This is a genomic window from Mariniflexile sp., from assembly GCF_041583155.1.
In the GTDB taxonomy this organism is placed as follows: Bacteria; Bacteroidota; Bacteroidia; order Flavobacteriales; family Flavobacteriaceae; genus Mariniflexile.
This window is the reverse complement of sequence record NZ_JBFHGK010000009.1, coordinates 1-105,426: the sequence shown is the minus strand read 5'-3', so window position 1 is coordinate 105,426 and position 105,426 is coordinate 1. Positions and strand designations below refer to the sequence as shown.

Annotated in this window: 79 protein-coding genes, 2 tRNA genes and 1 riboswitch; of the genes, 48 read left to right on the top strand and 33 right to left on the bottom strand. The window is 32.9% G+C overall.

All coding sequences use genetic code 11. The annotated features are described in order from the left end of the window. Positions 1-64: 64 nt before the first annotated feature. Positions 65-138: transfer RNA gene (locus tag ABYI63_RS05255), tRNA-Ile, on the bottom strand. 557 nt (positions 139-695) lie between these two features. Between ABYI63_RS05255 and rbfA the strand changes: the two genes are divergently transcribed. Next, positions 696-1,100 carry a 30S ribosome-binding factor RbfA gene (gene rbfA, locus ABYI63_RS05250; protein WP_372754181.1) on the top strand — a complete coding sequence of 135 codons (405 nt, stop codon included), beginning with the start codon at positions 696-698 and terminating at the stop codon, positions 1,098-1,100. An 84-nt stretch (positions 1,101-1,184) separates the two neighbouring features. Continuing rightward, positions 1,185-2,390: an ABC transporter permease gene (locus ABYI63_RS05245; protein ID WP_372754179.1), complete on the top strand. Its 1,206-nt coding sequence runs from the start codon at positions 1,185-1,187 to the stop codon at positions 2,388-2,390. Between the two features lie 366 nt (positions 2,391-2,756). Here ABYI63_RS05245 and dusB read toward each other — a convergent pair whose 3' ends face one another. The 4 genes from dusB to ABYI63_RS05225 form a co-directional block, all read right to left on the bottom strand. After that, positions 2,757-3,752, bottom strand: a complete 996-nt coding sequence (gene dusB, locus ABYI63_RS05240; protein WP_372754177.1) for a tRNA dihydrouridine synthase DusB — start codon at positions 3,750-3,752, stop codon at positions 2,757-2,759. Between the two features lie 88 nt (positions 3,753-3,840). Beyond that, positions 3,841-4,977 (bottom strand): T9SS type A sorting domain-containing protein, encoded by a 1,137-nt coding sequence (locus tag ABYI63_RS05235; protein WP_372754175.1) that lies wholly within the window; start codon positions 4,975-4,977, stop codon positions 3,841-3,843. A 97-nt stretch (positions 4,978-5,074) separates the two neighbouring features. Further along, entirely contained in the window at positions 5,075-7,519 is a 2,445-nt protein-coding gene (locus tag ABYI63_RS05230; RefSeq protein WP_372754173.1) for a hypothetical protein, read from the bottom strand. Between the two features lie 45 nt (positions 7,520-7,564). Continuing rightward, on the bottom strand, positions 7,565-9,994 hold the full coding sequence (locus tag ABYI63_RS05225; RefSeq protein ID WP_372754171.1) for a TonB-dependent receptor: 2,430 nt from the start codon (positions 9,992-9,994) through the stop codon (positions 7,565-7,567). A 247-nt stretch (positions 9,995-10,241) separates the two neighbouring features. Between ABYI63_RS05225 and lepA the strand changes: the two genes are divergently transcribed. The 5 genes from lepA to ABYI63_RS05200 all read left to right on the top strand — a co-directional run bounded on the left by lepA (position 10,242) and on the right by ABYI63_RS05200 (position 19,417). Continuing rightward, a complete protein-coding gene (gene lepA / locus ABYI63_RS05220) occupies positions 10,242-12,038 on the top strand; it encodes a translation elongation factor 4 (protein ID WP_372754169.1) in 1,797 nt (598 codons plus the stop codon). 245 nt (positions 12,039-12,283) lie between these two features. Then, positions 12,284-13,690: a glycogen synthase gene (locus ABYI63_RS05215; RefSeq protein ID WP_372754167.1), complete on the top strand. Its 1,407-nt coding sequence runs from the start codon at positions 12,284-12,286 to the stop codon at positions 13,688-13,690. Positions 13,691-13,696: 6 nt separating this feature from the next. Continuing rightward, positions 13,697-14,962 (top strand): glucose-1-phosphate adenylyltransferase, encoded by a 1,266-nt coding sequence (locus ABYI63_RS05210; protein ID WP_372754165.1) that lies wholly within the window; start codon positions 13,697-13,699, stop codon positions 14,960-14,962. Between the two features lie 3 nt (positions 14,963-14,965). Next, a complete protein-coding gene (gene glgB, locus ABYI63_RS05205; protein WP_372754163.1) occupies positions 14,966-16,873 on the top strand; it encodes a 1,4-alpha-glucan branching protein GlgB in 1,908 nt (635 codons plus the stop codon). Between the two features lie 141 nt (positions 16,874-17,014). After that, complete coding sequence (locus tag ABYI63_RS05200) at positions 17,015-19,417, top strand: glycoside hydrolase family 31 protein (RefSeq protein ID WP_372754161.1); 2,403 nt, start codon at positions 17,015-17,017, stop codon at positions 19,415-19,417. Between the two features lie 5 nt (positions 19,418-19,422). Here the strand turns inward: ABYI63_RS05200 and ABYI63_RS05195 are convergent, their stop codons facing one another. Continuing rightward, positions 19,423-21,270, bottom strand: a complete 1,848-nt coding sequence (locus tag ABYI63_RS05195; protein WP_372754159.1) for a cation:proton antiporter — start codon at positions 21,268-21,270, stop codon at positions 19,423-19,425. Positions 21,271-21,588: 318 nt separating this feature from the next. Next, positions 21,589-21,906 (bottom strand): DUF202 domain-containing protein, encoded by a 318-nt coding sequence (locus ABYI63_RS05190; protein WP_372754157.1) that lies wholly within the window; start codon positions 21,904-21,906, stop codon positions 21,589-21,591. A 212-nt stretch (positions 21,907-22,118) separates the two neighbouring features. Here ABYI63_RS05190 and ABYI63_RS05185 point away from each other — a divergent pair, with 212 nt between their 5' ends. The 15 genes from ABYI63_RS05185 to arsB all read left to right on the top strand — a co-directional run bounded on the left by ABYI63_RS05185 (position 22,119) and on the right by arsB (position 36,658). Further along, a complete protein-coding gene (locus tag ABYI63_RS05185; RefSeq protein ID WP_372754155.1) occupies positions 22,119-22,979 on the top strand; it encodes an MBL fold metallo-hydrolase in 861 nt (286 codons plus the stop codon). A gap of 27 nt (positions 22,980-23,006) precedes the next feature. Next, entirely contained in the window at positions 23,007-24,614 is a 1,608-nt protein-coding gene (locus ABYI63_RS05180; RefSeq protein WP_372754153.1) for a S8 family peptidase, read from the top strand. A gap of 107 nt (positions 24,615-24,721) precedes the next feature. Next, a complete protein-coding gene (locus tag ABYI63_RS05175) occupies positions 24,722-26,548 on the top strand; it encodes a M1 family metallopeptidase (protein ID WP_372754151.1) in 1,827 nt (608 codons plus the stop codon). 128 nt (positions 26,549-26,676) lie between these two features. After that, a riboswitch (TPP riboswitch) is annotated at positions 26,677-26,772 on the top strand. 107 nt (positions 26,773-26,879) lie between these two features. After that, positions 26,880-27,083 (top strand): sulfur carrier protein ThiS, encoded by a 204-nt coding sequence (gene thiS / locus ABYI63_RS05170; RefSeq protein ID WP_372754149.1) that lies wholly within the window; start codon positions 26,880-26,882, stop codon positions 27,081-27,083. 22 nt (positions 27,084-27,105) lie between these two features. Further along, entirely contained in the window at positions 27,106-28,965 is a 1,860-nt protein-coding gene (gene thiC, locus ABYI63_RS05165) for a phosphomethylpyrimidine synthase ThiC (protein ID WP_372754147.1), read from the top strand. A 10-nt stretch (positions 28,966-28,975) separates the two neighbouring features. Beyond that, complete coding sequence (locus tag ABYI63_RS05160; protein WP_372754145.1) at positions 28,976-29,578, top strand: thiamine phosphate synthase; 603 nt, start codon at positions 28,976-28,978, stop codon at positions 29,576-29,578. Further along, entirely contained in the window at positions 29,575-30,339 is a 765-nt protein-coding gene (locus ABYI63_RS05155) for a hydroxymethylpyrimidine/phosphomethylpyrimidine kinase (protein WP_372754143.1), read from the top strand. The genes ABYI63_RS05160 and ABYI63_RS05155 overlap by 4 nt, the downstream gene beginning before the upstream one ends. A gap of 3 nt (positions 30,340-30,342) precedes the next feature. Beyond that, on the top strand, positions 30,343-30,984 hold the full coding sequence (thiE, locus tag ABYI63_RS05150) for a thiamine phosphate synthase (RefSeq protein WP_372754141.1): 642 nt from the start codon (positions 30,343-30,345) through the stop codon (positions 30,982-30,984). Between the two features lie 2 nt (positions 30,985-30,986). Next, complete coding sequence (locus ABYI63_RS05145) at positions 30,987-31,757, top strand: thiazole synthase (protein WP_372754139.1); 771 nt, start codon at positions 30,987-30,989, stop codon at positions 31,755-31,757. Positions 31,758-31,764: 7 nt separating this feature from the next. Beyond that, entirely contained in the window at positions 31,765-32,877 is a 1,113-nt protein-coding gene (gene thiH, locus ABYI63_RS05140) for a 2-iminoacetate synthase ThiH (protein ID WP_372754137.1), read from the top strand. Position 32,878: 1 nt separating this feature from the next. Further along, positions 32,879-33,949 (top strand): molybdopterin-synthase adenylyltransferase MoeB, encoded by a 1,071-nt coding sequence (moeB, locus tag ABYI63_RS05135; RefSeq protein ID WP_372754135.1) that lies wholly within the window; start codon positions 32,879-32,881, stop codon positions 33,947-33,949. A gap of 66 nt (positions 33,950-34,015) precedes the next feature. Further along, complete coding sequence (locus tag ABYI63_RS05130; protein WP_372754133.1) at positions 34,016-34,345, top strand: ArsR/SmtB family transcription factor; 330 nt, start codon at positions 34,016-34,018, stop codon at positions 34,343-34,345. Between the two features lie 49 nt (positions 34,346-34,394). Beyond that, positions 34,395-34,862, top strand: coding sequence for a DUF6428 family protein (locus ABYI63_RS05125; RefSeq protein ID WP_372754131.1), 468 nt, complete (start codon positions 34,395-34,397; stop codon positions 34,860-34,862). Positions 34,863-34,968: 106 nt separating this feature from the next. Further along, positions 34,969-35,592 (top strand): protein-tyrosine-phosphatase, encoded by a 624-nt coding sequence (locus ABYI63_RS05120; protein WP_372754129.1) that lies wholly within the window; start codon positions 34,969-34,971, stop codon positions 35,590-35,592. A gap of 1 nt (position 35,593) precedes the next feature. Beyond that, a complete protein-coding gene (gene arsB, locus ABYI63_RS05115) occupies positions 35,594-36,658 on the top strand; it encodes an ACR3 family arsenite efflux transporter (protein ID WP_372754127.1) in 1,065 nt (354 codons plus the stop codon). A 155-nt stretch (positions 36,659-36,813) separates the two neighbouring features. On the opposite strand, the gene ABYI63_RS05110 is transcribed toward arsB, so the two are convergent. The 16 genes from ABYI63_RS05110 to ABYI63_RS05035 form a co-directional block, all read right to left on the bottom strand. Beyond that, positions 36,814-37,698, bottom strand: coding sequence for a glycosyl hydrolase family 17 protein (locus tag ABYI63_RS05110; RefSeq protein WP_372754125.1), 885 nt, complete (start codon positions 37,696-37,698; stop codon positions 36,814-36,816). Positions 37,699-37,700: 2 nt separating this feature from the next. Continuing rightward, entirely contained in the window at positions 37,701-40,055 is a 2,355-nt protein-coding gene (locus ABYI63_RS05105; RefSeq protein WP_372754123.1) for an MFS transporter, read from the bottom strand. A gap of 31 nt (positions 40,056-40,086) precedes the next feature. Continuing rightward, complete coding sequence (locus tag ABYI63_RS05100) at positions 40,087-41,088, bottom strand: hypothetical protein (RefSeq protein WP_372754121.1); 1,002 nt, start codon at positions 41,086-41,088, stop codon at positions 40,087-40,089. 21 nt (positions 41,089-41,109) lie between these two features. Further along, positions 41,110-42,564, bottom strand: coding sequence for a glycoside hydrolase family 30 beta sandwich domain-containing protein (locus tag ABYI63_RS05095; RefSeq protein ID WP_372754119.1), 1,455 nt, complete (start codon positions 42,562-42,564; stop codon positions 41,110-41,112). 48 nt (positions 42,565-42,612) lie between these two features. Beyond that, positions 42,613-43,908, bottom strand: a complete 1,296-nt coding sequence (locus tag ABYI63_RS05090; RefSeq protein WP_372754117.1) for a glycosyl hydrolase family 17 protein — start codon at positions 43,906-43,908, stop codon at positions 42,613-42,615. 37 nt (positions 43,909-43,945) lie between these two features. After that, complete coding sequence (locus tag ABYI63_RS05085) at positions 43,946-47,404, bottom strand: hypothetical protein (RefSeq protein ID WP_372754115.1); 3,459 nt, start codon at positions 47,402-47,404, stop codon at positions 43,946-43,948. A 90-nt stretch (positions 47,405-47,494) separates the two neighbouring features. Next, positions 47,495-48,550, bottom strand: a complete 1,056-nt coding sequence (locus tag ABYI63_RS05080) for a glycoside hydrolase family 16 protein (protein WP_372754113.1) — start codon at positions 48,548-48,550, stop codon at positions 47,495-47,497. A 124-nt stretch (positions 48,551-48,674) separates the two neighbouring features. Then, positions 48,675-49,565 (bottom strand): glucan endo-1,3-beta-D-glucosidase, encoded by an 891-nt coding sequence (locus ABYI63_RS05075; protein WP_372754111.1) that lies wholly within the window; start codon positions 49,563-49,565, stop codon positions 48,675-48,677. Positions 49,566-49,577: 12 nt separating this feature from the next. Next, a complete protein-coding gene (locus ABYI63_RS05070; RefSeq protein WP_372754109.1) occupies positions 49,578-51,593 on the bottom strand; it encodes a hypothetical protein in 2,016 nt (671 codons plus the stop codon). A gap of 18 nt (positions 51,594-51,611) precedes the next feature. Then, complete coding sequence (locus ABYI63_RS05065; protein WP_372754107.1) at positions 51,612-53,114, bottom strand: RagB/SusD family nutrient uptake outer membrane protein; 1,503 nt, start codon at positions 53,112-53,114, stop codon at positions 51,612-51,614. A 9-nt stretch (positions 53,115-53,123) separates the two neighbouring features. Further along, positions 53,124-56,144: a SusC/RagA family TonB-linked outer membrane protein gene (locus ABYI63_RS05060; RefSeq protein WP_372754105.1), complete on the bottom strand. Its 3,021-nt coding sequence runs from the start codon at positions 56,142-56,144 to the stop codon at positions 53,124-53,126. 263 nt (positions 56,145-56,407) lie between these two features. After that, a complete protein-coding gene (locus tag ABYI63_RS05055) occupies positions 56,408-59,218 on the bottom strand; it encodes a triple tyrosine motif-containing protein (protein ID WP_372754103.1) in 2,811 nt (936 codons plus the stop codon). Positions 59,219-59,374: 156 nt separating this feature from the next. Then, a complete protein-coding gene (locus tag ABYI63_RS05050; protein ID WP_372754101.1) occupies positions 59,375-60,052 on the bottom strand; it encodes a head GIN domain-containing protein in 678 nt (225 codons plus the stop codon). 112 nt (positions 60,053-60,164) lie between these two features. Further along, positions 60,165-62,384: an FUSC family protein gene (locus tag ABYI63_RS05045; RefSeq protein WP_372754099.1), complete on the bottom strand. Its 2,220-nt coding sequence runs from the start codon at positions 62,382-62,384 to the stop codon at positions 60,165-60,167. A 243-nt stretch (positions 62,385-62,627) separates the two neighbouring features. Beyond that, positions 62,628-64,832 (bottom strand): ribonuclease R, encoded by a 2,205-nt coding sequence (rnr, locus tag ABYI63_RS05040; protein ID WP_372754097.1) that lies wholly within the window; start codon positions 64,830-64,832, stop codon positions 62,628-62,630. Between the two features lie 198 nt (positions 64,833-65,030). Beyond that, on the bottom strand, positions 65,031-66,452 hold the full coding sequence (locus tag ABYI63_RS05035) for a T9SS type A sorting domain-containing protein (RefSeq protein ID WP_372754095.1): 1,422 nt from the start codon (positions 66,450-66,452) through the stop codon (positions 65,031-65,033). Positions 66,453-67,009: 557 nt separating this feature from the next. On the opposite strand from ABYI63_RS05035, the gene rpiB reads away from it, so the two are divergent. From rpiB to ABYI63_RS05020, 3 genes are all read left to right on the top strand, one after another. Beyond that, the gene (gene rpiB / locus ABYI63_RS05030) at positions 67,010-67,444 is read left to right on the top strand and encodes a ribose 5-phosphate isomerase B (protein WP_372754093.1); all 435 of its coding nucleotides are present in this window, start codon (positions 67,010-67,012) and stop codon (positions 67,442-67,444) included. Next, positions 67,445-68,359: a cation diffusion facilitator family transporter gene (locus ABYI63_RS05025; protein ID WP_372754091.1), complete on the top strand. Its 915-nt coding sequence runs from the start codon at positions 67,445-67,447 to the stop codon at positions 68,357-68,359. Between the two features lie 79 nt (positions 68,360-68,438). Further along, positions 68,439-68,882 (top strand): GNAT family N-acetyltransferase, encoded by a 444-nt coding sequence (locus ABYI63_RS05020; protein ID WP_372754187.1) that lies wholly within the window; start codon positions 68,439-68,441, stop codon positions 68,880-68,882. A gap of 16 nt (positions 68,883-68,898) precedes the next feature. Here ABYI63_RS05020 and ABYI63_RS05015 read toward each other — a convergent pair whose 3' ends face one another. From ABYI63_RS05015 to rnpA, 4 genes are all read right to left on the bottom strand, one after another. Further along, positions 68,899-70,308, bottom strand: coding sequence for a T9SS type B sorting domain-containing protein (locus ABYI63_RS05015; RefSeq protein ID WP_372754089.1), 1,410 nt, complete (start codon positions 70,306-70,308; stop codon positions 68,899-68,901). Further along, on the bottom strand, positions 70,295-71,158 hold the full coding sequence (locus tag ABYI63_RS05010; RefSeq protein WP_372754087.1) for an OmpA family protein: 864 nt from the start codon (positions 71,156-71,158) through the stop codon (positions 70,295-70,297). The genes ABYI63_RS05015 and ABYI63_RS05010 overlap by 14 nt, the downstream gene beginning before the upstream one ends. Positions 71,159-71,266: 108 nt before the next feature. Further along, positions 71,267-72,901: a S41 family peptidase gene (locus ABYI63_RS05005; protein WP_372754085.1), complete on the bottom strand. Its 1,635-nt coding sequence runs from the start codon at positions 72,899-72,901 to the stop codon at positions 71,267-71,269. 2 nt (positions 72,902-72,903) lie between these two features. Next, positions 72,904-73,290, bottom strand: a complete 387-nt coding sequence (rnpA, locus tag ABYI63_RS05000; protein WP_372754083.1) for a ribonuclease P protein component — start codon at positions 73,288-73,290, stop codon at positions 72,904-72,906. A gap of 264 nt (positions 73,291-73,554) precedes the next feature. Here rnpA and ABYI63_RS04995 point away from each other — a divergent pair, with 264 nt between their 5' ends. Next, positions 73,555-74,250 carry a LysE family translocator gene (locus ABYI63_RS04995; RefSeq protein ID WP_372754081.1) on the top strand — a complete coding sequence of 232 codons (696 nt, stop codon included), beginning with the start codon at positions 73,555-73,557 and terminating at the stop codon, positions 74,248-74,250. 82 nt (positions 74,251-74,332) lie between these two features. Here the strand turns inward: ABYI63_RS04995 and ABYI63_RS04990 are convergent. Then, positions 74,333-74,403 (bottom strand) — tRNA-Cys (locus ABYI63_RS04990). Between the two features lie 57 nt (positions 74,404-74,460). Continuing rightward, positions 74,461-74,817: a dihydroneopterin aldolase gene (gene folB / locus ABYI63_RS04985; RefSeq protein ID WP_372754185.1), complete on the bottom strand. Its 357-nt coding sequence runs from the start codon at positions 74,815-74,817 to the stop codon at positions 74,461-74,463. 79 nt (positions 74,818-74,896) lie between these two features. On the opposite strand from folB, the gene ABYI63_RS04980 reads away from it, so the two are divergent. The 3 genes from ABYI63_RS04980 to ABYI63_RS04970 all read left to right on the top strand — a co-directional run bounded on the left by ABYI63_RS04980 (position 74,897) and on the right by ABYI63_RS04970 (position 78,677). After that, positions 74,897-76,903 (top strand): glutamine--tRNA ligase/YqeY domain fusion protein, encoded by a 2,007-nt coding sequence (locus ABYI63_RS04980; protein WP_372754079.1) that lies wholly within the window; start codon positions 74,897-74,899, stop codon positions 76,901-76,903. A gap of 64 nt (positions 76,904-76,967) precedes the next feature. Then, complete coding sequence (locus tag ABYI63_RS04975; protein ID WP_372754077.1) at positions 76,968-77,453, top strand: DUF1761 domain-containing protein; 486 nt, start codon at positions 76,968-76,970, stop codon at positions 77,451-77,453. 66 nt (positions 77,454-77,519) lie between these two features. Continuing rightward, entirely contained in the window at positions 77,520-78,677 is a 1,158-nt protein-coding gene (locus tag ABYI63_RS04970) for a GNAT family N-acetyltransferase (protein WP_372754075.1), read from the top strand. A gap of 55 nt (positions 78,678-78,732) precedes the next feature. Here ABYI63_RS04970 and ABYI63_RS04965 read toward each other — a convergent pair whose 3' ends face one another. Further along, complete coding sequence (locus ABYI63_RS04965) at positions 78,733-79,659, bottom strand: SPFH domain-containing protein (RefSeq protein WP_372754073.1); 927 nt, start codon at positions 79,657-79,659, stop codon at positions 78,733-78,735. An 80-nt stretch (positions 79,660-79,739) separates the two neighbouring features. On the opposite strand from ABYI63_RS04965, the gene ABYI63_RS04960 reads away from it, so the two are divergent. Continuing rightward, positions 79,740-80,423: a hypothetical protein gene (locus ABYI63_RS04960; protein WP_372754071.1), complete on the top strand. Its 684-nt coding sequence runs from the start codon at positions 79,740-79,742 to the stop codon at positions 80,421-80,423. Positions 80,424-80,432: 9 nt separating this feature from the next. After that, positions 80,433-81,551, top strand: a complete 1,119-nt coding sequence (locus ABYI63_RS04955; RefSeq protein ID WP_372754069.1) for a glycoside hydrolase family protein — start codon at positions 80,433-80,435, stop codon at positions 81,549-81,551. Between the two features lie 44 nt (positions 81,552-81,595). Here ABYI63_RS04955 and gltX read toward each other — a convergent pair whose 3' ends face one another. Continuing rightward, on the bottom strand, positions 81,596-83,107 hold the full coding sequence (gene gltX, locus ABYI63_RS04950) for a glutamate--tRNA ligase (protein WP_372754067.1): 1,512 nt from the start codon (positions 83,105-83,107) through the stop codon (positions 81,596-81,598). Positions 83,108-83,198: 91 nt separating this feature from the next. Between gltX and ABYI63_RS04945 the strand changes: the two genes are divergently transcribed. From ABYI63_RS04945 to ABYI63_RS04925, 5 genes are all read left to right on the top strand, one after another. Beyond that, a complete protein-coding gene (locus ABYI63_RS04945) occupies positions 83,199-86,567 on the top strand; it encodes a hypothetical protein (RefSeq protein ID WP_372754064.1) in 3,369 nt (1,122 codons plus the stop codon). After that, a complete protein-coding gene (gene ybeY, locus ABYI63_RS04940; protein ID WP_372754062.1) occupies positions 86,560-86,970 on the top strand; it encodes an rRNA maturation RNase YbeY in 411 nt (136 codons plus the stop codon). Before ABYI63_RS04945 ends, ybeY begins: the two co-directional genes overlap by 8 nt. 85 nt (positions 86,971-87,055) lie before the next feature. Next, positions 87,056-88,927 (top strand): tRNA uridine-5-carboxymethylaminomethyl(34) synthesis enzyme MnmG, encoded by a 1,872-nt coding sequence (mnmG, locus tag ABYI63_RS04935; protein ID WP_372754060.1) that lies wholly within the window; start codon positions 87,056-87,058, stop codon positions 88,925-88,927. 141 nt (positions 88,928-89,068) lie between these two features. Beyond that, positions 89,069-89,917 carry a class I SAM-dependent methyltransferase gene (locus ABYI63_RS04930; RefSeq protein ID WP_372754057.1) on the top strand — a complete coding sequence of 283 codons (849 nt, stop codon included), beginning with the start codon at positions 89,069-89,071 and terminating at the stop codon, positions 89,915-89,917. Positions 89,918-90,143: 226 nt separating this feature from the next. Further along, entirely contained in the window at positions 90,144-90,659 is a 516-nt protein-coding gene (locus ABYI63_RS04925) for an OmpH family outer membrane protein (protein ID WP_372754055.1), read from the top strand. A gap of 68 nt (positions 90,660-90,727) precedes the next feature. Here ABYI63_RS04925 and ABYI63_RS04920 read toward each other — a convergent pair whose 3' ends face one another. Further along, a complete protein-coding gene (locus ABYI63_RS04920) occupies positions 90,728-91,882 on the bottom strand; it encodes an ATP-binding protein (RefSeq protein WP_372754183.1) in 1,155 nt (384 codons plus the stop codon). 376 nt (positions 91,883-92,258) lie between these two features. Here ABYI63_RS04920 and pgk point away from each other — a divergent pair, with 376 nt between their 5' ends. The 3 genes from pgk (at position 92,259) to ABYI63_RS04905 (ending at position 96,223) form a co-directional block, all read left to right on the top strand. Beyond that, positions 92,259-93,446 carry a phosphoglycerate kinase gene (gene pgk / locus ABYI63_RS04915; protein WP_372754053.1) on the top strand — a complete coding sequence of 396 codons (1,188 nt, stop codon included), beginning with the start codon at positions 92,259-92,261 and terminating at the stop codon, positions 93,444-93,446. A 224-nt stretch (positions 93,447-93,670) separates the two neighbouring features. Next, positions 93,671-95,191 carry a LysM peptidoglycan-binding domain-containing protein gene (locus ABYI63_RS04910; protein WP_372754051.1) on the top strand — a complete coding sequence of 507 codons (1,521 nt, stop codon included), beginning with the start codon at positions 93,671-93,673 and terminating at the stop codon, positions 95,189-95,191. A 24-nt stretch (positions 95,192-95,215) separates the two neighbouring features. Beyond that, positions 95,216-96,223, top strand: coding sequence for a DUF4837 family protein (locus ABYI63_RS04905; RefSeq protein WP_372754048.1), 1,008 nt, complete (start codon positions 95,216-95,218; stop codon positions 96,221-96,223). Positions 96,224-96,297: 74 nt separating this feature from the next. On the opposite strand, the gene tatA is transcribed toward ABYI63_RS04905, so the two are convergent. Further along, positions 96,298-96,480: a twin-arginine translocase TatA/TatE family subunit gene (gene tatA, locus ABYI63_RS04900; RefSeq protein ID WP_372754046.1), complete on the bottom strand. Its 183-nt coding sequence runs from the start codon at positions 96,478-96,480 to the stop codon at positions 96,298-96,300. Positions 96,481-96,594: 114 nt separating this feature from the next. On the opposite strand from tatA, the gene ABYI63_RS04895 reads away from it, so the two are divergent. From ABYI63_RS04895 to ABYI63_RS04855, 9 genes are all read left to right on the top strand, one after another. Beyond that, a complete protein-coding gene (locus ABYI63_RS04895; protein ID WP_372754044.1) occupies positions 96,595-97,464 on the top strand; it encodes a M23 family metallopeptidase in 870 nt (289 codons plus the stop codon). Further along, positions 97,465-98,958 carry a GH3 auxin-responsive promoter family protein gene (locus tag ABYI63_RS04890; RefSeq protein ID WP_372754042.1) on the top strand — a complete coding sequence of 498 codons (1,494 nt, stop codon included), beginning with the start codon at positions 97,465-97,467 and terminating at the stop codon, positions 98,956-98,958. A gap of 37 nt (positions 98,959-98,995) precedes the next feature. After that, positions 98,996-100,681: a hypothetical protein gene (locus tag ABYI63_RS04885; RefSeq protein ID WP_372754040.1), complete on the top strand. Its 1,686-nt coding sequence runs from the start codon at positions 98,996-98,998 to the stop codon at positions 100,679-100,681. Positions 100,682-100,694: 13 nt separating this feature from the next. Beyond that, positions 100,695-101,762: a hypothetical protein gene (locus ABYI63_RS04880; protein ID WP_372754038.1), complete on the top strand. Its 1,068-nt coding sequence runs from the start codon at positions 100,695-100,697 to the stop codon at positions 101,760-101,762. A gap of 3 nt (positions 101,763-101,765) precedes the next feature. Next, positions 101,766-102,809 (top strand): dTDP-glucose 4,6-dehydratase, encoded by a 1,044-nt coding sequence (gene rfbB, locus ABYI63_RS04875; RefSeq protein WP_372754036.1) that lies wholly within the window; start codon positions 101,766-101,768, stop codon positions 102,807-102,809. Between the two features lie 3 nt (positions 102,810-102,812). Then, complete coding sequence (rfbA, locus tag ABYI63_RS04870; RefSeq protein WP_372754034.1) at positions 102,813-103,679, top strand: glucose-1-phosphate thymidylyltransferase RfbA; 867 nt, start codon at positions 102,813-102,815, stop codon at positions 103,677-103,679. Continuing rightward, a complete protein-coding gene (gene rfbC / locus ABYI63_RS04865) occupies positions 103,679-104,224 on the top strand; it encodes a dTDP-4-dehydrorhamnose 3,5-epimerase (RefSeq protein ID WP_372754032.1) in 546 nt (181 codons plus the stop codon). Before rfbA ends, rfbC begins: the two co-directional genes overlap by 1 nt. Further along, entirely contained in the window at positions 104,221-105,093 is an 873-nt protein-coding gene (rfbD, locus tag ABYI63_RS04860) for a dTDP-4-dehydrorhamnose reductase (RefSeq protein WP_372754030.1), read from the top strand. The genes rfbC and rfbD overlap by 4 nt, the downstream gene beginning before the upstream one ends. Next, the coding region (locus tag ABYI63_RS04855; RefSeq protein WP_372754028.1) for a 2Fe-2S iron-sulfur cluster-binding protein at positions 105,086-105,426 on the top strand (341 nt) is incomplete at its 3' end. The genes rfbD and ABYI63_RS04855, both read left to right, overlap by 8 nt.

Sequence of the window (105,426 nt, the reverse complement as noted above, 5' to 3'; positions counted from 1 at the left end):
GATGTTGTACTGGTGTAAAAAAAGAAAACCTTTCAATCTCTTGAAAGGCTTGTCTTTGTTGACGTGGTCCCACCTGGGCTCGAACCAGGGACCACCTGATTATGAGTCAGGTGCTCTAACCAACTGAGCTATAGGACCGATCGTATATGTTACTGCATTAAATACAGCTTCATTCCGAAATTGGCTGCGAATTTAATACTAATTTTAAAACTCTACAAGAAAATTATTCTTTTAAAATTATTTCTTAGCAAAGTTCTATTAACCTACCAAAGGTTCTTATTGGTTTTAAGAAAATAACTAGCTAATTATCAACATCTTTTTGAGGTGTTTAATTAAAACAACAAACCCTTCCTAGGTTATACTTTTTTAAGAATACTACTAAATTTTCAGTACTAGAACCGTGTAATGTGTACTTTCTTCCATTTTATTAATACAAAAAACTCTCAACTTCCCCTTATCCACTTCAATTATAAAAACTTGGTAACTAGAAAAATTTTAGGGAAATTTAGTTTATTAGAGGTTTTCTACCGCAATTCCTATCTACTCCATTTCATTAATAATACAGAATACGCTCTTCATTTCCTTCACCAAGGGTGTCGTCAATTACCTTAAGTTACAAAATTTGTAAAACTAAAAGCAAGATTATCTTTAAATAACCGCTATTTTTGCATCCTAAACCTTTAAAAGGTATAATAATGAGTAACGTAGAGGAAAGTCAAAGACAAAAAAAAATAGGTTCAGTTTTACAGCGCGATTTAGTTGAAGTGCTTCAAGGTGCTGCAACACAAGGCGGTATGCATGGCATCATCATTTCAGTTTCAAAAGTTAAGGTAACAGTCGATTTGGGTGTTGCCAAAGTATATTTAAGTATTTTTCCTAATGATAAGGGTAAAGAGTTACTTGCTGGCATTAAATCCAACACACCATTAATTAGACATGAATTAGCGCAACGCACAAAACATCAACTTCGTAGAATGCCTAACCTAGAATTCTTTATTGATGATTCTTTAGAGTATATCGACCAAATTGATAAGTCTTTAAAAGGTGAAGAAAATCCAATTAAAGACCCGAGCATTCTCGACAAAAGAAAAAAATCGTAATTATTTTTTTAACCCAATAACCTTATTTTTATATGGTTGGAACTAACATTCATTTAAACTTTTAATTTCATAACAGTACAGTTTATGAATGTTTCCCTATACATAGCCAAACGATATTTACGATCAAAAAGCAGCAATAATGCTATTAATTTTATTACCATTATTGCTATTGTAGGTGTCATTCTTGGTTCGGCATCACTTTTTATTGTACTCTCTGGCTTTGCTGGTTTGAAGGAATTTACACTTCAATTCTCAAGTGTAGTGGATCCCGACTTAAAAGCCGAAACCAGCCAGGGCAAATCGTTTATTTTAACGGAAAACCACATTTCTGAACTAAATAGGTTAGAAGATATTGCTAGCTACTCCAAAATTGTAGAAGAACGTATTTTCATTGCTTCACAAGATAAACACACTTTTGCCATAATCAAAGGGGTTGATGAACACTATCAACAAGTAGTGGATTTCGATTCTGTTATTGAAAGAGGTGGTTGGCTAGAACAAAAATCAAGACAAATTGTTGTTGGCTGGGGTATTTCAAACAACCTATCTCTTGGTGTTTTAGACTATACCAACCCCATAAATATTTATGTTCCAAAACCTGGTAACGGACAAATTACATCCATAAACAATGCCTTTAATAGCATTAATGCCATTAGCGTTGGAGTATTTTTTGTGAATGAAAAACTAAACGACACCTATGTCTTTGCGCCCATAGATTTGGCTCAAAATCTTTTAAATTACCAAACCAACCAAATAACAGCCTTAGAATTTAAACTGAAAGAGGGCGTTGATGAAACCCTAGCAAAACAACGCATCCAAGCAATTTTAGGAGATAAAGTCATTATAAAAAATAGAGCTCAGCTTAACGATGCGCTTTACAAAATGTTAAATACTGAAAATTTGGTGGTATACCTCATTTTTACACTTATTCTAATTATTGCATTTTTTAATGTTATTGGTTCGCTTATTATGATGATGTTGGACAAAAAACGTAGCCTCAATACACTTTTTAATATTGGTGTTACCGTTAAAGAAATACGTAGGATATTCTTTTACCAAGGTAGCTTAATGAGTATTGTTGGTGGATTTATAGGTTTAATTATAAGCCTAATCATTATTTTACTTCAAAAAACATTTTCATTGGTAATGATAACACCTTCGCTGCCATACCCGGTAACTATTAAAATTGAAAACCTGCTTCTTGTGTTTTTAACTATTTCTGTTTTAGGAATTATAGCCTCAAAAATAGCATCGGTTCGCATAAATAAAGCCTTAGTAGAGGCCCATTAAATTGGGTGAGTTGCCATAAAAAATGGCAAACAGGCTTTACTCATTAATTTTTATTTGTGAATAATGTATTTGTGAATATAAATATTTCGAAAGTCGCTCTCTTTGAGGAGCTCCAACAATGCCTCAATCTTTCTTGCGGGGTAAATCTGCTCAGTTATTGTATTAAACCAAAATTTTGATTTTCTAAAAATTGAAATAACATTGCCCCTTAAAAACAACCATAACAGAACGCTGCAAAAGCGATAGTAGTGGCAGCTTTTGGCGAGGCGCTCATCGAGCCAAAACTATAACGTATAGCGCGGTGGCCTACCATTTGCCATAAAACGTCTAAGAAATTCTAAATTCCAGTAATTAAAATAGAGGAGTTTACTCTGTAAACTGGAAATCTGCAAACTGTTCCAAAACCTCATCAAAAGCCGCAAAAACATCGTCCGGTTTATCGCTTGTAACCATTTTTGTTCTTAATTCTTTAAAATGCGGAATATTTTTAAAGTAATTGGTATAATGACGACGGGTTTCAAAAACCCCCAAAGTTTCACCTTTCCAATCGATAGCCATTTGCAGGTGGCGACGCGCTGCTTCCACACGTTCTTCAATGGTAATGGGTGCTAAATGTTCGCCGGTTGCAAAAAAGTGTTTTACCTGTTTAAAAAACCAAGGGTTACCAATACTGGCACGCCCAATCATACAGCCATCAAGCCCATAACTATCGCGCATTTCCATGGCTTTTTCGGGTGTATCTACATCGCCATTTCCAAATACAGGAATGTGCATACGCGGATTGTTTTTTACTTCGGCAATGGGTTTCCAATCGGCATTACCTTTATACATTTGCGCTCGCGTACGCCCATGAATAGCAATGGCTTTACAGCCAACATCTTGCAGACGTTCTGCAACTTCCAAAATTCTTATAGAATCGTGGTCCCAACCTAAACGGGTTTTTACAGTTATAGGAATGTTGGTGCGTTTTACCATTTCAGCCGTAAGTTGCTCCATTAAACAAACATCCTTTAAAATGCCGGCACCAGCACCTTTACTTACTACCTTTTTTACGGGGCAACCAAAATTGATATCGATGATATCTGGTTTTGATTCTGCCACAATATCAATGGTTTGCAGCATGCTTTCCAAATTAGCTCCAAATATTTGAATGCCTACAGGACGTTCTTTTTCATAAATATCCAACTTCATTACACTTTTAGCGGCGTTACGAATTAATCCTTCACTAGAAACAAACTCGGTATACACCACATCGGCACCCTGCTCTTTACATAAGGCACGGAATGGCGGATCGCTAACATCTTCCATTGGTGCTAGCAGCAATGGAAAATCTGGAAGTTCTATGTTGTCTATTTTTACCACGTTGAATATTTTGATGCAAAATTAGTGTTTTTTGGTTAAACCTTACAACTACACTAATGTATGATACAAATGTTTAAACAAACGCAGACTATTTTTTGACAATCTTTTTTAGTGTTACCTCGCCATTATTTGAAGTTATTTTAAGGAAATAAATGCCTTTAGGAAAATTACTCATATCTATAATTTTTTTAGCACCAACATAAATTTGGGTTAGTTTGGCATCATAAACCTCCACCAAACTAACCGATTTGTTTTGAATAGTTAAACGATTTGTAACTGGATTTGGGTATAATAAACTGTCTTTAGCTATCTCTTTTTCATTCCAAGACAAGGTGGTATCATTAGTTGAAAAGGAAATTAATTTTGCGTAATCTGAAAACACAAAACCATTAAACGACTGCGAAAATGATTCGGAAGTAACAAAATACCTATTCTCATTCACAAAGGTTATGGCTTCTGCCTGCTCAAAACTTAATGAAGACAGCATGGTTTGAGTATTTGTTCCTGAAAACACATTGCTCCCTAAAAAGTTACTACACTCCCAAATAAAAGCCTGCAAAGTTTTGGTATAACCTACTAAAAAAAGTTTTCCGGTTAACGAGTTATAAGTACCTCCCGTTATTAAACCTCCACTGTTTAAAGTCTTTGACATTGGGCTTAATGGGTAGGTTCCTGGTGTTTTAGGCACTAAATACCCAAGGGTTGTTCCGTCTTCCCAATTTTTACTAAAAACCATTAAACTACTTGCATCAAACGACACCAAGGCTTCTGCATCCCATTCGGTCGTATTTGCACTAACCGCTGTAAAATCTGTTTGATTGGTATAACTAAATGCGATAGTTTCTGCAGAAACCGAAGTACTTCCCAAATAATCATTTTTATTTATTTTATAGATTTTTAAATCGGTTCGGTTTCCGCTAGCATTATTACCTATATCGCCAATATAAATACTTGTTTCATCTTGAGTTAAATCTTCCCAATCTATATTTGTGGCATTTGTAATAAGCACTTCTCTTGTAACTATTCCAGATAAGGTATCCACCTCATAAAGTTTGTTTTCACCACCAGAATCGTTGTGCGTAATTAATTTACCATTAAAAAATATAGCTCCTGAAGATTCACTTAGCGTATTAGGTAAGGCAAATTTTTCAGCAACATTTTTTATTTGTCCACAAACCTCCAATATGCTTAAAGCAAAAACAGAAATAAATATTAAGTTTTTCATAATTAGCAATTTATTGAGAAAACCAAAAATATAAAATTAAGATTTAATCAAAATCAACCGATAATTAGATTCGGTGTTATTTTATGTGTCTGCAGAATTAATTATTTTGAACACTGTAAGTAGTGTGCACTACTACAGGAATACCTGTAGCCGTTATACCCTCTAAACTTACTTTTATATTAGTTTCTACCTTGTTATTGAAAAAACTTGATTGTACCTCGCCTGTTTTGTCTGGATGCATATAAGGATTCCAAAACAAGGTGTTTCGAACGGTTTCTTTATTATCAAACTCCAAAAAGGGCTTTTCAGGATTGTAGGAATAAAACTCACGAGCATCATAAAAACCTTCTATTTCCTGTTTTAAAGAATGAAATACTTTTTTTGACGTGTCGTAAGTACCTGGTTCTTTTAAATAAATAGCAATAACACCATTGGCACCTTCCGTTCCAAACATGGTTGTTGATGTTTTGTAAGCATTTATTTTAGCCACATCAATTGGTCTAATAAAACTTAAATCATTTGGGTCGTCTCGCGGAATACCGTCTATCATAATAAGGGCATAGCCACTAAACCTAGGGAAAGCGAGTCTTTGGTTGCCATCGGAATCCATTCTATTATCCACACCTGGAATAGTAGCTACTATCATTTGGTAAATATCATTATATGGCAATTCGTCCTCATCGCCAGCTTCATAGGTTAAATCTACCAACCCGTATTCACTAAAATAGTTTTTCTTTTTTGCAATAACTTCCACTTCGTCCAATATGTTTTCTGCTGCTATACCATTAAGTACATACTTTTTGTAAACCTGGTCTTTTATAACACTAATTTGTGTTGTATCTATCGTAATTATTTTTTTGAAATCAACCGGTATTGAAATATCTTTCAAAGTGTCTAACACAATCATGCCATTACTTTTCCCTCTTTCATTTTTTGAATTTAAATGCATGGTTGCCTTACCTACAAAAAGCAAATTATCAAACTTAAATTTTCCTTCAGAATCGGTAATCGTATTAAAAGCTTGTAAGCCGTTTTTAGTGAATAATGTTAATGAAACCGTATTTTCTGGTTTTGAATTATCGCCAAAAAGGGCGCTTACCTTTCCCGAAACTGTAAATCCTTTTTCTACGTCATGTTTAGAATTATCATTTACTTTTGGAAGCTTTTTCCATAAGAAATCGCGCCAACCTTGGGTTAAAAGCAATAAATCGAGATACTCTAAGCGTTTTGGGTTTTTTGCATCAAAATAATAGCTTGGGTTATAAACTTCTCCTCTAATATCAGATTCCATTAAAAAATACGAACTAATTGTTGAACCATAAACTTTATCGTTTTTTACACCATTTAAATCGGTACAACTTAAAGAAAAACTAGCTGCTGCCGCTTCACCTGTTTTGGTTTTAGAAGATACGCTAACAGTTACTTTTTCTAATGGCTGGTACTGCTTTTTATCGGTTGTTAAGGTTACTTCAAGATTTTTTTCGTTTTCAATGTATACCAAACGTTCGCTTTGCGGTTTTAGATTCCCATCATATAATGTTAATTGGCTGATACCCTCTGGGAATTCAGTTTTAGGTAATTCAAAAGATAAGGTTGTTTCCTTTAGCAATTGTGTGCCTTCAAAATACCTAACGCCTCTTGTGGTACAAATTAAAGTAACTGAAGCATCTGGTTGTTGTAGTAAGGTTTCCTCGTTCGTTTTTATGGTTACAACATCTATATTATTTATTTTTTTCAGACTTAGCAAATAGCCATTTTCAATAACTTTAGGAAGAGGTACCTCTATTTCAGTACCATCAGACACTGAAACTTTAGCAAGATAAGCTTCACCTTTAATTGGTTTTAATTGAAATTTTCCCATACCGTCGTGAAGGCTTCCAAAAAAACTTACTATCTCACCTTTAGAATCTAGAACCTGACCCTGTATCCTAATGGGCATCCCATTAGCATCAACTGCCTTAAAAGCCACAACACTTTCAATATCATTTAAAAGTGACCCTCCTTCTGGAAAAAACTGAACGTTAAAATTACTTTTTCCTGCTTTAATGGATTTTGTTGTAGTTCCCTTAGCTGCTATTTTACCGGCAGATTCTTTCGCTTTTATGTTAAAAGCATCAATGATGGTTATATTCTTTTTGAACACAAAATCGCTGTTAAAATTCCGACTGTAATTAGTATAAGCTCTCAATTGGTATGCACCTGCTTTAACACCTAAAGAATCTGTTAATTTGAAATCACCATGACCCAACCCGTCCTCTAATTGCGTTTTATTTTGTACAATTATCTTAGAGTCGGATGAAATCAATTCAACATATAGCACTTTACTTTCATTGAATAAAATATTGTTATATGCAAAAACTGTATAGGCTTTATACCATAAAGATTCGCCTAAGGTATAAGTCGTTCTATCAGTATGCACATATATTTTTTCTATAGTTGGAATTGCTTTTTTTTCTTGTGCTTGCAACATGTTTATTACCATAACACTTATTAAAATGCTACGAAGTTGGTTTTTAAAGGTTTTTTTAAAATAATTAATCATTTAAATTGGTGGTTTTTAATTTAGTTGTAAGCGTTTATTTACTAGCTATTTTTCAATAACATAATTAGTTTGTAACACTACAGGAATGCCCGTTTGTGTAATACCTTCTAAACTTACTTTCACAGTAGTAGTAACATCGCTATTATAATATGTTTTCTCCGAGACACCAGTTGATGCATTAGGGAACATATAAGGATCCCAAAAGAGCGTATTACGAACGGCAATTTTAGCATCATATTCAAAATCAGGTTCCTCTAAGTTGGTAGTGTAAAATACGCGAGCATTATAGAAACCTTCTATTTTTTGGTTAATATTATAATATTTGGTTTGCGAGGGTGAATTTGCTGTTGGATCTTTGGTATAAATAGCTAATACACCATTGGCCGCATCCGAGCCAAATATTGCGGCGCTGGCACCTTTTAAAACATCTATTTTATCCACATTATCCGGTAATATGGAGCTTAATATAGAGATATCGTAAATTGGAACGCCGTCTAAAATTATATGTGCAGGACCGTTGTACCTCATAAACCTTATACTATCCGGATCGACCATAACACCTGGTACTTTAAACCGAATAAGTTGGTAAATATCACTAAAACTAGGCGTATCATCTCCCATAACATAGCTAAAATCTGGTGTGCCATAGATATTGGGCACTGTTTTCTTTTTAGCTATAATTTCAACTTCATCGAGCACGTTCTCTGGCGCAACCCCATACATGATATACTTTTTATAAATATTATCTTTAATGGTGGTTGTTTCTAAAGGAAAAAACTCATCTTTTTTTTCAAAATCTACTTCCATCGGTGCTTTTTGAATAGGATACACCAAAACCTCTCCTTTACCTTTACCCTTTTCATTTTTAGAATTCAAAACCATGGTGGTTGGCCCGTAAAACGCCAACTTTTCAAACTTAAATCTACCTAAGGAGTCTGTTACAGTTTCCTGTAAATTCAAACCATTTTTATTAATTAAAGCTAAAGTAACACTATTATTTGCCATTGGTTTCGTGCCTGAAACCTGTTTAACATGGCCTGCTATAAGAAAATCATTTTCATGACTGTAGTGTATATTGCTTTTTGGTGTTGGTATTGTTTTCCATAAAAAATCGCGCCACCCTTGGGTTAATAGCAATAAGTCCAGGTGTTCAAATCGTTTGGGGTTATTAATATCAAAATAATAACTTGGGTTATTTACCGCTCCCTTAATATCCGATTCCATTAAAAAATAAGATGCGATGTTTGTGCCATAATTTTTATGGGTTAAATCGCCATTTGTATCGGTACAACTTAGTGAATAACTAGCTGGAACAGGATTTCCAGTTTCTGTTTTAGACAACACTTTTAAAGTTACCTTTTCTTTTGGTTGGTAGGTTTTTTTGTCGGTTTCAAGAATGATGTCTAAGTCATTTTCTTTCTCAATAAAAATCAAACGTTCACTTTGCGGTCGGGAATTTGCATCATATAAGGTAATTTGGCTGATTCCTTCTGGAAAATCATTTTTTGCCAACTGAAACGATAAAGTCGTTTTTACCAAGGCCTGAGTTCCTTCAAGATATGAAACGCCTCTTGTAGCACAAATTAATGTTAGTGGAGCGTTAAGGTTACTAGATAACGTTTCCTGATTTGTTTTTACGGTTATAAAATCATTCCCATTAACTTTTTTATAACCTAATAAATAACCGGTTTCTAATGCTTTTGGAAGCTGCTCTTCTTTTATAACATTGTTAGCATCAGTGATTTTTGCATGATAATTTTTGCCCTTTACTGGCTTAAAAGGAAACTTACCCATACCATCATGACTTGTTATGAATAAGGTTATTAAGTTACCATCAGAGTCGTAAATTTTCCCTTTTACTTCTATTGGCATGCCATTGGTATATTCCGCTTTAAAGGCAACAATACTCTCAACGTCATTTACAAGTGAACCTCCTTCTGGAAAAAATTGCACTTTATAGGTATATTCCGAATTTTCAACCCCATTACTACCTATAGATTCCTGCTTATTTGAAATATTGTTATTCGTATCTAGCTTATCAAAAACATCAATAATTTTAATCTCTTTTTTGAAAATAAAGTCGGTTCCAAAATTTCGACTGTAATTTGTGTAAGCTCTTAACTGATAGGTACCCGCTTTAATACCAATAGAATCGGATAAATGAAAATCGCCATGCCCCATCCCCGCTTCTAACCTTGTTTTATTTTGCTTAACTATTTTAGAATCGGGCGAAATCAATTCCACATATAAAATATTACTTTTATTATAGAGAAGGTTATTGTAGGCATATACAGAATAAGCTTTATACCATAAGCTTTCTCCTAAGGTATAAGTTGTTCTATCGGTATGAATATAAATTTTTTCAATGTCGGGAACTGAGATACCATTTTGAGCATTTAACCAGGCAGTTGCCATAATCACTATAAAAAAACTACTAAGCAGGTGGCGCATTCTATCATTTAAAAAATTAATCATAAAATCAGGCGGTGTAAAAATTAGTTGGATGCATACTAACTAGGTTTTTAGACTTTAAATCTAACTAAAAGTTTAATTTCTTATATAAAATATCATAATAATATTACAAGTTCACTTTTATTAAATTGGTAATTTAGACTAAAAAAATACTTTTATAAGCGATACTTTCATCAGATAATGCAATTTATCTTTCAGCGTCATATAAAACAGCTATATTTGCAAATTAAATTAGGATATAAATTCCTTTATGAAGAATATTAGAAACTTTTGCATTATTGCACATATTGATCACGGTAAGAGTACGCTTGCAGACCGTTTGTTAGATTTCACTGGGTCGGTGACTGAGCGTGAAAAGCAAAACCAGTTATTAGATAACATGGATTTAGAGCGCGAACGTGGTATTACCATTAAGTCGCACGCAATACAAATGGATTATACATATAAAGGTGAACAATATATTTTAAACCTTATTGACACGCCGGGTCACGTAGATTTCTCATATGAAGTATCTCGTTCCATCGCTGCATGTGAAGGCGCTTTACTTATTGTAGATGCTGCCCAAAGTATACAGGCACAAACCATTTCTAATTTATATTTAGCTCTAGAAAACGACCTGGAAATTATTCCAGTTTTAAATAAAGTAGATTTACCAAGTGCAAATCCGGAAGAGGTTACCGATGACATTGTTGATTTATTAGGCTGCAATCCAGAAGATGTTATTCACGCCAGCGGGAAAACAGGTTTTGGTGTGGATAATATATTGGCTGCAGTAATAGAACGTATTCCTGCTCCAAAAGGAGATCCAAATGCACCACTACAAGCATTAATTTTTGATTCAGTTTACAATACTTTTAGAGGTATTGAAACCTATTTTAGGGTTTTTAATGGCGAGATTAAAAAGGGTCAAAAAATCAAATTTGTAGCTACAGATAAAGAATATTATGCGGATGAAGTGGGTACCCTAAAATTAACACAAGTAGCTAAACAATCTGTAAAAACAGGTGATGTTGGTTATTTAATTACAGGTATTAAAACCGCTAAAGAAGTAAAGGTAGGTGATACTATTACCGATTTTGCCAACCCAACGACAAATATCGTTGAAGGTTTTGAAGATGTTAAACCAATGGTTTTTGCAGGTATTTACCCTGTTGATACTGAAGATTATGAAGAACTTCGTAGTTCGATGGAAAAGCTGCAATTAAACGATGCCTCTTTAGTGTTTGTTCCAGAAAGTTCTGCCGCATTAGGTTTTGGATTCCGTTGTGGATTCTTAGGTATGCTTCACATGGAAATTATCCAAGAACGTTTAGAGCGCGAGTTTGACATGACGGTTATCACAACGGTTCCCAACGTATCGTATCACGCATTTACAAACAAAAACCCGGACGAGGCTTTTATTGTAAACAACCCTTCAGACCTGCCAGACCCTTCAACCGTAAACCGTGTTGAAGAACCATATATAAAAGCAACCATTATCACGAAATCAGATTTTATTGGTAACGTCATGTCTTTATGTATTGAAAAACGAGGCATTGTTACTAATCAAACCTATTTAACACCAGAACGTGTTGAATTAACCTTTGAAATGCCATTAGCAGAAATAGTTTTCGATTTTTATGATCGTTTGAAAACGGTTTCCAAAGGTTATGCATCGTTTGATTATCATCCAATAGGTATGAAAACGTCCAAATTAGTTCGATTAGATATTTTATTAAACGCACAACCAGTTGATGCCCTTTCGGCTTTAATTCATGCCGACAATGCCCAAAACATTGGTAAAAAAATGTGCGAGAAATTGAAAGAATTAATCCCGCGTCAGCAATTTGATATTCCTATTCAAGCAGCTATTGGTGCAAAAATTATTTCTCGAGAAACAATAAAAGCGCTTCGAAAAGATGTTACAGCCAAATGTTATGGTGGTGATATTTCTCGTAAACGTAAACTTTTAGAAAAACAGAAAAAAGGTAAAAAACGAATGCGACAAGTAGGTAACGTTGAAATACCTCAACAAGCATTTATGGCGGTTTTAAAATTGAATGATTAACAAATTTCTGCCATCTTAAAGGTTTTATTAAAAATAAAACTCTACGAAATTTAAAAAAAAGCTTATAATGGTAATTAATGGAAGAATTTTATTGCAATATTATTATGATTTTAAGCTTTTTTTTAAATTTTATTATTGATTATCTCGCGTAATAAGCATTCCTTAATAATTTCTTCAAAAATAATTTTAGTTAAAATTGTTGCATAATATTTTTGTAAGTTTATAAACAAAGCAAAAATTATTCAATGACAATTACCCATATAAGTGCAGAATGCTACCCTGTTGCTAAAGTTGGAGGACTCGCCGACGTTGTAGGGGCTTTACCGAAGTATCAAAATAGTGAAAACGTGTCTTCACTTGTTATCATGCCGTTTTATGATAACAAGTTTACTCAAGAACATGAATTTTATTCTGTACACTCCGATGAAATTCTTTTTGGTGGCACACTCGTAGCCTTTGAAGTATTAACTTTAAAGCAAAAATCCTTAGATTTTGATATCTATTTTGTAGATATCCCAGAGTTTTTATTCAAAAATTATGTATACTCACACGATGACACCGAACGTTTCATTGCTTTTCAGATAGCAGTTTTGGATTGGATGACATCTTGGGAATATCAACCAGATATAATACATTGCCATGACCACCACACAGGTTTAATTCCGTTTATGCTTCAGGAAAGCTATAGGTATGATGCTTTTAGAAAAATTCCGAATATCATAACCATACATAATGCCCAATACCAAGGATGGTTTTCTCATATTAAAGTTGGCCTAATACCACCTTTTAATTTTAACCATGTTGGGTTATTAGATTGGGGTGGCACCATAAATCCTTTAGCAGCAGCTATTAAATGTGCCTGGCGCGTTACAACGGTATCTCCTAGTTATATGGAAGAATTAAAACTTGCTGCCAACGGACTTGAAAGTTTATTGAGTGCTGAAAGTGATAAATGTATAGGTATTTTAAACGGAATTGATACCGAAGTGTGGAATCCGGAAACCGACCATTATATAGTTAAAAATTATAATGTAAAAACCGTAAAGCAAGGGGCCGAAGCCAATAAAAAATATTTATGTGAAACATTCGACTTAGATTTTGACAAACCTCTTTTTGCCTTTATTGGCAGGTTGGTTGATGAAAAAGGTTCCGATTTATTTCCTGAAGTATTTAAACAAGCCCTTGAAAATAATAACCTTAACATTTTATTACTTGGTTCTGGAAATCCTTTTGTTGAGGATCAACTGAAAAAACTAAAAAATGACTATATTGGTACGTATAATGCCTTTATAGGTTACGACGAAAAATTATCGCATATTATTTATGCTGGTGCCGATTTTTTATTAATGCCATCACGTGTTGAACCTTGTGGTTTAAACCAGATGTACGCCTTAAGATATGGTACCATTCCAATAGTAAGAAGTATTGGTGGCTTAAAAGATACTGTTATAGATATTTCAAAAGAAAACGGATTTGGTATTTGTCATAATAACGTTACTGTTTTGGAAATTACCAACGCCATTAACCGAGGTGTTGCTCTTTATAATAAACCATCAGAATACAAAAAAACACGAAGTTATATCATGGGCATAGACCACTCATGGCATGTTTCGGCACAGGAATACTTAAATTTATATAACTCAATAAACTAACTAATTATGATTAACAATAAGGTATTATCCATCATTTTAGGTGGTGGTCAAGGTTCTAGACTACATCCATTAACAGAAGAGCGTTCTAAACCAGCTGTACCAATAGCCGGAAAATATAGGTTAGTGGACATTCCTATTTCCAATTGTATTAATGCAGATATTAAACGTATGTTTGTATTAACTCAGTTTAATTCAGCGTCTTTAAATCGCCACATTAAAGATACTTATCATTTTAGTTTTTTTAGTAGTGCCTTTGTAGATGTGCTTGCGGCTGAACAAACACCTGGCAATAAAGGTTGGTTTCAAGGAACTGCCGATGCCGTACGCCAAAGTATGCATCACTTTTTAAGACACGAGTTTGAGTATGCTTTAATACTATCGGGTGATCAGCTTTATCAAATGGATTATGATAAAATGATTGAAGCTCACGAAGCTGCCGGAGCTAAAATTTCTATTGCAACGATTCCTGTAAACGCAAAAGACGCCACATCTTTTGGTATTTTAAAAGCTAATGATGAAAACATAGTAACTTCGTTTATAGAAAAACCAGATTCTAGCCTCTTACCTGAATGGACCTCAGAGGTAAGTCCGGAAATGAAAAAAGAAGAACGTAACTATTTAGCTTCTATGGGTATTTATATCTTTAATAGAGACCTATTGGTAGAATTAATGAATAACCCGTCAACCATCGATTTTGGAAAAGAAATTATTCCTCAATCAATTAATAAACATAAAACATTAAGTTTCCAATACGAAGGCTACTGGACCGATATCGGTAATATCGATTCATTTTTTGAAGCAAATATTGGCTTAACAGATGATATCCCTAAATTCGATTTATACGATAAAACGAAACGCATCTACACCCGTGCTAGGATGCTTCCTACCACGAAACTAGCTGGAACAACTTTAGAAAAAACAGTTATTGCAGAAGGTTGTTTAATTGCAGCTTCAAAAATTGAACAATCCGTTATCGGTGTGCGTTCAAGAATTGGCAAAGGCTCTATAGTTACAAGAACCTATATGATGGGTAGCGATTATTATGAAACCCTTCTTGAAATTGATGAAAAGAAAATAGATATTTTAATGGGCATTGGTGAACGTTGTGTTGTTTCAAATGCCATATTAGATAAGAATTGTAGAATTGGGGATGATGTTAAAATTAACGGCGGACCCCACTTAGAAGACACAGAAACAGAAACTTATGCTATTAAAGATGGTATTGTAGTAATTAAAAAAGGAGCAATCATCCCTAACGGATTTGTAATATAAAATATGGCACAAGTAAAAGTTTATAGTCTTTTTACAGACTTCGATATTAACCTTTTTAAAGCAGGTAAACACTATAGGCTTTATGAAAAATTTGGATCACATTTGGTAACTGTTGATGGTATAGAAGGTACATATTTCGCGGTATGGGCTCCTAGCGCAAAACAGGTTTCCGTAATTGGCGATTTTAATTTTTGGACCGAAGGCGAACACCAACTAAATGTACGCTGGGATAGTAGTGGAATTTGGGAAGGGTTCATACCGTTAGTAGGTAAAGGCAATTTATACAAATATAAAATTGAAAGTCATAATCAAGGAATAAAAACAGAAAAAGCAGACCCATATGCACGTCGTTGTGAACATCCTCCAAAAACAGCTTCCATAATTTGGGATGACTCTTATAGATGGAAAGATGCCGATTGGATGAAAAAGCGTAAAAAACACAATGCTTTGGATGCCCCATATTCTGTTTACGAAGTACATTTAGGCTCTTGGAAACGTCAAATTGAAGAAGACCGTTTTATGTCTTATTTTGAGTTGGCAGACGATTTGGTTAACTATGTAAAAGAAATGAATTTTACACATGTAGAACTCATGCCTATTATGGAATACCCTTACGACCCATCTTGGGGGTATCAGCTAACAGGTTATTTTGCTCCAACTTCTCGTTTTGGGTACCCTGAAGAATTTAAGTATTTAGTTGATAAATTACATCAAAATGATATAGGTATAATTTTAGACTGGGTACCTTCACATTTCCCAGAAGACGCACATGGTTTAGGCTTTTTTGACGGATCGTGCCTGTACGAGCATCCCGATAAACGCAAAGGCTACCATCAAGACTGGAAAAGTTTAATTTTTAATTACGAACGTAACGAAGTTAAATCGTTTTTAATAAGTAATGCGCTTTTTTGGATGGAACAATACCATGCCGATGCATTACGTGTTGATGCCGTTGCTTCCATGTTGTTTTTAGATTATTCCAGAGAAGACGGTGAATGGGAACCAAACATCTATGGTGGAAGAGAAAACCTAGCAGCCATTGAGTTTCTAAAAGAATTAAACAAAGAAGTGTATGCTTCGTTTCCAGACACTCAAACCATTGCGGAAGAATCAACCGCATTCCCAGGAGTTTCAAAACCTGTATTTTTAGGAGGTTTAGGTTTTGGAATGAAATGGATGATGGGCTGGATGCACGATACACTCGATTATTTTTCTAAAGACCCTATTTATAGGAAATATCATCAAAACGATATTACCTTTAGTTTGGCGTATGCATTTTCTGAAAATTTCATGCTACCATTATCACATGATGAAGTTGTTTACGGCAAAAACTCCATTTTAGGAAGAATGCCTGGTGATGAGTGGCAGCGTTTTGCAAATCTTCGTCTATTATTTGGTTATATGTTTACCCACCCTGGCACAAAACTAGCATTTATGGGAGCCGAATTTGGACAATATAACGAATGGAATTTTCAAGAGAGCTTAGACTGGAATTTATTAGATTTTGAACCGCATAGAAACTTTCAACACTATTTTAAAGCTTTAAACACTTTCTATAGGTCAACACCTGCATTATTTGAAAAAGGATTCTCAGGTGAAGGTTTTGAATGGATAAGCTACGATGATCATGAAAACTGTGTGATATCATACATAAGAAAAGGATATTCTCCAGAAAACAATGTTGTTGTAGTATGTAATTTAACACCAGCCGTTAGAAAAAAATACAAGATAGGACTTCCAGTTGAAGGAAAACTGGTAGAAATCTTTAATAGCGACTCCAAAGAATTTGGTGGTAGCAACGTTTCCAACAAAAAAGCTATAACAATTAAAAAAGATTCATGGAATGGTAAAGACTTTTCTGCTCAAATAACTTTAGCACCTTTAGCAGTTACTGTTTTTCAATTTAAATAGGAAACTAATTGAGATTTATTAAATTAGCAACCTGTAATTTTACTTATAATGTAATATTACAGGTTGCTTTTTAGTAAAAACAGACCAATTACATGCTTATAATTTATTATTTTGGCCAAAATTAATTAATAGCAATATTTCATGATATTAAATACTGAATTAGAATACAAAGGAAATTTATTTCCTTCGAAAATAATTTCTTATCAAAAAAATTTAGACACCTTATCATTCACCACCGATAACAATGTGGTGCTGCAAATTACTGTTCAAAGAGACAGTATTTTAAGATTTAGATATACAACTACCGGCATTTTTGAAAAAGATTTTTCTTATGCCATCACAAAATATGCAAGTAAAGGTTATAATTTTCTTGAAGTAACAGAAGATGCAGAAAAATACATCATCACCACTTCAAAAATTATTTGCCATGTAGCAAAATTAGGAATGCGTACATCCCTATTTGATGCTAAAGACAATGTTTTAATATGTGAAGACGAATTAGGTTTCCATTGGGAAGAAAGTTATGAGCTTGGTGGAGATATCGTTAAAATGTCTAAATCCGCGCAAGAGGGCGAAAGTTATTATGGTCTAGGTGACAAACCTGTTGATAATAATTTAAAAGGTAAACGTTTTGAAAACTGGGTAACAGATTCATACGCATACGGAAAAAATACCGATCCTATTTATAAAGCCATTCCGTTTTATACCGGATTACATCATAAAAAATCTTATGGAATCTTTTTTGATAATACCTTCCGTACTTTTTTCGACTTCTGTAACGAACGAAGAAATATCACAAGTTTCTGGGCGCAAGGTGGTGAAATGAATTATTATTTCATTTACGGTCCTAAAATGTCCGACGTGGTGGCTTATTACACCGATTTAACAGGAAAACCACATGAATTACCTGCTTTATGGACTTTAGGTTACCACCAATGTAAGTGGAGTTATTATCCAGAATCGAAAGTAAAAGAAATTACAAGCAAGTTTAGAGAACTACAAATTCCTTGTGATGCAATTTATTTAGATATTGACTACATGGATGGGTTCAGATGTTTTACCTGGAGCAAGGAATACTTTCCTAATCCAAAACGGATGGTGAAAGAATTAGCAGATGATGGTTTTAAAACCATCGTTATAATCGATCCAGGCATTAAAATAGATAGAGAATACTCTGTTTTCCAAGAAGGTATGGAAAAAGATTATTTCTGTAAGCGTGCCAATGGCCCTTATATGAAAGGTAAAGTATGGCCTGGAGAATGTTACTTCCCAGATTTTACAAATCCAGAAGTGCGTGAATGGTGGTCCAATTTATTCAAAGAACTTGTGGAAGATATAGGCGTAAAAGGTGTTTGGAACGACATGAACGAACCTGCAGTAATGGATGTGCCAGGTAAAAGCTTCCCTGATGATGTAAGACATGATTATGATGGCAACCAATGTAGTCATCAAAAAGCTCATAACATCTACGGAATGCAGATGGCAAGAGCAACCTATCAAGGACTTAAAAAATTCGCATATCCAAAAAGGCCTTTTGTAATTACAAGAGCCGCCTATTCAGGCACACAACGTTACACGTCTAGCTGGACTGGTGACAACGTTGCTAGTTGGGAACATTTAACCATAGCTAACCTTCAAGCACAGCGCATGTGTTTGTCTGGATTTTCATTTATCGGATCAGATATTGGTGGATTTGCAGAGCAACCTAACGGCGAATTGTATGCAAGATGGATACAGTTAGGTATTTTCCATCCATTTTGTAGAACCCACTCCTCTGGAGACCACGGCGACCAAGAACCTTGGGCTTTTGGTTCAAACATAACTAGTATTGTTAAAAAGTTTATTGAATTAAGATACCAATTATTACCGTACTTGTACACTGCTTTTTGGAGATATGCCATGGAAGGCGTACCAATTTTAAAGTCGCTTGTTTTATACGATCAATCAGACGCACACACACATTACAGAAACGATGAGTTTATTTTTGGTGAAAAAATATTAGCCTGCCCAATTACAGAACCTAATGCCAAAGGAAGACGTATGTATTTTCCTTTTGGGGATTGGTATAATTACTGGGACGACGAACTTATTGAAGGTGGCCAAGAACTATGGGTTGATGCCGATTTAGACAGTATGCCAATATTTGTTGCTGCAGGTGCTATTATTCCTAAATACCCAATTCAACAATACGTTGGTGAAAAAAATATTGATGAACTTGTTTTAGATGTTTATTTTAAATTAGGTGAAGAAACTTCACAAGTATTTGAAGATGCACAAGATGGATATGACTATATTAAGGGCAGATACAGCCTAAGAAACCTGAAACTACTTGGTAAAGAAACATCTTTGATTATTCAACAATTTAAATCTGGTAAATACACCACATCTTATGAAACTTTAAAAATTAAGTTTCATGGGTTACCATTCAAAATAAACAAAATTCAAATTGATAACGAAGTAGTGTTATTTAAAGATGCGAAATTTAGTGGCGAAAATACCATTGTTATAAGCAAAGAGTTTACCGAGCTACATATTACAGCTTAAAATTATTACAAACCACGTTTCGGTTTATTATTAGAAAAAGGCTTACCAAGATATACTAATTGGTAGCCTTTTTCTATTTTATCAATAGCCTTATTATATGACGAAATGATTTCTAAAACTCCTCGCTTATCTTTTATAAGCAACGGAATTATGTCTTCATCATGATTTGTAATTTCTATTAATTCATCATAATGCCCTTTGCTTTTTAATTCAATTTCATGAATTTCAGGATATTTACGAGCCACCTCAGTTAAGGATATAAAGTTGTCTGTATGTGAAAATAACCCTTCTCGAGGGCAATTATCTGGGTTATACATTTCATCAATTGTTATAAGCCTATAAAAACCAGTTTCACCAAACTGTTCCGAAAACTTATTAATGGCATATTCATTTATATCTTCACTACCCGTAAGTGCCATTAAGAAACCAACATCATTTAATTCAATATTATCTTGTAATTGATCTGAATAAATATCAGTATTAATGGCTTCCAACCCTTCTTCTTGCGCCAGTTGTATATTGTTTTGGTTGCTGTCTATTAAAACCACATGCCTGCCATTATCTTCTAAATACCGTGCAATTAATCTTGAAAATTGGGAAGCCCCAACCATTAAAATACCTTCAGAACGTTTTAGAAAAACACCTATTAATTTTGATAAGGGACGCGCTGTTGTAGCATTTAGAAGTACGGTTCCTAAAACAATCATAAACACTAAAGGCGTAATAAATTCGGCTCCTGGAACACCTTGTTTAATTAATTTACTACCAAAAAGAGAGGCAATACCTGCAGCTACAATTCCTCTTGGTCCCACCCAACTAATAAAAATTCGTTCATTAAATTTTAAGTTGGAACCAATGGTACATAAAAAGACGCTTATCGGTCTTATTACAAATACAACAATTGAGAAAAGAGCTACTGTTTTCCATGTATAAAGCAACATTAAGTCTTCCATATTAATATTTGCAGCGAGTAGAATAAACAGGATGGATATTAATAAAACACTGAGTGATTCTTTAAAATAGAGTAATTCCTTAATATTATCTAGTTTCCCATTTCCTAAAACCATACCCATAACCACAACAGCTAGTAAACCCGACTCATGTGCAAAAACTTCAGATTCAACAAAAACCAGTAATACAGTTGATAAAGAAACTACGTTTAAAAGGTAATGAGGAATAAAGTTTTTATTGATGGCAAATGCTAAAGCATGCGCAAAGGTAAAGCCAAAGGTTGTTCCAAAAAGAACGATTTTCCCAAACTCAACAAGAGCTGTTCTTGTAAAACCACTATCACCTTCAACACTAATAAATTCAAACACTAATACAGCCACCAAGGCTCCGATAGGATCTATTAAAATACTTTCCCATTTTAAAACTGCCGAAACATCTTTTTTAAGTGGAATATTCCTTAAAATTGGTGTTATAACCGTTGGTCCTGTTACTATAATTAATCCAGCAAATAAAAATGACAAATCTAAACTTAAATCAAATAATAAATGTGCTGTAATTCCCGCTGAAAAAAAGGTGATTGTAGAACCAAGTGTTATTAGTTTGGTAATAACAGGCCCAACATTTTTAATTTCAGAACGCTTAAGGGTTAGTCCCCCTTCAAAAAGAATGATACTAATGGCTAATGATACGAAATAAAATAACCCATCACCAGGAAATAGGCCTTTAGAGCCATTCCAAATGGGTTCAATCCATTTGCTACCATCTTCGTTTATATAAGCCGAGGCAATAGGACCAACTAATAATCCAATTAATATTAAAGGTAAAATGGCTGGAATTTTAAATTTCCATGCAACCCACTGTGCCAAAATGCCTAAAATAATAATGCCTGCTAGTTCTATCATGCGTTAAATTTTGGTGTAAAATACTAATTTTTATTCTATTTAAAAGGGAAATACCTACACCTAAAGTGCCTTTTTAAGTATTATAATCTACAAACTATATTTATCCTATTTTTTGTATTTTACTGGTAAGTATAATATCATTTTAGCAACAAAAAAGAGCTAAAAAGACTCGTTATTTGGTTGTTAAATTAAAAAAAACGTAATTGATTATAATAAAAAGGTGAATAAACCACACTAAAAAAAATTGATTAAAGCCTCCATTTCCAACAAGTTTGCAAACTTATAATCGCAATAACGGTTTAAAATTAAACTAAACAATTAATTAGGAGTATCCTCTTTAGCCTCCGATAAATAGTATAATCTTTTTAGGCTCTTTTTTAATAAGGTAAATCGGTATATTCCTATCACAAAAAAAAGAACACTAAAAAAAAGCGATACAAACGCTAAATACTTAAAGTTTGGAAAAATTTCTAGTTGAAAAAAAGCAATACCGCCTAATAATAAATAAAGTGAAGACCGAATGTACGATAGTAAGGTGCGCTCATTTGCTAATCTAGTGCGCTCAATAGCAAGGTAATCTCTTAGAATAACCTCTTCATCTGGTTTAAAATCGCGCCCAAACCGTAATAATTTCATTTTTTTTATTTTCAACGGCGCTTCGATAATGTTTTTAATTGGCATCTGAAAAATTATTTTTATAAAGCTAATTGAATTTTTAAAAGATTCAAAGGATGATTAATTTAACTTTTCTAAATAAATGTTAAAAAACACTAATAAAATTAAGGATTTTCAACTTATAAGCCACCTTTTTACTAATTTGCAAGTCAATTTTTATTTAGTCTTCCCCAATGCAGCTATATTCAATAGAAACAGGAAATTTTAAACTAGATGGAGGTGCTATGTTTGGCGTTGTACCAAAATCGATATGGCAAAAAACAAATCCGGCCGATGCGAATAATATGATTGATATAGCCGCACGTTGTTTATTGATTGAAGATGGTAATCGGCTTATATTAATTGACACAGGTATGGGAGCTAAGCAATCTAGTAAGTTTTTTGGCTACTATTATTTTTGGGGAGATCACTCATTGGATAGCTCACTTAAAAAACATGGGTTTCATCGCGATGATATTACCGATGTATTTTTAACACATTTGCATTTTGATCATTGTGGTGGTTGTATTCAATGGAATCATGATAAAACAGGGTACGAATCGGCTTTTAAAAATGCTCATTTTTGGAGTAATGAATCCCATTGGCAATGGGCTGTTCAACCCAATAAACGAGAAAAAGCTTCTTTTTTAAAAGAAAACATATTGCCCATACAAGAATCTGGACAACTTAAGTTCACCTCATTACCTACGGGCGATTTATTAAAAAATTCAGATCTTGGTTTCGATATCTTTTTTGCTAATGGCCATACCGAAAAGCAAATGATTCCGCTAATTAAATACAAAAACAAAACCATCGCTTTCATGGCCGACTTACTCCCTACCATAGGGCATATCCCAATTCCTTACGTTATGGGTTATGATACTAGGCCGCTATTAACCTTAGATGAAAAAGATAAATTTTTAAATCAAGCAGCTTCAGAAAATTTCTATCTATTTTTACAGCATGATGCTTACAACGAAATTATTACAGTACAGCATGCCGAAAGAGGTGTGCGTTTAAATACTATTTATACTTCTCAAGATATTTTTCAATAAAAAAGTGACTAATTCAAATACAAACAAATGAAAATAATTAAACCATTAATGCTTTCGGCTTTTACAGCCTTATTACTTTATGGCTGTGGAGGTACAGCCAGTATTATTTCAACACCAATTGAAAATATAGACAGTTCCCCTTTAAAAGTCGCCGAATTAACTAAGGCAGAAAAAGAAAATTGGGGGCATTTAGACTTGGCAAAAGACACTATTCCTGGAATGAGTGTGGACAAAACCTATAGCGAACTAATTAAAAACAAAAAAGGAAGCAGCGTTATTGTGGCTGTTATTGATTCTGGAATTGATATTGACCATGAAGATTTAAATGATGTCCTTTGGGTAAATAAAGGTGAAATACCAAATAATGGCAAAGATGATGATAACAATGGTTACATAGACGACGTACATGGTTGGAACTTTTTAGGTGACGGCTACGATGAACAGTTAGAATACGTTCGTATTCTCGCTAAAGGAGATGCTACGCACCCGGACTATGCTAAAGCTCAAGCTTTATACGAAAAAGAATACCAAAAGTACTTAGGCCTAAAAACCAATTACGATCAAATTTTACAACAAATTAATGATGCTGATAGTGCTTTAGCAACCCATTTAGGTAAAACAGATTATACTAAAGACGAAGTTAATGCCATAAAAACAGAAGATGCCAATTTAAATAAAGCCATATCAATTGCAAAATACATGTATAGTAATGGTATGGACTCTTTGGCCGATGCTAAAAAAGAAATTAATCAGGGCTTAGAAAGTTTTAACGAACGTTTAAACTACCACTTAAATAAAAATTTTAATGGTCGTGTGAATGGTGATGACCCGGAGAGCATGAACAACAAATTTTATGGTAATGGCAACGTAAAACCTGTTAAGAAAAGCGAAAGCCACGGTACACACGTTGCAGGCATTATTGCTGCAGAACGCAATAATGGTAAAGGCGCAAACGGTGTTGCTAACAACGTAAAAATCATGTCGATTAGAACCGTTCCAAATGGTGATGAGTACGATAAAGATGTAGCTTTAGCCATTCGTTATGCTGTAGATAATGGAGCTAAAGTAATTAACGGTAGTTTCGGAAAAAGTTTTTCTCCACATACCGAATGGGTACACGATGCGATTAAATATGCAAGTGATAACGACGTAGTTTTTGTGCATGCAGCAGGAAATGACAGTAATAATGTAGATGTAGAATCCAACTTCCCAGATGATAATGTGAATGGTGTTGAACTTTCAAATTCATACATTAGAGTTGGCGCTTTAGAACCTAAATATGGTTCTAATTTGGTGGCTAGTTTTTCTAATTACGGTAAGCAAAATGTAGATGTATTTGCACCAGGTGCTAAAGTATATTCTACTACACCAGAAAATGAATATGATACTAAAGGAGGAACATCTATGGCGGCTCCAGCGGTTGCAGGTGTTGCGGCATTAATCCGTTCCTATTTTCCAAAGTTAACCGCTGCACAGGTGAAACAAATTATTATGGATTCTGGCTTAGCAATTAAAACTAAAGTAGTTGTTGGTGGCGATACTAATAATGTAAAACCTTTTGCCGATTTATCTAAATCTGGTCGTATTGTTAATGCCTACAATGCTTTTATTATGGCTGCAAAAATGGCTAACTAAATTTTAAAAATATTTTAGTTTCTTTAAAATATAATGTCATAAAAACAGATTCTGGAGTTATTCCAGAATCTGTTTTTTTATTATTTCTAAACAACTTATAAAAACAAATGAAACAAATCATTCTTTCCATTCTTTGTGTTTCGGTGTTCTGGAATACTAGCACGGCCCAAACTATGGCTACTTCTTCAACAAAAAATACAGCAACTTCGGGTTACTGGCAACAACATGTAGATTATAAAATGGCTATTGATATGGATGTAAAAACCTATCAATATAAGGGAAAACAAACTCTGGTTTATACCAATAATTCACCCGATATTTTAAATACTGTTTTTTACCATTTGTATTTTAATGCTTTCCAACCAGGCAGCGAAATGGATGTACGATCACGTACCATTGCAGATCCAGACTCTAGAGTTGGCGATAGAATAAGCAAGTTACAACCAAATGAAATAGGTTATATTAAGGTAAATTCATTAAAACAAAATGGTGTTACCTTAAAGCATCAAACGGTAGGAACGATTTTAGAAGTTGCTTTGGCACAACCTATACAGCCAGGTGAAAGCGTTACCTTCGAAATGGATTTTGATGGTCAGGTTCCAATTCAAATTCGTCGCTCCGGTAGAAATAATAAAGAGGGTGTAGCACTATCCATGACGCAGTGGTACCCAAAATTAGCAGAATACGATTTTGAAGGTTGGCACGCCGACCCGTATATTGGTCGTGAATTTCATGGTGTTTGGGGTAATTTTGATGTAAAAATAACCATCGATAAAGATTACATTTTAGGAGGAACAGGCTATTTACAAAACCCTAACGACATAGGCTATGGTTACCAAAACACAGAAGTAAAAAAACAAAAAGGCAAAAAATTAACTTGGCATTTTGTAGCGCCAAAAGTGCATGATTTTACTTGGGCTGCAGACCCCGATTATATTCATGATACCATGCAAGTGCCTAACGGGCCTCTGCTTCATTTCTTCTACAAAAGCACACTCTCCGAAGAACACAAAACCAATTGGAAAAAAATGCAACCAAAAACGGTTGAATTAATGCAATATTTTAGTGAGCAGGTTGGTAAATATCCTTACGATCAATATTCGGTTATTCAAGGCGGCGATGGAGGCATGGAATATGCCATGTGTACCTTAATTACTGGCCAAAGACGTTACGGTAGCTTGGTAGGTGTAACGGCTCATGAATTAGCACATACTTGGTTTCAATTTTTACTAGCCACAAACGAATCTAAGCACGAATGGATGGACGAAGGCTTTACCAGTTATATAAGTGATTATGCTATGAACGAAATTATGAATGAAGGTAACAGCAATCCAGCTGAAGGTGCCTATAAATCATATATTGCTTTAGCAAAATCCGGAAAAGAACAGCCTCTTACCACGCATGCAGACAGATATAATTTTAATAGTACTTACGGCGCATCGGCATACAGCAAAGGCGAAGTGTTTTTAGCTCAATTAGGCTATGTTATAGGTGAAGACAATTTAAAACAAACCATCAAAAAATATTTTAACGACTTTGCTTTTAAACATCCTACACCAAACGATATTATCCGCACTGCCGAAAAAGTTTCTGGATTGCAACTAAATTGGTATTTAACAGATTTTGCACAAACCACCAATACCATCGATTATGGCGTAAAAACCATAGAGGGGAATAGCATTACCTTAGAGCGCATTGGCTTAATGCCAATGCCTCTTGATATAACTGTAACTTATGCGGATGGGAAAACTGAAGATTTTTACATCCCATTACAAATGATGCGCGGTGAAAAGCCAACAACAGCAACCCTAATAAACGATTGGGCTTGGGCGTACCCCACTTATACATTTACCACTAAAAATACCGTAAAAAATGTAGAAATAGACCCTAAGAATTTAATGGCAGATATTAATAAAGGAAATAATAAAAAGTAAAAAATAAACATTCTTTCTAATTCCAATTTATAAGCTTCTTTAGTTAAAAAGAAGCTTATTTTATTTATGCTCATCAACTTATTTCCAAAATAATCGTGTCAATTCTTATTTTTTTAATAAATTAGTCCTGTAAACTTTAGGGGTGTTCTACTTATTAGAACTGAGACATACCCTTTGAACCTGATGCGGTTAGTACCGCCGAAGGGAAAAGTTGAATAGCTAATTGCAATATTGGCTAGCACATCTTTTCATAAAAACACTTCTTAATTTGAAGTGTCTTCTTTTCAAAACATTGTTCCTATAAAGTTTACAATATAAAACCATATTGTAAATGATAACTATTCATCTTAACGAACAGTCATTAAATATTGATAAAAGCATCAATATTTCACAACTACTAGAACAGGAAAATATTCCTAACATAGGAATTGCCGTAGCCATTAATCAACAAATTATTTCAAAATCAAATTGGAGTGCACAAAAACTCCAGGATGGCGATACTATCTTAATAATTCAGGCAACCCAAGGCGGATAATAAATTACGAAAACTACAATCTATGAAAAATAAAGACACTGCACCAAAACAAGGAAATATTACAAGAAATCCATTTCCTAACTCCAAGAAGGTTTACATACCAGGAAAAATACATCCTCAAATTAAAGTAGCGATGCGAGAAATTTCCTTAAGCCCAACTAAAGATTCCTTAACAGGAAAATTAGCACCTAACGAACCTGTTACGGTTTATGATACCTCCGGACCATATACCGACCCTAATAAAGAAATTAATGTTCATAATGGTATTGAACGAATCCGAGAACCATGGATTTTAAACCGTGGAGATGTAGAACAATTAAGCTCATTTTCTTCCGAATATTGTAATGAACGCTTAAACGATACCCAATTAGATCATATGCGTTTTGCCCATCTTAAAAAACCATTAAGAGCTAAAAAAGGCAGAAATGTAACCCAATTACATTACGCAAAACAAGGGATTATAACTCCAGAAATGGAATACATCGCCATCCGAGAAAATCAGCGTATTGATGAAATGACCGAAATTAGAAAACAACATTCCGGAGAGCATTTTGGCGCCGCCATTCCTAATAAGATAACACCAGAATTTGTTCGGGATGAGGTAGCAAGAGGTCGTGCGGTAATTCCATCAAACATCAATCATCCAGAAGCGGAACCTATGATTTTAGGTAGAAATTTCTTGGTGAAAATAAATGCCAATGTTGGTAACTCTGCTACTACTTCTTCCATAGAAGAAGAGGTAGAAAAAGCTGTTTGGGCCTGTAGATGGGGAGCAGATAATATTATGGATTTATCTACAGGACAAAATATTCATGAAACCCGCGAGTGGATTATTCGAAACTCTCCAGTTCCCGTGGGAACAGTACCCATTTATCAAGCTTTAGAAAAAGTAAATGGGGTAGCAGAAAATTTAACTTGGGAAATTTTTCGAGACACCTTAATAGAACAAGCAGAACAAGGAGTAGATTATTTCACTATTCACGCGGGTGTTTTGTTACGTTATATTCCAATGACTGCCAAACGTGTAACAGGCATTGTTTCTCGTGGCGGATCTATTATGGCAAAGTGGTGTTTGGCACATCACAAAGAAAGTTTCCTATACACCCATTTTGAAGAAATTTGTGAAATTTTAAAACAATATGACGTAGCATTTTCTTTAGGAGATGGCTTGCGCCCGGGTTCGATTGCCGACGCCAATGATGAAGCTCAATTTGCCGAATTACAAACCTTAGGAGAACTAACAAAAATTGCTCGTAAGCACGAAGTTCAATGTTTTATTGAAGGTCCAGGTCACGTCCCAATGCACATGATTAAAGAAAATATGGAAAGACAAATTGAGGTTTGTGATGAAGCTCCCTTTTACACCTTAGGACCTTTAACAACCGACATTGCTCCAGGTTACGACCATATTACATCGGGTATAGGTGCGGCCATGATTGGTTGGTATGGATGTGCTATGCTATGTTATGTAACTCCTAAAGAGCATCTTGGTTTACCCAATAAAGAAGATGTACGTGTAGGTGTGGTAACTTATAAATTAGCTGCTCATGCTGCCGATTTAGCCAAAGGACATCCTGGTGCACAACATCGTGATAATGCCTTAAGTATGGCACGATTTGAGTTCCGTTGGGAAGATCAGTTTAATCTTGGTTTAGATCCTGAACGTGCCCGTGAATACCACGATGAAACCTTACCTGCAGAAGGTGCTAAAATTGCTCATTTCTGTTCTATGTGCGGACCTAAATTTTGTTCCATGAAAATCTCCCAAGAAGTTCGGGACTTTGCTAAACAAAATGATATTGTAGAAAACGAAGTTATTAAAAAAGGTATGGAAGAAAAATCTCTTGAATTTAAAGAAAAGGGATCTGAAGTATACCTATAAAAAAGATAAAATGATTGTTTTAATAGCTCCTGAAAAGGATGTAAATAACGAGATAAGTATCTTGAATCGGCTTTTTGAAGCCGGTTTAACTCATTTTCATTTAAGAAAACCATACAAGAACTATCAGGCACATTGCGATTATTTAAATCAAATAGATTCTAAATATCACAATAGAATTATAACCCATCATTTTCATGAGCTTATAAACAATTTCAACTTAAAAGGCATACATTTTCAAGAGGCAAAAAGACGAGAAAGTACTTTAGAAATGTTAACCAACATTAAAACAAATAACCTAATAAGTATTAGTAGTTCGTTTCATTCACCACAAGAATTGATGGCCTGTAAATTTAATTTTGATTACCATTTGCTTAGTCCCGTGTTTTCATCCATTTCAAAGCAGGGTTACCAAGGTCAGGGTTTTAATGTTAATCATATTACCAATAAAACCATAATTGGTTTGGGAGGAGCAACTTATAAAAACCTTTTTGAATTTGATAAACTTGGTTATAAAGGTGTAGCCGTTTTAGGTAGTATTTGGCATTCTGAAACACCTTTAGAACGTTTTAAAATCATGCAGAAACATTTCTTTAAAAGTAAAAATTTGATTTGAACACACATAAATACATACTATCAGTTGCTGGTTTCGATCCCTGTAGTGGTGCTGGCATTACATCCGATATTAAAACATTTGAAGCACATAACCTGTATGGTTTATCGGTTTGTACGGCAATTACCATTCAAAATGATGTGGACTTTAAACAATGTATTTGGACGAAGCCAGAAATTATTTTAGCACAAATAGAAACCTTGTTTGAGCGTTTTGAAGTTTCTGTTGTTAAAATTGGAATTGTTGAATCTTGGCAGGTGCTTATTCTAATTTTAAACAAGCTTAAATCATTAAACTCAAGCATCAAAATTATCTTAGATCCTATTTTTAAATCGAGTTCAGGGTTCGATTTTCATCTAAAGGAAAGCCAGGAATTATTAAATACCATTTGGAAACAATGCTACCTTATTACACCTAATTACGATGAAATTAAAAGTTTATACTCAAAATTAAACCCACAAGAAACCATTGAACATATTTCTGGTTTTACTAATATTTATTTAAAAGGTGGGCATAGAGAAGACAAAAAAGGTTGGGATGAATTATACCACAGCGGAATTGTAATGGTGAACATCCCTCCAGTAGCCGAAAGCATTTTTGAAAAACATGGTAGTGGTTGTGTGCTTTCTTCCGCTATAGCAGCCAATTTAACCTTAGAAATTTCTTTAGAAGACGCTTGTAAACTTGCTAAATATTACACCGAAAAGTATTTAAATTCAAACAAAAGCTTACTTGGAAGTCACAATTATCCATTCAAAAACTAAAATATGAACATAGCTAAACTACATTACATATCGCAAGGACAATCACCAGAAGCGCATCTAAAAAACATTCAAAATGCTTGCATGAATGGCGCTGAATTGGTGCAATTACGTCTTAAAAATACAGATGAAATTAGCATTTTAAAAACCGCTGAAAAGGCTAGAGCCATTACAAGCCACTATAAAACACAATTAATTATTAACGATTATTACAAAATTGTAAAAGCTGTAAATGCCGATGGCGTCCATTTGGGAAAAACAGATACTTGTCCATTAATAGCCCGCGAATATTTAGGAACAAGTTACCTTATTGGTGGCACGGCCAATACACTTCAGGATTGTGAAAATTTAATTTCAAAAAACGTGAATTACATAGGTTTAGGTCCTTTTAAATTCACTAAAACCAAAGACAATTTAAGTCCTATTTTAGGACTAAAAGGCTATCAAAACATCCTAAATGAATTAAAAACAGAAACACCAATCATTGCCATTGGAGGTATTCTTGAAAATGAAATTAACCCGCTTATGGCTATTGGAGTATATGGTATTGCAATGTCGGGGGAGATTACTCAGAATTTCAACAAAATTCCTGTATTCAATAAATTAATCAACGCAACGGCGTTATTTGAACAAAGACACACATTTTAAAAATGAACGACATACTTAAAATTTCAGACAAAACTTTTAAATCTAGGCTATTTACAGGCACAGGAAAATTCAGCTCTAACAAATTAATGGCGGAAGCTTTAATTGCCAGTGAAAGTGAACTAATAACGGTTGCTTTAAAACGAGTAGATGTTAATAATGAACAAGACAATATGCTGAAAAACATCATGCGTCCAGAAATAAATCTGTTGCCAAATACTTCCGGAGTTCGTAATGCTAAAGAAGCCATTTTTGCAGCTCAATTAGCTCGTGAAGCTTTAGAAACCAATTGGATTAAATTGGAAATTCATCCAGACCCAAAATATTTATTACCAGACCCTATTGAAACTTTTAAAGCTGCAGAAGCGCTTGTTAAACTAGGGTTTATAGTGATGCCATATATTCACGCCGACCCCGTTTTATGTAAACGATTAGAAGATGTGGGCACCCAATGTGTAATGCCTTTGGGTGCGCCAATTGGGACAAATAAAGGTCTTAAAACCATAGATTTTTTAGAAATTATTATAGAACAAAGCAATGTACCCGTTATTGTAGACGCAGGCATTGGAAGTCCATCGCATGCTGCCTATGCCATGGAATTAGGTGCCGATGCTGTATTGGTAAACACGGCAATTGCAGTGTCTCAAAACCCAGTGGCTATGGCAAAGGCTTTTAAACTTGCTGTTGAAGCGGGTAGAATGGCATACTTAGCAAAACTGGCCACAGTAAAACAACACGCCGAAGCGAGCAGTCCCCTAACTAGTTTTTTAAACTAAATATATTATGAAATCGTTTCAAGATATTTTCGATACTTATAATTGGGCCGATACTTTAGCAAGTATTCATGCTAAAACCTCTCGAGATGTTGAGTTTGCTCTGTTAAAAGATAAGCGCAATTTAGAAGATTTCAAGGCATTAATCTCACCAGCTGCTAAACCTTATTTAGAACAAATGGCACAGCAGAGTAAAACCATAACTAAAAAACGGTTTGGAAATACAATACAGATGTATGTGCCCATGTATTTGTCAAATGAATGCCAAAACATTTGTACCTATTGTGGTTTTAGTATGACCAATAAAATTCCACGTAGAACTTTAACTGATTCCGAAATTTTAAAAGAAGTTTCATTCTTGAAATCTAAAGGATACGATCATATTCTACTTGTTACTGGTGAAGCAAATAAAACCGTTGGTGTTTCTTATATAAAGCATGCCATAGAATTAATCAAAGACCAATTTTCAAATATTACCATAGAAGTTCAACCATTAAATCAAAATGAATACGAATCATTAATTGATGCTCATTTGTATGCTGTTTTGGTATATCAGGAAACTTATAACAGAGCCGAATATAAAAAACATCACCCAAAAGGAAAAAAATCAAATTTTGATTACCGTTTAGAGACTCCCGACCGGTTAGGAAGAGCTGGAATTCATAAAATAGGGTTAGGTGCATTATTTGGTTTGGAAGATTGGCGTGCTGATAGTTTTTTTACCGCATTACATTTAAAATACCTTCAAAAAACCTATTGGAAAACCAAATATTCCATTTCATTTCCACGGTTAAGACCTCATAGTGGTGGATTAGAACCTAAAGTAGAAATGACCGATAGCGACTTGGTACAAACCATTTGTGCATTCCGGCTATTTGATGAGGACGTAGAACTTTCTATGAGCACTCGCGAAAACGAAACCTTCAGAAACCATATTGTACACTTAGGAATTACTTCTATAAGTGCCGAATCTAAAACCAATCCTGGTGGTTATGCTGTAGAACCACAATCACTAGAGCAATTTGAAATTTCAGATGAACGCTCAACTGAACTCATATCGAAAATGTTACAAGACAATGGCTTAGAACCTGTATGGAAAGATTGGCAACAAAACTGGCAATAAAATGATATTAACACAAGAAGAAAAGAAACAGTATAACCGACATCTCATTTTAAATACTATTGGTGAAGAAGGACAACTAAAACTAAAAAAAGCCAAAGTTTTGGTTATTGGAGCTGGTGGTTTGGGTTGCCCTATTTTACAATATTTAACCGCTGCAGGAGTAGGTAAAATTGGTATTATTGATGATGATATTATTGAACAAAGTAACTTACAACGTCAAATTTTATTTACCGTAGATGATATTGGTAAACCGAAAGTGGCAATGGCTGCAGCGAAGCTTTCAAGGTTAAATCCTTTTGTAAAATTTGAGACGTATTACAATCGTTTAAACACAGAAAACGTGTTAGAATTATTCAAAAAATATGATATTATTGTAGACGGCAGCGATAATTTCTCGACACGTTATTTGGTAAATGATGCTTCAGTAATCACTAATAAACCCGTTGTTTTCGGTTCCATCTTTAAGTTTGAAGGACAGGTTTCGGTGTTTAATTATAATAATGGGCCTACATACAGGTGCTTATACCCCAATCCTCCTAAGCCAACCGATGTTCCTAATTGTTCGGAAATTGGTGTTTTAGGCGTTCTACCAGCAATTATTGGATCTATTCAAGCCACGGAAGTGATTAAAATAATCTGCAATATTGGATGTGTTCTTTCTGGACAACTTTTAATTTATGATGCTTTAGGCATGCAACAAACAAAACTAAACTTTGCTAAAAATATGTCAAATGAAATATCAAAATTAGAAGACAATTACGAGGTGTTTTGTGGATTTTCAGAAGCTGTGGTAGAAATTGATTTTAAAGAGTTTAATAAGCACAAAGAAACCTATAACTTATTAGATGTAAGATCCTATTTAGAAAGAAGTAACTTTCATATTGGTGGTATTCATATACCTTTAAATGAATTAGAGAACAGGTTAAATGAAGTACCAAAAAACAAACCGCTTTTAGTGTATTGTAAGTCCGGAATTCGAAGTAAACAGGCTATTGAAATTATTAAAAATTCAAATTCTAAAATGCTGCTTTACAGCTTAAAAAATGGACTTGGAACCTACACCAGCGAATAAAAAATATAAAAATAGTTGTCAATTCAACTATTAATCGTAATATTGCAATATAATAATAAAGCAATTATGGGATTAGCTAAAACAGAAATGTTTACCGATGTACAAAACGAAATAGCATTATTTGCTAAAGTGTTTGGTCATCCCGCTAGAGTAGCCATTTTAGAATATCTATTTAAATTAGATACCTGTGTTTGTGGCGATTTAGTAACCGAAATTGGGTTAGCACAACCCACCATTTCTCAGCACTTAAAGGAGTTAAAAAATTTAGGATTAATTAAAGGCAATGTGGAAGGTACAAGCGTTTGTTATTGTATCAACGCCGAAAATTGGACTAAAATGAAAGAAGTCATGCTTAAATTTTTAGATCAAGACCTTAAAAAAACAGATTGCTGTTAAAAAATTTTCATTCGTTCATCGTATAATCGCAATAAACAAATATAAAATTATGATACTATCAGAAGTTAAATCAGCATTAAAACAATTGAAACAAATTGGGTTTCAATTACCAAACGGAACTCTAGTTCCTAATCATTTTCATGTAACAGAGATTGGAAAAATCACCAAAAAATTCATCGATTGCGGTGGTACACTTCGTGAAGAATCTGTTGTGAATTTTCAACTGTGGAATGCGAACGATTACGACCACAGACTGCATCCTGAAAAACTCTTAAGCATTATTGAGCTTTCAGAAAACCTATTAAACATAGAAGATAAAGAGATTGAAGTGGAATATCAAGGACATACAATTGAAAAATTCGGACTTGATTTTAACGGAGAATATTTCTTATTAACTACTAAAAAAACAGACTGTTTAGCAAAAGACAACTGCGGCATTCCTGCAGAAAAACCAAAAGTGAAATTAGCAGACTTATCTGAACAACCTTGTTGCTCACCAGACGGAAACTGTTGCTAAAAAATTATTAACACGCAAAGCCGCTAAGGTGCCCTATTTTACTTCGTTTATAAACATCATTATTTGACTCTTAACGACTTTGCAACTTTGAAACTCTAAAAAGAATATGATATCAACCCTATTTACAGGAATTCAAAACATAATTAAAGTTTTAAACCCTGACACCATCACAGCAGAACGTAAAGCAGTGTTACAACCATTAGCTGATTTCATTCAAACGAAAATCTCAAATAATGAAGCCATTCGCATTAATTTTATTTGTACACACAATTCACGCCGAAGTCATTTATCACAGGTTTGGGCTCAAACCATGGCCTTTCACTTCAATATAAAAAATGTGTTTTGTTATTCTGGTGGCACCGAAGCTACAGCATTGTTTCCTGTAGCGGCTAAAACTTTGCAAAATTCAGGTTTTCAAGTATTAACTATTTCAGAAGGTAAAAACCCAATTTACGCCATTAAATATGCTGAAAATGCACATCCTATCATTGGTTTTTCTAAAAAATTGGATGATGATTTTAATCCGAAATCGGAATTTGCAGCCATCATGACCTGCGATTCTGCCAATGAAGCATGTCCATTTGTTCCTGGTGCCGAAAAAAGAATTCCAATTACATTTGAAGATCCTAAAGCCTTTGATGGCACACCTCTGCAACTAGAAAAATATAACGAAAGAAGTTTACAAATTGCAACCGAACTTTTTTATGTATTCTCACAATTAAAAGCATAATATGGCAGCAAAAAAATTAAGTTTTCTAGATAAAAACCTTACGCTTTGGATTTTTATTGCCATGGCACTAGGCGTTGGTTTGGGGTATTTTATACCCTCTTTTCCAAACATCATCAATTCATTTAACTCGGGTACAACAAACATCCCTATTGCTATCGGGTTAATTTTAATGATGTATCCGCCATTAGCAAAAGTGAATTACAAACTATTACCTAAAGTGTTTAAAAACACTAAAATTGTAACTATATCACTCATTTTAAACTGGATAATTGGTCCGGTTTTAATGTTCTTTTTGGCCATTATTTTTTTGCAAGATTACCCAGAATATATGGTGGGATTAATTTTGATAGGGTTGGCACGTTGCATTGCCATGGTATTGGTTTGGAACGATTTAGCAGAAGGCAGTAGCGAATATGGCGCAGGTTTAGTGGCACTAAATAGTATTTTCCAAGTGTTTGCTTATAGTTTTTATGCTTGGATATTTATAACCGTACTACCTCCGTATTTCGGGTTTGAAGGTGCTATTGTTGATATTTCTATAGGTACCATAGCTGAAAGTGTGGCTATTTATTTGGGAGTTCCGTTTTTAATGGGGCTTTTAAGTCGCATTATTTTAGTAAAATTAAAAGGCGAAGATTGGTACACGAATAAATTTATTCCCACCATTTCGCCAATGACTTTAATAGCATTGTTATTTACTATCATTGTGATGTTTTCATTAAAAGGTGAATTAATAGTTCAAATACCAATGGACGTTTTAATTATTGCCGTACCATTGCTTATCTATTTTACCATTATGTTCCTTATTGGTTTTTTCTTTACCAAAGCAGCAGGTGCAGATTACGATAAAACTACAGCTGTAGCATTTACTGCGGCTGGCAACAATTTTGAGTTAGCCATAGCCGTTGCTATAGCCGTGTTTGGTCTTAACTCGGGCCAAGCCTTTACAGGTGTTATTGGTCCATTAGTAGAAGTACCTGCACTAATTTTATTAGTTAGAGTATCCTTCTGGCTTCGAAAAAAATACTACGAAAAAGTTAAGTTGAAACAAGTAAAAACGAATTAAAAATTAATTTTTAAATTAAAGAATATAATATAATACACAAAAGCCGTTTGAATACTAAAATATTCAGACGGCTTTTTTATTATTATCATTTTTTAAACTTAACCCGATTTAGGAACTTCTTTAGTTAAAATTCGGTTTGATTATAAATACTTTACTTAAAACTTCAGCTTTTCATCTTTATCCCAAAGTCCCCAATATGCACCAACAACCCCTTCTACTCCTACTTTCCAAGATTCATCAAAAGATGAAAAATAAAACATTTCAATATTTTCATCATTGGACCATATCTGTGAATTAATAAAATACTTCAAAGCATTATCATACGATGGTTCAGCACCATCTAATACCTCTCCAAAAGATGGCCAACCAGTTTCAGTGATAATTACTTTTTTTCCATTGGCGGATTTAACAGCTTGGTTATACATATCCTTCATATATATTAATGAATATTCTTGTGTACAACCTTCCCAAAACGGGTAACAATTGGCCAAAATAACATCGCATGCATCTGTTATTTTTGGTCTGTCCCTAAATTCATAATACGCATCTACATAACCCATAGGGATGTTTGGAATGGCTTTCTTCACTTGGGTCATAAATTTTAAAAGTTCAACTTCTGTAAGATCTTTTCTGTACATAACTTCATTACCTACAGCAGCAATATCTACAAGGCCTTCTTTCGCTAATCCAATAAGACCAGCAATTTCCTTCTGATTAATTTCATCGTCGCACCCCAACCATGCCCCTACAAGGGTTTTAATACCGTATTCTTTTGCTATTCGAGGTATAAGTTCATTACCTTCAGTACATGAAAAAGAGCGTGTCCATTTTGTGTGTGGTTTAATTATTTGCATGCGCCTTCTAATTTGTGCTTCGGTTATGTGAGTTCCTGGTTTCTGCCCTTCTTCATAAGGACTAAAACACAACCCATGCATGCCATTTTTTAAAAGTCTTTTAAATAAATTATTTAATCCTTTTTTTGTTTTATTATCCAGATTCCCGCCGGTTAACGATTTAATTTTGTCTGCTCTAAACGACATATTTAACTGTATTTTAGATTTTCATTTTTATCCCAAAGGCCCCAACGTTGCCCCACATCGCCTTCATGATGTACTTTCCATGACTCATCAAATGAAGAGAAGTAATACATTTCAACACCATTTTGATTTGCCCAATTAGTAGCATTAATAAAGTATTTAATGGCATTAATTTCAGAAGGCTCAGCTTTATTAGTATTTGTTCCCTTATTAGGCCATCCTGTTTCTGTAATCATTACCGGTTTGCCATTTGCAGCTTTTTTGGCAACCTCATACATTTGTTTTAAATAGGTAGAAGCTTCATCGATGTGGCAACCTTCCCAAAATGGATAACAATTGACTAAAATGACATCGCAAGCCTTAACAAGATTTGGACGATCCATAAATTGAAAATAAGCATCAACATAACCCACAAGTACATTAGGTAAAGCCTTTTTAACTTCGGTAATATAGTTTAATATGTCTTGTTCAGTCAATTCATTTCGAAGTAACACTTCATTACCAACAACAGCAATATCAACATGACCTTCTTTCGCTAATTTTATTAACGCTTTAACTTCTCTAGCATTTTTAGCCTTATCGGTATCAATCCAGGCGCCTACCATTGTTTTTAAACCGTTATTTCTGGCTGAGATAGGAATATATTCATTACCATCAGTACACGAAAAAGATCGTACCCATTTGGTATGTGGCACTATAATATCCATGCGATCATCTATTTGTTTTTTGGATAGCAAATCACCAATATTTTGGCTTTCAGAATAAGGACTAAAGCATAAACCATGAAGTCCGTCTTGAAGGGTTTTAGAAAATAATTGTTTTATTTCTGAAGAAGATTTGGATGAAAAATCGATGTCGCTAGATGAATCTATCTTTAAATCAATTCCTTTTAGCGATAATAGTTTATCCGTTTCATAAAAGGAAGATGACTTTGGTTCTACTCTATTATTTCGCATATCTAAATCTGCACGAATTTCCATGGCGCGAGCTTCTGTAACATCATACTTACGCATAACTAGAATAGCAATAAATGTTCCTAAAATAGGTAAGCCAGAAAAGAACAGGCGTAAACCTATAATGGTTTCTTCCGACTGTGTAGTAGCCTCGGCATCAAACCCAATAAATGATAGGATTAAACCACTTAAAAGCCCTGCAATGGCGAATCCGAATTTCACCATCCACCAATAAATAGCACCAAAAATACCCTCTCTGCGCTTACCTGTATTTAATTCATCCAAGTCTATTACATCAGCGGTCATAGACATCATAAGCGTGAATAAACTTCCTATACCGAATGAAAAAAATGGTAATGCAATAATAAACATGTATGGCTTACCTGGAATGAATAGAAACCAAAGTAAAATATATCCGAAAATTGATATACCCTGAGAAGCTAAAAAGGCATTCTTTTTACCCATTACCTGAGACATTTTCGCAACAATTGGAATCACTAAAAAAGTAGTTGCTACTGCACCAAGGCTACCAAAAAGCGTAGGCCAAATGCCAGCAGCAGCAGCATCACCATTAAATAAATAATAAACCACAATAAAAAACGTAAAAGCTGCTACGCTATTAAATGCATTAAAAACTAAAAAAGTAGCGATACATAATTTTCTAAAAGGTTCATTTTTAAATGCCTCTTTAAACCCTGCTATAATACCTTTAAAACTATTTCCTATATTCTTAATATTTAAGGGTTCATAATCATGATTTATAGTAGATTTACTTTTAATAAAAATGGCAGGTATGATGGCACAAATCATACAAATAAGCCCAACCCAAACCGCGATGCTTCTTGTGGCAACATCAGCAGAATCAAACCATCCTTTATCATACATTATTACCCAAAACCAAGGTGCTATTACCCATGCCCATTGCCCTATCCATTGTGCAATAGCCATAATATTGGTTCGTTCGTGAAAATCATCACTCATTTCGTAGCCCATAGCTACATAAGGCACACTAAAAATGGTGAGTCCTAAATAGAAAACGAAGGACCATATCATGAAATAAATAAAATTATATTCTATACCACTTTCTCTGTGTAATTGCCAAAGAATTGAAAATGAAAACCCCATTAAAATGGCACCAATTAAAACATACTGTCTGCGTCGGCCCCATTTGGATTTTGTATTATCTGATATGAAGCCCATAATGGGATCGGTGATAGAATCAAATATTCTAGGTAAAAAGAAAATGACACCCCACATCCAACCCGGAAAGCCCAAGTCTTGCACAAGAACCACCATAAAAATTCCCATGGCCGCAGGAAACATTTGATTAGCAAACATACCAACTCCGAAAGCAATTTTTTGACCTATCGGGACTTGATTCTTTGCAACTGTTTTGTAATTAGACATATCTTATGGTTATTTAGTTGTTAATTTTTATTTATTGGTTGGTATAAAAATCTTTTACAATTTGAAAGGTTTGCTTTTTATTTCTATCGATATCTACAATACCCCAATATTCCTCGTTTGGAGAACCATCATAGGGTACACCACTGCTATTAGGAGCCCAACCTCCAGGATCTTGCTTATCTGGATTCCCAGCTTTCCACCAACCATCCTCAAAAGCAAACAAAGTTACACCTGAGCAAATATCGGTTGCCTTAAAAATGGCTTCCAGAATATGTTTGTTAGCATCAGCTTGGGCTTTTTCATTTACACCAGCCTCATAACCATCTTTGGAAATAGTCATATAACTATCGCCTCCAGCTTCAGCCAAATACATTGGTTTATTACTAATAGCCTGCCACTCCGGAAAAATTGTACTTGGATTGTCCCAACGGTATACATTCATACCCCAAACATCAATATTCGGACTCATGGAAAGGGCTAATGCATCGGGTAAATCGCCATGAGCAGTCGTTGTTGGATGATTCGCATCATTTTTATGAATTAAATCGGCCGCATTATTCATAGCTGAATACCAATTTTTAATATCATTTTCAAACCATTCTGGGTGATAGTTATATTCATTACCCAATTCCCACATTAATATGGCGTTATGGTTTTTATAAGTATTTACATAGTTTATAAAGGAACCCGAATAAATATCGAAATGTCCATCTTGTTTATAACCAAAACCAATAATAACCTTTAAACCAGCTTCATGAATTTTATCAAGAACCGTTTTATCATCAATTGGAGCATATACACGAATGGTGTTAATACCCGCTTCAACCATTAAAGCTAAATCCTGATCCAAACTATCAAAGTTTCTCTGTGTACTTCCTTTAGGAACAGGATGATAACAAATACCCTTAATAAGATAGCGTGCATCATTTACATAGATTTGACGCTCTTTAACAGAAACAACATCCGTATTATTTTGACTTTTACATGCAGTGAAAGCAACCATTGTTAAAAAGAGAACTATGTATTTTGACATGATATTCGGTTTAAAGTGATTCTATTTTGTTGATTTACTTGGAATAAGTATCGTTTGAATAGCTTGAGCGCTAATTTGAACATCTACCGTACTTTCATTTAATGCAATTTTGAAACTTTTAGCTTCTTTATCTTCATTAAAAATAACTACGGCAATTGTACCATCAGGATTTTTAGCAGCCGTAACCATTAGGCTTTTATCTGAATTATCAACACCAATAACGGTGGCACCCGGTCTGATATATTTACTAAAATGTGCCATGGTATAATAGAGCGGAGTAAAGTAAACCTCATCGGTATCTGGGTCTACAATTACGGGAGCAACACACCAATTTTCAAACCAGTTTGGCCCACCTTGTTTATCTAAAACCATATTCCAATCTACCCAACCATCTACCCAGTTGTTCAGGCAACCAATAATATCGGTGGCATAACGATTTACAGGGGCATATTTTGGATGCAAATATTTTTGATCTTCTGGAGCCCAATCGTAACCCCAATCGGTTGCTTCTTTTTTCCAATACCAAGCATCGTCTTTCCAAACAGGTATTTGGGAATCGATACAACCTTCCGTTTCTATTAATAATTTATTAGGTGCTTTATTATGTGCATATTGTAAGGCTTCAGGAAAATAATCATAGGTACTTTCATACCAGTGAATGGCGGTTCCATCAAAATATTTTGAAGACGATTCGCTTCTGTACATTTCGTCTACCCATTCTTTTAAGCCAGCGCGATTTTGGTCGTAACCTAAAATGATTTTATCGCCATAACCATCTGCTTCTAATTTTGGACCTAAATGAAATTCCACAAAATCGGTCATTTCTTTTGGTGAAAAGTGCATGCTTTCCCAATTATTTCCGTTTCCATGAGGTTCGTTTTCAACAGTAAAGCCCCAAATTTCAATACCTTGCGCTTTATAAGCATCAATATATTTTGAAAAGAATAATGCCCAAGTATCATAATATTTAGGAAGCAATTTACCGCCTACCCATTCGTTATTATCTTTCATCCAAGGTGCCGCAGTCCAAGGCGATGCAAATATTTTAAATCCATCTTCTGAAACAGCTAAAGCATCTTTAATCATCGGAATTAAATCGTCCATATCTTCTTCAATCGTGAAATGTTCCAGGTTTACATCATCTGGAATTGGAGTATAGGAATAGTTGGTTAAAGAAAAATCGCAAGAATTCATATGGGTTCTTGTTAATGAATAATTGGCACCATCTTTAGCGAAATAGGCTTTGATAATGCTATCGCGATTTGCTTTACTTAACTTGTTTAATAAATAGGCGGATGATTCTGTAAAAGCACCACCAAAACCTGTGATGGTTTGAAATTTTTCTTCTGGGTTTAGTTTTATGATAGACGCGTTTTCTGCTGCGCTAAACTCGGTTAATTTTGTTAACTGGTTTCCGCTTTCAGACGTTTCGAATACCTCTACTTGTAATACATTTTCAGATTGATTACAGCTCATAATTAATATTAAAAGACAATAGACATACGTTTTCATTTTATAATAGATTTAGTTGGTTGCACCTACTTCAATTGTAGTTGGAGGTGTTAATACAGTTTTCATTAATTCATTTTTATTACCATTGAAGGTTTTTGTTATAGGCTTTCCTCCTCTTGATAGTCCATTAAAAACACCTTTATCTACCAAATCCCAAAGCGGATATTTTGCTTCGCCATTTAGTTTAAACAACCCAAAATGGTTTTCAGAACCTGATGGATTTCCTGCGTCTTTCCATTGCTCATCAAAAGCTTCAAAATAAAAACAAGAAATACCAGCTTTATTGGTCCATTCACGCAAATGCTTGTAGTATAGGCCTTGTTTATATTCGTCTGTAGCTCGCGAGCCATTTGGCCCATAAAGTCCATCTGAAGTAGAAGCCCAGCCTGTTTCACCTATATGAATCGGTTTATTAACTCCTAAACTTTTCATATAATTAGAAACACTATCGTATTGCTTTTGGGCAAACTGTAAAGCACGCTTCATTGCTGCCTCTACCTTTTCGGTATCGGATAGGTTGATTTCGTTTTCTGGAACTCTCCAAAACTCTGGACTGTAATGCGAATTGTGATATGGATAAGTATGCATTGAAATATAATCTACAGCTTTAATCAAGTTTTCTAAATCTTCAACATGATAAAGCGAATCGCCACCACCCCAAGAAGCAAAATCATCCGAACTTGTAATCCATACTTCTTTAGAAAGTTTTCCTTCTTTTTTAAGATTTTGTAAATGATTAACCCATTTTAAAATTACATTGGGTTGCACGTAATAACTAGTAGCCCATTTTACCATGGCTTCATTACCAACGGCAATTATTTTAACAATGTCCGGATATTTGTTAGCCAAAGCCACTGCCCTATCAATTTCGCCCGCATTTTGAGGACTTTCTATATCGTGATTTGGTTCTAGCTCCGTCCAAGCATTTAAACAATCCATCCACGCACCCAGCATGACATACATTTCGAAGTTATTATCTTCGCTTTTTAATTGATGAATGGCTTCGAGAACATTTGATGCATGCGGTAATTTAGGTTGAACATTATAGGTACGCACAATTTTAATACCCATGGCTGAAAGAATTTTTAAATCCTCTTTTAATTCTGCAATACTAGGTTGACTATCTCTAGATTTTAACCTATAACCTCCATAAGAAATGGCTAAATAATCAGGATTTCCTAAAATATCTGCTGCAGTTATTTGCTTTTCTTTCGTCACGTTATTACTATCTTTTTTGGATTTATTTGCACATCCCATCACAATAATTGAAAATGAGACTAACAGTATATATTTTAAACTTGTTTTCATGATATACAGTTTCCAAAACCCTATTTATTAAACATCATTATTTCTTAATAGAAACTATAATTTGACTGATTTCTCCGCTACGTTTAAAAATTTTGTTAGAAGTTGCTTTATCTATTTTTAACTCGGCATATTCTAATGTTTCCTGATTGCTAAACACCACTTTTAAATTTTCGGTTTCAGATAACTTATAAATCACTGGAATTTGACAGTAGGTGAAACACAAGGAACCAGCTTCCAATGAAATGGCTTCTTCGGCTTTATTGATGTTTGTAAATCGGAATGTTTTCGAGGTATTTAAAAACTCGTTATGTCTTAACAAACGTGGGTTAAACCTAAGGCATCCTTCTTCTACAAAAACACCAAGTTCACCAAATCTGCTTAGTACATCTTCTTTAACTTGCCCCGTCATTCCAGGTTGTTGTGCTCCTTTGGTAGCGGGTGTATGCGAATACGGATCGGTTGGGAATGCGCCGTATAATTCTGGCGATTTATGTACCCCGATACCTGCTTCAATTTCATAATAATGGTCCAAAAGTTTACCAACAAGGGCATCACTTTCGTTGTTTTTAATAGCTAACAGACAGTTTTCTTGAACAGCCAATAATAATTTAGAAACCATATGCCAATAAATAGACCCTAAGCCCTCGTAACCAAAGAAGGTACCTGAACGACCTGTGAAAGATTTATGGTCAAAAATGCTTTCAAAAATATCTAGAAGCATCTTTGTATCCTTTTCAATCAGGGTTTTATATTGTGTTTGGGGTAAGTTTTTTAAAGCTGTTTTTAAGCTGTTAGCATTGTTGAAATTACCATTAAAGTGATAGTTACCTAAAACATCTTTTTCAATAATTTGAACGTTACCATCCTTAAGCAGTTGCTTTAACAAATCCGATTGTTCTACCTTTTCCGAAGGGATGTTGTTCTTTTTATCAAACCTTGGTAATTCCTTATTTGGATACAAGATATAACTGTACTGGTCTTCTCTAAACAGCGCACTGCTTTTTAAACCATCTAATAAACTTAACGCTTCTTTTGGCGATAAATACCCCGAACTTAAAACAGCCACTTGCCCTTCAAGCATTTCAGGTAAATACGATATAGAAACTTCACTATCATTTTCAATCGTCATTAAGTTATAAGCATGGTACATATTATCGGTACGTTTATTAGCATCGATAGTGTGTTGCAAATACAATTTTACAATTTGAAGAAACTCTAAAAGTTCCGATTTACTTAAAGTTGATTTTTCAGCAGAAAAACCATCCTTGTAAATCCCACTTCTGAAGTTGCTTGCGGCTTGTCCTAATCCATCTAAAACTGTTTTTCTGTCTTTATCAGAAATACTTCCGGAAAGGATGTTTTTATTATTTTGAAGTGTAGCAACTACCCCATTAAAAAACGTAGTTAATTCCGATGAAATTTCAACTTCAGATGTTTTAGATTTTGAAACTACATTTTCAAAGAAATTTAAAAATCGGTTTAAATAGTAAAGCGTTACCATAGAAACACCGTTACCAACCAGGGCGTTATTAGCGTCGTTCCATTCTGGGCGCTGGGTGTTTAACCAAATACCCCCTTCTGGAATAAAGTTTGACACTTTTGCCAATACGGTAGCCAATAATTTTTCAATAAGATTTACTTTGTAAATGGACTTATTTTTATCTCTTAATAAAGCACCATCTGCTCCAATAGTCTGCTTAATTTCATTGATTTTTGAATCGAGTTTATGGTCAAAATCAATGGTATCTTTTGGGTTTTTAAGAATGTCTTCGTAGCTTTTAATTTTATAAGGTACATTGGCATAAACAAAAACAGATTCTGAAAAACGTTTTTCTAATTGATTCGGATAATAATCTTCAATAAATTCTAAGAATTTAAGAAGGTAAATTATTTGATGATCGCCCCAATAACCTATGTACGACCATGGGTCGTTTTCTTCAATAATTTCCCAATCAAAACCATCTTTTGTTACACGGTATGGGTTATAGCCTTCAAATGTTGTGGCATTTAAAAACTTATGAATCATGCTTTCAATAAACTCTGGATACGAATGTGCCAGGGCTTCCCAGTTTTGGAAAATATCGCGCCAGTTGCCTTCGTAATCTAAAATTTTAGAACCATCAACTTCACTTTGTGTGTTAATAGAAAATCTGTTCCAAGGTCTACTTGGGTCGCCATGTCTTCTACTAAATTTTAATGGTAAATATTCAAAACACAGACGTTTGAAGTTTTTGTCTTCATCTTTTTCGGCAATATTTTTAATATCATTTAAGCTGAAAATGTTAGGAAGTTTATTTAAAACATCTTCCTTTTTTTGGAAAACCTCGTTGTTGGCTTTTGAAATATATTTTATAAAATCTTGTTTTTCAATAGTATAGTCATTATCAAATATACCACCACGCATAATGTTAAACATGGTATTTGCAAAATGTCTGGTGTTAGTTAATGGATCTGCTGTAAGTTGTAAACCATCTGAAGCCCCCGTTAATTTAATTAAGTTTTCGGTACCTGCATCGATATCTTTTTGAATTTGCTCAACTACATTGGCATCATTTTTAATCATTTCTGAAATTTGAACAACTCCAGAAATTGTTTGATTAACGTTAGCTACAAACATCCAATGTTCCGCTGCGTTATCTTCGAGTTCTATATCCGTAGCAATAAAATACGCACCTTTTTCTGCTTTTATATCAGTTTCTTGGTGTACAACTTCACCTTTTCTAAAATTATCGAGTTGTAAAGAAGACACTAAATACGTTGGGTTTTTTACACCAACAGACCAAACAATGTTTGATTTTAAAGCTTCACTAGGTTCGGCCTTATCAACAATTATGGCGCTTAGTGCGTAAATACCCAGACCAACTTCTGGCAGTAACTCATTTTTCTTGTAGGCATCTACTAGATTACTGCGACTGTTTTGTAAATCAGTTTCTACACCCGATGGTAAAATATTTTGCAAACCATCTAAACAAGTCAGTTTTACGGTTCTTTTAGCGTTATTAATTACAGTCGATTTTTTTACAAACCCAAACTGATTACTTGAATTCCACTGATACCTAAAAGTTAGGCCCAGGTCTTTATTAATTTCTTCAAAAACCACCTTATTACCATAACTGTTTTTATAAACATTTCTGGTTATTTGATATAAGCCAGTTTGCCTCTCAGAAAAAGGTTCCCATATATAGGCTTTTCCTTTAATATGAATTTGAAAGATGGTTTTACTTCCTGTTATGTCGGCAGATTCTGTTATTTTATCATCAGTATAATAAGGAAATAAAGAAGATTCGCTGTTTTTTCTTCCTGCTGTAAGACCTCCGTTGCTTGAAATAAACATCCAATGGTTCGAGTCGCTTACAATACTCATAAAAAACGGACGCATGGTATTGCTATTGGAAATTTTATAATAGCTTTCGTTATCGAAAATTACCAATTCGCCTTTTATAGAATTTGTTTCATTAGAAACGTTTTTTTCAGTTGTAAAAATAGTCTGATTCATTATTGATACTGTTTTATATATGTTTTACTATTAGTATTTTGGTTATTGATAAATCAATGTCCAATACACTTTATATTAAATTTGAAATAATTATTGATATACTCTTACGTAATCTATTTCCATTACAGATTCTGTAAAATTAGGATCGATGGTAAACCAAGATCCACCAATAGCTACATTTAATATTAAAAATTGAGGTGCATAAAAAGGCCAGGTACTATTAGTCTTTACGGATGGTTTATAACTATATTTATAAACGTTGTCTATAAAAAACTTCAGTTCGTTTTCAGACCATTCTAAACTATAAACATGGAATGCCGTATTATAATCTGTGATTGTAGTTTCTCCTACACTTGTGTTGATACAGCCACCAGAACAAGATGGTGTATGCGTAGCACTAGAAATTATAGTTGGATTATAACCCCAATGCTCCATAATATCAATTTCTCCACATGCTGGCCATCCTACGGTATCAATGTTAGCGCCCAACATCCAAATTGCCGGCCAAGTACCATAACCTGTTGGTAATTTAGCTTTTACATCGACTCTTCCATAAGTAAAATCGAATTTACCTTTAGTTAATAGCCTTGCTGATGTGTATTCTGAATTTTGATAATTTTCTTTCTTAACAATTATTTTTAATACACCATCTTCAACTTTTACGTTATCGGTTCTTTGCGTGTAAAACTGTTTTTCTCCGTTACCCCATCCATTGTTACCCGTACCTATATCATAACCCCATTTGGTAATATCAGGTGCTCCATTAGTATTAAATTCATCAGACCAAATAAGTTGTGGTTCTTTTTCGGCAACAAAAACAGTTACTTTTTTAAAATCGCTTATTACATCATTTGTGCTGGAATAAGCAAAAACAGTTACTAAATAATCGTTTACACCTTCTTTTGTACATGTATAATTAAAAATGCCTGTTGTATTTTTTACCTCTGCTTCAGTACCAACTTTAAAGCCAAAAGAAATGGCATTAGTTGCACTAGCATTACAAGTAATGACACCAGACCCATCACCATTAGGATTACTACTACTAGAACCAGAAATATTTATTTGTAACACTAAGTTACTAGGAATGATATTTTTAGGTACTTCTACAATAGTATCATCACTCGAACCTGAGCATGATATTAACATTACAAATACTATTTGAAAAATATAAAAGACCTTATTAAACATGTTTTCCGTATTAAAAATTCATTTTTAAAAAAGAGGGAGATGTTAAAACCTCCCTTCTCCTCGCTATTAATTACCCTTTTTTCTATTCAGGTATTAATTTAAACCACCAATCAAAATCACCATTTCCATCGGTTGTTCTTAAAACCATTTCATTTGCCGATCTACTAAAAATTTCATATTTATGATTTCCACCAACGTAGTAACCAATAAAGCCAATACCTGTTAAACTTAAGGTTTCAACACCTCCTGGTGCTGTTAAGCTCCATTGTGCCGTATAGTCACCGAATACATAGTTTTCAATATCGGCACCATTTACAGTTCCTCCTGAACCTCCTAATTCGTTTATTAAAACTTCACGACCAAAAACAGTTCCGTTTGTTATGTGAGTGAAGGTTCCATCTACATCAAAAATGTATCTGTCGTCATATACTCCGGCTCCTGCTTTTGCATTTGTTTGGTCTGAAACACCCGGGTAATACTCACCAAAACTACTACCACCAACTGGACCTAATCCAAAATGCTGTGGTAAAGTACCTGCTACTTTCCATGTTCTTGAACTGTTAGCTGTTAACATGGTTAGTAAATCGGCTGGTGGTTCGTAAGTAGATAATACTTCTACCTCAAATGTTTTACTAGATGAAACCCCACCAGTACCAAATGCAATTACCGTTACTGGATAAGTTACCAGGCCTAGTTGTGTAAAATCATGAGAAATAGATCCGCCTGAAGCCAATTTTGTAATATTTTGAACCACAAAGTGTATTGTAGTAACATTATCTGCAGTGGCTGTAAAATTTACGGTACCACTACCATCTCCGTTAGGGTTTGTAGCATCAGCTCCCACAATATCAACCGTTAGTTGAATATTTGAAGGGGCAATTAAATCTCCAAATTCCACATTATCATCTTGACAGCTAGTAAATAGCATCAAAAACGTAAGGAATACTCCTATTATATATTTTAAGTTTTTCATGTTTTTCTTTTTTTAATTTTGAATGTCATCAATGTAAATGGTATAATTTGCAGAGCCATCACCGGCAGTACCATTGTCCATTATTAATACAAGATTTACATAATCAACAGTTGCATCTACCCCGGTTAAAGTGAATGATAATTCCTCCCATGCATTAGCTTTGGTTGTAGTAGCAATAATCTCATCTGTCGCTTTAGTATTAGGCCATCCGGTAGCATCTTCAAACTTCATTAGTAGTTTTAAGCCTGCTCTTGGCGACCAAACTTTTGCTGTTATAGTCGTGCTATTATCTATTGGAAAAGGAGTGTTTACTGTAATTTTAGAACCTGCCCAAACTTGACCAGCTCCTTTAACCATTTTAGCTACCATGCTTGAAGCATTTCCCGCTGAATCAGGATTTGCAACTACAGAAATTTCACCACCATCAAAGCTACTCAAAGCTTGTTCTGGTTCGAAATCTAAAAATGAAACCACTGAAATGTCATCAATGTAAATGGTATAATTTGCAGAGCCATCACCGGCAGTACCATTGTCCATTATTAGTACTAGGTTAACATAATCAACAGCTGCATCAACACCAGTTAAAGTAAATGATAATTCTTCCCAGGCATTTGCTTTAGTTGTAGTAGCAATAATTTCATCTGTTGCTTTAGTGTTGGGCCAACCGGTTGCATCTTCATATTTCATAAGTAACTTCAACCCAACTCTTGGAGACCAAACTTTAGCGGTAATAGTAGTACTGTTGTCTATTGAAAAAGGAGTCTCTACAGTAATTTTAGAACCTGCCCAAACTTGACCGGCTCCTTTAACCATTTTAGCAACCATGCTTGAAGTATTACCCGCAGTATCCGGATTAGCAACTACAGAAATAGCACCGCCATCAAAAGAGCTTAATTGATATGAAGCTTCAAAATTAATTGGTAAAACTGACGGTCCTGATACATTTTCAACTTGTTTAATGTCATCAATATAGAATGTCCAATTTGCACCACCTGTTCCTACAGTTCCAAAATCAAAAAACATGACAAGTTTTTGGTATGTTTTACTTACATCAATAGTGCTTAAATCAAATATTACTTCTTCCCAAGCTCCATTTCCAACAGTGGTTACTTCAACCTCCTTGTTAATGTTTGCATCCGTTAAATTCTCCAATTTCAAAATCATTTTTCCACCAGCTCTTGGAGACCAAACTTTCATTTTAATAAATTTCTTAGTAGAAAAATCGATAGGAGCCGATGTTGTAATAACATTTCCAGCCCAAATTTCTGGACCTCCTTTTACTATTTTTCCAACTTTAGAAGACACGTTTCCATTAATATCCGGATTATCTACAACAGCTGCCGAAGCACCACCAAACCCTATAAATGCCGTTGCATCAAAAATTTCAAAAGTTATAGGTAATTCAGTAGGTTTAGAAATAGTTATTTCTTGTGTTATTTCTGTTGTTTCAACACCACCACTTAAGGCAACCACTTTAATAGTGTAATCGCCTACTGCTGGGTATTCAAAACTAACCGTTCCACCCATATCTAAGGCTGTTGGTTCTTCATCTGGATTTGATGTATCAAAATATACAAGGAAATAAGTTGCATAATCTGCTGTAGCAGACACATTTAATACAAAAGGGTTTGAACTGTCTATTTCAGCCTTAACTTCCAAATTTTCTGGTGCTCTAAACGACACCATAAGGTCTTTGGTTACTTCGGTTTTAAGACCGGTAATACCAATAGCTTCAATTTTTACTGAATAAGAACCTTCCGCATATACGTGCTGTGTATTCCCTCCTTGTTTAACTACAACTGGTTCTGCTGATCCGTCTCCATAAGTTATATTATAAGAAACAGCTCCTTCTGCATTTGGTATGATAGTTACTAGTCCTGTATTATCTTGAGTTATTTGAAAAGAAGCCGACACATTTGCTGGTGCTGCCGCGCTATCCAAATAATCAAAATTATCATCATCCTTATTACAACTAAAAAGTATTAATAACGACAAGCAATAGCTTAATATATATTTAATGTTTTTCATAATTCTTTAGTTTTAGTTTTAGTATCCAGGGTTTTGAGACCATCTATTTCCTGCTAATTCAATTTCTTGAATAGGAATAGGAAATAATTCATGTCCTTTAGCCTTAGAGAAGCCTGGTATGGTGCCTTCTGCTTTGTTGGTTCTAACTAAATCGAAGAAACGAAGTCCTTCGCCCATTAACTCAACACGACGCTCTTTATAGATGTCATTTGTTAAGTTAGTACCTGAAGTGTTTACACTAGGTAAATTCGCTCTGTTACGTACTCTATTCAAATAAATTTTAGCTCTATCATCACTTATATTACCTCTATTTAAAGCTTCGGCTGCCATTAACAATACATCTGCGAAACGGATAACACGAAAGTTATTAGGGTTTGTAAGTGCCGCATCAGGTAAGTTTAAATCTCCTTTACGAGCAATGTATTTTCTATTAAAATATCCTGTATGCTCGTAACCTTGGCTAGATTTTACGCCTGTAGAGCCATCACTGGTGTTTACCCAATCTTTATTTTCTTCTGTCCATTTTACAATGTCTAAAATGGTATATTCTAAACGGATATCGCCATCTTCAAAAGCATCAACAGCATCTTGAACTGGAACATTAAAACTGTAACCAAAATCAAATAATGGGCCTACATAATCTCTAACACCATTAAAGCCTACTGCATAATTGCCATCTAAGCAATAAAAACAATCGTAGCTTCCTCCTTTATTATCAGAATATTGGATTTCAAAAACCGACTCAATATTGTTTTCATAATCGTTTTCAAACATATTTATTGCTTCGGCAGTTGATAACAAGTCGTAAGGCCCTTTTGCTATTAAATCTTCTAGAACAACAGCAGCCTCTGTAAATTTTTCTTGGTATAAATACACTTTACCTAAAAGCGCTTGGGCTGCACCCTTGGTTATTCTTCCTGTTTCGCTTTGAACGTATGGTAAATTATCAGCTGCATAAATTAAATCTAGCTCAATTTGAGCATAAACATCAGCTTTGGAGGTTCTATCAATAGTAAATTGATCGCCAAACTGAATGCGTTTATCAACTGCTAATGGTACATCGCCAAACCATTTTACTAGTTCTGAATAATAGAAAGCTCTTAAAAAACGTGCTTGTGCAAGCACACTTGTTTTACCTGCAAATTCCAAATTATTTTGAAACTCCATAATATAATTAGCGCGGTTTACACCGGTGTACATCCATGTCCAAATATTACGTAATTGTGCATTAACGGGGGTATGGATCATATCGTCAATTTCCTGTTTTCCAGGAGTATCGTTAGCATCTTGTCCGCCACACAAGGCGTTATCTGAAGCAATTTCAGCTGTTTGAAATTGTTCTGCTGTTGCTTGTAACATATCGTAAGCTGCAATTAAAGCAGACTGATAATCGGCTTCAGAATTAAAAAAATCTTCTGAATTTTCATCTTGAGATTTAACATCAATAAAATCGTCTGCACATGAAAACAACGTTATTAATATCAATAAAAAAAGACTACTTTTTATTTTTAAGTTTTTCATAATTTCTAATTAAAATTTTACGTTTAGCCCTAATAAAAATGTTTTGGCACTTGGGTAGAAACCTTGATCTATACCACCACCTAATGGAGATCCAGAAGAAGCGGCAGGGTCGAAACCACTATACTTGGTTAGGGTTAATAAATTACTTGCTGAAACATATAATCGTAATTTGTCAATCTTAGAACCTTCAAGTGCACTCTCAGAAAATGTGTACCCTAATTGCACATTTTGAAGACGAATAAAAGAACCATCTTCTACATAGAAATCTGAAAATAATGTGTTAGAAGTTGCACCACCAGTTACTCTTGGTGAATCATTTGAGGTACCTTCACCTGTCCAACGATTTAATCGATAAATAGTGCTGTTAGTTAATATATTATTGTTTTCATAATTACGAACAATTTCATTTCCAACTGAAGCAAACGCATAGGCTGCAAAATCAAAGTTTTTATAATCTAATGATAAATTTATACCCATAGTAGCATCTGGTAACGGGCTACCAATATTTACTTTATCATCTAAATTGATTACGCCATCAGCCTGATCTGGAATACCATCATTATTTGTGTCTACCGTAAGTTGGTCAACAAACTTTAAATCGCCTGGTTGTGGTGTTGTATCGCCCACTGCTGATGAGTTAATTTCAGCTTGATTTTGAAAAACACCTGCTGTTTGATATCCGTAGAAATAACCTATTGGAAAACCAGCTTCCATTCTAGAAGGTGCTGGTTGACCGATACCAAAAGAGCCTCCTGTCAAAACACCAGTATCGGTATTTACAGATTTAACTTCGTTTTTAATATAAGTTACATTGTATTTTACACTAAATTTAAAATCGTCTGATAATCTATCTGAATACCCAATAGCAAATTCAAGTCCGGTATTTTCTACTACACCACCATTTACAACAGGAGATCCACCTACACCTAATAACCCTGATACTTCAGGAGCCACTAATAAATCTTCGGTTCTTCTTTTAAAGTAATCGGTTGTAATATCAACTTTATTATCTAATAACCTTAAATCTAAACCTATATCTAAGGTTTTTTGTTTTTCCCACTTAATTTCTGGGTTGGCAATTCCGCCACTAGCGGTTCCAATAACTTCAACATCATTAAAATAATAGTTACTTCCTCTGCTTAAAAGAGAGATATATCTGTAATCACCAATTCTATCATTACCAAGAACACCATAAGAAGCTCTTACTTTTATCAAATCAAAAAGTTCATTATCTTTAAGAAAATCTTCATCGGAAGCTACCCAACCAAGAGATGCTGAAGGGAAAATACCAAATCTGTTATTTGGACCAAATTTTGTAGAACCATCACGTCTTACAACTGCCGAAATCAAATATTTACCTTTATAATCATATTGCAATCTTGTAAAATAGGATAATAATCTAGAATCGAACTCTGGATTATAACCAGTAAATCTGTTGATGTTTTCTATATCTGTTGTTTGATCTAAATTGGCATTTAATATATCATTATCAACAATATCAAAACCAGTTGCGCCAGTAAATTCACCCGTTGTTTTAAAAACAGAGGTACCAAGAAGCACGTTAATATTATGAATGTCGTTAATTTTATTTTCATATTTAATGAAGGCATCAAAAGTATAATCTCTAAAATAGTTTAAGCCTTCAAAAACACTACTTCTATCCACATTAAATACTTTTCCACTACCAAAATTGGCGATAGGATTGAAAACTTTAGAAGATACTTCTGAATAGTTAAATTGGATATTCGATTGTGCTGTAAAATGATCTAAGAAATTGTATGATAAACCTGCATTACCGCTTAATTTAGTAACCTTGGTTCTATCATAAGTATCATCAATTTGGGCTATAGGGTTAATAACCTCTGCACCCAAACCTTCTGCTTTTGTGTAATCACCGTTAGCATCAAACACCGTCATTATAGGTGACATGTTTATGGCATTAAAAAGTACAGATGCATTAGAGTTTTCCGCAAGATTACGTTTACTAGTCCTCATTAAGGTAAGCCCTGAAGTAAATTTGAAATTATCTAAAAAGTCCAAATTATAACTAGCATTGTTAGTAAAACGCGTAAAGTTTGAATTACTTCCGCCAACAATACCATCTTGAGTTAAGAACGATCCACTATAAGAATAAGACGATTTTTTACCACCACCTTTAAAAAGGATGTTGTGGTTCATCATAAAAGCATTTTTAAAAACTTCATCTTGCCAATCGGTGCCAGCACCTAAAGATGTTACATCCGTATAAGGAATTGATGATCCAGCAGCTGCAGATGCTTCGTTTAATAATAAAGCGTATTCGGTAGCGTTTAAAACAGGAATTTTTCTGGTGGTAGTTTGAAAGCCTCCAAAGGAAGAATACTCAATGGTTAAAGGCATTTCTTTGCGTCCTGTTTTGGTAGTAATTAATATAACCCCATTTGCCGCTCTTACCCCATATATACCTGCGGTAGCATCCTTAAGGATGTTCATACTTTCAATATCATTAGGGTTAACAACGCTTAAATCTTCAATAACGTTACCATCAACCAAAATTAATGGTCTGCTATCACCATTTGTGGATACACCTCTAATGCTTATGGTAGAACCACCACCAGGAGTACCAGACTGCGATGTAATATTAACACCGGCAACTTGCCCTTGTAATGCCTGCTCAATACGTGTAGGCTTAAGTGCATCAATCGTTTCTGCACCTACTACACTTACCGCACCAGTAATTTCCTTTTTAGTTTGTGTACCATATCCAATAACAACAACTTCATCAAGTTTTGCTAAGTCTTCTTGTAATTGAATGTTTAATTTAGAAGTATTTGTTACAACAACTTCCTTAGTTACATAACCAATATAACTAAAGATTAAAGTTGTGCCCGTTTTTACATCGGCAATGGTAAAATTACCATCAAAATCTGTAACTGCACCTTTAGTTGTATTCTTTACAATAACGTTAACACCGGGAATAGGAAACCCCGAATTGTCTTGTACATTTCCGCTAATGTTTATATTCTGTGCCCCAGAATATGTAATAAACATTAATGCTAGAATTTTAAAGAGATAATGTCTCATATTAATTTAGATTATTTAGTTTCTATAAAATTACTCTTGAAGATTGAGATATTATAATTTTTGACCGCAACAAAAAATATACATCATAATAAAATACTCAAATAATTAATAAAACCACAATTTTAAAGCTAAATAATAAGAATTTCACATTGTGTAATACCTAGCGGTATAGGTATTAAAACATCAAATGTTGTGGTGTTGTATAGGTAAAAATAGAGGTTGTTGTGCTGTTATATTTCTAAAATATAATCTGTTAAGCTAGACTCGTGCTGTAAATCCATTTTTTTACGTAATCTATAACGCTTTACTTCTACACTTCTTGCAGATATATTAAGTAGTGGAGCTATTTCTTTTGAAGATAAATTTAACCTTAAATAAGCGCAAAGTCTTAAATCATTAGAAGTAAGTGATGGATGTAAGGATTTAATCTTTTTAAGAAAGTCTTTATCGGCATTATTAAAGGCTTCTTCAAAGGCATGCCAATCATCTGTATTATTTAAATTATTATCAATAATTTTTATAACTCTTTTAATATTCTTAGGGTCTTGGGCTTTTTGTAATTCGGTTTTAATACTATTTAAAAATTCATTTTTCTTAATTAAACTCATGGTAGAGATTCCTAATTCTCTGTTTTTATTTTCAATATCTTGTCTTAGGTTATCGTTATTAAAACGCATGAGTTGTTGCTTATTTTCCAATTCTTTTAATTCTAATTCACGTTGATTTTTAAGAAGTATTTTTTCGCGTTGTTTTCTATAATAACGTTTATGAATTGTGTGCATGAAAAAAGAAAATAATGCAAATAAAAGAAAATAGATTACCAGCATTACATTGGTTAAATACCATGGCGCCTCAATAGTGAAACGATAGGTTTCTATATTCTCGGAAAGATCGTTGCCAATTCTAGATTTTACATAAAAAGTATATTCACCGTAAGGTAAATTTTCAAAAAACACACTTGAACTTGTAGACCAATTACTCCATGAATTATAAATACCATCTAATTTATATTGATATTCTGCTTCTAAATATTTATCGTATTCGGGTACACTGTAACTAAATTCTATGTTATTTTCGTTATTCTTAAAATTGCCATTCGTGGAAATATCTAAAAATTTGGTTTTAAATCCGTTTTTATAATTTTTACTAGAAATAAGATCTATACTAATTTTATGCGATTTGTAATTTAGCTTATCTAAATCTATAACAATAAACCCTAAAGTGTTTCCATACAGGAATTTATTATTGTTTAAATACGCTATGTTTTCATAATTTGAAATATCATTTCGTAACGAAATTGGGAAGGGAATTTTTTTAATTTTATAACTATTACTAAGCTTAATTGGCGTTAAATAACTAAAACCTTGAGAAGAAAAAGACCAAAGTGTGTTAGTTTCTTTATTAAAAACTAATTTTCCAGATGTATATTCATGTTGTTTAAACAAACCACTTAATATAGAGTCTTTTACGAACTTGTTTTTGACAGGATGATACTTGAATACCCCTTCTTTTTTGGTATATAATATTTGATCTTTAAACTTTGTTAAACTACTGTTGAAACCTTTATCTACCGAAGTTTCTTCTTGTACAGAAATAGCTTTAGTGTAATTAGCATCTAACTTTATTTTGAAAACACCTTTGTACTCATGGCTTACAAATACGTTACTATCATCAAGTAGTTCAAAAAATCGGCTTGAAATATTGAAATCTTCAATTTTATTTCTAAACACCCATTTACCTTGCTTATTTTCAATGATACACAAACCCGTATAATTGCCTTGCAGTAATAAATTATTGTTATTAGAAATTGGTTTAATATCCCATGTACCTCCAATATCCGAAATTAACTGAGCCTGAGTACCATTAATTATAAATGTTCCTGAGTTATGACCACAAAATAAGGTATCATTAATATTAGTTAAACACCAAACAGCACCTTGTGTACCAGGTATTAGCTCAAATTGGGAATTTGATTTAAGGTCTTTATAAAAAAGTCCTTGGTTGGTACCTAAATACAATTTATTATTGAATATTACCGATGCATTTACCGATCCTATTTTACCAATTTGATCGTTGTAAATACTAAATGGCGATTGTATATTTACACAATCAATACCATTTTCTAAACCTAACCAAACGTTATTATCAACATCTTCAAAAACTGAAAGTATGGTATTATTACTTAAACCATTATTTTGGTTTATATGATATTTAATATCACCATTGGGAGCAATATGAAAAATACCATTAGAGATTGTTCCAAAAATAAAACTATTGTCTTTTAACTTAATACTACGATATATTCGGTCTTTTAAAAGCACAGAATTTGCAGTAATATTCCATTTGGTAAATTCCTTATTTTTAAAAATGAATAAACCATTATCTTCTGTGTGAAATAATAAATTTCCTTGATGGTTAAATATATTTACTAATAAATTTTCTTTAGCAATAGGGTGGTTGGTTACAAGTTTAGCTTTGCCGTTTACAATTTCGAAAACACCTACTTTTTCCTTTTGAAAATAAACACCTTCATTAATTTTAAAAAGTTTGTAGATAACCGCATCTGAATTTATAACCGAATAAGAATCGTTATTTTTATTGAAAATATAAATTCGCTTTAGCGATTGAAATAAAATAAAATTATCAACATCTAGAATATTCCAAATTTCTTCATCTTCTAAAAAAGTAATTTTAAGTTTTGTTGATAATGAAGTATAATGTAACAGACCTAAATTGTTTTTTTTCCAATAACCAAATTCTTGGTAGCAACCTGTATAAATTACATCATTAATTACTTTAACCGACCTAATAATAGTTTCATTAGGAGAATTATAAAATTGCCATTTAGCACCATTAAACTCCAATAAGCCCTTATTATTTGCTACGTAAATAATTTTTTTATTAGACTGAGAAATCGCCCAATTTTGATTTTCTGAGCCATAATCATTTGGTGAATAAACCTGTACAGGTGGATGCTCTTGTGCTTTTAAAATAAAACAACAAAATAAAAATAATAATACTGGTAGTAGTTTAGTTGGCATTTCGTTAGAAAGGGAAAGTTTAAATACTAATATAATAAATATAAAGCATTAGAATACTATTGTCTAATTAAATCGTTCTAATACATTTTTAAAATGAAAAAAAGCAATACCTAGTAGTAAGTATTGCTTTTTTATATATTCTGAAATAGTTAGGTTTTACATGCGTTTTACGCTCCCACCTAAGGCAATATTTTCATTTATAGTTTCAGGTTTCCCGTAAACATACACTTCGCCACCTGCTCTAATTTTTGCATCTACTGTTTTAGATGCTTTTACATGTGCTTCACCTGCAGCATTTATAGAAACATCGGACTTGGTTGTTTCTAATTTTTCACCATCATAAAAACCTCCAGTAAAAATTGTCACTTTTTGAGAGGTCGATTTTCCAGTGGTTATAATTTTACCACCCGTAACGGCTTTAATTATAGTATAAGTAACCTCTAAAGGTATTTCAATACTTCCACCTTCTTGAGCTCTTAAATCTATCTCAAATTGCTTAATAGGATCTGTTCCTGAAACTTTAGCGCCTTCATTAGCATCAATAAGATCTAAACTTGTATAATGTAATTTTACTTTTGTATTTGTACCATCGAAAATTTTCCCAATAGACATTCTAATTTTTAGTGTACCATTTTTATTGTTTATTACCACATCTTCCATATTATTTCCGGTAATGATAGCTTTATTCTCATTGGATTTTACTAATTCTACTTCTATTAAGTCATAAACTTTAAGTTCTTTAAAATCTCCAATAGATTTTTCAATTTGGGCTTGTGCTATTGTAGCTCCAGATGTTAAGATTGTTGCTAATGTTAATAAGATAATTCGTTTCATTGTTTATTTTTTTTATACAACGTGATTAATCAATAATTATTCCGTTGATGATTTATTTTGGGAAAAAATTGGCAGATTCTAATTCAATAGTCTCCAGTGCAGGTTTTTAAAATTAAATTTTTCTTAATTTCTTAACTAAACTTTCCGATAGGTTAAATAACCATCTAACTTGTTCAGAAACTAATTGGGTTTCGTGTAGTTGTTGTCTCATTTTTTTAGAAATTGGTAAACCTTTTTCAATTTCTTTGTCTCGCACTGCAGCTAAATTTTGAAAATAATCTTCATAATTTTTTGAAGCCAAAGCTAATGCTTCTCTATCTAAAGGAATGCCTTTTATCGCTTCATTATTTAAAATACATAATGCTTCATCTAAATTAAATAAAATATACTTTACATAAACTTCAAATTGTTCGGGTACCTTACCGGTTTCGTTGGTTCTAATAAACATTCCTAATGCTGAAAGCGACGACAAATAGGTATTAAAAATTGAAATAAGCTCATAAATTAAAGCAGCATTTTCTTGTTTTGATTTTGGGTCTTGAATTAATCTTTGATAAGCGGCATTTAAATTACCTACTTGTAAAAAAGCCTCTTTTCTAGCTAAACTATAGGCTGTAGAAACCTCGCCTTTTACATGATACAACGTATCTATCTCTTTAAAAAAATCTGAAAAGGCTTGAATTGAATTGGAAAAATATTCCTTGATGTTTTTAGATTCCCAAGCTGGCCAAAAAAAGTAATTTCCTAAAAAGGCTAGGGAAGAACCTATTAAGGTATCAAACACCCTAAATTTTATAACTGTTAATATATTTGGCGTCATTAAAGCAAACATAAAAATAACATACATGGTAATGAATGCCGCTGCATTTCGGTAGTTGTTTTTTACTAAAGAAAAACCAATTATAAATGATACCACAGCAATTAAAGCGTAAATAATTACATTTTGTGTTAACAACACAATACCAACACCAATTGCAGCACCAATTAATGTACCTACAACACGTTGTTTGGTTCTTTCTTTGGTTAAGCCATAACTAGGCCTCATAATAACCACTATTGTTAACAAAATCCAGTACGATTGCTGCATTTCAATAACATGACCGATAATAAAACCAATCAACATCGTTAAGGTTAACCTTAGCGAATGCCTGAAAATAGGAGATTTAAAACTAAAATTTACACTCAGCTTTCTAATATCATAATCTTGAGGTGTGATAAACTGTTCGGCATCTTTTATAGACCTAATTTTATCGTTTTTTGAATAATTATCTAAAATTCTAAAAATATCATTCAGGTTATCTATTTGTTTTTCCTGGTAGGCTTTATAATTCAATAAAAAAATAACACCTTCTCTAGATTCCGGTAAACCAATACTAACTTTATAAATTTCAATATGGTTATCTATTTTTTTTAATAAAACTTTAAAATTATTAGAAAATGAAAGCTTTTCTTCTTTTAAAATAACTTTAGAAACATGATGTAGTCGTTCTGATATTTCAAAAATTAATAATTTAAATTCATCTACTTTTTCGGGATGATTTTTAAATAAGGCATCAAACTTTTCATAATCTACAGTATTGGAAATAGCAAACTCATAGATTTCCATAATTTTAGAAAAAATGAGTTGCTGTCTTCTGGTTCTGTTACTAAAACCAGAGCTTAATCTTTTTTCTAAAATAACTTCTCTTATGGTTTCATGAAGTTCATTAATCTCTGTTTGAAGCTTAAAAAGCTGTTCTAAAAGATTAGTTCTATCATCACTTTCAACCAAAAGTTTTCCTCGGATTTTTACAAATTGAGCTGTTTTTTCAATTAATTCAACAAACAAAAAATCTACTTGTGCTTTAGGTAAAGCAAATTGAGCTAAAATATTGAGAAACAAATACCAAATACCACCTAATGCAATAAATAATGCATGTTCTAAAATTGATATTTCTGCACTTTGCTGTGTAAAAGCTAAAACAAAGGACAATAAACCTGTTAATGAAATTAAAGATGCCCTAAAGCCAAATACTGAAATATAAGAAACTAAAAAAACTAAAATTATTAATAAGGGAATAAGGATGTAGAAACTACTACTAAAATATCTTATTAACAGCGTTATTGAAAAAGCTAAAATTATTGAAGTTAAAATGCCATAAAACTTATGTTTTAAACTACCAGGAATATCGGATGGTGCGCACAAAATGGTTCCTAAGGCAATACTAAAGCCAATATCTAGTCTATCAAAAAAATAAATAGATATTAACACAGGAATAGCCATGGCTAAAGCAATTACAAATGCTTTAATAAAATGGATACTCTTAAAATACCTAATTAAATTATTAATCATAAATTAAATTAAGCTTCAAATTTATGAAGTATTTTTAGCTAAGTCTTTTAATTTAGAATATTTAATTTTAAAATATATTTTAAGAAATTAACAGCTAAAATTTTATAGATACTGAAAATTAAAGCGCTAAATTTTATTAACCAGAAGGTGGTTGATTAAGAACAATTTATAAAAAATGAGCGCAATAATATATTACCATAGCTATACATTAGTTGTACAGCTATGGCAACATGTTAAATATATTTAAACCTGATCTTCGTGCTTACCAATTAAATTGAAATCGAGGTGTTTTTTAACTAAATCGGTGTTCTTTACTTTCACAACCACTTCATCACCAAGTTGATACATGGTTTTTGTATTTCTACCAACCATAGCATACAAATCTTGATCGAATGCGTAATGATCGTCTTTCATATCGCGAACACTAACCATACCTTCACATTTATTCGAAATAATTTCAACATAAATACCCCAATCGGTTACACCAGAAATAACACCTACAAAATTTTCATCTTTATGATCTTGCATGAATTTAATTTGCATGTATTTTATAGAATCGCGTTCTGCTTTGGTAGCTAAATTTTCCATATTACTGGAATGGTTACATTTATCTTCGTAAACATCTTCGTTAGCCGATTTTCCACCATCTAAATAATGCTGAAGTAATCGATGCGCCATCACATCAGGATAACGACGGATAGGGGAGGTAAAATGACTGTAATAATTAAACGCCAAACCATAATGACCAATATTATGTGTAGAATATTCGGCTTTACTCATACTTCTAATTGCCAAAGTATCTACTAAATTTTGTTCTTTTTTACCATTTACTTCCTTCAATAAAAAGTTAAGTGAGGCCGATGTTGTTTTACGATCTTTAAAATTTAATTTATAACCAAATTTAGATACAATACCTTGTAAATTAGCTAGTTTACTATCATCTGGTTCATCATGTACACGGTATACAAAGGTGCGTTTTGGTTCTTTTTTTCCAACAAATTCTGATACTTTTCGGTTTGCTAACAACATAAATTCTTCAATTAATTTATTAGCATCTTTACTGGTTTTAAAAAATACACCAACAGGGTTTGCATGTTCATCTAAATCGAATTTTACTTCAACTTTATCAAAAGAAATAGCTCCAGAACTCATGCGTTTTGCACGCATAATTTTAGCAAGTTCATCCATTTTTAGGATGGCTGTAGCAATGTCTTCTGAGGTGTTATAAGTTTCTCCCGTAAGAGATACGTCTTTAGGAATTGTATTAGATTTCGATTCTATAATTGCTTGCGCTTCTTCATAAGCAAAACGGGCATCGCTATAGGTTACGGTTCTACCAAACCATTCGTTTTTAATTTCACATTTATCATTCATTTGAAACACCGCAGAAAAGGTTAACTTTTCTTCATGCGGACGTAATGAACAAGCGTTATTTGATAATACTTCCGGAAGCATGGGAACCACACGATCTACCAAATAAATAGAGGTAGCGCGTTCGTAAGCTTCATCATCCAAAACAGTACCTTCTTGTAAATAATGCGATACATCTGCAATATGAATTCCTATTTCATACAAACCATTTTTCAACACTTTAAACGAAAGGGCATCATCAAAATCTTTGGCATCTTTTGGATCGATGGTGAAAGTTAAATCTTCACGCATATCGCGGCGTTTCGAAATTTCTTCTTGGGTTATAGAGGTATCTATTTTATTTGCAAACTCTTCAACTTCGTGTGGAAATTCGTGAGGCAAACCATACTCGGCTAAAATAGAATGAATTTCGGTATTATGGTCTCCTGGTTTACCAAGTACTTGAACTACTGAGCCATAAGGCGAATCGGCGTTCTCTGGCCAATCTTCTAGTTTTACTAATACCTTATCGCCATCTTCGGCTTTATTAATTTTGTTGATAGGTACAAAAATATCTTTGTACATTTTATTACTATCGGCAACTACAAAGGCAAAATTCTTTTTCTCATGAATTTGAATGGTACCAACATACTCACTTTTATCACGTTTTAAAACTTGCGTTATTTCGCCTTCTAACTTACCACGATGACGGCGTTTGTAAACATAAAATTCTACTTCATCGCCATTTAAAGCTTTGTTTATGTTGTTTGAGGCTACAAATACATCATCTTCAAAATCATCGGAAATAATATAACCGTTTCCTTTTGAAGCTAAATCTAGTTTACCAGTATGGTATTCGGTGTTAATAACTGCTTTAAACTTGCCACGTTCTACTTCTTCAATTTCTTTTTTACCTTGTAAATCGCGTAATTTTTTTATTATCTGGTTGCGGCTACTGGCATCATTTACGCCTAGTTTAGCAGCAATTTGTTTGTAATTGTAAGATTGATTTCTATCTTTTTTTAATATACTTAGAATCGTATTTGTAAGGTTGGAAATACCTTTACTTTTGGATTTCCCTTTTTTCTTTTTTGTCATTTATTTTTTGTAATTCATAGTCGTTTCCTAAGATAGTGGAAATTCTGTTATTAAATAGCGTTGGTTTAGGAGAAGATTTGCTATTTATTTTATACAAAGCTACGATTTAAATTTTTAATGGTGTTTTGTTAAAGTTAACTTTATAAAAAGAAAGGGTTTCCCATTAAATAGAAACCCTTCGTAATACCCATATTTTTTTTACTCAACGACAATTTTTTTAGCGGATTTTCCTTTATTGGTCTCTACTTCTATAAAGTACGTACCGGATGATAAGTTTTTAGTATCAATTTTTAATGCTTTTGTTGAATACAAATATTGACTTTGAATGTTATAAATATTAACTTGTTTTAACTCAAAACCTTTATTTAAATTTATGTTTAACACATCTGAAACAGGGTTGGGGTATAATTGGAAACTATCAAAATCTAAATCAGTTATGGATAGCTCTGAACATGATGTACTAAAACTAGCCGTAGCATCTTTGTCTAGCCAATACGTACTACTATAGGTAACATTATCTACCTCTATACAGGTTAAGTTTGGATTGTTTAAGACGTAAAATGTATAAAGTTTAGTGTTATTACCATTCTTTACATTTAAAGTCTCTAATTCATTGTTACTACACGTCAGTCTTTCTAAAAACGGTGTAGAATTTAAATCTAGACTCGTTATTTTATTGAAACCGCAATGTAATTCTATTAAAACTGAATTGGAACCTAAATTTAAACTTGTTATATTATTTCTTAAGCAATACAATCTTTTTAAAGATGGATTGGAGCTTAAGTCTAAATTTGTTATATTATTTTGGACACAATTCAATGATTCTAAATACGGGTTAGAGCTTAAATCTAAACTCGTTAAATTATTGGATGGGCATTCCAAATATTTTAATACAGGATTGGAACTTAAATTTAGGCTCAACATATTATTACTCCAGCAATACAGTCCTTCTAAAGCAGGATTAGATTTTAAGTCTAAGCTTGTTAAATTATTATTAAAAGAGCAAATTAACACTTTTAAAGCTTGGTTGGAGCTTAAATCTAAACTCGTTAAATCATTGTAAGCACAATCCAATCTTAATAAAGCTACATTAGATCTTAAATTTAAGTTTGTTATATTGTTTTTAGAGCAATACAATGATTCTAAAGATAAGCTAGAGCTTAAGTCTAAGCTTGTTATATTATTGTAAGAACAGTATAAATTAATTAAAGCTGGGTTGGAGCTTAATTTTAAGCTCGTTATATTATTTTCAGAACAATACAATGTTTCTAATGCCGTATTGGAGTTTAGATTTAAGCTCGTTATGTTACTTCCACTACAATCTAAATATTTTAAAGCTGGGTTGGAACTTAAGTTTAAGCTCGATATATTATTGTTAGAACAAATTAATACTTCTAAACTTTCAAAAGAACTAATGCCAGTTAAAGAACTAATACCTTTATAAGAAATATTTAAATTTACAATAGACTTAATATTTTCTGTTAGCACAAACTTGTCCAAAACCGTATCATACCCTAAATCAATTAAGGCTTGTTCAAAATTACGATCAGGTATATAAGTTTTTTGAGCCGTAAGTGTTATACTTATAAATAAACACGCAGTAAAGTAATAATGTTTCATGCCTATAAATTATATTTCTATATATATATTTCAGTTTTTACCACATTGAATTTATAAAGTTAAATGAAATACACGTTATAAATGAAGTTATCCACATTATATACTATATTAAATATTTCTTTTAAAATTTTAAAAAAAATAATGATTGTTATTATAGTATGTTAATAGCGGTATAACTTTTTTAAATTTTATTTTGATTACATTAAATTTACATTCTATTAATAGGTAATTAACAATGCAATTTCTTTTAAAAGCTTCATTATTAATGAATTTTAAAATTATATAAACAGTTGTTAACAACTTAAAATCCCTGTTAATTATTAATAAATAGTTTAAAAACCGGTGTTCATATAAATCATTTGATGGCTTATAACATTAAAAAAAAAAGTGAGTTAAATTTTTGGAGAATTCATGTCGGTTTTTGATTGGAAAATTAAATGGATTTTCAATATTTTAATTTTAAAAAATTATCAACACTTATTAACAAGTAATCAATACTATAATACACATAGTTTATAATTATTACCTTTGTATAGATTTACATTAAATTTATATAAATGAATATTGCTATAGGAAACGATCACGCTGGTACCGATTATAAATTCGCTATTTTAAAACATTTAGAATCAAAGGGTTATACTGTTAATAATTACGGAACCGATTCTAATGATAGTGTTGATTATGCCGATTTTGTACATCCAGTTGCTGAAGATGTTGTTAATAACAAAGCAGATTTTGGTATTTTAATTTGCGGTAGTGCTAATGGTGTTGCTATGACTGCTAATAAGCATCAAAAAATACGTGCAGGTTTATGCTGGAATAAAGAAATTGTTCATTTAATACGTAGCCATAACAATGCTAATATTTTATGTATTCCGGCGCGTTTTACCGCTATACAGCAAGCTGTAGAAATGGTTGATGTATTTTTAAATACAGAATTTGAAGGTGGCCGTCATCAAAACCGTATCGATAAAATTCCTGTTTCTTGTTAAATGTCCCATTCGCATCATCACCATGCACATGATCATAACGATTTAAAAGGTAGGAATCTTTTAATTTCTATACTTTTAAACATTCTTATAACAGCTTCGCAAGTTATAGGAGGTATCATTTCAGGTAGTTTAGCTTTATTAAGCGATGCGCTACATAATTTTAGTGATGTATTATCTTTAATAGTTAGTTATGTTGCTAATAAGCTTTCTAAAAAAGAAGCCTCTATTCAACGAACTTTTGGTTATAAACGGGCCGAAATTTTAGCAGCGTTTATAAATGCTTCTACATTAATAATTGTTGCTATTTTATTAATAATTGAAGCTGTTAAACGTTTTCAAAATCCGGAAATTATTAAATCAGGTTTAGTAATTTGGTTATCTGTTTTAGGTATAGTTGCTAACGGTTTAAGCGTATTGTTATTAAAGAAGGATGCTAAAAACAATATCAATATGCGAAGCGCCTATCTACATTTGTTAACCGATATGATGGCAAGTGTGGCGGTGTTAATTGGTGGTTTGTTAATGAAATTTTACCAGGTATTTTGGGTAGATAGTTTGTTAACTTTTTTAATAGCATTGTATTTAATTTGGATGGGTTACGATTTACTAAAAACCTCTACAAAAATGCTGATGCTTTTTACACCAAGTCATATAAATATTAAAGAGGTTGTTAACAACGTGAATCAAATACCAAAAGTAAAGCGTTTGCACCATGTACATATTTGGAATTTAAGTGATAATGAATTGCATTTAGAAGCGCATTTAGATTTAACTGAAGATGTATCAATTACAGAATTTGACGCTATTTTACAGGATATTGAAGTCTTTTTACATGAACAATATGATATTAACCATGTAACTATTCAACCTGAATTCAATAAAAATGATTCCAAAGAAGTAATTGTTCAGGATTAAAAATCTTTTTTAAAAAAGGTACGACGTGGGATTCTCATTAATATCATCTAAAAAGTCTGGTAATAACGAATTTAAAAATATGCTAAAAACTCAAGTAAAAACCTTTTCAGAATTAAGCATTCAAGAATTATATAGCATTTTACAATTACGTAGCCAAGTATTTGTAGTAGAACAAAATTGTGTTTATCAAGATATTGATGGGAAAGATGAAAAGGCATTACATGTATTAGGGATTAAAAACAATAAAATTATTGCTTATACAAGATTGTTTAATCCAGGTGATTATTTTGAATATGCCAGTATTGGTAGGGTAGTGGTGGCCCAAAACGAACGGAATTATAACTATGGTTACGACATTATGAAAGCCTCCATTGAAGCTATTGAAAGTATTTTTAAATTAAAAAAGATAAAGATATCTGCTCAGGCGCATTTAAAATCCTTTTATAATAACTGTGGTTTTATTGAGTATGGTGAAACCTATTTAGAAGATGATATTCCGCATATAGCTATGTTAAAAGGATAATAACTTAAGTATTTGTTTAACGTTTTAAGGTAAAATGTCCTTTAATAATTTCACCTGTATTTAAAGTAATGGCATACCAATAATCATTAGTTTCTAATGGTTTTCCATTAAAGGTGCCATTCCAGCCTATTGAATTTGCTGATAAAAATTTTAAAAGCTTACCATTTCTATTAAAAATAGCTATAGATTTTATAGTATTATTAAAATCTTCCACCTTCCAAAAATCATGTGTACCATCATTATTTGGTGTAAAATATTTAGGAATATAATAGTTTTCAGAAATAATTAAGATTTTAAATTTACTTTCTTTTGTAGCACAAATGGAGGTATTATATATATAAATTGTTTGAGATTTATTTATGATATCTCCGGCATTTAAAGCAGTACCTAAACCGCCAGATTCCGTAAAATAACGACCATAAGTAAGAGGAGGTAAGATATAAGATGTGTTTGTAATTACGCTATTTAAGGTATCTATATTTACATAATAATTACATTCACTTTGGGTATCTACATAATTTAAAAATTTATTTGGAACCCATGTTGTTGGTATGTTTAAAGGATTATCAACAACTACACAATTCAGATTAATATTATTACTAAAATTTACAGTAGCTTTACTATTATTTCCGTTTTTAAGATTCAATTTGCATAATTTATTAGAGCTACAATCTAGACTTGTAAGGTTGTTAGTTCTAGAAAAATCTAATTCAGAAATTGAATTATTACTACAGTTTACAGTTATTAAATTGTTGTTTGTTTCTGTATTTAGAAAAGAGATGTTATTGTTCTCACATGTTAAAATTGTTAAACTAGAAATTTTAGAAATATCTAAATTTGAAATTAAATTAAACCCACATTCAAATCTATTTAACTTTGTGTTTTTAGTAATATTTAGGTTAGTTATTTGATTGTTTTTACATACGAAAACATTCAAATTTATGTTTTTTGATACATCTAAATTAGTAAGATTATTGGAATTACAAACAAGTGATATTAGCTTAGTATTTTTAGTAATATTTAAGGTTGATAATTGATTATTATCGCACCAAAAAATACTTAAATCCAGTAGGTTTGAAACATCTAAAGCAGCTAAATTATTATAACTACAGTAAATTTGAGATAGTTTAGTATTATTAGAAATATTTAGGCTAGTAAGTAAATTTTTAGAGCAATTTAAAATAGTTAAACTAGTAAAGTTTTCAATACCTGTTAAGTCCGAAATATTTTTATTTGCAACATCTAAATTGATAATTGTATTAATATTTGAGGTTGGAACAACTCCATTTAAAGGAGCAGAATCATAACCTAAATCTATTAAAGCTTGTTCAAAATTCGGGTCTGGAATTGTTGTGTTTTGTGAATGGATTGTAACACAAAAAAGTATTAAAAAGAAACTGTTTATATATGCTTTAATTAACCACATAGGTAATAACAATTTCTACACGTCGGTCAAATTTTGGGTCGCCACCTAACGGAAATTTTCGACGCAAACCTAAATGGCGCATCCTTTTTTTATCAACTCCTTTTTTAGAGAAATAATTATAAATGTATTCGGCACGAGCTTCAGAAAGGTTACGTAAGTTTGTTTTTCTATCAACAGCATCTCTGGAATTTTGCGTACAACAAACATGACCCTGAATGGTGAAATATAGGTCTTTTCTATCCACTAAAATATTTGCAATTTGTTCCAATGTTTTTTTAGATTCTGGCATCACTTGGCTATAACCAGTTTTAAATAAAATGGTATCAAAAATAATTTTATCGCCTACTTTTAAATCTCCTTTTAATACTTCTTGAATTTCTTTCTTTTTAGGTTCTTCAACCTTAAGTACTTCTTTTTCAGTGTTAACTTCTACAACTTTTATTGGTTTAGGCTTAACAATAATTTCTACTTTTCTATTTAATCCTCTAATTTTTACAATGTTTTTTTCTTCAACAATTTTTAATAAAATTTTGCCTTTACCGTCTACATTTGTTATTAATTCTTCACTAATTTCATTGTTAGAAAATACGGTTTTGATAGCGTCAGCACGTTGTTGGGATAGTCTTAAATTATAGGAAACGGCACCAATATCATCACAAAAACCAAAAATAGAGATGGATTCGATATCAACATCAGCTAAGCTAGAAATGAATAATAATAGGCGACTTTCTTCGGTTGAAGGAATGGCGTATTTATCAGTATCAAAATAAACTTCATGTGTTAATTCTTTTTGAGAAAAAACGGTTGCAGAGTGAAGTGTTATTAATAAAAAAAACAGCAATTTATACATAGTAGGGGACTGAAACGGAATATAAATATACTATTTAATACGTATTTTATATAAAATTACAGCGTATTTAAGATTAACTACTTGTACAACAGGATGAAAGCCTATTTTTTATTTTAGAAAGCTATAATAGGTAGTTTGATTTGTAAGAATTTCAGTTGCCTTTTTTATTTCAGGATCATGAATTTTATAATAATCATACAAACCTTCACGGTACACATAACGTTTAACAATTTCTTCTGTTAATAATTGTAATAAATAGGCTTTATTTTCATCGATAACGGTAGATTTCGATTTGTTCAAATTAGTTATTAGTAAGTTGTAATCAGATTTAATATTATCATCTAAGTCTTCATTTTTAGCTGCTTCAAGAGCTTTGGCTAATGCTTTTTCAGTAGCAGTTACAAATGAAAAGTTATTGGTTTTTAAGAAATTTTTGAAATTAACAAAATCAGTATCATTAAGTTGTAAATTATTAACATCTTTTACATCATGGTTGTAATAGTAGTTTGTTGCGTAATTGAAAACTAAATCGTTATTAACAATAGCATTTATAATAGATGAATTTTTGGTAGCAGAAACATTAACATCAGGAAAAACACCACCACCATCAAAAACTTTTCTACCATTTTTAGTTTTAAACTCGTTGTAGTTTTCTTGTTTTACACGAACGGCTTCTCCTTTATCATTTCTATGCCAATAATCAAGTGCTTGAATACACCTGCCAGAAGGCGTATAATATCGTGAAATAGTTATTTTAACTTGCGTACCATATACCAATTCTTTTGGACGTTGTACTAACCCTTTTCCAAAACTTCTAGAACCAACAATAACGGCACGGTCTAAATCTTGTAATGCGCCGGAAACAATTTCGCTTGCCGAAGCACTGCCTTCATCAATTAAAATAACTAACGGAATGTTAGTATCTATTGGGTCGTTTTGGGTATAATATGTTTTGTTATATTTTTTAACTTTAGATTTTGTTGTAACTACTAATTGGCCTTTTGGTACAAACAAATTCACAATATTAATGGCTTCATTTAGTAATCCACCTGGGTTTCCACGAACATCTAAAATAATTCGTTCAGCTCCTTGTGCTTTTAAATCGCGTAAGGCATAATTAGTTTCAGAAGAAGCTTTACTGTTAAAACGACTTAATACAATATATCCTGTTTTAGCATTTACCATAGAAAAATGAGGCACTGCTTTTATTTCCACCTCTGCACGTTTAATACTTGCTGTTTGTGTTTTACCTTGGCGTTTATAAGTAACTTCTACCGAGGTATCTGTAGCTCCTTTTAATAGTTCGCCTGCATCTTCCTTATAAGTTTCTATAAGGGTGTTGCCTACTTTTATTATTTCGTCACCTGCTTTTAAACCGGCCTTATCTGCTGGATAATCTTTGTAAGGTTCAACGATTATTAGTTTATCTTTCAAGGTTTTTACTTTGGCTCCAATACCTGTATAATCGCCTGTATTGTTAATTCTAGCAGCTTCTACATCCTGTTCATTCATAAAGTTTGTGTACGGATCTAGATCGGCTAACATACTCTTTATGGCTGTGTCCATTAAATCGCCTGGGTTGGTTTCATCAACATAATTCATGTTGAGTTCCTTAAATAGTGTGGTAAAAATTTCAATTTGTTTCGCTATTTCAAAAAAATCGTTTCTAAATGCCGTTGTTGTTATAAATAAGGCACTCGCTATAACGGGTATTATCACTCTTTTTTTCAATAATTTCTTCATCACTATTTATATTTTTCTTCAGAAATGTTTTTTGAAAATTTTTCAAAAAGTAGTTTCATTCGGGTTTCAACTTGGGTTAATGTAGGTTTGTCTTTGCCAATGTACAAAATCATAAACGCGTAGGATGTTGTTAAATTGTTAAAATAAACAGATTTGTTTAGCCTGTAAGATTCTCGCATTAAGCGTTTTATACGATTTCTATCTACAGCAGTTTTAAAAAAACGTTTACTAACAGAAACGCCTGTTTTTGTTTGAACAGCTTCACTAAAGGTAGTGGGTAAATACACTAAACGCAATGGAAAAGCTGAAATTGATTTACCTTCTGTAAACAATTGGTCTATTAGTTTTTTACTTTTTAGTTTTTCTTTTTTGTTGAAGGTAAATTTCAAGGTAAAGGGTTTTAAAAATTCAAAGGTAATGAAATTAAAAAAGCGGTTTTATAACTAATACTTTACAGCTATTTTTTTTGGCGGTTTTTAGTTAAACTTTTATTTGTTTTAGCGAACCAAATACCAGGATGCTATAAGGTTGAATAATGGTTTTTAGGGCTAATTAAGGCATTCTATCATTGGTGAACTTTGAAGCTTGAGGCAAATTAATAAACAAAAAGTTTAAAATATTTTTATTACTTTGTATCATTTGAAGAGTTTTTTATGTTTGATGATGTTTTAGCGGCCATACCTTTTGGAATTATTTTAGCCTTTACTATAGGACCTGTTTTTTTTGTATTGCTTGAAACCAGTGCGACAAAAGGTTTTAAGAGCGCTTTAATTTTTGATTGTGGTGTAATGTTGGCTGATATTATCTTTATAGCTGTTGCATTTTTTAGTACTAGCAAACTTCTTGAAACTATAAAGGATGACCCTAGTTTTTTAATTTTTGGAGGTGTTTTATTAGTTACCTACGGTTTTATTTCCTTCATTAAAACATCAAAATCATTTAGAGATATTGTTAGAGAATACCATAAAATACAAATAAAGAAAGGTTACGGTAAACTTTTTTTAAAAGGTTTTTTACTTAATTTTATTAACATAGGTGTACTATTAGGTTGGGTAGCCTTTATTGTTATTGCTAATACCATTACAAGTTCTACCGATGGTGTTATTGTATTTTTAAGTACCATTTTAATAGTTTATTTTCTTGTGGATTTAGTTAAAATGGTATTGGCAAAAAAATTAAAAAGTAAATTAACACCACGTATCATTTTTAAAACCAAGAAACTAATTGCTTTGGTTATTTTAGGCTTCGGATTATTACTTTTAGTACAAGGATTCTTTCCAAAGGAAAAGGAATTATTAAAAGAAAAACTAGAAAAAATGAGCCCTATGAATAAGAATTCAGGTAATTGAATAAAGGGTTTTAAGCGATATAATTATTCCTTCAAATTGTAAAGCATAAAAAAACCCCCAACATATGTTGAAGGTTTTTTTGAGGTGTCGAGCGGATTCGAACCGCTGTAGCAGCTTTTGCAGAGCTGAGCCTAGCCACTCGGCCACGACACCTTATTTGAGAGTGCAAATGTAAAAAAAAAATACACTATTCTATAGATAAAATTAAAATTAACGCTTTTCAGACATTTTAATAGTTACTTTTTCAACATCACCACCAATAGGAGGGTTTATTTTACTTACCCAAACGGTTGCTTTTTTTACCATTTTATCTTCTTTTAAGATTCTGTTTAAAATACGTTTTGCCACCGTTTCTAATAATTGAGAAGGGATAGCCATTTCATCCTTAATAATGCGATTTAAAAACACATAATCCACAGTATCAGTAAGCTTATCTGTTTTCGATGATTTTTGTAAGTTAGCTTCAACCTCTAAACTTACAAGGTAATCGCTTCCAATTTTTGTTTCCTCTTTTAAGCACCCATGGTGTGCAAATATTCTAATATTTTCAACTTTTATTATTCCCATCATATGCAGTTTTAAGTCGGTAAAATTACCTAATTTTGCACAATATTTTTTGTTTAATTACCTATTGCCAAACATTTTTATGTCTGAAGAAAAAAAATCACTCAACTTTTTAGAGCAAATTATAGAGAAAGATTTAGCTGGTGGAATGCCACAAAGTAAACTTCGTTTTCGTTTCCCACCAGAGCCAAATGGTTATTTACATATTGGACATACTAAAGCCATAGGAATTAGCTTTGGTTTAGGTGAAAAGTATAATGCACCGGTAAACCTTCGTTTTGACGATACGAATCCTGCCAAAGAAGAGCAGGAGTACGTGGATGCTATTAAGGAAGATGTTTCTTGGTTAGGCTATAAATGGGATAAGGAATTGTTTTCTTCCGATTATTTTCAACAACTTTATGATTGGGCAGTACAATTTATTAAAGAAGGAAAAGCCTATGTAGATTCACAATCTAGTGAAGCTATGGCAGAACAAAAAGGGACACCAACCCAACCAGGTATAGACGGACCTTATAGAAATAGAAGCGTAGCAGAGAATTTGGATTTATTTGAACGGATGAAAGCCGGTGAATTTGAAGAGGGTACTCACATTTTACGCGCTAAAATAGACATGCAACATCCAAATATGTTGATGCGCGATCCGATTATGTATCGAATACTAAAGAAGCATCACCATAGGACGGGTAATGACTGGTGTATTTACCCAATGTACGATTGGACGCATGGTGAAAGTGATTATATCGAACAAATTTCACATTCCTTATGTTCTTTAGAATTTAAACCTCATAGAGAGCTTTACGATTGGTTTTTAGACCAAGTAGTGGATAAAGATTTAGTTAGACCTAAACAGCGTGAGTTTGCTCGTTTAAACCTAAGTTATACCATTATGAGTAAGCGAAAGTTACTTAAATTGGTTGAAGATGGGATTGTTCGTGGGTGGGATGATCCTAGAATGCCAACTATTTCTGGTCTGCGCCGAAGAGGTTATACTCCAAATTCACTTAGAAAATTTGTAGAAACTGTTGGTGTTGCTAAACGTGATAATATTATTGATGTGTCGCTTTTAGAGTTCTGTATACGTGAAGATCTAAACAAAATTGCACCTCGTGTGATGGCAGTTTTAGATCCTGTAAAGCTAGTAATTACTAACTATCCTGAAGGGAAAGAAGAGTGGTTGGATGCCGAAAATAATCAAGAGGACGATAGTGCTGGTTTTAGAAAAGTACCGTTCTCTAGAGAGTTGTATATTGAAAGAGAAGATTTTAAGGAACAAGCTAATAGTAAATATTTCCGTTTAAGTTTAGGGAAAGAAGTGCGTTTAAAAAACGCGTATATTATTAAAGGAGAAAGTGTTGTAAAAGATTCTGAAGGAACAATTACTGAAATTCATTGCACTTATTCTGAAGATACATCAAAAAAAGTAAAAGGTACTTTGCATTGGGTTTCTATTAAACATGCTGTAAAGGCGGAAGTGAGAGAGTATGATAGATTATTTATGGATGAAGCACCAGACAGTTATCAAGATAAAGATTTTATGGAATTTTTAAACCCAGAATCTTTAAAAATTATTCAGGCTTATGTGGAACCAAGTTTATTAGAGGCAAAGGTAGGGGATAGGTTTCAGTTTCAGCGTATTGGGTATTTTAATGTGGATAACGATGCTACTTCAAACAATTTAGTTTTTAATAAAACCGTTGGTTTGCGAGATACTTGGGCAAAACAAGAGGACGTGAATAAAGGTGATAATAAACCCGCACAGCAATCTAATTCTGGACAACAATCGCAACGAAAAGCAATTGATGTAATTCAGCAACTAGGAAAAAAATACACAAACCTCCCAGAAGAAAAGCAATTAAAAACAAAAGCAGAAATTCAAAAATTAGCAAATGATGTTAGTTATGATGATTTACAACCTTTGTTTAATACGGCTGCTAAAAAAGTAGGAACTCGTGTTGCTACTATGATTACTTTAGGGGTTCTATTGAAAAATGGATTAGAACGAAATGAAGATATTAACAATTTTATAGAAACGGCATTAGAAGATTCTAATACTATTTTAGTTGAAGAAGCGAAAACTATTAAGTAGATATAAATGAGTTATATATCATAATTTTTGATATATTTAATATCTAACTTCAACTAACATCATTATGGATTTTTTAAACATTTACGCAATTATTGCAGCAGCCTTTTCTGCATTAATTGTTGGCTTTATTTGGTATAACCCAAAGGTATTTGGCAACGCTTGGATGGATGCTGCTGGTTTATCTGAAGAACAACTTAAAGGTGGTAATATGGCCAAGATTTTTGGATTGGCATTATTATTTGCCTTTATGCTCGGTTTTATATTAGAAAATTTGGTAATCCATCAGGCTGGCGCATTGAGTTTAACTGGAGGCGATTCTAAAGTTGCGCTGCAATCGTATTCAGATTTTATGACGGATTACGGTAACAATTTTAGAACCTTTAAACACGGGGTGCTACATGGTGTTATTGCCGGCATATTTTTCGCTTTACCTATTTTAGGTACTAACGCATTATTTGAACGTAAAAGCGCCAAATATATCCTTATTAATAGTGGTTATTGGATTGTAACGTTAGGTATAATGGGTGGTATTATTTGCGCTTGGAAATAATATTTGTAAACTTTTAACATATAGGAAGACTGAAGTGTTTTAACTTCGGTCTTTTTTATTTTTATATTGAAATCATTTCAAATTTATCATAGTGTTAATGCGCTCCCAACAGATTGGGATGGTCTTGTTGCACATGATATTTTTCTACAATCAGCCTATTTAAAGGCACTTCAAGACGCTTCACCAAATAATATTCAATGGTTTTATGTTGGTGTTTTTAAAAACGAATGTTTAGTTGGAATAGCTATTATTCAAAGAGTTCAATTGTATTTAAAAGACATGTTTCGCACCATAAAAGTTTCCTGTGTTAAGGAGTTTTTTCGCGATGCAATTTCAAAAATATTAAAAGGAAATATACTGGTTGCTGGAAACCTAATGCATACCGGGCAACACGGGTTGTTTTTTCAAAAGAAAATGATTTCACAACAAGACTATATAAATTTAGTTTTTGAAGCCTTAGAAGTTCTTAAAAGCGATATTAAATTGAAACAAAATAAAACCATACGTGCTATTTTGTTTAAAGATTATTTTGAAGACGATAGCATTCATCTAGAAGATGATTTTTTCAAAATTAATAATTTACACAAAGTTACGGTACAACCTAATATGGTGTTACCTATTCAACCAGAATGGACTTCAATGAGCCAATATATTTACGCTTTAAACAAGAAATATAAATCCAGATACAAGCGCGCAAAGAACAAATTAGGTTCTATAGTATGTGAGGAGTTAAATTTAGAGACCATTCAAAGGAATTCTAATAAACTATATGAACTGTATTTAAACGTATCAAATAATGCTAAGTTTAATACCTTCATTTTACCCCAAAATCATTTTTATAATTTAAAGCTTCAGCTTGCTAATAGGTTTAGAGTTTTTGGATATTATTCAAAAGGTGAACTTGTTGGTTTTTTCTCTTTAATTGAAAATAATAATAATCTAGAAACCTACTTTCTTGGTTATGATGAAATACATCAATACCAAAATCAGTTATATTTAAATATGCTTTACAGTATGTTAGATTTTGGTATTAGGAATCAATTTAAAACAGTTGTTTATGCTAGAACTGCTATGGAAATCAAAAGTTCGGTAGGAGCCAAGGCAAAGCCCATGCAAGTATATATTAAACATACCAATTGGTTGTTAAATGCTATTTTAAAACAAATATTTGGTTTAATGAACCCGAAACAAACTTGGGAGGAACGCCACCCATTTAAGACATAAAAAAAGCCTCAATTCAATTAAGATTTGAGGCTTTTGTTTATTAAAAATAATTAATTTATTCCTTATTCTTATTAAGTTTGGCTTCTTTCATGGCTTCTCCAATTTGGTTACTCGCTGTAAAGCTTGTAAGCATTTCGTTAAGCATATTACTACCTGTTTGCGGTGAATTAGGCATTAAAATAAGGTTACTATTGGTATGTTGTCCTATAGATTGCAGGGTGTCGTAATGTTGGGTAACTACTATTAACGCAGAAGCTTCCTGAGAGTTTATTCCAACTTTATTCAATACAAGTACAGATTCTTCCAATCCACGTGCAATTTCCCTACGTTGGTCTGCAATTCCTTGTCCTTGTAAACGTTTACTTTCTGCCTCGGCTTTAGCTTTTTCAACAATTAAAATGCGCGCAGCATCGCCTTCATATTGTGCAGCAGTTTTTTCTCTATCGGCGGCATTAATGCGGTTCATGGCTTCTTTTACTTGTGGATCCGGATCAATATCGGTTACTAGAGTTTTTATAATATCAAATCCATAATCTAGCATAGCATCATTTAATTCTGCTTTTACGGCCAAAGCAATATCATCTTTTTTAACAAATACATCATCCAATTTCATTTTAGGCACTTCGGCACGAACTACATCAAATACATAACTTGTTATTTGGTCGTGTGGATAATCTAATTTATAAAATGCATCATAAACTTTTTCACTTAATACGCGGTATTGCACAGATACTTTTAAGCGCACAAACACATCATCCAATGTTTTGGTTTCAATAATTACATCTAATTGCTGAATTTTTAAACTTAGGCGGCCAGCAACCTTGTCTATAATGGGAATTTTTAATTGTAATCCAGACTGACGAATGCTTAAAAACTTTCCGAAACGCTCAATTACAGCGGCCGTTTGTTGTTTTACAGTAAAGAAGGACGAAAATAAAATTACTAATCCTACGAAAATAAAGGGAATTAAATAAAAGCTCATAAAATTTTTGATTAAAAATGATTAAAAAAAGGGTGATTACTAAAAAAAGTTATATTTGTTTACACAACTTTAAATATACAATGAAAAAACTACATGTAGCTTTATTAGTAGCTCTTTTACTATGTTTTATTACAAAAAATTTCGCTCAAAGGGGAAATTATAGAATTACTAATGAAATTAATGTTACGGGTGGTTTAACTAAATTGGATATTGCTACTAATAATTTCAATACGAAAAAAGGAGATGGCTTTTTAGGAGGTTTTATTGCTTCGGTTGATATTCCTCACAAATGGTATAATGTTAGTTTTGGTATGCAATTGTCTGAAAGCACCATTGGTATTGCAGCAAGACCACTACAAGTAGTTCAAAATAGTGAATTTATTGACTATAAGTTGTTCGCTGCGCAGGTTGCTATGTTGATGCATATTAAAGTCATTCCAAATCATTTTACTTTAGATTTTGGTCCCATGCTACAGTATAATAGTAAATTGGAATTAGAAGATAAAACCAAAGAACATTATTTTGTTGATAATTATATAAACTTAACTGCTGAAAACCTTAGTGATATTTCTCAATTTAATTTTAACGGTGCCATTGGTGCATCTTTAGGGTTTAAGGTTTTTAAATTGAAAGCACAATATATTTATGGATTTACTAACATTTTGAATAGGTTAGAAGCTCAAAGCTTGGATACATCCGGAGGAGATGCCCGTTTTAAAGGGAATCAAAATATGTTGGTTTTAGGTGGAATAGTGTCATTTTAATGAATTATTATGAAAAGAAGAACATTTATAGAAAAAACACTTAAAGGCTCTGCTTTGTTGGCAACAACTAGTATGTGGTCTTGCGCTGTATTTAATAAGCAACCAGAAGGTGCTTTTATTGACCGCATATTACCAGCTCCAGTGGGAGGTGGTTTTCGCGACGACAATTATTGGATTTGGGGTTCCTCAGTGATTAAAGGGGAAGATGGTAAATATCATATGTTCGCTTCTAGATGGTCTAAAGATGTTGGATTTGGGTGTTGGGTAACTAATTCAGAAATTGTTCGGGCTGTAGCTGATACACCTGTGGGTCCTTATGTATTTCAAGAGGTGGTTTTACCTGTACGTGGAAAGGAATTTTTTGATGGTATGTGTACTCATAATCCAAGAATTATAAAATATAAAGATAAGTATCTGTTATATCATTTTGGAACAACCTATAATTTTCCGCAACCAACAAAGGAAAATCCTGGTTTAGCTTCAGGCAATTGGAATGAGGCATGGATGAATAAACGTATAGGATTAGCAATAAGCGACTCTGTTTTCGGACCTTGGGAACGTGTTGATAAACCTGTTATTGAACCACGTCCTGGGCATTGGGATGCGTCTATTACATCCAACCCGGCTCCGGCTGTAGACCCAAAGACTGGAAAAATTTTGTTGATGTATAAATCATCGGCCACCTCTAAACCGCCTTTATTATTGGGTGTTTCTATGGCCCATAGTCCGAAAGGTGAATATAAGCGATTAAGTGAAGAACCTGTATTTAGATTTGAAACGCCAGGAAAAGAGCATGTAGATGTTGAAGATCCATTTATTTGGTGGGCTGGTGATAAATATGAAGCTGTAATTAAAGATCGTTCTGGAGAAATTTGTGGTGAAGAAGGTGGCGGTATACACGTTTGGTCCAAAGACGGTGTGAAATGGCATTTATTCGAGCAAGTAAAAGCGTACAGTCGTAATATTTTATGGGACGATGGTACCAAATCTCATCAAAATCATTTTGAACGTCCTTTCGTTTTAATTGAAGATGGAAAACCAACGCATTTATTCGCTGCGGTAGGTAGTGGGCCAGAAGCATGGAAATTTGAAAACACCTGGAATATGGTAATTCCTTTGAAGCATTAATAAACAAAAAAGCCCTAAACTAAAATTTAGGGCTTTTTGATTTTTTAAAGTATTGAAATTATTTTATCAATTCGTTTAACAGTTTCTGCTTTTCCAATTAAGTACATGATATCGAAAACATCTGGACCTTGTAACGAACCTACCAAAGAGATGCGTAAAGGCATCATAACTTGCCCGAAACCTATATTATTAGCCGTTATCCAGCCCTTTATTTCTTTTTGTAAGGTTTCTGTTGTAAAATCACCAATCGTCTCTATAACTGCTTTTATAGAGGTCAATATTTCTGCGGTATTTTCCTTAAAAGCTTTTTTAGTAGCTTTTTCATCAAAAGTGCTTGGTGCTATAAAGAAGTACGAACTTAATTCCCAAAAATCTGATACAAACGTGGTCCGCTCTTTTATTAGTTCAATTACAAGTGCAATATAATTAACATCAATGTTTGCTAGAACTTCATGTTTACTTTTAAAGATTTCTGCAAGTTCATCATTACTTTGCTCTTGCATGTAATGGTGGTTAAACCATTTTATTTTATCTGGATCGAAACGTGCTCCCGATTTATTTACACGTTCCAGTTCAAAGGCATTTGTTAATTCATCTAGATTGAATAGTTCTTGTTCCGTTCCGGGGTTCCATCCTAAAAATGCTAAAAAGTTAATCATGGCTTCTGGGAAATAACCATCTTCCTTGTAACCTCTAGAAATTTCTTCCGTAACGGGGTCCGTCCATTTTAAAGGAAAAACTGGAAAGCCTAATTTATCGCCATCACGTTTACTTAATTTTCCTTTTCCTGTTGGTTTCAAAATTAATGGTAAGTGGGCAAATTCTGGTTTTTCCCATCCAAAGGCTTCATACAATTGGTAGTGTAGTGCTAATGATGGTAACCATTCTTCACCACGAATTACATGTGTAATTTCCATTAAATGGTCATCTACAATATTTGCTAAATGGTAGGTTGGCATTCCATCACTTTTAAACAGTACTTTATCATCTAAAACGTTCGTGTCTATTTTTATTTCACCACGAATGATGTCTGTAAGATGTAAGGTTTCGTCTTGCGGACTTTTAAATCGTATTACGTATTCATCACCAGCATCTAATTTTGCTTGTGTTTCTTCAGCGCTTAATGAAAGTGAATTACTTAATTTTAAACGATTGTGCCAGTTGTAAATAAAAGTTTTTCCTTTGGCCTCGTGCTCTGCTCTTTGAAAATCTAAGGCTTCTGGTGCATCAAAGGCATAATAAGCTTTGCCGTTGGCAATTAATTCTTCAGCGTAAGCTTTATATAAATGTTTACGTTCACTTTGGCGGTATGGTCCAAATTTTTCATTTTTATTAATACCTTCATCATAAGGAATACCACACCAGTTTAGTGCATCAATTATGTATTGTTCAGCGCCTTCTACGTAACGGTTTTGGTCTGTATCTTCAATACGAAGTACGAAAGTGCCATTATGTTTTTTAGCAAATAAATAATTGAATAAAGCCGTACGAACACCGCCTATATGTAAAGGGCCTGTTGGGCTTGGTGCAAAACGCACACGAACATTTTTGGTCATGTTTAATAAATTTACTGCAAAGATACAATTAACACATTATTATAATCACTGTAAAAAATAAAATTGTAGTTTAGTTGGTTAAATATTAGAGATGCAAAGTAATTTTAAAAACATACAATCAAAGCTAGAGGCCTTTATAAGACGCTATTATGTAAACGAATTGCTTAAAGGAGCAATTTTGTTTGTTGCAATTGGTTTGTTGTATTTTTTATTAACCTTGTTTATTGAGCATATGTTATGGCTTAATACAACAGCACGCGGCGTTTTATTCTGGTTATTCATTGGTGTAGAATTTGCCTTATTGGTTAAATTTATTTTTATTCCATTAGCAAAACTTTTTAAATTTCAGAAAGGAATTAATTATGAGGATGCCTCGAGAATTATTGGTTTGCACTTTCCTGAGGTAAATGATAAGTTGCTTAATGTTCTTCAATTAAATGCCAGCATTAATCAATCGGAGTTATTGTTAGCAAGCATCGAGCAAAAGTCGTTGGAGTTAAGGCCTATTCCGTTTAAGTTGGCAATTAATTTTAAAAAGAATATTCCTTATTTAAAATATGCGGCTATTCCTTTGTTAATTTTGGTTTTTACTTTTTTGTTTGGTGAAACAAATTGGTTTAGCAATAGCTTAGAACGTGTTACACATTACAAAACTGCTTATGAACCACCGGCACCTTTTCAGTTTTATGTTGTTAACGATAATTTAAATGCTGTAGAGAATAAGGATTTTAAGTTAATTGTAAAGACCGCTGGAGAGCTTATCCCAGATAACGCTGAAATAGTTTATAATGATGAATCCTATTTTTTAAAACAAACTGGAGTAGGTGAGTTTGAATATGTGTTTACTGGTTTAAAATCTGGAGTTCGGTTTCAATTAAAAGCAAATAATGTTACCTCCAAACCATATAATATTTCTGTTTTGGAAGTACCAACTATGTTGAATTTTGAAATGGTTTTGGATTATCCTGAATACATCAAAAAGAAGGATGAGATTTTAAAGAGCACAGGCAATGCAGTGGTTCCTGAAGGTACTAATATTACATGGAATTTGAGTACCAGAGCAACCGACATGGTTCGTTTATTTTCTAAAGATACTATCAAATTTTCTTCTGATGAATCGGGTTTGTTTAAAACTTCTAAGCGTGTTTTCAATAATTTTAATTACGCTATTAGTACTAGTAATAAAAGTATAAAGAATTATGAAAATTTAGCTTTCAACATTGAAGTGGTAAAGGATGAATATCCTGTAATTAATGTTAAGGTTAAAACAGATAGCCTGGATTTACAGTCGCTTTATTTTCATGGGCAGGTAAGTGATGACTATGGATTTAGTAAACTTCAACTGGTTTATTATCCAGCCAATGATGAGTCTAAGAAGAAAATTCAAAATATTGGGTTATCTAATTCTAATGTTTCCGAGTTTATTAATGCGTTTCCAAATAATTTACCTATTGAGGCAGGTGTTCCTTATGAATTGTATTTTCAAGTATTTGACAATGATGCTATTAAAAAGTTTAAAAGCACAAAAAGCAATGTTTTTTACTTTAGAAAACGAACTAAAGAAGAAGAAACTACAAAACAGTTAAATGAACAAAGTGAATCTATTAAAGATTTAAATAAATCACTTAAAAAGTTTGATGAACAAGATAAGCAATTACAGGAATTATCTAAAACACAAAAGGAGAAAGAGCAATTAAGTTTTAATGATAAAGCGAAATTGGAATCCTTTTTAAAGCGTCAGAAACAGCAAGATGAAATGATGAAGAGCTTTAATAAAAAGTTAAAAGATAATTTAGAAGCGTTTGATAAGGATTCTAAAAAAGAGGATGTTTTTAAAGAAGATTTAAAACAACGTTTAAAAGAAAATGAAGAACAGCTTCAGAAGGATGAAAAACTTTTAGAAGAACTTAAAAAATTACAGGACAAAATTAGTAAGGATGAGTTAAGTCAGAAATTGGATGATTTAGCAAAACAAAACAAAAATAAGAAGCGAAGTTTAGAGCAGTTACTAGAACTTACAAAACGATTTTACGTTGAAAAAAAGTTAGACAAACTTAAGGATGATTTGTTAAACATGGCTAAAGAGCAGGATAAACTTGCTACGGAGGCCGCTGATAAAAACACGAAAGACAAACAAGACGCATTAAATAAGGAATTCGACGCTTTTCGAAAAGAGCTTGAAGAATTGAAAAAGGAAGGTAATGCTTTAAAGAAACCAATTGAAATCCCTCAGGATAAATTGGAAGAAAATGAAATTCAAAAGGAGCAAAAAAAGGCGTCTGAAGCTTTAAACGAAAAAGTGAATTCTCAAAATCCAGAAAGTAAAAATAATAAACTTAAGAACGCTCAGAGTAGTCAAAAGAATGCAGCTCAGAAAATGAAGAAGCTTGCCGAACAAATGCAAAGTGCCATGCAAGCAAGTGGTGGAGAACAGATGCAAGAGGATGTCGAAATGTTGCGCCAAGTATTGGATAATTTATTAATTTTTTCTTTTGAACAAGAGACGCTAATGGATCGTTTTAAAACAGCAGATGCATCACAAAGTAAATTTGCTTCTATCCTTAAAAAACAAAACACATTAAGAGAACATTTTGAACATGTTGATGATAGTTTATTTGCTTTAGCATTGCGTCAACCAAAACTTTCTGAACAAGTAAATAAAGAGATTACAGATGTGTTTTATAACATAGATAATGCTTTAAGTTTATTTGCGGATAACAAGGTTTATCAAGGTGTTTCCAAACAGCAATTTACTATTACTGCAGCCAATAATTTATCAGATTATTTAAGTGACGTTTTGGATAATATGCAAGAAAGTTTGAGTATGTCTCAAGGTAAAGGAGGGCAAGGAGATATGCAATTACCAGATATGATTATGACCCAAGAACAACTTAATAAAATGATGGAAGATGGTTTAAAAAAGGGTGAGCATGGCAAGCCTAAAGATAATGGTGAAGGCAAAAAGCAAGGAGAAGAAGGTAAAGAAGGTAAGAATGGAGAAAAACAAGGAGGTAAATCATCTGGTGAAGGAGAAGGTTCTAATGAGGATTTGAATGGACTTTTGTTTAAGATATATCAGGAACAGCAAGAATTACGAAATGCTTTGGAAGAGAAACTTGCTAAGGATGGTGTTAAGGGAAATTCAAATGGGCTAACTAGACGGATGGAGGAAATTGAAATGGACTTGCTAAATAAAGGTTTCACGAAACAAACGCTCCAAAAAATGTTAGATTTAAAGCATCAATTGTTAAAAATGCAGAATGCGAGCTTTCAACAAGGAGAAGATAATAAGCGCCAATCTAAGGCTAATAAAGATCAATTTAATAATGCAACAAACAACCAAATTCCAACCGCAAAGCAATATTTTAATATTACAGAAATATTGAACAAACAAACATTACCTTTGCAGCAAATTTATAAAAAGAAAGTTAAGGAATATTTTAAGCAAACTAATGATTAATTTTAATTACGAAACTGATTTCTTGCTAGCCGCGGAAGCAAGTATTAGCAAATGGATAACGGAAGTTATTGCTACTGAAGGATGCACTTTGGAGGAGGTTAATTATATTTTTTGTGATGATGAATATCTTCATAAAATTAACGTAGAGTTTCTACAACATGATGATTTAACAGATGTAATTAGTTTTGATTATTGTGTTGGCAAACACATACAGGGTGATATTTTTATTTCTGTAGAACGAGTAGCTGATAATGCTAAAGACTTCAATGTTTCTTTTAATGATGAATTATGTCGTGTGTTAGTTCATGGTGTTTTACATTATTGCGGGTATAAGGATAAGACAGAATCTGACGCTAAATTAATGCGAGCAAAAGAAGATTTCTATCTTAGCAAACGAGTTTAGTATTTCTCTAAATCGTTGTATCTTTGCAAATTCAAATTTTTAATCACTAATTGTTCCACGTGGAACATTACAATATTTCAAGGTTATGTTTAATGAAGTTTATGATGTTATTGTTGTAGGGGCTGGTCATGCTGGAAGTGAAGCTGCGGCCGCTGCTGCTAATATGGGAAGTAAAACATTGCTTGTTACAATGAATCTTCAAAATATCGCGCAAATGTCTTGCAACCCTGCTATGGGCGGAATTGCTAAGGGGCAGATAGTTCGTGAAATTGATGCGCTTGGAGGTTATAGTGGAATCGTATCTGATACTTCTGCAATACAGTTCAAAATGCTAAATAAATCTAAAGGACCTGCTATGTGGAGTCCGAGGGTGCAAAGTGATCGTATGCGTTTTGCAGAAGATTGGCGTTTGATGTTAGAGGGTACACCTAATTTAGATTTCTACCAGGAAATGGTTGCTGGCCTTGTTATAGAAAACCATAAAGTTGTAGGAGTAAAAACGTCACTAGGAGTAGTTATTAAAGGTAAAACGGTAGTGCTTACAAATGGTACTTTTTTAAACGGTTTGATTCATATTGGTGATAAAAATTTTGGAGGTGGCAGAGCAGGGGAGAAAGCTGCAACTGGCATTACAGAACAGTTGGTTGATTTAGGTTTTGAATCTGGTAGAATGAAAACAGGGACACCACCTAGGGTGGATGGTCGATCGTTGGATTATTCTAAAATGATTGAGCAACCTGGCGATGAAAATCCTGAGAAATTCTCATATTTGGATGTTACAAAACCATTAGAAAACCAACGTTCATGTTATATGACTTATACTAGTGAGTTGGTTCACGATTTGCTTCGTGAGGGGTTTGATAGATCACCAATGTTCAATGGTAGAATTAAAAGTTTAGGACCACGATATTGTCCTTCGATAGAAGATAAAATTAATCGTTTTGCTGATAAGGATAGACATCAATTGTTTGTAGAACCGGAGGGTTGGAATACTTGTGAGGTGTATGTAAATGGTTTTTCTACTTCCTTACCAGAGGATGTTCAGTTTAAGGCTTTGCGTTCTGTAGTTGGTTTTGAAAACGTGAAATTCTTCAGGCCGGGATACGCAATAGAATATGATTACTTTCCGCCAACACAATTAAAACATACATTGGAAACTAAACTTGTTGAGGGTTTGTTTTTCGCTGGTCAGATTAATGGGACTACGGGGTATGAAGAAGCAGCTTCTCAAGGTTTAATGGCGGGCATTAATGCTTGTTTAAAAGCTCAAGAAAAGGATGAGTTTACATTAAGAAGAGATGAGGCTTATATTGGAGTATTGATTGATGATTTAATAACTAAAGGTACGGAAGAGCCATATAGAATGTTTACCTCTCGTGCTGAATACAGAACCTTGTTGCGACAAGATAATGCCGACTTGCGTTTAACCCCAAAGGGTTTTGAACTTGGATTAGCGAGTGAAAAGCGTTTACGTAGAATGGAAGAGAAGCATGAAGCGGCTGAGAAATTTGTTCAATTTTTTGCAGATACTAGTGTGAAACCTGAGGATGCTAATCCGGTTTTAGAAGCTAAGGATTCGTCATTAATAAAACAATCCGATAAAATGTTTAAGATCTTTTCTAGGCCTAATATTACCATTAATGATATGCGTAATTTCAGTTTAGTAGAAGCATATATAAATGAAAATAATTTGGATAACGAAATAATTGAACAAGCGGAAATACAAATTAAATATTCGGGGTATATTTCTAAAGAAAAGAATAATGCGGATAAATTAAGCAGGTTGGAGTATGTAAAGATTCCAGCAAATTTTGATTATTCTCAAATAAAATCTATGAGTTTTGAAGCGCGTGAAAAGCTAAAAAAAATTCAACCAGCAACAGTGTCTCAAGCCTCAAGAATTAGTGGCGTTTCTCCAAATGATATCTCTGTGCTTTTAGTTTATATGGGTAGATAGTTAAAAATAGAATTAACGTTCCACGTGGAACAACGATTATAAAATTGAAACATTTTTATTCCTGTGTAAGCAGGAATTTGTTTTTTACACTAAAAACATCCAGCGTAAAAAACAATATATTATTTAAATAGAGGTAGAATTGTGGCTAAAGAAATTCGATTTAAAGTAAAAGATTATTCCGTTTCCGGAGAAGTTTTTGATTTGGTGGAAAATATGGAATACGGTTTTTTGGAAACTATTCCGCAACCCAATCCAGATAAATTATCTGATTATTATAAAAGTGAAGACTATATTTCACACACCAATTCAAAACGAAATCTTTTTGAAAAAGTATACCATTTAGTAAGACGGATTTCCGTTAATCAAAAATTAAGTTTGATTACTAAATATTCATCTTCTACAAAAATACTTTTAGATGTTGGTTGCGGTACGGGCGATTTTTTGCAAACGGCAAAATTAAATAATTGGAAAGTGTTTGGTATTGAGCCCAACCAAGAGGCAAGAACTATTGCAAATATTAAAACAGATAATGCTGTTTTTAATGTTGAAAAACTTTTGCAATTTGAAAACGAATCTTTTGATGTTATTACCCTGTGGCATGTTTTAGAGCATTTACCAAATTTAGAAGAACAGATTTTAATTTTAAATAAACTATTAAAGCCTCAAGGAACTTTAATTATTGCTGTGCCAAATCATAAAAGTTATGATGCTATTTATTATAATGCATTTTGGGCAGCTTATGATGTACCAAGACATTTATGGCATTTTAATAAAACTGCAATTTCAAAATTATTTTCAAAAGTTTCCATGGAAGTTGTAAAAACCATTCCAATGTATTTTGATGCATTTTACGTAAGTATGCTTTCGGAAAAGTATAAAAATGGGAAATTAAATTTTATAAAAGGATTTTGGATTGGTTTAAAGTCAAATTTGAAATCATTGCGATCAAAAGAGGTTTCTTCGCTAATTTATGTGTTAAAAAAGCAATAAAATTTAATTTAAGCCGTTTTTAGGGTGTTTCATGGCGTTTAACGTCTAAATACTAAGCCTTTTTTTAAAAATCGATTTAAAGGCTTCTAATGAATTCGTTTTTGATAGAAATCTATTATAAAATTAAATAGTAAGCATAGATTTTTGCTATATAGCAAAATCGAGTAAAATTCTACTTTATTTATGGTTTACTTTATTACTTTTGTCCGTGTTAAAATTTAAACAAATGAAAAATATATTTTATGTTGCAGTGGTAGCGTTGGCATTTACTGCTTGCCAAAGTGAATCAAAAATTGGATTTGTAGATAATGGAACTGTTATAAACGACTACCAAGAAAAAAAGGATATTGAATCAAAATACCAAGCTAAGGAAGAAGCTTTCAGAAAAAGAGCTGATAGTGTTGGTAAAGCTTTTCAATTAGAAGTTCAGGAAACGCAATTAACTGCTCAAAAGTCGTCTCAAGCAAAAGCGCAAGAATTAATGGGCGGTTTACAGCAAAAGCAACAATTGCTTCAACAAAAAATGCAAATGGAGCAACAACAATTACAACAAGAGTTTCAAACAGAAATTGATTCTGTAATTAGTAAAGTAAAAAAACACGTTAAAGACTACGGAAAGAGTAATGGTTATACGTACATTTTAGGTACTAGCGACGCTGCTGCTACGGTAATGTATGGTGCTGAGGATAATGATTTAACCAAAACCATTTTAGAAGGTTTAAATAAAGAATATAAGAAATAATTATTCCAATAAAAACAACATAAAAAAAGCCCTGAAATATAACATTTTCAGGGCTTTTTATTTATTAATTATTCTGCTTTTTTATGAAGTAAGCGCGTTAATTTTATAGATAAATCGGTTAAAATTATCTTAGAATTTCCGTTACGTTCTATATGGTAAATAGCATCTTGTAATTCGTCGCTAATCTCCATTATATTGTTTCCGTGTATAAAAGGTGCAAAATTCTCAAGTTTAAATTTTTCAGTTTTAGGCTCAAAAAACACCAAATCGGTGGCATTGTAGTTAAGTAATAAGGCTTGTCTGAAAAAATCTAAACAAAAATTAAGAAACTGTTTTTGGGTTTCCCTACCAGTTTTCGATATATCTTCACTCCAAGTAATTAAATCATGAATAGCTGCTTTATTACCTTTGGCTTTAAAAGCACTTCTAATCCAGAATATAAACCAGGTTTCAAACTGAGAATCTTCAGAGTCGTGATACACCAAATCACAGGCTTTATTATAATTGCCATTCGCTTGATGGGCTATTTTAGCGGCAACAGAAGCTTCTAGGTTAAATTGATTAATCAACCCGTTTTTTATAACTTCTTCTGCCAAGGGCGGAAAATGTAATACTTGGCATCGGGAACGTATGGTATTAATTATTTGTCCTTCGTCTTCAGCAATTAAAATAAATATGGTTTTATTGGGAGGTTCTTCAATAAGTTTTAAAAGTTTATTGGCACAAGAGGAATTCATTTTTTCCGCCATCCAAATAAGCATAACTTTATAACTGCCTTCATACGATTTGAGGGCTAAGGCCTTAACAATATCCTGCGCTTCATCAACCCCAATCTGTCCTTGTTTGTTATCAACTCCAAGTATTTTGTACCAATCAAATAAATTACCATACGGCTGTTCCTTTAAAAGTTGACGCCATTCTTCCAAATAATGACTGGAAACAGGGTGGCTTTTAGCCTTATCGCTGGTTGTAACCGGAAATGCAAAATGCAAATCAGGATGCGAGAAATTATTAAATTTTAGGTTACAAGAATCGTTACCCGTTCCGTTTTCACCATTAATATTATTACACAAAACATACTGTGCATAGGCAATAGCCATAGGTAATGTACCAGAACCTTCTGGTCCTACAAACAATTGAGCGTGCGGAATTCTACCATTATCAACGCTTTGCGTTAAGTGGTTTTTAAGGTGTTCCTGTCCTAGAATATCTTTAAATTGCATCAAACAAACCTACACAAATTTTATAACATGTTAAAACACATTTTTTACTGTTTGTGCGTTACCCCAAGGGTCGGGTTTTTCGTTACAAGTCCGCGCTCGTCCCTCGCTGTGGGCTTTCCACTGCAACCCCTAACGCATACATTAATTATGCTATCAACTAAAAAAGAAGTAAGGCTAATTAAAAATAAATTCAAGCTATATCGTTTTCGTTTAAAAACAGGTTTTATAGCATATTTTAATTAGTTACATTTGTAATTCAATTACTTAAAATACAACACATATATAAGTGAAATCGTTGTTAGATAAAACAGATAACAAATTATTGTTGTTTTAATGGCGATTCCATAAAACCTTAAAAAACAAATAAATATCTTTTATGAAAACGCTTAACGATTTTAATTTCGAAAACAAAAAAGCATTAATCCGTGTAGATTTTAATGTGCCTTTAAACGAAAGCTTTGAAGTTACTGATGATACAAGAATAGTATCTGCAAAACCAACTATTATAAAAATTTTAGAAGATGGCGGAAGCTGTATTTTAATGTCGCATTTAGGACGTCCAAAAGGGGTTCAAGATCAATTTTCTTTACGTCACATAGCCAAAAAAGTTGAAGATATTTTAGGTGTTGAAGTTAAATTTATAGATGCTTGCGTTGGCGAAAAAGCCGAAGCCGCTGCAGCTGCTTTGCAACCTGGCCAAATTTTATTGTTAGAAAATTTACGTTTTCATAAAGAAGAGGAAGCAGGTGATAAAACATTTGCAGAACAACTTTCTAAATTAGGTGATATTTATGTGAATGATGCTTTTGGAACGGCTCACAGAGCACATGCTTCAACTACAATTGTAGCTGAGTTTTTCCCAAACAACAAATGTTTTGGATTTTTATTAGCTCAAGAAATTGAAAGTATTAATAAAGTACTTAAAGATGGTGAAAAACCAGTTTTAGCAGTACTTGGAGGTGCTAAAGTATCCTCAAAAATCACAATTATAGAAAATATTTTAGATGCTGTAGATCACTTAATTATTGGTGGTGGTATGGCTTTCACATTTATTAAAGCACAAGGAGGTAAAATAGGTAACTCCATTTGTGAAGACGATAAACAAGAATTAGCTTTAGATATCCTTAAACAAGCAAAAGCTAAAAATGTACAAGTTCATATTCCTGTAGATGTTATTGCTGCCGATGCATTTAGTAACGATGCTAACACTCAAGTTGTTGATATTGATGCTATTCCTGATGGTTGGGAAGGTGTAGATGCTGGACCAAAATCTAGAAAACAATTTCATGATGTTGTTATGCAATGTAAAACGATTCTGTGGAACGGACCACTTGGTGTTTTTGAAATGGAAAGTTTCGCTGGAGGTACTATTGAATTAGGAAATTCTATAGCTGAGGCGACTAAAAACGGAGCGTTTTCACTAGTTGGTGGAGGTGATTCTGTTGCAGCTGTGAAACAATTTGGTTTTGAAGATAAAGTGAGTTACGTAAGTACAGGTGGAGGGGCCATGTTAGAAAGTTTAGAAGGCATTGTTTTACCTGGAATAGCTGCTATTTTAGAGTAGTTTTTAGTACGCTATAATACATATTACCACCAATAGCATTAGGTTTTGAACTTATGCTTTGGTGGTTTTTTATTTTTTAAATAATGGAATAAATCCGACAAAATAAAAATTATCCGCAATTTTTGAAAGTTTTTTTTTACTTAAAGTAAATAAAGTTTTTATTTTAGACCAAAAAATACGAATTTAGCAAGGATATCGTTCAATATAACCAAATGAATAGATTTATGTTATTTCGATTTTTTACAATTTTATTACTTTTCAATGTTACTGTTTGCTTGTCGCAAATGAAAGACAGCACCTCTGTTGTTACTAAAAAATTAAGTTTAAAACCACTAGGCTCTTTAAAGGATAGCCTTTTAATTAAAAAAGTAGAAACTGATTTATTTGCAGCTGATTTGGAAGAAAAATGGCTAGAAGAATTATATAGCAATTCGCTATATGATACAATTTATAGTTCTATTGCTGATATTTCCTTTGAAGAAGTGGATTACCCGGAACTATCAACCGAATTGCTAAAAAGCAGATTAGCAGATTTAAGTGCTAAAACACCATTTAATGTAGAATACAACCCTGGTTTAGAAAGTGTTATAAAATCATATTTAAAAAATAGAAGAAACTCTTTCCAGAAACTTATTGACTTAAGTGCGTTTTACTTCCCACTATTTGAGCGCGAATTAGATATTTATGATTTACCTCTTGAAATTAAGTATTTAGCCATAGTAGAATCCGCGTTAAAACCGAGAGCAAAATCTAGAGTAGGAGCTACAGGTTTATGGCAATTTATGTACACAACGGGCAAAATGTATGGCTTAGATGTTACAAGTTATGTTGATGAGCGTAGCGACCCTATAAAGTCTACAGAAGCAGCTGCAAAATATTTATCTAAACTATACGAAATTTTTGGTGATTGGGACTTAGCGCTGGCAGCCTATAACTCAGGACCAGGTAATGTAACAAAAGCAATACGTCGTTCAGGTGGTTATCAAAATTATTGGAATATCAGACATAATTTGCCACGTGAAACCGCGGGGTATTTACCAGCATTTTTAGCAACCATGTATATTTTTGAATATGCTGAAGAACATGGTTTTAAAAAACCAAGACCAGAGGTTGCCTTTTTTGAAACCGATACCATTCGTGTAAAACAAATGATAACACTAGATCAAATTTCGGAACAAACAGGTGTTGCAATGGAAGAGTTACAATTTTTAAACCCATCGTATAAACTTGATATTATTCCTTACGTAAAAGGGGAAAACTATACACTTCGCTTACCAAGAAGAATTGTGGGCGACTTTGTAAGTAACGAAGATTCTATTTATGCATATGCAAAGGCAGAGTTTAATAAACGAGAAAAACCAATGCCTCAGCTCTTTGATGCAGATTCTAAAATAACTTATAAAGTGAAATCTGGCGATTTTTTAGGACTTGTAGCCAGAAAGTATGCTGTTCGAGTTAGTGATATAAAAAAATGGAATGGTTTACGAAGTAACAATTTAAAGATTGGACAGCGCTTAATTATTTATCCAAAAAATACACAAAGAACCATAGCTTCAACAGCTAGTAACTCATCAAAACCAATTACATCAACAAACGCAAAAACGTATACGGTTAGGAGTGGAGACTCATTATGGAGCATATCGCAAAAATTTTCAGGAGTTTCTGTTCAAAATATTAGAGATTGGAACGGTATTAGTGGTAGTAAGTTAAAACCGGGAACAAAACTTAAAATATCAAAAACTTAAAGTTCCTTAAACCTAAATTAAATTATGCGAAATATACTTTTCTCAGCAATTCTACTTACCGTTTTAGTATCATGTAAAGACAAGAAATCTTCTGATGACAAAATCATGATGGATTCCTCGGGTAACATTAACAATGTTTCAGTAGTATTAGATAACGAGTTGTGGGACGGAAGTATTGGCGATGCTATTAGAAGCGTTTTAGCGGCTCCTATTTACGGATTACCTCAAGATGAACCTTTGTTCTCTATTAGTCAAATCCCGCCCGGAGTATTTTCAGGATTTGTTACTAAAAACAGAACCATTTTAAAGGTTGAAATTAATAAAGAACCGGGAATGAAAATTTCCGATAATGTGTATGCCCAACCACAAAAGGTTATTGTTATTTCAGGGAAAAGTCGTCAGGAAATAATTGATATAATAAACAATAACGCATCAAAAATTGTGGACACCTTCAGAAAAGAGGAGCTTGCTGAAAGAATGCGTCAAATGAATAAATCTCCTCATAATTACAAAACCATTCAGGAAAAGTTGGGATTAACTATTCAGTTTCCTTCGGCCTATAGAATTGCAAAATCTAACGATAATTTCTTCTGGATTAGAAAAGAAATTACCACCGGAACTACCAATTTATTACTTTTTACAGTGCCTTACGATTATATAAAACGCAATGATAGTCTAGTAAATCAGATAATTAAAATTAGAGACTCGGTGGCTAAAGAATATTTAAGAGGAAGACAAGACGGAGAAATAAAAGCAAATGGTGAAAAAATTGAATCTTTCATGACTACTGAAAACATGTACACGCCTTTCGTACATGAAACAATAATAAATAATAAACCAACCATTGAAACTAAAGGGCTTTGGGATTTAAAGGCCGATTTTATGGGTGGGCCATTTATAAACTATGCCATTGAAGACAAAATAAATAAAAGATGGGTTGTGGTTGAAGGATTTGCCTTTGCGCCTTCAGTTGAAAAAAGAGATTATATGCTAGAACTTGAGGCAATAATTAGAACAGTAAAAATAGATTAGTACTTGTTTGGTACATAAAAAGAAGACCAACTTAATAGGTTGGTCTTCTTTTTTTATATCTAAAATGAAATGAATTATTTTTTATTATCTTCTTTTTCGTCTTCCTTACTGGCATCTTTAAATTCTTTAATGCCGCTACCAAGTCCTCTCATTAATTCAGGGATTTTTTTCCCTCCGAACAATAATAAAACAATCACCACAATCAGTACTATTTGCATTGGGCCAATTACTCCTAAAAATAAATCTATCGCAATCATAACTATTAATTTTATGTCACAAAGTTAATAATTAAAGTTTAATAAAATCGTTTTGAGTATAACTTTAGCATAATACACCTGTCTTGCAATTATTTTAATTAATTTTGTTTAATTATGGATATAAAGAAACCTGAAAAAAGAAAGATAAAACGAAAGCTGCTGGATAAGTATCGGTTAATTATACTTAACGAGCATACCTTTGAAGAGCGGTTGTCTATTAAGTTAAACCGTTTAAATGTATTTGTTTTAGGCTCTTTGTCTGCCATATTTTTAATCGCAGGTACTACCATGCTAATTGCATTTACTTCTTTACGAGAATATATACCTGGTTATTCTTCTGCAGCTTTAAAGAAAAAAGCAACTGAACTTAACTATAAAACAGATTCTTTAATGCAGGTTATTGAAATGAACGACCGTTTTTATGCTTCTATAAAAAAGGTTTTACAAGGTGAAGTTAGCACTGTAAACGTTACTAGAGATTCAATTATAGAAGCTGTAAGGTTAGAAGCTAGTGAAGTGAATTTAAGAGCCTCTAGAGAAGATTCCATTTTAAGGCAAAAAGTAGATAATGAAGATAAATATAATTTATTCGAAACAGCAACACCTGCATCAAATTTCGTATTATTTCCACCGGTTAACGGTACTGTAAGTGAGGGTTACAATATAAAAAAGAAACATTATGCAGTTGATATTGTAGTTGCTAAAGGAACACCTGTAAAAGCCACTGCCGATGGAATTGTTATTTTTGCGGAGTGGACTGCAAATACGGGCTATGTTATAATTTTAGAACACAGCTATGGTTTAATTTCTGTTTACAAACATAATTCTGCATTAACAAAATCTCAAGGCGATTTGGTTAAAGCGGGTGAAGTAATTGCTTCTGCTGGCAATAATGGTGAATTATCAACAGGACCCCATTTACATTTCGAATTATGGAACGATGGGTACCCAATAAACCCTACTAACTTTATAGATTTTAAATAAATGATTTCAGTAAAATCGGCTTTAGCAAAACCTTTTGCTAAACGGGTACATTATAAAATTCAAAAATGGGCAAAAAAGCCTTTTGAAACGCAAGAAAAAGTTTTTCAAAATTTAATTTCTCAAGCGGTAAGCACACAATTTGGTAAAGACCACGATTTTATAAGTATAAATTCGCATGCCGATTTTGTGAAGCGTGTTCCAATTAGAGATTATGAAGAACTAAAACCGTATATTGAACGAGTAGTTGCTGGTGAAGAAGACATACTTTGGAAAGGCAAGCCTATATATTTTGCTAAAACTTCTGGCACAACATCGGGCGCTAAATACATTCCAATAACGAAAGAAAGTATGCCCTTCCATGTGGAAGCAGCTAGAAATGCCATTTTATTATATATCAATGAAACAGGTAATAGTAGTTTTGTTGATGGAAAGATGATTTTTCTTCAAGGAAGTCCCATTCTTAAAGAACAAAATGGTGTGCAATTAGGACGACTTTCAGGAATCGTGGCGCATTATGTTCCTAAATATCTTCAAAAAAACCGATTACCTTCATGGGAAACGAACTGTATTGAAGATTGGGAAACTAAAGTGGATGCTATTGTAGAAGAAACATTGCCGGAAAACATGACTATAATTTCTGGTATCCCATCTTGGGTACAAATGTATTTCGAGAAACTTCAACAAAAAACAGGTAAAAAAGTAGGTGATATTTTTAAAAACTTCAATCTGTTTATTTTTGGAGGCGTTAATTATGAGCCTTATCGAGCCAAATTCGAAAATCTAATCGGTAGAAAAGTTGATAGTATAGAATTGTATCCTGCTAGCGAAGGTTTTTTTGCATTTCAAGATAAACAAAATGAAAAAGGCATGTTGCTTCAGTTAAACTCAGGTATTTTTTACGAGTTTATTAAAGCCGATGAATTTTTTAATGAACACCCGGAACGTATCACTTTAAAGGATGTGGAAGTTGGTGTTAATTATGTAATGATAATATCAACAAATGCAGGACTTTGGGCCTATAATATTGGCGACACTGTAGAATTTACATCCACAAAACCATACCGTATCATTGTTTCGGGCCGTATTAAGCATTTTATTTCTGCTTTTGGTGAGCATGTAATAGGGAAAGAGGTGGAACAAGCCATGCAAGAGGCTATTTTAGGTACTAACATTCAAATTACAGAGTTTACGGTGGCACCGCAAATTAACCCCGAAGAAGGTCTTCCATTTCACGAATGGTTTATTGAATTTGAAAATGAACCTGAAAATCTTTCAGATTTAGCTAAAAAACTAGACGAATCACTTCAACAACAAAACATTTATTATTTCGATTTAATTAAAGGTAAAGTACTACAACCGCTTAAAATAACAAAAGTGAAAAAAGGAGGATTTCAAGAATATATGAAATCTATTGGGAAATTGGGAGGCCAAAATAAACTGCCAAGGCTATCCAACGACCGAAAAATAGTGGAGGATTTTCCACACAAAAGTTAAACCAAATAATAGTATATTTGGCCAGATAAATTTTAATATGGGTAATAAAAAATATCACGAGAGAACAAGAGCTCAAGAAAGTTCTAATGCCATTGAAAGGATTTATATTACTATGCGCCACTTGTTTAACAGGGGGTTTTATAAGCCAATGGGCATTTCCGGAGACACGCTTAGGCAATCTTTACTGCTTTTACGTCCAGAAATTTATGGGTCAATAGGTGAAGAAAAGGCTGAATTAGAAGGACTGCTTTATGTAATAGATAGGCTTCCTGTTGGTATTGAAGAATGTACTTTTATCAATTTAACTAGTGATGAAGGGTATGCTAATTCGCATTTTAAGGTTATCATTCCTGAAAAAAGAAGGCGTAATTGTTACCGTATTGACGCGGAACAAATGAATATTGAGATTACACGTGGTCGTTCAGAAATCTATGATATTTTAACACATATTACCTTTATTTTTATTGAATCGCACAAAATAAGTAATCGGGTTATTATAGACGAATGTGGTTCTACCACCAGAGATTGGAAGAAACTTGAAAACGCAGTTTTATCAAAAAAGAAACTCACCCAAGAAGAACGCGAAATTGCTATAACGCATACCGCAAATATTTTAGGACGTACTTTTAATGAATTGCGAACCGTTTATAATGACTTTGCAACACCAGAACAACCGGAAAGATTACTTCACATTGTTTATTGGTTAGGAAAATTAGCTATTGAAGAACAAGTTAATAATAACAAACGTACTGTTACCTTTAGTCCTGTTTTAAGAGAACGGTTAGGGCATCATATTCATGGTGAAATTTGGGCTGATACCATTAAGGAAACTCTTTATAAACATAACCTACTAGATAGACCATTACATATCATTAGCGCTAATATGCACAGCGTTATGAATACTTTATATGGTCCTGCGGCTTTAAAAACAACAGGTTCGAAAGATATTTATGCGGTTTATGAGTCGTTAAGCAAAAAAGAAAATAATGAGTTGCGAAGTAAAATAACAAAGGAAGCCTTGCTTAATGGCATGATTTATATTGAAGATACTTCGGGAACAAAAATTGACGTCCAAATTTTTGATACCAGTAAACTTGATATTTCGAAACTGGACATTCAAGTGGACGAGAACCTTATAAAATCTAAAAAACCTGTTATAATGGTAATGGATTATGCGTTTGGAGAGCAAGCATATGAGACCATTGATGAATTATTAAAACCTTACAAAGTAAAAGGCAATAAAATTCATATGAATATAGATTCTATATCTATTATGGGGAAAGCAGGTATTTTGGAGGGAGGTAAAGGAGACATTATGATACCTACGGCACATATTTTTGAGGGAACTGCTGATAATTATCCATTTAAAAACGAACTATCAAAAAAAGACTTGGAAGGAAATGGAATCGATGTGTACGAAGGTACGATGATTACTGTTTTAGGAACTTCATTACAAAATAAAGACATATTAAAATTCTTTTATAATTCTACTTGGAGTGTTATTGGTTTAGAAATGGAAGGCGCGCATTATCAAAAGGCCATACAAGCAGCATCAAAAGTAAGAGGCAGTATTAGTGAGAATGTAAAAGTACGATATGCCTATTACGCAAGTGATAACCCATTGGAAACAGGTGCAACATTAGCTTCAGGTGGTTTGGGAACCACAGGAGTAAAACCAACTTATTTAATTACCAGAAAAATAATAGAACAAATATTTAACTAATCATAATATAAAAATGAGTAAAGAATTGCCACAGCCGCAACAATCTGATGAAGTCGATTTAGGTCAGTTATTTAAACTTATTGGAAATGCTTTTAATAGATTTTTCAATTTCATAGGCAGTATTTTAAACCATTTGTTTTTAGCTTTTGTTTGGTTTGTGTTTTTTATAAAAAAACATGTTTTAAAATTAGTAATAGCAGGTATTCTAGGAATATTTCTAGGTTTTATTTTGGATAAAACATCGGAGCCAGTTTATAAATCTTACGCTACAATTAAGCAAAATTATCAAACAGGAGAAAATTTATACAGCTCTATTGGTTACTACAAAGACTTGGTGAATCAAAGGGATATTGCAACTTTAAAAAAAGCGCTTAATATTAATGAATCTGAAGCTGCATCTATTTTGGATTTTGAGATAAAACCGGTGATAACAGAAAATGAAAAAATTCAAAAATTTGATGCTTATCTTAAAACATTAGATTCTACTGTTGCTTCAACCGTAACTTATGAAAGTTTTGTAAGAAATATGGAAGACTACACTTATCAATATCAGCAAATTGCTATTAAAGCAAAAGCTAGGAATAATTTTAAAAAAGTATTTGATAAAATAATTGAGAATATTGATACTAATGAATTCTTTAAAAGAGAACAGTCAAAAGATTTGGCTGAATTAAAGAATCTAGAATCATCCTTGATGGAAGCATTAAGACAATCAGACTCTTTACAGAGCACTTATAAACGTGTTTTAGAAAATGTATTGGATAAAGGTAAAGCTCCTCAAACAAGCATTACAATAGAGGGCTCAAATGAAGTTAATAAAACTAAAGAACTTGAACTTTATAAAAGCGATCTTGAAATAAGAGAACAGCTTGTAGAAAATAGAAGAAAGCAAGCAGATAAACTATACGTTATTGAAGTAATTTCGAGCAAACAAGAAAGTGGAATAATCGATAAAAATAAAGTGCTTTTTGGAAATTCTATGGGGGCTAAGAAGTATTATGTAATAATTCTTATTTTCTTAACTCTGATTGCTTTATTAGGATTGGAATTTTTTAAATTTCTAGAAAGGTATAAAAACTAATAAATGAAAATTTTAATAACAGGTGGCGCAGGATTTATAGGTTCTCATGTAGTTAGGTTATTTGTCGAGAAGTATCCAGATTATCAAATCTTCAATTTAGATTTACTAACCTATGCAGGTAATTTAGAAAATTTAACAGATATTGAATCAAAACCTAATTACAGTTTTATAAAAGGTGATATAACAAATGAGGTTTTTATAAACGAGTTGTTTGAAAAATACAAATTTGAGGGAGTTATTCACTTGGCAGCTGAATCTCATGTAGATAGATCTATAGAAGATCCCTTAGCATTTGTAAAAACAAATGTTATAGGAACCATGGTACTTTTAAATGCTTTTAAAAACACTTGGAAAGATAATTTTAATGATAAGTTGTTTTATCATGTAAGTACCGATGAGGTGTATGGTACATTAGGGCAAACAGGCTTATTTACCGAAACAACGGCTTACGATCCTAACTCACCATATTCAGCATCTAAAGCAAGCTCCGACCATTTTGTAAGGGCCTATGGTGAAACATACGGTATGCCTTATGTTATAACCAATTGTTCCAATAATTATGGACAAAATCAATTTCCGGAAAAGTTAATTCCTCTTTTTATTAATAATATTATCAATAACAAACCTTTACCAGTATATGGCGATGGCAATTACACCAGAGATTGGTTGTACGTAAAAGACCATGCTGTTGCTATTGATTTGGTTTTTCACAAAGGTAAAAATCATGAAACTTATAATATTGGAGGGTTTAACGAATGGAAAAATATCGATTTAGTTAAGTTATTATGCCAGCAAATGGATGAAAAGCTAAATAGAGACAAAGGCAGTTCAGAAAAGTTAATAACTTATGTAAAAGACCGTCCAGGACACGATTTAAGGTATGCTATAGATGCATCAAAGATAAATACAGAATTAGGTTGGAAACCATCAGTAACTTTTGAAGAAGGTCTAAATAAAACTATTGATTGGTATTTAGAAAACGAAGATTGGTTGAATAATGTTACAAGCGGAGATTATCAAAAGTACTATCAAAAACAATACAATTAAAACATGAAAGGCATCATATTAGCAGGAGGTTCTGGTACGCGATTACATCCTTTAACATTATCAGTAAGTAAGCAGCTAATGCCTATTTATGATAAACCCATGATTTATTACCCGCTTTCCACGTTAATGTATGCCGGAATTAAGGAAGTTTTAATAATATCTACCCCAAAGGATTTACCTCTATTTCAAGATTTATTGGGAGATGGTAAAAAATATGGATGTAGATTTGAATATGCTGTTCAAGATGCTCCAAACGGATTGGCAGAAGCTTTTATTATAGGCGCCGATTTTATAGGAAAAGATAAAGTAGCATTAATTTTAGGCGATAATATTTTTTATGGTACAGGATTAGCAAAATTGTTACAAGCCAACAATAATCCTGATGGCGGTGTTATATATGCTTACAGAGTTAATGACCCTGAACGATATGGTGTGGTGGAATTTGATAAGAATGGACAAGCTCTTTCCATAGAAGAAAAGCCAAAGGAGCCAAAATCAAACTATGCCGTTCCTGGTATTTATTTTTACGATAATTCAGTGGTTAATATTGCAAAAAACATAAAACCAAGTCATAGAGGCGAACTAGAAATTACCGATGTGAATAGAGAATATCTTAAAAAAGGAAAACTTAACGTTAGTATTTTAGATAGAGGGACAGCTTGGCTTGATACAGGCACGTTTCAATCATTAATGCAGGCATCTCAATTCGTTGAAGTTCTAGAAGAACGTCAAGGACTTAAAATAGGTTCCATTGAAGCCGCAGCTTATGAGATGGGCTATATTAAAGAAAGTCAATTTAAAGCTTTAGCAGAGCCTTTATTGAAAAGTGGTTATGGTAAAAGTTTATTAGGTTTATTGAATAAAAAATAATGAAAATAACTGAAACAGAATTAAAAGGGTGCTTTATTTTAGAGCCTAAAGTATTTTATGACGAAAGAGGCTATTTTCAAGAAAGTTACAATCAACAAACGTTTAATAAAGTAGTTGGTAAAGAAATAGTGTTTGTTCAGGATAACGAATCGCTATCAACAAAGGGAGTATTACGGGGCCTTCATTACCAAAAAGGAACCTCTGCTCAGGCAAAATTAGTACGAGTTATTCGAGGAAAAGTGTTAGATATAGCTGTAGATATAAGAAAGGATTCTAAAACATTTGGAAAATACGTGGCTATAGAACTATCAGAGGAAAATAAAAAACAATTATTTGTTCCACGTGGTTTTGCACATGGTTTTATTGTTTTAAGCGATTCTGCATTATTTTCATACAAGTGTGACAATTTTTATAATAAAGAATCTGAAGGAGGCATTATTTATAACGATGAATCTTTAAATATAGATTGGAAGTTAAATGAAGATGAGTTTATAATATCTGAAAAAGATTTACTACTTCCTAAGTTTGAAAATACAGAATTATGATAACAGTTTTAGTTACAGGTAGTAATGGACAATTGGGAAACTGTATCAAGGATCTTGATGATGGAAATCTGAATATAATATATTCAGATTATCAAGAATTGAATATATGTAATCTTACTCAAGTCCAAGAATTTTTTCAATCTGAAGGTCCAATACATTATTGTATCAACTGTGCTGCTTATACAGCAGTTGATAATGCTGAAAAAGACCAAGAGAAGGCTTTTAATATTAATGTTTTAGGAGCAAAGAATTTGGCTTTGGCGTGTGTAGAGAATGATACAACATTAATTCATATTTCAACAGATTTTGTCTTCGATGGGAAAAAGCAAAATCCATATACAGAAGAGGATGAAGTTAATCCAATTAGTGTTTATGGAGAAACAAAACTGAAAGGAGAAATTGAAATACAGCAGTTATTAAAAAAATACTTTATTATAAGAACTTCTTGGTTGTACTCTGAACATGGTACTAATTTTTTAAAAACCATGTTAAGGCTTTCAAAGGAAAAAGAAGAGCTTAGGATAATTAACGATCAATTAGGAACTCCAACTTACGCAGGTGATTTGGCTTTGGTTTTATTCCTAATCGTAAGAACAGAATCCCAAAAGCATGGAGTATATCACTATAGTAATGAAGGTGTTACGAGTTGGTTTGATTTCGCTAAAGCAATTTTTGAGGTCGAAAACCTACAAATTAAACTGAATCCTATTCCAACCACTAGTTATCCAACACCAGCAAAGAGACCTGCATATAGTGTTATGGATAAATCGAAAATAAAGAGGGAATTAGGAATAGAAATTTCTTCTTGGACGGAAAGTCTAAAATTGGCTTTATCAAATATAAAAAAATTACAAACTAGGGATGTTTAAAGTTCAATTACGAAATAATAAGACATTTGATTGTGATGCGGAAACAACCATTCTGTCAGCAGCCAAACAAGCTGGTTTAGTTTTAGAGCATAGTTGTTTATCTGCTCGTTGTAGAAGTTGTATTGTTAAAGTTATTGAAGGTGAAGTTGATAATGTACAGGACGAAATAGTGCTTACTAACGAAGAAAAAGCGTTGGGATACACTTTATCTTGTAATTCAAGACCAATATCAAACATTAAAATAGATGTTGAAGATTTAGGAGATATTGTTTTAGCTGAAACTTCGATATTTGTTTCTAAAATTGATGTGATTGAAAACATTTCAGATGATGT

What these genes read in the sequence shown, in the direction of transcription:
- glgB (WP_372754163.1), top strand. Translation starts at nt 14,966, where the DNA reads ATGGCACAAGTAAAAGTTTATAGTCTTTTTACAGACTTCGATATTAAC.
- rbfA (WP_372754181.1), top strand. Translation starts at nt 696, where the DNA reads ATGAGTAACGTAGAGGAAAGTCAAAGACAAAAAAAAATAGGTTCAGTT.
- ABYI63_RS04955 (WP_372754069.1), top strand. Translation starts at nt 80,433, where the DNA reads ATGAAAAGAAGAACATTTATAGAAAAAACACTTAAAGGCTCTGCTTTG.
- rfbB (WP_372754036.1), top strand. Translation starts at nt 101,766, where the DNA reads ATGAAAATTTTAATAACAGGTGGCGCAGGATTTATAGGTTCTCATGTA.
- ABYI63_RS05230 (WP_372754173.1), bottom strand. Translation starts at nt 7,519, where the DNA reads ATGATTAATTATTTTAAAAAAACCTTTAAAAACCAACTTCGTAGCATT.
- ABYI63_RS05215 (WP_372754167.1), top strand. Translation starts at nt 12,284, where the DNA reads ATGACAATTACCCATATAAGTGCAGAATGCTACCCTGTTGCTAAAGTT.
- ABYI63_RS04885 (WP_372754040.1), top strand. Translation starts at nt 98,996, where the DNA reads ATGGGTAATAAAAAATATCACGAGAGAACAAGAGCTCAAGAAAGTTCT.
- ABYI63_RS05065 (WP_372754107.1), bottom strand. Translation starts at nt 53,114, where the DNA reads ATGAAAAACTTAAAAATAAAAAGTAGTCTTTTTTTATTGATATTAATA.
- ABYI63_RS05025 (WP_372754091.1), top strand. Translation starts at nt 67,445, where the DNA reads ATGTCCCATTCGCATCATCACCATGCACATGATCATAACGATTTAAAA.
- rpiB (WP_372754093.1), top strand. Translation starts at nt 67,010, where the DNA reads ATGAATATTGCTATAGGAAACGATCACGCTGGTACCGATTATAAATTC.
- arsB (WP_372754127.1), top strand. Translation starts at nt 35,594, where the DNA reads ATGGCAGCAAAAAAATTAAGTTTTCTAGATAAAAACCTTACGCTTTGG.
- ABYI63_RS04995 (WP_372754081.1), top strand. Translation starts at nt 73,555, where the DNA reads ATGTTTGATGATGTTTTAGCGGCCATACCTTTTGGAATTATTTTAGCC.
- ABYI63_RS05085 (WP_372754115.1), bottom strand. Translation starts at nt 47,404, where the DNA reads ATGAATCAGACTATTTTTACAACTGAAAAAAACGTTTCTAATGAAACA.
- ABYI63_RS04975 (WP_372754077.1), top strand. Translation starts at nt 76,968, where the DNA reads ATGGATTTTTTAAACATTTACGCAATTATTGCAGCAGCCTTTTCTGCA.
- ABYI63_RS05200 (WP_372754161.1), top strand. Translation starts at nt 17,015, where the DNA reads ATGATATTAAATACTGAATTAGAATACAAAGGAAATTTATTTCCTTCG.
- rfbC (WP_372754032.1), top strand. Translation starts at nt 103,679, where the DNA reads ATGAAAATAACTGAAACAGAATTAAAAGGGTGCTTTATTTTAGAGCCT.
- ABYI63_RS04890 (WP_372754042.1), top strand. Translation starts at nt 97,465, where the DNA reads ATGATTTCAGTAAAATCGGCTTTAGCAAAACCTTTTGCTAAACGGGTA.
- lepA (WP_372754169.1), top strand. Translation starts at nt 10,242, where the DNA reads ATGAAGAATATTAGAAACTTTTGCATTATTGCACATATTGATCACGGT.
- ABYI63_RS05125 (WP_372754131.1), top strand. Translation starts at nt 34,395, where the DNA reads ATGATACTATCAGAAGTTAAATCAGCATTAAAACAATTGAAACAAATT.
- ABYI63_RS04960 (WP_372754071.1), top strand. Translation starts at nt 79,740, where the DNA reads ATGAAAAAACTACATGTAGCTTTATTAGTAGCTCTTTTACTATGTTTT.
- ABYI63_RS05180 (WP_372754153.1), top strand. Translation starts at nt 23,007, where the DNA reads ATGAAAATAATTAAACCATTAATGCTTTCGGCTTTTACAGCCTTATTA.
- ABYI63_RS05050 (WP_372754101.1), bottom strand. Translation starts at nt 60,052, where the DNA reads ATGAAACGAATTATCTTATTAACATTAGCAACAATCTTAACATCTGGA.
- ABYI63_RS05035 (WP_372754095.1), bottom strand. Translation starts at nt 66,452, where the DNA reads ATGAAACATTATTACTTTACTGCGTGTTTATTTATAAGTATAACACTT.
- mnmG (WP_372754060.1), top strand. Translation starts at nt 87,056, where the DNA reads ATGTTTAATGAAGTTTATGATGTTATTGTTGTAGGGGCTGGTCATGCT.
- ABYI63_RS05195 (WP_372754159.1), bottom strand. Translation starts at nt 21,270, where the DNA reads ATGATAGAACTAGCAGGCATTATTATTTTAGGCATTTTGGCACAGTGG.
- ABYI63_RS04965 (WP_372754073.1), bottom strand. Translation starts at nt 79,659, where the DNA reads ATGAGCTTTTATTTAATTCCCTTTATTTTCGTAGGATTAGTAATTTTA.
- ABYI63_RS05095 (WP_372754119.1), bottom strand. Translation starts at nt 42,564, where the DNA reads ATGAGCTGTAATCAATCTGAAAATGTATTACAAGTAGAGGTATTCGAA.
- ABYI63_RS05175 (WP_372754151.1), top strand. Translation starts at nt 24,722, where the DNA reads ATGAAACAAATCATTCTTTCCATTCTTTGTGTTTCGGTGTTCTGGAAT.
- ABYI63_RS04895 (WP_372754044.1), top strand. Translation starts at nt 96,595, where the DNA reads ATGGATATAAAGAAACCTGAAAAAAGAAAGATAAAACGAAAGCTGCTG.
- ybeY (WP_372754062.1), top strand. Translation starts at nt 86,560, where the DNA reads ATGATTAATTTTAATTACGAAACTGATTTCTTGCTAGCCGCGGAAGCA.
- ABYI63_RS05020 (WP_372754187.1), top strand. Translation starts at nt 68,439, where the DNA reads ATGCTAAAAACTCAAGTAAAAACCTTTTCAGAATTAAGCATTCAAGAA.
- ABYI63_RS04880 (WP_372754038.1), top strand. Translation starts at nt 100,695, where the DNA reads ATGAGTAAAGAATTGCCACAGCCGCAACAATCTGATGAAGTCGATTTA.
- ABYI63_RS05075 (WP_372754111.1), bottom strand. Translation starts at nt 49,565, where the DNA reads ATGAAAAACTTAAAATATATAATAGGAGTATTCCTTACGTTTTTGATG.
- rnr (WP_372754097.1), bottom strand. Translation starts at nt 64,832, where the DNA reads ATGACAAAAAAGAAAAAAGGGAAATCCAAAAGTAAAGGTATTTCCAAC.
- ABYI63_RS05130 (WP_372754133.1), top strand. Translation starts at nt 34,016, where the DNA reads ATGGGATTAGCTAAAACAGAAATGTTTACCGATGTACAAAACGAAATA.
- ABYI63_RS05090 (WP_372754117.1), bottom strand. Translation starts at nt 43,908, where the DNA reads ATGAAAACAAGTTTAAAATATATACTGTTAGTCTCATTTTCAATTATT.
- rfbA (WP_372754034.1), top strand. Translation starts at nt 102,813, where the DNA reads ATGAAAGGCATCATATTAGCAGGAGGTTCTGGTACGCGATTACATCCT.
- ABYI63_RS05070 (WP_372754109.1), bottom strand. Translation starts at nt 51,593, where the DNA reads ATGAAAAACATTAAATATATATTAAGCTATTGCTTGTCGTTATTAATA.
- ABYI63_RS05210 (WP_372754165.1), top strand. Translation starts at nt 13,697, where the DNA reads ATGATTAACAATAAGGTATTATCCATCATTTTAGGTGGTGGTCAAGGT.
- ABYI63_RS05235 (WP_372754175.1), bottom strand. Translation starts at nt 4,977, where the DNA reads ATGAAAAACTTAATATTTATTTCTGTTTTTGCTTTAAGCATATTGGAG.
- ABYI63_RS04905 (WP_372754048.1), top strand. Translation starts at nt 95,216, where the DNA reads ATGCGAAATATACTTTTCTCAGCAATTCTACTTACCGTTTTAGTATCA.
- thiS (WP_372754149.1), top strand. Translation starts at nt 26,880, where the DNA reads ATGATAACTATTCATCTTAACGAACAGTCATTAAATATTGATAAAAGC.
- folB (WP_372754185.1), bottom strand. Translation starts at nt 74,817, where the DNA reads ATGGGAATAATAAAAGTTGAAAATATTAGAATATTTGCACACCATGGG.
- gltX (WP_372754067.1), bottom strand. Translation starts at nt 83,107, where the DNA reads ATGACCAAAAATGTTCGTGTGCGTTTTGCACCAAGCCCAACAGGCCCT.
- thiC (WP_372754147.1), top strand. Translation starts at nt 27,106, where the DNA reads ATGAAAAATAAAGACACTGCACCAAAACAAGGAAATATTACAAGAAAT.
- thiE (WP_372754141.1), top strand. Translation starts at nt 30,343, where the DNA reads ATGAACATAGCTAAACTACATTACATATCGCAAGGACAATCACCAGAA.
- ABYI63_RS04980 (WP_372754079.1), top strand. Translation starts at nt 74,897, where the DNA reads ATGTCTGAAGAAAAAAAATCACTCAACTTTTTAGAGCAAATTATAGAG.
- ABYI63_RS05160 (WP_372754145.1), top strand. Translation starts at nt 28,976, where the DNA reads ATGATTGTTTTAATAGCTCCTGAAAAGGATGTAAATAACGAGATAAGT.
- ABYI63_RS05005 (WP_372754085.1), bottom strand. Translation starts at nt 72,901, where the DNA reads ATGAAGAAATTATTGAAAAAAAGAGTGATAATACCCGTTATAGCGAGT.
- ABYI63_RS05045 (WP_372754099.1), bottom strand. Translation starts at nt 62,384, where the DNA reads ATGATTAATAATTTAATTAGGTATTTTAAGAGTATCCATTTTATTAAA.
- ABYI63_RS05245 (WP_372754179.1), top strand. Translation starts at nt 1,185, where the DNA reads ATGAATGTTTCCCTATACATAGCCAAACGATATTTACGATCAAAAAGC.
- ABYI63_RS05010 (WP_372754087.1), bottom strand. Translation starts at nt 71,158, where the DNA reads ATGTATAAATTGCTGTTTTTTTTATTAATAACACTTCACTCTGCAACC.
- ABYI63_RS05120 (WP_372754129.1), top strand. Translation starts at nt 34,969, where the DNA reads ATGATATCAACCCTATTTACAGGAATTCAAAACATAATTAAAGTTTTA.
- rfbD (WP_372754030.1), top strand. Translation starts at nt 104,221, where the DNA reads ATGATAACAGTTTTAGTTACAGGTAGTAATGGACAATTGGGAAACTGT.
- ABYI63_RS04945 (WP_372754064.1), top strand. Translation starts at nt 83,199, where the DNA reads ATGCAAAGTAATTTTAAAAACATACAATCAAAGCTAGAGGCCTTTATA.
- pgk (WP_372754053.1), top strand. Translation starts at nt 92,259, where the DNA reads ATGAAAACGCTTAACGATTTTAATTTCGAAAACAAAAAAGCATTAATC.
- ABYI63_RS05055 (WP_372754103.1), bottom strand. Translation starts at nt 59,218, where the DNA reads ATGCCAACTAAACTACTACCAGTATTATTATTTTTATTTTGTTGTTTT.
- ABYI63_RS05080 (WP_372754113.1), bottom strand. Translation starts at nt 48,550, where the DNA reads ATGTTAATATCATGCTCAGGTTCGAGTGATGATACTATTGTAGAAGTA.
- ABYI63_RS05145 (WP_372754139.1), top strand. Translation starts at nt 30,987, where the DNA reads ATGAACGACATACTTAAAATTTCAGACAAAACTTTTAAATCTAGGCTA.
- ABYI63_RS04910 (WP_372754051.1), top strand. Translation starts at nt 93,671, where the DNA reads ATGTTATTTCGATTTTTTACAATTTTATTACTTTTCAATGTTACTGTT.
- ABYI63_RS05060 (WP_372754105.1), bottom strand. Translation starts at nt 56,144, where the DNA reads ATGTTTATTACATATTCTGGGGCACAGAATATAAACATTAGCGGAAAT.
- ABYI63_RS05190 (WP_372754157.1), bottom strand. Translation starts at nt 21,906, where the DNA reads ATGAAATTATTACGGTTTGGGCGCGATTTTAAACCAGATGAAGAGGTT.
- ABYI63_RS05185 (WP_372754155.1), top strand. Translation starts at nt 22,119, where the DNA reads ATGCAGCTATATTCAATAGAAACAGGAAATTTTAAACTAGATGGAGGT.
- ABYI63_RS04925 (WP_372754055.1), top strand. Translation starts at nt 90,144, where the DNA reads ATGAAAAATATATTTTATGTTGCAGTGGTAGCGTTGGCATTTACTGCT.
- ABYI63_RS05225 (WP_372754171.1), bottom strand. Translation starts at nt 9,994, where the DNA reads ATGATTAATTTTTTAAATGATAGAATGCGCCACCTGCTTAGTAGTTTT.
- ABYI63_RS04920 (WP_372754183.1), bottom strand. Translation starts at nt 91,882, where the DNA reads ATGCAATTTAAAGATATTCTAGGACAGGAACACCTTAAAAACCACTTA.
- ABYI63_RS05110 (WP_372754125.1), bottom strand. Translation starts at nt 37,698, where the DNA reads ATGTCGTTTAGAGCAGACAAAATTAAATCGTTAACCGGCGGGAATCTG.
- thiH (WP_372754137.1), top strand. Translation starts at nt 31,765, where the DNA reads ATGAAATCGTTTCAAGATATTTTCGATACTTATAATTGGGCCGATACT.
- ABYI63_RS05100 (WP_372754121.1), bottom strand. Translation starts at nt 41,088, where the DNA reads ATGTCAAAATACATAGTTCTCTTTTTAACAATGGTTGCTTTCACTGCA.
- ABYI63_RS05105 (WP_372754123.1), bottom strand. Translation starts at nt 40,055, where the DNA reads ATGTCTAATTACAAAACAGTTGCAAAGAATCAAGTCCCGATAGGTCAA.
- moeB (WP_372754135.1), top strand. Translation starts at nt 32,879, where the DNA reads ATGATATTAACACAAGAAGAAAAGAAACAGTATAACCGACATCTCATT.
- tatA (WP_372754046.1), bottom strand. Translation starts at nt 96,480, where the DNA reads ATGATTGCGATAGATTTATTTTTAGGAGTAATTGGCCCAATGCAAATA.
- ABYI63_RS05015 (WP_372754089.1), bottom strand. Translation starts at nt 70,308, where the DNA reads ATGTGGTTAATTAAAGCATATATAAACAGTTTCTTTTTAATACTTTTT.